The organism is Corynebacterium sp. H113 (genome assembly GCF_037572315.1).
Classification (GTDB): Bacteria; Actinomycetota; Actinomycetes; order Mycobacteriales; family Mycobacteriaceae; genus Corynebacterium.
This window is the reverse complement of the sequence record NZ_JBBHKZ010000004.1, coordinates 1-115343: the sequence shown is the minus strand read 5'-3', so window position 1 is coordinate 115343 and position 115343 is coordinate 1. Positions and strand designations below refer to the sequence as shown.

The 115343-nt window shown below is 57.6% G+C and carries 94 protein-coding genes, 1 tRNA gene and 1 rRNA gene (1 of these 96 running past the window's edge); 37 read left to right on the top strand and 59 right to left on the bottom strand.

Annotated elements, in window-relative coordinates; genetic code table 11:
• The 6 genes from dnaJ to WG938_RS08810 all read right to left on the bottom strand — a co-directional run.
• Window positions 1-367: the start of a molecular chaperone DnaJ gene (dnaJ, locus tag WG938_RS08835; RefSeq protein ID WP_339979797.1), read on the bottom strand. It extends 863 nt beyond the left edge of the window; 367 of the gene's 1230 nt are visible here — the first part of the coding sequence; the start codon lies at window positions 365-367; the stop codon falls past the left edge of the window.
• Between the two features lie 58 nt (window positions 368-425).
• Complete coding sequence (gene grpE, locus WG938_RS08830; RefSeq protein WP_339979795.1) at window positions 426-1043, bottom strand: nucleotide exchange factor GrpE; 618 nt, start codon at window positions 1041-1043, stop codon at window positions 426-428.
• Window positions 1044-1046: 3 nt separating this feature from the next.
• Entirely contained in the window at window positions 1047-2891 is a 1845-nt protein-coding gene (gene dnaK, locus WG938_RS08825) for a molecular chaperone DnaK (RefSeq protein WP_339979794.1), read from the bottom strand.
• A gap of 277 nt (window positions 2892-3168) precedes the next feature.
• Entirely contained in the window at window positions 3169-3537 is a 369-nt protein-coding gene (locus WG938_RS08820) for a PH domain-containing protein (protein WP_339979793.1), read from the bottom strand.
• Window positions 3538-3808: 271 nt separating this feature from the next.
• On the bottom strand, window positions 3809-6430 hold the full coding sequence (locus tag WG938_RS08815; protein ID WP_339979792.1) for a helix-turn-helix transcriptional regulator: 2622 nt from the start codon (window positions 6428-6430) through the stop codon (window positions 3809-3811).
• Window positions 6431-6543: 113 nt separating this feature from the next.
• Entirely contained in the window at window positions 6544-7887 is a 1344-nt protein-coding gene (locus WG938_RS08810) for a sodium/glutamate symporter (protein ID WP_339979790.1), read from the bottom strand.
• A gap of 420 nt (window positions 7888-8307) precedes the next feature.
• Here WG938_RS08810 and WG938_RS08805 point away from each other — a divergent pair, with 420 nt between their 5' ends.
• Window positions 8308-12114, top strand: coding sequence for a heterodisulfide reductase-related iron-sulfur binding cluster (locus tag WG938_RS08805; protein ID WP_339979788.1), 3807 nt, complete (start codon window positions 8308-8310; stop codon window positions 12112-12114).
• A 110-nt stretch (window positions 12115-12224) separates the two neighbouring features.
• Here WG938_RS08805 and WG938_RS08800 read toward each other — a convergent pair whose 3' ends face one another.
• Window positions 12225-13184: a bile acid:sodium symporter family protein gene (locus WG938_RS08800; RefSeq protein ID WP_339979786.1), complete on the bottom strand. Its 960-nt coding sequence runs from the start codon at window positions 13182-13184 to the stop codon at window positions 12225-12227.
• 337 nt (window positions 13185-13521) lie between these two features.
• Between WG938_RS08800 and WG938_RS08795 the strand changes: the two genes are divergently transcribed.
• Window positions 13522-14871, top strand: coding sequence for a pyridoxal phosphate-dependent aminotransferase (locus tag WG938_RS08795; RefSeq protein ID WP_445292916.1), 1350 nt, complete (start codon window positions 13522-13524; stop codon window positions 14869-14871).
• 147 nt (window positions 14872-15018) lie between these two features.
• On the opposite strand, the gene WG938_RS08790 is transcribed toward WG938_RS08795, so the two are convergent.
• The 7 genes from WG938_RS08790 to dcd form a co-directional block, all read right to left on the bottom strand.
• Complete coding sequence (locus WG938_RS08790) at window positions 15019-18120, bottom strand: SpaA isopeptide-forming pilin-related protein (protein ID WP_339979782.1); 3102 nt, start codon at window positions 18118-18120, stop codon at window positions 15019-15021.
• A 410-nt stretch (window positions 18121-18530) separates the two neighbouring features.
• Window positions 18531-19907, bottom strand: coding sequence for a UDP-glucose dehydrogenase family protein (locus tag WG938_RS08785; protein WP_339979781.1), 1377 nt, complete (start codon window positions 19905-19907; stop codon window positions 18531-18533).
• A 179-nt stretch (window positions 19908-20086) separates the two neighbouring features.
• Window positions 20087-21076, bottom strand: a complete 990-nt coding sequence (locus WG938_RS08780; RefSeq protein WP_339979779.1) for an ABC transporter substrate-binding protein — start codon at window positions 21074-21076, stop codon at window positions 20087-20089.
• The gene (locus tag WG938_RS08775) at window positions 21073-21774 is read right to left on the bottom strand and encodes an ABC transporter permease (RefSeq protein ID WP_339979778.1); all 702 of its coding nucleotides are present in this window, start codon (window positions 21772-21774) and stop codon (window positions 21073-21075) included. Before WG938_RS08775 ends, WG938_RS08780 begins: the two co-directional genes overlap by 4 nt.
• Entirely contained in the window at window positions 21771-22424 is a 654-nt protein-coding gene (locus WG938_RS08770; protein WP_339979777.1) for an ABC transporter permease, read from the bottom strand. The genes WG938_RS08775 and WG938_RS08770 overlap by 4 nt, the downstream gene beginning before the upstream one ends.
• Window positions 22421-23350, bottom strand: coding sequence for an ABC transporter ATP-binding protein (locus WG938_RS08765; protein ID WP_339979776.1), 930 nt, complete (start codon window positions 23348-23350; stop codon window positions 22421-22423). Before WG938_RS08765 ends, WG938_RS08770 begins: the two co-directional genes overlap by 4 nt.
• Window positions 23351-23408: 58 nt before the next feature.
• Window positions 23409-23981 (bottom strand): dCTP deaminase, encoded by a 573-nt coding sequence (gene dcd, locus WG938_RS08760; protein WP_339979775.1) that lies wholly within the window; start codon window positions 23979-23981, stop codon window positions 23409-23411.
• Window positions 23982-24164: 183 nt separating this feature from the next.
• On the opposite strand from dcd, the gene WG938_RS08755 reads away from it, so the two are divergent.
• Window positions 24165-24238, top strand: a tRNA-Gly gene (locus WG938_RS08755).
• A 96-nt stretch (window positions 24239-24334) separates the two neighbouring features.
• Here WG938_RS08755 and WG938_RS08750 read toward each other — a convergent pair.
• Window positions 24335-24784 carry an arsenate reductase ArsC gene (locus WG938_RS08750; protein ID WP_339980045.1) on the bottom strand — a complete coding sequence of 150 codons (450 nt, stop codon included), beginning with the start codon at window positions 24782-24784 and terminating at the stop codon, window positions 24335-24337.
• A gap of 180 nt (window positions 24785-24964) precedes the next feature.
• On the opposite strand from WG938_RS08750, the gene WG938_RS08745 reads away from it, so the two are divergent.
• From WG938_RS08745 to WG938_RS08735, 3 genes are all read left to right on the top strand, one after another.
• Window positions 24965-25438, top strand: coding sequence for a universal stress protein (locus WG938_RS08745; protein ID WP_339979774.1), 474 nt, complete (start codon window positions 24965-24967; stop codon window positions 25436-25438).
• A gap of 164 nt (window positions 25439-25602) precedes the next feature.
• Window positions 25603-25797: a DUF2613 domain-containing protein gene (locus WG938_RS08740; protein ID WP_339979772.1), complete on the top strand. Its 195-nt coding sequence runs from the start codon at window positions 25603-25605 to the stop codon at window positions 25795-25797.
• Window positions 25798-25855: 58 nt separating this feature from the next.
• Window positions 25856-29404 carry a DUF3367 domain-containing protein gene (locus tag WG938_RS08735; RefSeq protein ID WP_339979771.1) on the top strand — a complete coding sequence of 1183 codons (3549 nt, stop codon included), beginning with the start codon at window positions 25856-25858 and terminating at the stop codon, window positions 29402-29404.
• Here WG938_RS08735 and WG938_RS08730 read toward each other — a convergent pair.
• Window positions 29313-30512, bottom strand: a complete 1200-nt coding sequence (locus tag WG938_RS08730; protein ID WP_339979770.1) for an acyltransferase family protein — start codon at window positions 30510-30512, stop codon at window positions 29313-29315. The two genes, WG938_RS08735 and WG938_RS08730, sit on opposite strands and share 92 nt — an antisense overlap.
• A gap of 304 nt (window positions 30513-30816) precedes the next feature.
• Between WG938_RS08730 and WG938_RS08725 the strand changes: the two genes are divergently transcribed.
• On the top strand, window positions 30817-32037 hold the full coding sequence (locus tag WG938_RS08725) for a DUF3068 domain-containing protein (RefSeq protein WP_339979769.1): 1221 nt from the start codon (window positions 30817-30819) through the stop codon (window positions 32035-32037).
• Window positions 32038-32139: 102 nt separating this feature from the next.
• The gene (locus tag WG938_RS08720) at window positions 32140-33963 is read left to right on the top strand and encodes a hypothetical protein (protein ID WP_339979768.1); all 1824 of its coding nucleotides are present in this window, start codon (window positions 32140-32142) and stop codon (window positions 33961-33963) included.
• On the opposite strand, the gene WG938_RS08715 is transcribed toward WG938_RS08720, so the two are convergent.
• On the bottom strand, window positions 33908-35044 hold the full coding sequence (locus WG938_RS08715; protein ID WP_339979767.1) for a glycosyltransferase family 4 protein: 1137 nt from the start codon (window positions 35042-35044) through the stop codon (window positions 33908-33910). The two genes, WG938_RS08720 and WG938_RS08715, sit on opposite strands and share 56 nt — an antisense overlap.
• A 123-nt stretch (window positions 35045-35167) precedes the next feature.
• Here WG938_RS08715 and WG938_RS08710 point away from each other — a divergent pair, with 123 nt between their 5' ends.
• The 3 genes from WG938_RS08710 to WG938_RS08700 all read left to right on the top strand — a co-directional run bounded on the left by WG938_RS08710 (window position 35168) and on the right by WG938_RS08700 (window position 40062).
• The gene (locus WG938_RS08710) at window positions 35168-36019 is read left to right on the top strand and encodes a class I SAM-dependent methyltransferase (RefSeq protein WP_339979765.1); all 852 of its coding nucleotides are present in this window, start codon (window positions 35168-35170) and stop codon (window positions 36017-36019) included.
• A 458-nt stretch (window positions 36020-36477) separates the two neighbouring features.
• On the top strand, window positions 36478-37713 hold the full coding sequence (locus tag WG938_RS08705; RefSeq protein WP_339979764.1) for an acetyl-CoA C-acetyltransferase: 1236 nt from the start codon (window positions 36478-36480) through the stop codon (window positions 37711-37713).
• Window positions 37714-37749: 36 nt separating this feature from the next.
• Window positions 37750-40062 carry a 3-hydroxyacyl-CoA dehydrogenase NAD-binding domain-containing protein gene (locus WG938_RS08700; protein WP_339980044.1) on the top strand — a complete coding sequence of 771 codons (2313 nt, stop codon included), beginning with the start codon at window positions 37750-37752 and terminating at the stop codon, window positions 40060-40062.
• 225 nt (window positions 40063-40287) lie between these two features.
• Here the strand turns inward: WG938_RS08700 and WG938_RS08695 are convergent, their stop codons facing one another.
• The 3 genes from WG938_RS08695 to WG938_RS08685 are packed head-to-tail and all read right to left on the bottom strand — an operon-like array spanning window position 40288 to window position 43211.
• Entirely contained in the window at window positions 40288-42099 is a 1812-nt protein-coding gene (locus tag WG938_RS08695) for a radical SAM protein (RefSeq protein WP_339979763.1), read from the bottom strand.
• 3 nt (window positions 42100-42102) lie between these two features.
• Window positions 42103-42303, bottom strand: coding sequence for a hypothetical protein (locus WG938_RS08690; protein ID WP_339979762.1), 201 nt, complete (start codon window positions 42301-42303; stop codon window positions 42103-42105).
• Window positions 42304-42338: 35 nt separating this feature from the next.
• Window positions 42339-43211: a hypothetical protein gene (locus WG938_RS08685; protein ID WP_339979760.1), complete on the bottom strand. Its 873-nt coding sequence runs from the start codon at window positions 43209-43211 to the stop codon at window positions 42339-42341.
• Between the two features lie 70 nt (window positions 43212-43281).
• Between WG938_RS08685 and WG938_RS08680 the strand changes: the two genes are divergently transcribed.
• Complete coding sequence (locus WG938_RS08680; RefSeq protein WP_339979758.1) at window positions 43282-44943, top strand: protein adenylyltransferase SelO; 1662 nt, start codon at window positions 43282-43284, stop codon at window positions 44941-44943.
• A 32-nt stretch (window positions 44944-44975) separates the two neighbouring features.
• On the opposite strand, the gene WG938_RS08675 is transcribed toward WG938_RS08680, so the two are convergent.
• The 8 genes from WG938_RS08675 to WG938_RS08640 form a co-directional block, all read right to left on the bottom strand.
• Window positions 44976-46451: a YeeE/YedE thiosulfate transporter family protein gene (locus WG938_RS08675; RefSeq protein ID WP_339979757.1), complete on the bottom strand. Its 1476-nt coding sequence runs from the start codon at window positions 46449-46451 to the stop codon at window positions 44976-44978.
• 225 nt (window positions 46452-46676) lie between these two features.
• Window positions 46677-47108 (bottom strand): carboxymuconolactone decarboxylase family protein, encoded by a 432-nt coding sequence (locus WG938_RS08670; RefSeq protein ID WP_339979755.1) that lies wholly within the window; start codon window positions 47106-47108, stop codon window positions 46677-46679.
• 73 nt (window positions 47109-47181) lie between these two features.
• The gene (locus WG938_RS08665) at window positions 47182-48384 is read right to left on the bottom strand and encodes an FAD-binding oxidoreductase (protein ID WP_339979753.1); all 1203 of its coding nucleotides are present in this window, start codon (window positions 48382-48384) and stop codon (window positions 47182-47184) included.
• Window positions 48385-48518: 134 nt separating this feature from the next.
• Window positions 48519-48956 carry an RrF2 family transcriptional regulator gene (locus WG938_RS08660; RefSeq protein WP_339979751.1) on the bottom strand — a complete coding sequence of 146 codons (438 nt, stop codon included), beginning with the start codon at window positions 48954-48956 and terminating at the stop codon, window positions 48519-48521.
• 176 nt (window positions 48957-49132) lie between these two features.
• A complete protein-coding gene (locus WG938_RS08655) occupies window positions 49133-50968 on the bottom strand; it encodes a phosphoenolpyruvate carboxykinase (GTP) (protein ID WP_339979749.1) in 1836 nt (611 codons plus the stop codon).
• A 307-nt stretch (window positions 50969-51275) separates the two neighbouring features.
• Entirely contained in the window at window positions 51276-51857 is a 582-nt protein-coding gene (locus WG938_RS08650; RefSeq protein WP_339979747.1) for a DUF6802 family protein, read from the bottom strand.
• A 33-nt stretch (window positions 51858-51890) separates the two neighbouring features.
• Window positions 51891-52940 carry a hypothetical protein gene (locus tag WG938_RS08645; protein ID WP_339979745.1) on the bottom strand — a complete coding sequence of 350 codons (1050 nt, stop codon included), beginning with the start codon at window positions 52938-52940 and terminating at the stop codon, window positions 51891-51893.
• Entirely contained in the window at window positions 52934-53560 is a 627-nt protein-coding gene (locus WG938_RS08640) for a hypothetical protein (RefSeq protein WP_339979743.1), read from the bottom strand. Before WG938_RS08640 ends, WG938_RS08645 begins: the two co-directional genes overlap by 7 nt.
• 208 nt (window positions 53561-53768) lie before the next feature.
• On the opposite strand from WG938_RS08640, the gene trmB reads away from it, so the two are divergent.
• From trmB to WG938_RS08610, 6 genes are all read left to right on the top strand, one after another.
• A complete protein-coding gene (gene trmB / locus WG938_RS08635; protein ID WP_339980043.1) occupies window positions 53769-54494 on the top strand; it encodes a tRNA (guanosine(46)-N7)-methyltransferase TrmB in 726 nt (241 codons plus the stop codon).
• Window positions 54494-55150, top strand: coding sequence for an NYN domain-containing protein (locus tag WG938_RS08630; RefSeq protein WP_339979742.1), 657 nt, complete (start codon window positions 54494-54496; stop codon window positions 55148-55150). Before trmB ends, WG938_RS08630 begins: the two co-directional genes overlap by 1 nt.
• A 24-nt stretch (window positions 55151-55174) precedes the next feature.
• Window positions 55175-56251, top strand: a complete 1077-nt coding sequence (locus tag WG938_RS08625; RefSeq protein ID WP_339979741.1) for a lysylphosphatidylglycerol synthase transmembrane domain-containing protein — start codon at window positions 55175-55177, stop codon at window positions 56249-56251.
• Window positions 56248-56625, top strand: a complete 378-nt coding sequence (locus tag WG938_RS08620; RefSeq protein WP_339979739.1) for a DUF3054 domain-containing protein — start codon at window positions 56248-56250, stop codon at window positions 56623-56625. The genes WG938_RS08625 and WG938_RS08620 overlap by 4 nt, the downstream gene beginning before the upstream one ends.
• A 145-nt stretch (window positions 56626-56770) precedes the next feature.
• The gene (locus tag WG938_RS08615; RefSeq protein WP_339979737.1) at window positions 56771-58291 is read left to right on the top strand and encodes a peptide MFS transporter; all 1521 of its coding nucleotides are present in this window, start codon (window positions 56771-56773) and stop codon (window positions 58289-58291) included.
• Window positions 58292-58420: 129 nt separating this feature from the next.
• Entirely contained in the window at window positions 58421-58912 is a 492-nt protein-coding gene (locus WG938_RS08610; RefSeq protein ID WP_339979735.1) for a TM2 domain-containing protein, read from the top strand.
• A 117-nt stretch (window positions 58913-59029) separates the two neighbouring features.
• Here WG938_RS08610 and WG938_RS08605 read toward each other — a convergent pair whose 3' ends face one another.
• The 8 genes from WG938_RS08605 to glf form a co-directional block, all read right to left on the bottom strand.
• Window positions 59030-59959 carry a cutinase family protein gene (locus tag WG938_RS08605; protein ID WP_339979734.1) on the bottom strand — a complete coding sequence of 310 codons (930 nt, stop codon included), beginning with the start codon at window positions 59957-59959 and terminating at the stop codon, window positions 59030-59032.
• A 5-nt stretch (window positions 59960-59964) separates the two neighbouring features.
• Window positions 59965-60480: a DUF732 domain-containing protein gene (locus WG938_RS08600; protein ID WP_339979733.1), complete on the bottom strand. Its 516-nt coding sequence runs from the start codon at window positions 60478-60480 to the stop codon at window positions 59965-59967.
• Window positions 60477-62594 carry an alpha/beta hydrolase-fold protein gene (locus tag WG938_RS08595; protein WP_339979732.1) on the bottom strand — a complete coding sequence of 706 codons (2118 nt, stop codon included), beginning with the start codon at window positions 62592-62594 and terminating at the stop codon, window positions 60477-60479. The genes WG938_RS08600 and WG938_RS08595 overlap by 4 nt, the downstream gene beginning before the upstream one ends.
• Window positions 62595-62993: 399 nt before the next feature.
• Window positions 62994-64022 carry an alpha/beta hydrolase gene (locus WG938_RS08590; RefSeq protein ID WP_339979730.1) on the bottom strand — a complete coding sequence of 343 codons (1029 nt, stop codon included), beginning with the start codon at window positions 64020-64022 and terminating at the stop codon, window positions 62994-62996.
• Window positions 64023-64300: 278 nt separating this feature from the next.
• A complete protein-coding gene (locus tag WG938_RS08585; protein WP_339979727.1) occupies window positions 64301-65347 on the bottom strand; it encodes a decaprenyl-phosphate phosphoribosyltransferase in 1047 nt (348 codons plus the stop codon).
• Window positions 65344-65988 (bottom strand): phosphatase PAP2 family protein, encoded by a 645-nt coding sequence (locus WG938_RS08580; protein WP_445228230.1) that lies wholly within the window; start codon window positions 65986-65988, stop codon window positions 65344-65346. The genes WG938_RS08585 and WG938_RS08580 overlap by 4 nt, the downstream gene beginning before the upstream one ends.
• A gap of 43 nt (window positions 65989-66031) precedes the next feature.
• On the bottom strand, window positions 66032-68041 hold the full coding sequence (locus WG938_RS08575) for a glycosyltransferase (RefSeq protein ID WP_339980041.1): 2010 nt from the start codon (window positions 68039-68041) through the stop codon (window positions 66032-66034).
• A gap of 241 nt (window positions 68042-68282) precedes the next feature.
• On the bottom strand, window positions 68283-69500 hold the full coding sequence (glf, locus tag WG938_RS08570; RefSeq protein ID WP_339979725.1) for a UDP-galactopyranose mutase: 1218 nt from the start codon (window positions 69498-69500) through the stop codon (window positions 68283-68285).
• Between the two features lie 212 nt (window positions 69501-69712).
• On the opposite strand from glf, the gene WG938_RS08565 reads away from it, so the two are divergent.
• The 3 genes from WG938_RS08565 to WG938_RS08555 all read left to right on the top strand — a co-directional run bounded on the left by WG938_RS08565 (window position 69713) and on the right by WG938_RS08555 (window position 74970).
• The gene (locus WG938_RS08565; protein WP_339979724.1) at window positions 69713-71470 is read left to right on the top strand and encodes a peptidoglycan recognition protein family protein; all 1758 of its coding nucleotides are present in this window, start codon (window positions 69713-69715) and stop codon (window positions 71468-71470) included.
• A 497-nt stretch (window positions 71471-71967) separates the two neighbouring features.
• The gene (locus WG938_RS08560) at window positions 71968-74460 is read left to right on the top strand and encodes an N-acetylmuramoyl-L-alanine amidase (RefSeq protein ID WP_339979723.1); all 2493 of its coding nucleotides are present in this window, start codon (window positions 71968-71970) and stop codon (window positions 74458-74460) included.
• A 201-nt stretch (window positions 74461-74661) separates the two neighbouring features.
• Window positions 74662-74970, top strand: coding sequence for a hypothetical protein (locus WG938_RS08555; RefSeq protein WP_339979722.1), 309 nt, complete (start codon window positions 74662-74664; stop codon window positions 74968-74970).
• Between the two features lie 20 nt (window positions 74971-74990).
• Here the strand turns inward: WG938_RS08555 and WG938_RS08550 are convergent, their stop codons facing one another.
• The 4 genes from WG938_RS08550 to WG938_RS08535 form a co-directional block, all read right to left on the bottom strand.
• The gene (locus WG938_RS08550; RefSeq protein WP_339979720.1) at window positions 74991-75830 is read right to left on the bottom strand and encodes an HAD family hydrolase; all 840 of its coding nucleotides are present in this window, start codon (window positions 75828-75830) and stop codon (window positions 74991-74993) included.
• Window positions 75817-76851 carry a lysophospholipid acyltransferase family protein gene (locus WG938_RS08545; protein ID WP_339979718.1) on the bottom strand — a complete coding sequence of 345 codons (1035 nt, stop codon included), beginning with the start codon at window positions 76849-76851 and terminating at the stop codon, window positions 75817-75819. The genes WG938_RS08550 and WG938_RS08545 overlap by 14 nt, the downstream gene beginning before the upstream one ends.
• A 53-nt stretch (window positions 76852-76904) precedes the next feature.
• On the bottom strand, window positions 76905-78164 hold the full coding sequence (serS, locus tag WG938_RS08540; RefSeq protein WP_339979716.1) for a serine--tRNA ligase: 1260 nt from the start codon (window positions 78162-78164) through the stop codon (window positions 76905-76907).
• Window positions 78165-78226: 62 nt separating this feature from the next.
• Window positions 78227-78886: a LysE family translocator gene (locus tag WG938_RS08535; RefSeq protein WP_339979714.1), complete on the bottom strand. Its 660-nt coding sequence runs from the start codon at window positions 78884-78886 to the stop codon at window positions 78227-78229.
• A 59-nt stretch (window positions 78887-78945) separates the two neighbouring features.
• On the opposite strand from WG938_RS08535, the gene WG938_RS08530 reads away from it, so the two are divergent.
• Window positions 78946-80046, top strand: a complete 1101-nt coding sequence (locus tag WG938_RS08530; RefSeq protein WP_339979712.1) for a septum formation family protein — start codon at window positions 78946-78948, stop codon at window positions 80044-80046.
• Between the two features lie 4 nt (window positions 80047-80050).
• Window positions 80051-80395, top strand: a complete 345-nt coding sequence (locus tag WG938_RS08525; RefSeq protein ID WP_339979710.1) for a metallopeptidase family protein — start codon at window positions 80051-80053, stop codon at window positions 80393-80395.
• A 16-nt stretch (window positions 80396-80411) separates the two neighbouring features.
• Here WG938_RS08525 and WG938_RS08520 read toward each other — a convergent pair whose 3' ends face one another.
• Both WG938_RS08520 and pheA read right to left on the bottom strand, forming a co-directional pair.
• On the bottom strand, window positions 80412-81326 hold the full coding sequence (locus WG938_RS08520) for a histidine phosphatase family protein (protein WP_339979708.1): 915 nt from the start codon (window positions 81324-81326) through the stop codon (window positions 80412-80414).
• The gene (gene pheA, locus WG938_RS08515; RefSeq protein WP_339979706.1) at window positions 81323-82258 is read right to left on the bottom strand and encodes a prephenate dehydratase; all 936 of its coding nucleotides are present in this window, start codon (window positions 82256-82258) and stop codon (window positions 81323-81325) included. The genes WG938_RS08520 and pheA overlap by 4 nt, the downstream gene beginning before the upstream one ends.
• 49 nt (window positions 82259-82307) lie before the next feature.
• Between pheA and WG938_RS08510 the strand changes: the two genes are divergently transcribed.
• On the top strand, window positions 82308-83633 hold the full coding sequence (locus WG938_RS08510) for an amidase (RefSeq protein WP_339979705.1): 1326 nt from the start codon (window positions 82308-82310) through the stop codon (window positions 83631-83633).
• A 13-nt stretch (window positions 83634-83646) separates the two neighbouring features.
• Here the strand turns inward: WG938_RS08510 and WG938_RS08505 are convergent, their stop codons facing one another.
• The 3 genes from WG938_RS08505 to WG938_RS08495 all read right to left on the bottom strand — a co-directional run bounded on the left by WG938_RS08505 (window position 83647) and on the right by WG938_RS08495 (window position 86554).
• Entirely contained in the window at window positions 83647-84969 is a 1323-nt protein-coding gene (locus WG938_RS08505; RefSeq protein WP_339979704.1) for a polysaccharide pyruvyl transferase family protein, read from the bottom strand.
• A gap of 41 nt (window positions 84970-85010) precedes the next feature.
• Window positions 85011-85853, bottom strand: coding sequence for a fructosamine kinase family protein (locus tag WG938_RS08500; protein ID WP_339979703.1), 843 nt, complete (start codon window positions 85851-85853; stop codon window positions 85011-85013).
• Window positions 85854-86128: 275 nt separating this feature from the next.
• A complete protein-coding gene (locus tag WG938_RS08495) occupies window positions 86129-86554 on the bottom strand; it encodes a hypothetical protein (protein ID WP_339979701.1) in 426 nt (141 codons plus the stop codon).
• Window positions 86555-86583: 29 nt separating this feature from the next.
• Here WG938_RS08495 and WG938_RS08490 point away from each other — a divergent pair, with 29 nt between their 5' ends.
• Window positions 86584-87519: an LCP family protein gene (locus tag WG938_RS08490; protein WP_339979700.1), complete on the top strand. Its 936-nt coding sequence runs from the start codon at window positions 86584-86586 to the stop codon at window positions 87517-87519.
• Window positions 87520-87524: 5 nt separating this feature from the next.
• Here WG938_RS08490 and WG938_RS08485 read toward each other — a convergent pair whose 3' ends face one another.
• The 5 genes from WG938_RS08485 to WG938_RS08465 all read right to left on the bottom strand — a co-directional run bounded on the left by WG938_RS08485 (window position 87525) and on the right by WG938_RS08465 (window position 93141).
• On the bottom strand, window positions 87525-88442 hold the full coding sequence (locus tag WG938_RS08485; protein WP_339979699.1) for a DUF5926 family protein: 918 nt from the start codon (window positions 88440-88442) through the stop codon (window positions 87525-87527).
• A gap of 10 nt (window positions 88443-88452) precedes the next feature.
• Window positions 88453-89289 (bottom strand): glycerophosphodiester phosphodiesterase, encoded by an 837-nt coding sequence (locus WG938_RS08480; protein WP_339979698.1) that lies wholly within the window; start codon window positions 89287-89289, stop codon window positions 88453-88455.
• The gene (locus tag WG938_RS08475) at window positions 89289-90044 is read right to left on the bottom strand and encodes a hypothetical protein (RefSeq protein WP_339979696.1); all 756 of its coding nucleotides are present in this window, start codon (window positions 90042-90044) and stop codon (window positions 89289-89291) included. The genes WG938_RS08480 and WG938_RS08475 overlap by 1 nt, the downstream gene beginning before the upstream one ends.
• A 68-nt stretch (window positions 90045-90112) precedes the next feature.
• Complete coding sequence (locus WG938_RS08470) at window positions 90113-92077, bottom strand: pyruvate kinase (protein ID WP_339979695.1); 1965 nt, start codon at window positions 92075-92077, stop codon at window positions 90113-90115.
• 98 nt (window positions 92078-92175) lie between these two features.
• Window positions 92176-93141, bottom strand: a complete 966-nt coding sequence (locus WG938_RS08465) for an L-lactate dehydrogenase (RefSeq protein WP_339979694.1) — start codon at window positions 93139-93141, stop codon at window positions 92176-92178.
• A 174-nt stretch (window positions 93142-93315) separates the two neighbouring features.
• Here WG938_RS08465 and WG938_RS08460 point away from each other — a divergent pair, with 174 nt between their 5' ends.
• Window positions 93316-95079, top strand: coding sequence for an alpha/beta-hydrolase family protein (locus WG938_RS08460; RefSeq protein ID WP_339979693.1), 1764 nt, complete (start codon window positions 93316-93318; stop codon window positions 95077-95079).
• A 122-nt stretch (window positions 95080-95201) separates the two neighbouring features.
• The gene (locus tag WG938_RS08455; RefSeq protein ID WP_339979692.1) at window positions 95202-95366 is read left to right on the top strand and encodes an antitoxin; all 165 of its coding nucleotides are present in this window, start codon (window positions 95202-95204) and stop codon (window positions 95364-95366) included.
• A gap of 8 nt (window positions 95367-95374) precedes the next feature.
• On the opposite strand, the gene msrA is transcribed toward WG938_RS08455, so the two are convergent.
• Window positions 95375-96010 (bottom strand): peptide-methionine (S)-S-oxide reductase MsrA, encoded by a 636-nt coding sequence (gene msrA / locus WG938_RS08450; RefSeq protein ID WP_339979690.1) that lies wholly within the window; start codon window positions 96008-96010, stop codon window positions 95375-95377.
• Window positions 96011-96217: 207 nt separating this feature from the next.
• Here msrA and WG938_RS08445 point away from each other — a divergent pair, with 207 nt between their 5' ends.
• Both WG938_RS08445 and WG938_RS08440 read left to right on the top strand, forming a co-directional pair.
• The gene (locus WG938_RS08445; protein WP_339979689.1) at window positions 96218-96820 is read left to right on the top strand and encodes a superoxide dismutase; all 603 of its coding nucleotides are present in this window, start codon (window positions 96218-96220) and stop codon (window positions 96818-96820) included.
• A 390-nt stretch (window positions 96821-97210) separates the two neighbouring features.
• Window positions 97211-98083 (top strand): crotonase/enoyl-CoA hydratase family protein, encoded by an 873-nt coding sequence (locus tag WG938_RS08440; protein WP_339979688.1) that lies wholly within the window; start codon window positions 97211-97213, stop codon window positions 98081-98083.
• On the opposite strand, the gene WG938_RS08435 is transcribed toward WG938_RS08440, so the two are convergent.
• Together WG938_RS08435 and WG938_RS08430 are read right to left on the bottom strand one after the other, a co-directional pair.
• Entirely contained in the window at window positions 98080-98994 is a 915-nt protein-coding gene (locus tag WG938_RS08435; RefSeq protein WP_339979686.1) for a Dyp-type peroxidase, read from the bottom strand. The genes WG938_RS08440 and WG938_RS08435 overlap by 4 nt on opposite strands.
• Window positions 98995-99084: 90 nt before the next feature.
• Window positions 99085-100851 carry a ribonuclease H-like domain-containing protein gene (locus WG938_RS08430; protein ID WP_339979684.1) on the bottom strand — a complete coding sequence of 589 codons (1767 nt, stop codon included), beginning with the start codon at window positions 100849-100851 and terminating at the stop codon, window positions 99085-99087.
• A gap of 126 nt (window positions 100852-100977) precedes the next feature.
• On the opposite strand from WG938_RS08430, the gene WG938_RS08425 reads away from it, so the two are divergent.
• From WG938_RS08425 to yidC, 4 genes are all read left to right on the top strand, one after another.
• Window positions 100978-101757, top strand: coding sequence for a DUF6474 family protein (locus WG938_RS08425; protein ID WP_339979682.1), 780 nt, complete (start codon window positions 100978-100980; stop codon window positions 101755-101757).
• A 108-nt stretch (window positions 101758-101865) separates the two neighbouring features.
• Window positions 101866-103563 carry an alkaline phosphatase D family protein gene (locus tag WG938_RS08420; protein WP_339979680.1) on the top strand — a complete coding sequence of 566 codons (1698 nt, stop codon included), beginning with the start codon at window positions 101866-101868 and terminating at the stop codon, window positions 103561-103563.
• 415 nt (window positions 103564-103978) lie between these two features.
• On the top strand, window positions 103979-104329 hold the full coding sequence (locus WG938_RS08415) for a histone-like nucleoid-structuring protein Lsr2 (RefSeq protein ID WP_339979679.1): 351 nt from the start codon (window positions 103979-103981) through the stop codon (window positions 104327-104329).
• Between the two features lie 49 nt (window positions 104330-104378).
• Window positions 104379-105689 carry a membrane protein insertase YidC gene (yidC, locus tag WG938_RS08410; RefSeq protein ID WP_339979678.1) on the top strand — a complete coding sequence of 437 codons (1311 nt, stop codon included), beginning with the start codon at window positions 104379-104381 and terminating at the stop codon, window positions 105687-105689.
• A 26-nt stretch (window positions 105690-105715) separates the two neighbouring features.
• On the opposite strand, the gene WG938_RS08405 is transcribed toward yidC, so the two are convergent.
• From WG938_RS08405 to WG938_RS08390, 4 genes are all read right to left on the bottom strand, one after another.
• Window positions 105716-106393 (bottom strand): TetR/AcrR family transcriptional regulator, encoded by a 678-nt coding sequence (locus tag WG938_RS08405; RefSeq protein ID WP_445292914.1) that lies wholly within the window; start codon window positions 106391-106393, stop codon window positions 105716-105718.
• A gap of 182 nt (window positions 106394-106575) precedes the next feature.
• The gene (locus tag WG938_RS08400; protein ID WP_339979675.1) at window positions 106576-106872 is read right to left on the bottom strand and encodes a GlsB/YeaQ/YmgE family stress response membrane protein; all 297 of its coding nucleotides are present in this window, start codon (window positions 106870-106872) and stop codon (window positions 106576-106578) included.
• Window positions 106873-107138: 266 nt separating this feature from the next.
• Window positions 107139-108035 (bottom strand): universal stress protein, encoded by an 897-nt coding sequence (locus WG938_RS08395; RefSeq protein ID WP_339979674.1) that lies wholly within the window; start codon window positions 108033-108035, stop codon window positions 107139-107141.
• Between the two features lie 274 nt (window positions 108036-108309).
• Entirely contained in the window at window positions 108310-109362 is a 1053-nt protein-coding gene (locus WG938_RS08390; RefSeq protein WP_339979672.1) for an LLM class flavin-dependent oxidoreductase, read from the bottom strand.
• A 45-nt stretch (window positions 109363-109407) separates the two neighbouring features.
• On the opposite strand from WG938_RS08390, the gene WG938_RS08385 reads away from it, so the two are divergent.
• The 4 genes from WG938_RS08385 to WG938_RS08370 all read left to right on the top strand — a co-directional run bounded on the left by WG938_RS08385 (window position 109408) and on the right by WG938_RS08370 (window position 114573).
• Window positions 109408-110364 carry a pseudouridine synthase gene (locus WG938_RS08385; protein ID WP_339979671.1) on the top strand — a complete coding sequence of 319 codons (957 nt, stop codon included), beginning with the start codon at window positions 109408-109410 and terminating at the stop codon, window positions 110362-110364.
• A 124-nt stretch (window positions 110365-110488) separates the two neighbouring features.
• The gene (locus WG938_RS08380) at window positions 110489-111268 is read left to right on the top strand and encodes an ABC transporter ATP-binding protein (RefSeq protein ID WP_339979669.1); all 780 of its coding nucleotides are present in this window, start codon (window positions 110489-110491) and stop codon (window positions 111266-111268) included.
• Window positions 111269-111273: 5 nt separating this feature from the next.
• Window positions 111274-113895, top strand: a complete 2622-nt coding sequence (locus WG938_RS08375) for an ABC transporter permease (protein WP_339979668.1) — start codon at window positions 111274-111276, stop codon at window positions 113893-113895.
• Between the two features lie 45 nt (window positions 113896-113940).
• Window positions 113941-114573 (top strand): cation transporter, encoded by a 633-nt coding sequence (locus tag WG938_RS08370; RefSeq protein WP_339979666.1) that lies wholly within the window; start codon window positions 113941-113943, stop codon window positions 114571-114573.
• 31 nt (window positions 114574-114604) lie between these two features.
• Here the strand turns inward: WG938_RS08370 and WG938_RS08365 are convergent, their stop codons facing one another.
• Complete coding sequence (locus WG938_RS08365; RefSeq protein WP_339979664.1) at window positions 114605-115048, bottom strand: DUF2871 domain-containing protein; 444 nt, start codon at window positions 115046-115048, stop codon at window positions 114605-114607.
• 215 nt (window positions 115049-115263) lie between these two features.
• A 5S ribosomal RNA gene (gene rrf / locus WG938_RS08360) occupies window positions 115264-115343 on the bottom strand; the annotation flags it as partial.

The following is a 115343-nucleotide window of genomic DNA, read 5'->3' as shown; positions in this document are numbered from 1 at the left end:
CGTCGAAGTCGAAGCCTCCACCGGCACCGGTGCCACCAGCTGCGAAGCCACCTGGTCCGCCAGCACCGCCGAAGCCACCGCTGAACCCACCAGGTCCGAAACCACCCGAACCTGGGAATCGCATTCCGCCCTTCAGGGCTGCGCGGAGTTCGTCGTACTCTTTACGCTTGTCCTCGTCGCCGACCACGGAGTAGGCTTCGGAAACTCGTTTGAATTTCTCTTCTGCTGCCTTGTTTCCGGGGTTTTTGTCGGGGTGGTTTTCGCGCGCGAGTTTGCGGTAGGTCTTTCGAATCTCGTCATGCGTCGCAGATTTAGAGACACCCAAATCCGCGTAATAGTCCTTTTCGGCCCATTCTCGCTGTGTCATGGGGCATCTCCTCCTTTCTTTCTGCCCACATCAGAGATTTGTTTGTTGCGATGTCGCTTTACGACGGATCGCCAATTACCACCATCGCCGTACGGATGACGCGGTCTTCTAGGCGGTAGCCCTTGCGGAGCACCGCTGCCAGCGCCTTGTCATCACCGTTCGACGTATCCTGCACTGCTTCATGCAGGTTAGGGTCGAACTCTTCGCCTTCTTCGCCGAAGGACTCGACTTTGAGCGAGGTCAACGTGCTACGGAACTTGTCTGCGAAAGCCTTGAGGGGGCCATCGGACAGGTCGCCGTGCTGTTCCGCTCGGTCGAGATCGTCGGCAAGTGGAAGGAGTTCGTTGATGACCTTCGACTTTGCCAACTCACGGTCGAGTGCACGATCGCGGTCGACGCGGCGACGGTAGTTCGCGAACTCTGCGGAGACACGCTGCAGGTCCTCGGTGCGCTCGGCCAGTTCAGCCTTGAGAGCATCCTCAGCACCATCGGTGGCATCCGCATCAGCTGCATCGGTTACCTCGGCGTCGAGGACCTCGCCGTCGACCGCATCGGCCGCGTCAGCGTTTGCTGCGCTTGCCTGTGCGGTGTCGGCGGGATCCGCTACGTCGGACAGGTCGGCGTTGTCGAAGACTTCGTTAACCTGGTCGGCCAGGTTTTTATCCTGGTCAGACATGGTTTACTTGTCCTTTTCGTCTTCGTCTACGACCTCAGCGTCGACGACGTTGTCGTCGGCAGGTGCTTCGCCCTCAGCTGCGTCAGCCTGGGTTGCGCCCTGTGCTGCCTCGGACTCGTAGATTGCCTTGCCCATTTCCTGAGACTCGGTCGACAGCTTCTCAACCGCAGACTTGATTGCCTCGAGGTCGGTGCCCTTCAAAGCCTCGTCGACTTCCTTGGCTGCTTCTTCAACGCGGTCGCGGATTTCCTGGGAAACCTTGTCCTCGTTCTCGGAAGCGAACTTGCGGGTCTGGTAGGCCATGGACTCTGCAGAGTTACGGATTTCCTGCTCCTCGCGGCGCTTCTTATCCTCTTCTGCGTGAGCCTCGGCGTCCTTGATCATCTGGTCGATTTCTTCCTGCGAGAGGCCGGAACCGTCCTGGATGGTGATCTTGTTTTCCTTGCCGGTGCCCTTGTCCTTCGCGGTGACATGAACGATGCCGTTTGCGTCAATGTCGAAGGTGACCTCGATCTGAGGAACGCCACGTGGTGCTGGAGCAATGCCACCGAGCTCGAAGGAGCCGAGCAGCTTGTTCGCAGATGCCATCTCACGCTCGCCCTGGAAGACCTGAATCTGTACCGAAGGCTGGTTGTCCTCGGCGGTGGTGAAGGTCTCGGAACGCTTGGTTGGGATGGTGGTGTTGCGCTCGATCAGCTTGGTCATCACGCCGCCCTTGGTTTCGATACCGAGGGACAGTGGGGTGACGTCGAGAAGCAGAACGTCCTTGACCTCGCCACGCAGAACGCCTGCCTGCAGAGCAGCGCCTACTGCAACAACCTCATCTGGGTTGACACCCTTGTTTGGCTCGCGACCGCCGGTCAGCTCCTTGACCAGGTCAGAGACTGCTGGCATACGGGTGGAGCCACCAACCAGAACAACGTGGTCGATGTCAGACACAGGGATGTCAGCGTCTGCGATGACCTGCTGGAATGGCTTGCGGGTACGATCCAGGAGATCCTGGGTGATGCGCTGGAACTCAGTGCGGGTCAGGGTCTCGTCCAAGAACAGTGGGTTCTTGTCAGCATCAACGGTGATGTATGGCAGGTTGATGGATGCCTGCTGCGAAGAAGACAGCTCGATCTTTGCCTTCTCTGCTGCCTCGCGGAGACGCTGCAGAGCCATCTTGTCCTTGGTCAGGTCAATGCCATTGGAGGACTTGAACTTCTCGACGAGCCAGTCAACGATGCGCTGATCCCAGTCGTCGCCGCCGAGGCGGTTGTCGCCTGCGGTTGCGCGAACCTCAACAACACCGTCGCCGATTTCCAGGAGGGAAACGTCGAAGGTACCGCCACCGAGGTCGAATACCAGGATGGTCTGGTCCTTGTCGTTCTTCTCCAGGCCGTAAGCCAGAGCAGCTGCGGTTGGCTCGTTAACAATACGGAGAACGTTCAGGCCGGCAATCTGGCCTGCTTCCTTGGTTGCCTGGCGCTCTGCATCGTTGAAGTATGCAGGAACGGTAATAACTGCGTCAGTGACGTCGTCGCCAAGGTAGGACTCTGCGTCGCGCTTCAGTTTCATCAGCGTACGAGCGGAGATTTCCTGAGCGGTGTACTTCTTGTCGTCGATCTCGACGGTCCAGTCGGTGCCCATGTGGCGCTTTACCGAGCGGATGGTGCGGTCAACATTGGTAACTGCCTGGTTCTTTGCCGACTGACCAACCAGAACTTCGCCATTCTTCGCGAAAGCTACAACCGAAGGAGTGGTACGCGAACCTTCAGAGTTCGCAATAACCTGAGCTTCGCCACCTTCCAGTACCGAAACACAAGAGTTCGTAGTACCGAGGTCAATACCTACTGCGCGTCCCATAGTGAAAACCTTTCTAGAGTCTGCGTCGCGGGTTCGGTGTGAGCGGGAGCTTTACGACGATTCTCGCCCCTAAAGCTCCGCGCCGACCGAGGCGACTGTTAGTTCTTTGAGCCTTTCGCACTCAAGTTTGCCTGGAGGGTTTCAACCTGTCAAGTAAACCTGAGTGCGCGTGACTCAACCTTTCACTATGGACAACGGGACGGGTTGCACAGTTGTTCCCAGGGGACTCAAGTTTGAGGTGTGATTTGGGTTACACCAGAAGAGAGAGGTGCCTAGCCTATGAGTTCAAAACGCAACTCGCAATCAGATGATCTAGCTGACGAACATCAATTTCACGACCAAGCTTGATCTTGATGTGCCCGGCACGAGTCCACAGCTCCATCTCCGAGTTGAAGTCCAAGGTTCCTGCATTCTCGCTAGACCACATATTGATTGCCGTGTATGGCAGAGAATAGACCTCGACCTTCTTACCCCTCATACCCTGGGCATCGCGGATGATGAGACGCTTCGTCGTAAAGATTGCCGAGTCACGGAAGGTCGCAAACGCAGCGACAGGTTGCTCACCTTGGACCATGAGATTTCCCACATCAGCTGGAATCGGGATTGGACGCATGAGTGTCCAGGCAGTGATCGCAGCAGTTTCCATTAAATTCTCCAGTCTTGGATTCGCCCATTGAATATGTGCGAAATGAATTGAAAGGCGCACGTCTAGTAGGCGAAAACCGGGATCTGTTTCTAGGAGTCAGAAGCGAACCGATCATCTGCACTATCAGTGACAAAGCAACGATAGGCCAGCGCATGGATTCAACATCGCTGTCCTAGAAAAGACGTTCTAAAGGGCTGGATTGGGAACGCAAGATGGCTGCTTCCTCCACCATATCTAGCCACCCTCGCCCATCGCGGACACACCCCACAACCTATTCCGCGAACCGCAGCGACCACGCCACGCGAATCGTCGCGTTATCAACGTCGTCGCCAAAGCGTCCGTACATACCCTCCAGCTCGTCCGGATCAATATCCTCGGGCAACGACACAAACCGCGGCTCAAACTCCTCGTCCGTCAACGAACACGTCTTAATCCGATCAACCCGGAACGTCCGCCAATCCTCGCGCAACTCATCCCATGCCAGCACATAAGGCCTGTTCAGCACCACAGTTTTCGCGGGATGAATCACGCGCGCCGTCGGCTCATCTTCCCTATTTCCATACAGCATCGACACCTTCTTCTTCTCGACGATCGCCCTCTCCAGCACCCCGACATGATTGTCGAAACAATCCTCGTCGGTCAGGTAGTCCTGAATAGACGTGTCATCTGGCCCTGGCGATCCCGGCACACCAAAAGCCTCCGAGACTTGTTCGACCGCTTCGATCGACGCGGCTTCCCACAACGCACTTTTCACCGACTCAACCTCATCCCACAAACCACCGTCACGCTGCCATGCCTGGGCAACTCGGCACCCCAGCAATCCGGCACCAATCTGGTCTTCGCTTAGAGGAATCCATTCAGTTCCCTCTTCGCGACGTTCCACCGCCCATTCATCGTCGCCCCGTCGATAAATATTGATGCCATAAGCCCCGTATATGTCCTGCACCCGCTGCTCCAGACCATTCGGCCCGGTCCTCAGCTTTGACATCAATTCGACCGTCGAGCACGACGTACGTTCAGTCAGATACCGAACCGCCACCGCATTGTGATCGATCTCTGGATTTCGATAGCACCGTGACAGCGCCCGCGTTCGCCTCTGTGCCACTTGTTTCGGGGCAAGTTCAGGAGTCCTCACCCTCATTTCGCGATCAAATACCCGCAGCACGTCCTCATACTCATCCGTCATGATCGCCTCATCGCTGATCCCCAAACCACAGTTATCAAACAACCCGGCCACATACTTTCCGCTCAGTTTCTGCAGCGCACGCGCCACTTCGACGGAACCATCACCATGCTGATCCGCCTGCTCCGCCAACCATTCCGGGCATGGCAGCAGTGCTATCGCGCGCTCGTCGTCAAGCGTGACCTGTACCGAAAGAAATGCCGTATGAGTGAACGGATTGCGGTGCAACTGCGGGAACTTTACGACGGCAGCCCCCAGAAAAACCTCTCCGTATTCTGAATCGGCGCAGCACCGATCGGCACCGACTAGCCCTGCGAGCGAAGCTGGCATCTCGTCGATGTCGGTGTAGAAGTTGCAGTCCACGGCGGCGTAGAAGTTCACGCCGGTGCGTGCGGGGTCAAAGATGAGGGCTGCTCCCCAGGACAGCGCCGGCAAGGACAAGCCGAGGGTGCACAAAACGTGCCTGCTGGAGATGGTCATCGGCTGGGCGAGAGTCCACGTCGCTGCAGGGTTGTCTTCGAAAGTGCCCGCTGGAGAGTCAGCTGCGAGAAATGACGACAGCCGGTTCGTGGACATTGACATCGCACTGGCTGGAGGCCGCTGAAACTGCCAGAAGAGCCCAGAATTGCTGGTGAAGTCGAAGCCCAGACACCCTGCGACATCGGACATCGAGTAACCGTACGAGAAATCCCAGGCAGTTCCGGCACGACGCTCGCTCACTGACATCGAATTTGCAGACGGCAAACCGCCTTGGATTTGCGCCCTGGTGGGCAACACGTAGGGGTCCATGATGACTCTGCGCGCTACTGACGACGAACCGGTCAATTTACTACGCACTACTGGCGAGAAGTGACCCGTGAAGAGGACCGTGCCGTGGATGACAGAGCCAACTGGGTACGGCGAGAAGTGCTCAAACTCGCCGGCCAGAAACGGGTGTTCGGCGCAAAAGTTAAGGACTCGACCACATGCGAACTCGACCTGCAAGAACCAAAACTCAAGATTAGTCGTCTGGTTGCGCAGCTTCGTCGCCCCCACAATGATGCCTGTTAGCTCGGCGATTGGGCCACAGAGGAAATCAGTGAAATCAACATCCTCGACCGCATCCGCATAGTCGATGTCGGATTCAAGGGTGACAATCAGCGTGGATGCTTCAAAAAGGCCGATCAATTGGAGCAGACCGAACCTCGCCTTATCTTCTGTGTAAGAAACCCCCGTGTCAGAGCCCAGGAAGTCATGCTCGCCTGGATTGAGCGGTACATACTGTATAGAAAGTGCGTGCGACTCTGGTGCGTATTCCTCGTCGATAGCATCAATATCGAGGTCAAGATACGGAGCAGAGTCACTGTGACAGGCTGCAAAATGGTGGTCTTGCGCGGTCAACAGCCCTTCGTCGTTAAGAAAGCAGGTCGCAAGTCGAGACATCGGTGACTCATCCGGCTCCGTTGCGACAAAGGTGGGCACTCCCCCGTCGTCAGCTAAGAATCCATAGCGAATTTCGCTAAGCCCTGCGGTGATAGCGGCACCGGAATCGTCGCCGATCATGCGCATGAGTAGCGGGACGACACCTCCCCGCTCGTTATCATCGACGGCATCGACGAAGGTAACTTCGCCGAACCCGAAATGCCCCTCTAGATCGCCGAAACAGCGATGAGCTGAATCGGAGGTTAGGGTGAATCCCACCGCCGACGCGAAGCGATCATTAATGAGCATGGTGGCTCCTTCCACGAAGCATCCGGGCTGTCGCAATGGACTTTCGCAATGGGCCTTGAATTCAGCCTTGCTGTCACCCGAAAGGTATCTAGCTTCGCGGATTCACCAACCCACTATTCGAATGCTTTTTCGCTCTTACGATGATGCGGAAGCCACCTGAACACCCATGGTGCCGCCAGAATTACGACAGCTAATACTGTGGCAACGCCACCTAGCCCAATGGTCCAGCCTGCAATAACTGCAATCGGCGCGATGATTGTCATACCAATCTCGAAAGGCGCGAATCCGATATATGCCACGCCGTATTCGTTCAGCGTGCCCGACTTCAGCTTCGGATCGACGATCTTCAGCAGTGCAATACCCGTCGCGACGGCTGCCGTCGCCCAGCCCCATCCGAAAATGCCACGCTCAAGCCAGTGTTCTCCGAAGAAGACAGGTGCGACGAACATCAGGAAAATCGCACAGTAAGCAACGCCCAGCACAAACAGAACGATCAATGGCACCAAGTAGTCAGCCAGTGCCTGCGGGACAATGGAAGCGATGCCGAACGCAATCAAATAATCTGTCGACGCGCCGGAAATGGACTTCATTGTCTCTTTATCGAAATACTTCGGCTTGCGAAGCGCCTTCAGCAGTCCCATGCCAATACCACCAAATACAAAAGACACGGCGAAAAGTGGAATGGAGACGTTGGAGAACATCGACGTAATCCACTGGTTGAACAGGTACGCCACCATCACGGTGAATGCCAGCACGCCCACATGCAGGGCCAGAGAGTCAATGGCGGACGGGTTCGTCGTGGCGCGACCAATGGATGGTCGTTCCTTTTCCTCATCGATGTAGCCAGAGCGCATTTCCCACGGAAGCTTCGCTGGCATAGACATGGTCTTGCCGCGCTTCACTCCCCAACTGGTTGCAATCAACCCGCCGACGATCGCTGCCAAAGTACCCACCGTTGCCGATGTGAATCCCAGCGAGCTGGCAGCATCTGCGCCGATACCTTCCAAAGACGACCCCACTGCAGCCGCAGTACCGAACCCGCCGACGAAACCGACTGGCAGCATCATGCCGAACCAATCATCGGTTCCCCATACCGGAGCGAACAAGAATGCTCCGAGCAGAATGAACAGGCCCCATTGGCCGAGGAACATGCCCGTTGAGTAGGACCACATAGTCCTGGCGCCACGCCGCACGCCGCGGTCGAAGGTCATTGAGAAAGGCATTGCTGCGAACACAACTGCAATCAGCAATGTGGTGTAGTCGCCCAAATTGTCGGAAAATCCGATCCACCCCAGAATCTCGGGGCCAAGAATCAGACCGAGGAGGCCCGCAACAATCGGGCTTGGCAGGAGGAGCGCCTGGAACAGTGGGATCTTCCGCCTCATTACGGCGCCGATCAGCATCAGCAGCGCGATCCAACCCACGTCGGTCAGCATCGTAAACGCTGTGAATTCCATGTCGCTCCCCACTTAAAACTTGCTATGTGCCCGCTGTTCACGAACCTGTTACCACAGTTAACTTTATATAAACCTCGTTCCCCTCATCACATAACCGTGCCAATGTCACACATGTCACCGCCACCGTATACCCGCACCGTTACTGACGATTAACTTTTTCAGCTCATATTCAGCCATAAGTTATGTGAGTATCCGTCGTCCGTGATACAACTCACAAGAGAACAATTTTCACTCAGCCCCTCACCGTTAGGTCTGTGTGCTGCACTATTAGTGACGTCGCAAAGCATTCAACGCAAGCGACCGACTGGTGGTATAGAGCAAGACCGACCGGTGAAATACCCAGGTTGGGTAGAGAATTTCCAGCCAAGTTCGCGGTGACGCTCAGGAAACTGGTCGTCGCAAACGCATGTAAGGAATGTCATGAGCGTGCTAAACCTCGCCGCCGAAGCAGCGGGCGACCCGGTAACCAGCAATGGTTTCACCGTGGCCGTCGGTGTTATCGGTGTATTGCTGTCACTCCCCTGCTGGTTCATCTTTATTAAGGGCTTCACTCATATGGTGAAGACCATCATGGTGGGCCAGAAGACCTACGGGCATACGGGCGAATGGGGTGCTCGTATTTGGACGATGATCCGCGAGATCGTCGGCCATACCAAGATGGCAAAGAAGCCGGGTGTCGCTATTGCGCACTGGTTTGTCATGGTGGGCTTCCTCCTCGGATCACTCGTGTGGTTCGAGGCATATATTCAGACATTCTGGCCAGCAGGTGGTTGGCCAATCCTGAAGGACCTCACTGCATGGCACTTCATTGATGAGATCCTGGGCCTCGGCACGACGCTGGGTATTCTGGCGCTGATCATTGTCCGCCAGACCAACAAGGGCAAGGAGCGCCTGAGCCGCTTCTACGGCTCCGATGCAAAGGCTGCGTACTTCGTTGAGGCTGTTGTCCTCATCGAGGGTCTGGGCATGATGCTGGTGAAGGCTGCGAAGCTGGCCACCTATGGCGACCCACACCACGACAACGTCTGGAACTGGGCGAACTTCGTCACTGGTGGCATCGCGCAGATCCTTCCGGCCTCCGCCGAGATGGTGTCCATCTTCGCGCTGATCAAGCTGCTGTCCGGCATGGTCTGGCTGTTCGTTGTTGGCCGTAACCTCACGTGGGGTGTTGCATGGCACCGCTTCCTGGCATTCGCGAACATCCTGCTGAAGCGCAACGCTGACGGCTACAACGCACTTGGCGCTGCAAAGCCAATGACCTCCAGGGGCGAGATCCTGGAGCTCGAAGAAGCAGATCCTGAAGTCGATTCCATGGGTACCGGTGTCGTTACCGACCACTCCTGGAAGGCTCTGCTGGACTTCTCCTCTTGTACCGAGTGTGGTCGCTGCCAGGAGCAGTGCCCGGCGTGGAACACCGCGAAGCCACTGTCCCCTAAGCTGCTGGTCAACCGCCTACGCGATCACGCGTACGCGTCTGCTCCTTACCTTCTGGGTGGGGACACTGAGAACGAGCTCGTCGCAAAGCCATTGGTAGGCGACGACGATGCCGGTGTCATCGACCAGGACGTACTGTGGTCGTGTACCAACTGTGGTGCATGTGTCGAGCAGTGCCCGGTTGATATCGAGCACATTGACCACATTGTGGATATGCGCCGTTACCAGGTGCTGGTGGAGTCGGACTTCCCGACGGAGCTCGCAGGTCTGTTCAAGAACCTCGAAACCAAGGGCAACCCGTGGGGCCAGAATGCGTCCACGCGTGCGGACTGGATTGATGAGGTCCGCAAGGATGGAGTTGTTGTTCCAGTATGGGGCGAGGATGTCGAGAACTTCGACGACACCGAGTACCTGTTCTGGGTCGGTTGTGCCGGTGCTTACGACGACAACGCCAAGAAGACCACCAAGGCCGTCGCAGAGATGCTGTACACGGCAGGTGTGAAGTACGCGGTTCTCTCGCAGGCTGAGGGTTGTACTGGTGATTCGGCTCGTCGCGCGGGTAACGAGTTCTTGTTCCAGATGCTCGCTGAGCAGAACATTGAGCAGCTGAGCGAAGTCTTCGATGGTGTACCACCGAAGCAGCGCAAGATTGTTGTCACCTGTGCGCACTGTTTCAACACGTTCAAGAACGAGTACCCAGAGCTGGGTGGCGTGTACGAGGTTGTGCACCACACCAAGTTGCTGAACAAGCTGGTTCGCGAGAACCGTTTGCAGCCGGTTGCATCGGGTCAGGGCCGTCAGGTGACGTACCACGATCCGTGCTTCTTGGGCCGCCACAACAAGGTTTTTGAGGCTCCTCGTGAACTGATCGGTGCATCTGGCGCGAATCTTGTGGAAATGCAGCGTAACCGCGATACCGGGTTCTGTTGTGGTGCTGGTGGCGCACGCATGTGGATGGAAGAAACCATCGGTCAGCGCATCAACGTCAACCGCACCGAAGAGGCACTGGGCACTGGCGCCGACGCGATTGCGATTGGTTGCCCGTTCTGTAAGACCATGATGTCCGACGGGGTGAATAACCTCGTCGAGGATGATGAGAAGAAGCCTGAGGTCCTCGACATCGCTCAGATGTTGCGTGACTCTGTACTTGTCGACGGTGTGCTGCCCGAGCCTCGCTCCCCTGAATGGATTGCACAGCCAGAACGTGGCTACGTCGATCCAGTGAAGGCTGCGAAGGAAGAGGAAGAGCGTCGCGCTGCTGAAGAAGCGAAGGCTGAGGCTGAGCGCAAGAAGGCTGAAAAGAAGGCAGCGAAGGAAGCTGCTGCTAAGGAAGCCTCCGCTAAGGGTGACGCTGGTGCTGCTGGTGCTCCGACACCAGGTAAGAAGGCCGCTGCTACGGGCGCTGGTGCTGCGGTAGCTGCAGGTGCGGCTGCTGCTGGCGCAGCTGCCGCGGGTAGCGCGAAGAAGGGTGCTCCAGCACCGGGCGGCGCTCCAAAGCCAGGTGGCGCGAAGGGTGGCGCTCCTGCTCCAGGTAAGAAGGCGGGAGCTCCGGCACCGGGTGGCGCTCCAAAGCCAGGCGGCGCGAAGGGAGCTCCTGCACCAGGCGCGGCCAAGGGCGGCACCCCAGCCACAGGTGGCGCACCGAAGCCAGGTGGCGCGAAGGGCGCACCTGTTCCGGGTGGTGCCAAGAAGGCTGCGCCGGCAGCTCCAGCGGCTGCTCCGGCTACTGAGGCTGCTGACTCCGCTCCTGCAGAGCAAGCAGCACCAGCACCTCAGAAGGTTGGCGGTGCGCCGGTTCCCGGCGGTGCTCGTCGTGGCGCTCCAGTTCCGGGTGGCGCAAAGAAGGCTGCTGCTCCAGCGCCTGCACAGGCATCTGCACCAGCTGAGACTCCTGCTGAAGCACCTGTCGACGCACCCGTCGTCGACGCACCTGCTGCAGTAACCAAGGCTGACTCCGGCGTGAGCGCTGGCGCAGTTGCTGCGGGCGCTGCCGGTGTCGCAGCTGCGGGCGCAGCCGTTGGTGGAATCTTGGCGGCGTTGCCTCGCAACGACCGTGGTGTTCCATTGCCAGGCTCTGCTCGCAAGGCATCGGCGGGAGAAATCTCGGCCGCTGCTGCACCTGCTGCGACGCCTGCACCTGCTGCGACGCCTGCACCTGCCGCCACTGAGTCAGGAGCCCCTGCCCCATCGGCTCCTACCGAGGCAGAAACACCTGCAGAAGGCCTCGCAGCCGAAGAAGCAATCGCTCCTGAGGAAGCCGATGCTCAGCCAGAGGCCTCCCCAGAAGTAGCTGCCGAAGCTGAAACTGCTTCGCCTGCTGCAACTCCAACTTCTTCTGATGTTGGCGCAGCCGGTGTGGCTGCTGGTGCTGTGGCGGGTGGCGCCCTTGCATCGTTGCCTCGCAACGAACACGGTGTGCCAATCCCAGGTAGCGCTCGTGGTGTAGTTGCTTCGCCAAACGTTGGCGGCGCAGCTCCGGTTGCAGAGTCTGCACCAGTCGCAGAGTCTGCTCCAGTTGCCGAACCAGCTGAAACAGTCGAAACTTCCGCCGAGGATTCTCTTGCCGACGACGCCCCGGCCCAGGGTCTCGCCTCCGAAGAGGCAATCGCGCCGGAAGAGGCAGAAGCCGAGCCAGAGGTTTCCCCAGAAGCTGACGCAGAACCAGCCGATGAAGCTGTCAGCTCCGACACCGTCGCTGACACCGTCCGTGATGCAGCAAGCGGCATCTTCGCATCGTTGCCTCGCAACGAACACGGTGTGCCAATCCCAGGTTCCGCCCGCCGGAACGGCTAGTCCTCCGTAACGAGGATCACCGCCAATCCCACACACAAAACCCGACTGAGGGAATTCCTCTCAGTCGGGTTTTTACTGTTCGGGCTACGTCGTCGCAAAGCAAACGAGGTTTAGAACTTCCTCGCTCCCCATGCGAAGATCGCGCCGGCAACGTTGTGCCACACGGCAGCGATGGCACCTGGGATCGCAGCTTCCGGAGCGAAGAACTTCGCAGACATGCCCGATGCAAGACCGGCGGACTGGGTTGCGACCTCGATGGCGGTGGTTCGACACGCGGCCTTTGGCTGCTTCAATACCGCCGCCGCGCCGTATCCGAGCACGTAGCCGAGCAGGTTATGCAGAACCACGGCGACAAACACAATCAGGCCGACATTGACGAGCTTCTCCGACGCATTCGCCACTGACGGGAACACGACAGCGCCGATGCCCAGAATCGAAAGCCACGGCAGAATCGGCAGGATGCGGTCGACGAAACTGTTGAACAGCACTCGAATCACCAATCCGCCAACAACCGGAATCAACACTGTCTGAGCCAGAGTCCACGCGATACCAGGCCCATCGACCGGAGTCTCCGCATTAGCGAGCACCAACATGATTACCGGCGTGACCAGTGGCGACAGCAGCGTCGACACTGATGTCATCGCCACCGACAGCGCAACGTCACCCTTCGCCAGGTACGCAACAACATTGGATGCGGTACCACCCGGCACCGATCCAAGCATCAGCAGACCGACCGCGAGCGCTGGGTTCAAACCCAACAGCTTTGCGACGGTCACCGCCCCCAAAGGCATAATCACAAACTGCGCAACAACACCGATACCAATCGGCCACGGCCTGCGCGCGACTTCTTTAAGATCAGGGATTGTCAGCGTCAGGCCCATGCAGAACATGATGAACGTCAGCGCCGGCGTGATGTAGTTAGCCATTGGCTTGAATACATCAGGGAGGAAGAACGCTGCGATGGCTCCCACCAGGATGAAAATGGGGAACGCCCAGACGGCGATCGCTGCGGAGCGTTCTTCTGCTTCTACGGGCTTTTCAAGTACTTTTACGTCTCCACTAGATTCCATGCAGTGAGATTAATATCCCACAGGTCGGGAATGCAACTCTATTTAGTGGTTTTTACTTCGCGCGCTCAGCAGTTTCCAGCAGCCCAATGCCCCACATACCCCAACTACCCCACGCGCCCCACCCAAAAGTGTGCCCGCGATCCCCTGAAACACCCGAATACCAAGCCAAATGCTTCCATTCCTACATAAAGGTGGCATGCTTGGACGGGTGAGTTCGAGCAAAGAGTCTTCAAGTGAAAAAGTAACCGCCACCACTGCGTCTGACGATTCCGCGACCGCAGAAACTGCCACCGCGGGTTCCGGTACGGATCACCTCTCTCCGCAAGATGTGAAGGAAATGGCGCTGAAAAAGTCGGCAGATCTGCTCAAGGCCGCCCGTGCTGAGCAGACGCGCGCGTCGACAGCTGAACAGACGCGCGCTGCCCGCGCTGCTTCGCGACGCAACATTAAGGCTCCTCGTCGCACGCCACTGAAGTCCCTCGATCAGTCGAACAAACTGAAGAATGTGCTCTACGACATTCGCGGCCCAGTGTCGACGCTTGCGGAGCAGATGGAGGCTGACGGCCACCGCATCATGATGCTGAACACCGGCAACCCGGCGAAGTTCGGCTTCGATGCGCCTGACACCATTGTCCAGGATATGGTTCGTGCGCTGCCGACTGCGCAGGGTTACTCCTCGTCGAAGGGTATTTACTCGGCACGTCGAGCTGTCGTCACGCGCTATGAAATGGTGCCTGACTTCCCGCGTTTCGATGTCAACGATGTGTGGCTCGGCAATGGTGTGTCGGAGCTCATTTCGATTGTGACGCAGGCGCTCTTGGATGAAGGCGATGAAGTGCTGATTCCTACGCCGGACTATCCGCTGTGGACGGCGGCGACAACGCTCGCGGGTGGCACTGCCGTGCCGTACATGTGCGACGAGGAGCAGGATTGGGCTCCTGACCTGGAGGATATTCGGTCGAAGGTGACGCCGCGGACGAAGGCGATTGTCATCATTAATCCGAATAATCCGACGGGTGCGGTGTATTCTCGCGAAGTTCTTGAGGGCATTGTGGAGATTGCACGTGAGCATTCCCTGCTGCTTTTGTCCGACGAAATCTATGACCGGATTCTTTACGACGATGCCCAGCACATCTCTACTGCCGAGCTGGCTCCGGACTTGCTGTGCATTACGTTTAATGGTTTGTCGAAGACGTATCGTGTCGCTGGTTACCGTGCGGGTTGGATGGTGTTGACTGGTCCGAAGCGTCATGCCGAGGGCTTTATCGAGGGCATCAATTTGCTGGCGTCAACGCGATTGTGTCCGAATGTGCCTGCTCAGCATGGCATTCAGGTGGCGTTGGGTGGATACCAGTCAATTGAGGACTTGATTCTTCCGGGTGGTCGTTTGCTGGATCAGCGTAACGCCGCGTGGGAGGGTCTGAATGCGATTCCAGGTGTGAGTTGCGTGAAGCCGATGGGTGCGTTGTATGCGTTCCCGAAGTTGGATCCGAATGTCCATGAGATTCATGACGACGAGAAGTTGATGCTGGATATTCTGCGTGAGGAGAAGATCCTCATGGTGGGTGGCACTGGTTTTAACTATCCGACGCCGGATCACTTCCGTATTGTGACGTTGCCGTGGGCGAGCGAGCTTCGTGAGGCGATTGAGCGTTTGGGCAATTTCTTGGCAAGTTACAAGCAGTAGTTCCTAGTGTCTGTCCGTTTGGCGGTTCGCTTTTGGCCTGCGAGTTTCTCCTTGACTGGGGGTTAGTGATGAAGGAGGGGCGCCGTGGATTTCTCCACGGCGCCCCTCCTTCAGCTTTGGCTAGTTGGCGCTAGCGTTGGCTTATACTTATGTGGTCATCTTCTTGCGGGTAACTACTGCTGCACCGATTAGTCCGAAGGCTGCGAGCAGGATTGGTCCGAAGCCGATTCCGCCGGTCTTTGGCAGATCGCCGACCTGGTAATTCGCCAAGGTGATAACGATATTGTCACGAGAACCCTCCGACTTCACATATTCGACGGCAGCGGGAACAGTATTGTCATCATTCAAAATGGTGACAATGGACTTTGGATTGCCAGCAGAATCAAGAACCAGGATGCCAGAGGCGTTGCGCTCATACGTCACGCGAATCTTGATTGGCTTCGGCAAAAGCGAGAACCCAGCCGGAGACTGCGTCTCCAAGATGTAGTAGTCGCCTTCGACAAGACCCGGAGACCTGTACATCATTGAAGTCGCGTCATACACCAACTGCGCAGGCTTACCAGCGACCATGGCGGGATCACCCATGGTGCCATCCGGGTTCACAGTGCGAATATCAAACTTCGCATCCTCCAAAGGCTGGGTAACCTGTTCTCCATCAACAAAGCCAACCTTTTTCAGAGCAAAGTGCACGTCCGGCAGCTGCTTATTGATCACGGTACAAACCACTGGACCGTAGACATCGACATTCACTGAGAAACCAGTCGCAGAATTAGGATCATTCGCAGAAGCGAGTGGCTTATTCCAACGCGTGCACGTCGCACGCTGACCATTCTGCAACTCCAAGCTGTAGCCAGCCTGCTGAGTTTCCTTCACCAAGACAGGAGATTTTGGCGGATTATTCGGATCGATAATCTGGTTGGGGTTCACCAACTCAAACTTCCAGAACGCCGAGCCTTCTGCGTCGGTGTGCTGCACAGGATCGCTGGTGTTCTTCAAGGCTCCTGGAATTGCAGTTGCGTTGAACTCCCAGTTACCACCATCGATTAGTGTGCCGTCAAGGAGCCTGACCTGCTTGTTTACAATTAGCGAGGACTCACACGCTGCGAGAATTCTTTTCGAAAGCATGCTTGCCAGTGTCGAATAGTCGGCGATCCTGTACCATTCTTCATTCTCTTTCGGACCAGAAATCCACGTCAACATATCGAGCGTGTTTCGGGTCTCGCGGAATGAGCTGTTGTCATTGTAAACGTCGGCCGTTGGCTTCATACCGACACCAATGGTTTCGACTCTGGTACCCGCCTTTTTCAGGAGATTAGCCGCCTTGATGGCACGATCAATATCGCTGACGTGAGTGGTATAGCCAACATCCGAGCTACCTTCGTACGCCGTCGGCTCTCCATCCGTAATTACGTAAACAATGTCGTACCCCTGCCCGATGGCCTCCCCGATACCACCTTCCCAGTTGGTTCCGCCCCGTTGACTGTTCGTTGCCAGATGCAGGTTGTTGACTTTTGTATTCAACGTTGTGACGTTTGCAGAAACACCAAGATCAAGAGCGTGCGACCAATTAGTACTGTTGCCATCTGCTGGGGCATCCGTCGCAAAGTTGTAGACGCCAAGTTGAGTAGGAGTTCCCGCCAATTTGTTGATAATTTCGGTTCCTGCCCTCTTAATATTGGTAAGACCAGTTGCTCCGATTGAGTTCGACACGTCAAAGACGAGCGCGATCTTTTGGCCGCAGCGTGGCTGAGCTGCTGGATTAGGCAAGGGCTGAGTCAGGTAGCTCGGAGCTGTTACAGCAGTACCTGTAGGCAAAGAACCACACGCCGAGACAACACCAGATGTGTACTTACCTGTGGTGTACTCATATAGGTAACCATAGCGGTCATATGCAGTAGCAGTTGTCGGATATATATTGCCATCCGGCACATCCCAAACGCGGATTTTCACAGTGTAGCCAGGATCTACAGCCACGGGCGCAGGAAGAGTAAAAACCATATTATTGCCGCTACGAACCCACGTAATCTGCTTCCACGAGAAAGTCTTGACCAGATTTCCGCTTGCGTCATAGACATAGCCCGTTGTGTTCGGGTGGCTCGACGGATAGATCGGATTCGTATGGTTTACAGCCAGCGTTAGCTGGTTAATGGTCCCCTTCACACCTGAGGTGAAGCTAATGTCCTGGCCATCGTAGTAGTTGTAGTAGCCGTAATAGTCAGTAGAACCATCCGTTTGACGCGAGTTATCCGTCCAGCTCGTACCTTTAATATCCACGCACGTAGACGCGGTATCCGCCATCAACGCAATATCAGGCGACGCTACTTTGTCACTCGACTTCGCAGCGACGCTCGATGAAGCAGCACTCTGCGTATCCGTCGACGAAAAAGGCATCGAATCTGCCATCAATCCGATCTCTGACGAATCGACAATTGGATCAATTTCAGGTGACGCTATTGGATCTTCAGCCACTGGCGCAGGCGCAACAGAATCCTGAGCTGGATCAGGTCTAGCTCCATTTTCTTCAGCGATAGCCGCAACCTCTTCAACTGGCATTGCTTCGAGAACTTCAGGCTTCGTCTGGAAGTTCACAAAGAAAGCCTCTGCACCCGGCTTCCCTTCTGGAACCTTGACATCCTTTGCAACCACACGCAGCAGTTGTCCTGGGTCCACGTGCACATACTGTGCAAAAGTGATTTCTACTAGTTGCTCATCACGCACGAACCATTGCGCTTGCACATCCTTTACTTCCCGATCTCCCAGGAAGAATGACGATACCCATGCACCCGGTTTCATTCCGTGTGGCTCTGCAAAATTTACGACGATCCGGTCAACATTTTGCACCGCCTTGAACCTTGCGTCGATCATCCATTCGTTATCTCCCCATGCACTCGCCACTCGGTCGATCAGCGCGCTGTCCAGAAGGACTTCATGCTGACTGTCCCCGAGTCTGCGGTAGCCATCAGGTAGTTCGGCATCGAGATTTTCGCCCGAGAGATCGGCAGGAGCTTCAGCCGTAGTGGTTTCTGCCGGCGTAGGTGTTTGCGAAACTGGAGATTCATCTGGCGCCATTACCTCTACAGGAGCAGACACTTCCTCTCGCACAGGTACTTCCTCTGGCACAGGCAATTCCGCCGGAGCAGGAGCTGGTGCTTCTACCGTCTCGGTCACAACTTCTTCAGCAGAAGTTGCCGCCGGATCACTACTCGCCTCCTGCGCACCCGCAGCAGGCACATCCAATGCCGAAGACATTGCAAACACGAGAATAAAACTCAGCAAGAACGCCACTATCTTGCGAGACCCATCATGCCTGACGGCTACATCAGACGAGCGCCTCATTAAAGGGCCTACAAAGTCCGGCACGTCGATACCTTCCCAACTACTATCGCTAAAGCTCTAACAACCAGAAGCTCGGCGACTAGGCAATCGGAGAGCCAGCGTGTTGTTCTACGCCCGAACAATTGCCAACTGCGGGGAGAACGCACTCAAGAACTATTCGACGGGTTCATCAACTACATCGACTGACTTTGAAAAAGCGTTACAAGGGCGCCAGCCCATCACTCGATTTTGTGAGCAACGCCACCAACCCAGCACAAAACCCTGGAGAGAAACGACTCCAGAGTCTGCTCGTCGTAATGCAATAATGCCAGCTTCAGAGGGTACTACCCACGCCCCAACGCAGTGACATCCCAACCAGCGTCCAACCATGCAGCCAGTGGCAGGCAGTTGCGACCATCGATGATCTTCTTCGTCTTCACCAATTCGCCAGCAGCAACCGGATCCAGCTCCTGGAATTCCTTCCACTCTGTTGCCAGAACAACGACCTCGGCGTCCCGCAAAACGTCCTCAATCGAATCTGCGTAGTCCAGGGTTGGGAACAAACGGCGCGCATTGTCCATTCCCTCCGGGTCGTACACGCTTACCGCTGCGCCACCGAGCGACAGCGAGCCAGCAATGGACAGAGCTGGTGAATCACGAACGTCATCAGAGTTCGGCTTGAACGACGCACCCAGCACTGCAACCTTGTGGCCCAGCAGCGAACCGCCACAAATGCGCTTTACATCGCCCACGACCTTTTCGCGACGACGCATATTAATGGTGTCCACCTCACGCAAGAACGTCAGCGCCTGGTCCACGCCCAGCTCACCGGCACGAGCCATGAAGGCGCGAATGTCCTTCGGCAAGCAGCCACCACCAAAGCCAAGGCCAGCATTCAAGAAGCGGCGTCCGATACGCGCATCCATACCAATCGCATCAGCCAGCACGGTGACATCTGCCCCTGTGACCTCACAGATCTCAGAGACGGCGTTGATGAACGAGATTTTCGTCGCCAAGAAAGCGTTGGCAGAGACCTTGACCAACTCCGCGGTCTCCAAATTGGAAATCACCAGTGGAGTGCCAGACTCCAGGATTGGTGCGAAGCACTCGCGGAACGCGGCCTCGGCAGGAGATTTACCATTGGACTCACCAGCATGAATGAACTCGTCACGCAGACCAAGCACCATACGATCCGGGGTCAGCGTATCCTTCACCGCAAAACCCTCGCGCAAGAACTCAGGATTCCATGCAACTTCAATGGACGTGGTGTTGCGCTCGATCTCGCCAGACGAAACACGCTCGGCCAAGATCGTGTCCGCACGCTCCTGCAGACGACGAGCCGTCCCCACCGGAACCGTCGACTTACCCAAAACGACGTGATGACCAGTTACGCGCCTCGCAAGCTCATCAATAACTGCATCCACATACCTTACATCCGCCGCGAAAGAACCCTTTACCTGCGGAGTTCCCACCCCAATGAAATGCAAATTCGCGAATTCAGCAGCGCGGTCATAGTCAGTCGTGAAATCAAGACGTTCGGTACCGATATGCTTTTCCAGCATTTCTGGAAGGCCCGGTTCATAGAATGGCACCTTGCCACTTGCAAGGGTTTCGATCTTTTGAGGGTCAACATCGACACCCAAAACCTCGTGCCCCAGCTCCGCCATCGACGCAGCGTGCGTAGCTCCCAGATAACCAGTTCCGATAACCGTCATTCGCATAGGACTGATTATTAAGTACCTATGAAAGTCCCGCCACTTTGGAGAAACATTTGATAATACAATTCACACAAACGGGTGTAGACGTTACTTTCAGGTAAACAAGAAATGTACAGAACTACACAAATAATTGACGTGGAGTAGTCCAAGTACCTATTAGTTGGTCGCGTTAGTCGCTCGCGTTAACCGGTCGCACCCAGCCAATCCCGCGCGATCAATTCAGCACCAGCCTTCTCATCTCCCGACGAACGCAAATTCATCGCCGTCAAGTCCTCCGTCGTCATTCGATCTGCAACGCTTCGCAGAGTCTGCCGCGCCGACTGATCAAGCACGCCCTTACGCACCAGGGCCACCACATTCTGAGCTGGAATGAGCTGCTTCGGATCCTCTAACGTCACGACGTCGACAGGCGCACCCACCGTATCGCGCAGTGGCGTCGTTGTGTAAATATCCGCCACGTCCACCGCACCATCAGCAAGCGCGCGAATAGTCAGCGGACCGCCCGAATCGCCGTATCCCACCATCTCAATGCGGTTTTCCGGCACCCCATACAGCTCCGCCAACCCTTGCGGACCATATGGCTGCTGCGCCAGCTCCGGCGCACCACCAATCCGAATCTTTGCGCTTGTGCTTTGCGACGACTCGTCCCCCAGGAGCTGCCGTACATCAGCAAGGCTGCGAATGTCATGCTTTTCGGCAACACTGCGCAGCATTCGGTAGGCATCCTTTGACTCTGCTTTCGCCGGTGCCACTACTTCAAATTCCGGTGGAATGTTCTTGCGCAGAGTAGCGAGCACTTCGTCCGGTTTCGCTCCCTTCGATACTTCACCGTAATAGGACGCCAAGTTGCCCGAGTATTCGGGAACGATGTCGATAGAGCCTTCTGCCAGCGCAGCCAAATACACATCACGAGCGCCAATCTGCGGCACAACCGTCACCGCATGGCCAGCATCCTTCAATGCCAGCGCCCAAATTCGCGCAATAATCTCTGATTCCGGGAACATCGCCGACCCAATACGGATCTCTCCTGGTTTTCGGTTCGCCGGGTCAGCAGGGTCGAGGCCACACGCGCTGAGTACCGACGCTGAAACACCACCCGCGAGAAAAAGCGCTGCCCGCGCAGAAGAGGATAGGAAGCGTCGTCGGGAAAGTCCCGCTTGGTGTACGTTCATGATCTCTTCCCCAGTCGCAATCCAGCTGGCGTGAACGCGCGTTCTGCCTGCGAAAACAGTGCGTCCGATATAAGTGCCAGGACAGCAACGATGATCGCCGCGCCCAGCATGATGCCGTAGTCGCGCACAGCCAGGGCATCCAACAAGTATCGACCCAAACCACCAAGGCCAAGGTAGGCGGCGACGGTGGCCGTTGCTAAGACCTGCAACCACGCGGAGCGGAGTCCGCCAACAAGGACCGGCATCGCCAGAGGCAGCTCAACCGACGAGATGACTTGCCACGTCGAATGACCCATCGCATACGCAGCGTCGATAGTGGAGCGATCGATAGCCCGAAACCCCGATGCAGTCGCAGCCAAGATCGGTGGAACTGCGAGGAACACAAGCACAATCGTTGCCGGAATCAACGGCATGGTGATGCCAGCGGGAATGATCAGGGCCAGAAACGTCAGCAAGCCAAGGGTCGGCATTGCCCGGAAAATACCCGACACACCAAGCACCACAGCCTGTCCACGGCCTGTATGCCCCACAAAAATGCCCAGACCGATGCCGATAATGGCAGATAGGAACGTCGCCAAGAATGAGTAACCAAGGTGCTCGGCGATGCGCATGCCGATTCCGGAATCGCCAGACCATGACGACGCCGTCGTCAGCCAGGACCAGGCTTGTTCGGGAACACTCTTCTCAGGGACGCTCATGCCGTCACCTGCTTACGCGACCACGGCATCAACGCAGCGCCGAGGGCAACCAAAATGCCATCAAAAACGAGCGCAACAAGCGCCGTGCCCAGGATGCCGGCCATGATCTCGGTGGGAAAACTGCGGTTAAAGCCATCCGTGAAGAAGTAGCCCAAACCATGCACACCGACCAGGGAACCAACACTGACCAGCGACACCGTTGATGCCGACACCACCCGTGCACCTGCCAACAGCACCGGCCCAGCAAGTGGCAATTCCACTCGCGTGACCTGGCGGAGCGGAGAATAGCCAATTGCGGTTGCAGCATCTCGAGTCACGCTAGGCACAGCGCCGAAAGCATCGGCGGCGGTCCGAGTCATCAGCGCAATTCCATACGCAGCCAACGCCACTTGCAGATTCAACGGCGACAACACCGACGTGCCCAACACCAACGGCAACATCACGAACATCGCCAGTGACGGAATCGCATACAGCAACCCCGTGCCCGACGTAATAACGCCACGCAATCTCCGGCTTCCCGATGCCCAAAACCCAAGTGGCACCGACACCAATATCGCAGCAATAATCGGTGGAACCGCCAACACAATATGCGCCCAGGTCAAGTCGATAATCTGATGAATATTATCGACGTACCACGACCACCGAATCATGACGAGACACCCCGAGCGGTCGAGGGCGCTGTGGGGTCAGAGTCGTCGTTAAGCTGTGGCACCGCAGACTGTGGCGAAGCAAGCACACCCGCAACGCGACCGCGCGCGTCGAGCACTCGCGAACCATCGATGTGCAATTGCCGGGAATCCGCATCAATGAAGTCGCGCACGAACTCGTTCGCAGGATTCTCAATGAACTCGTTGGGTGGGCCCTGCTGAGCAATTCTGCCACCCTCACTGAGCAATACGACCTTGTCTCCGAGGTGGAACGCCTCACCAATATCATGCGTCACAAACAACACCGTGCGTCCAAGCTCCCGCTGCAGACGCTTTACCTCAGCCTGCAACTCCCGACGAACGATCGGATCAACGGCAGCAAAAGGCTCATCCATCAGCAAAATCCCGGATTCCGCAGCCAACGCGCGAGCCACACCCACTCGCTGTTGCTGACCGCCCGACAACTGCGCCGGATACCGCTTGGCCACCGCCGGATCAAGCCCCACAACTTCAAGCAATTCCATCGCCCGGTCGCGCGCTTTACGACGGGACCAGCCATTAAGGCGCGGCACCGTCGCCACATTGTCTACGACCGTCCGATGCGGCAGAAGACCCCCATTTTGCATGACATAGCCGATGCCACGACGGAGCTTCACAGGGTCGTGACCATCAATATCTTCACCATCAATGAGAACCCTGCCCGAAGTTGGCTGCACCATCCGATTGACCATGCGCAGCAACGTCGTCTTGCCACACCCCGAGGAGCCCACAAACACCGTCACCGCGTTCCGCGGAATATCTACATCGACGGACTCCACGACCGCGGGACCAGCGCCATAGGTTTTCGAGACACCCTCAAAACGAATCGCAGGCGTAGACCGATCAGACTCCCCTGATTGGCCAGTTGGCGTTGGCTGGGCTGCAGTCATGTGTGCAACGTTAGCAACGTCGCTCGAGCTGCCGTGGGGATTCGTCGTAAAGCGTGATCTAACGGAAGTTCAGGTAGGCCTTCGACGGCGTTGGACCACGCTGTCCCATGTACTTTGAGCCGAGCTTGCCTGTGCCGTACGGCACTTCCGCCGGCGATGTCATGCGGAACAGCGCGAGCTGCCCGACCTTCATGTTCGGCCACAGCGCGATTGGCAGATTCGCCACATTCGACAGTTCCAGCGTGATGTGCCCCGCGAAACCCGGATCGATGAAACCGGCCGTCGAGTGCGTCAACAGTCCGAGCCTGCCTAACGACGACTTCCCCTCCAAGCGCCCCGCCAAATTCGTGGGGATAGTGAAGTATTCAAGCGTCGATGCCAGGACAAATTCGCCCGGATGCAGGATAAATGCCTCACCTTCGGGCACTTCTGTCAGCGAGGTCAGCTCTTCCTGAGGCTGCTTCGGATCGATGTGCGTGTACTGCGAGTTATTGAAGACGCGAAAGAACTTGTCCAACCGCACGTCAATGGAAGACGGCTGAATCATCTCCGGGTCAAAGGGCTCGATGCCGAGACGCGAGTCGTCGTCAGCAGAGATAGCAGCACGAATATCACGATCTGAAAGAAGCACGTAGCCAGCATACCTTCTATATATGTGCCGTACGCGAGCGGTATGTGATGCGGGCGACAGCAGTCACCGTTGTTTGGGCTATGCGTGACGTGGGCGGGGCGCGTGGGCGATGGCGCTATTTTTACCGAAATAGCTCGAGTGCTACATTGAAAATAGGCCAAGCGCCTGGGCGTAATGCCACTTGCCGATGTAGTTCAATGGTAGAACTTCTGCTTCCCAAGCAGACAGCGCGGGTTCGATTCCCGTCATCGGCTCCAATGTCTTTCTGACCAGCAATTTGACCGTGCAAGGATTCCTTGCACGGTCTTTTTCGCTTTATCGGCGCTATTGGTCGGCGCAGGGGTCGAACTCCCCTACCCCACCGACTCACCCAACAGCTCGCTCACCAGCGTACCGACCCGCCGCTTGATCTCATCCCGGATCGGCCGCACCGCCTCAACGTTCTGACCAGCAGGATCGTCGAGCTTCCAATCCTCGTAACGCTTGCCTGGGAAGAACGGACACGTGTCGCCACATCCCATCGTCACGACTGCATCTGACTTTTCGACGGCTTCCGTCGTCAAGATTTTCGGCCTTTCTGCCGCGATATCGATGCCCTCTTCGTGCATCGCGGCGACTACCGCGGGATTGAGCGAATCCGCCGGCACAGACCCCGCGGAGCGAACCTCGACGCGCCCGCCGGACATCACGCGAGCATATGCGGCCGCCATCTGGGAGCGCCCAGCGTTGTGAACGCACACGAACATGATTGATGGCTTGATCAATGGTTTCGTTGGCTGGGCAGATGATGGATTCTCCGACATTTCGGCCTCGAGTTTCTCTTGTGACGGCTTGCAAGCTTGCGACGATTTGCGACGATTCTTGGTCGTTACGGCAATTGTGACGAATAGCGACGTACCGCGCCGAACAAGCAGGAGCATCCTACGCCGTCGCAACCAGGAAAACCCCTGCGCAGTGTCGCGGAACTGCCCTAAGCTGGCAGTATGACAGCTCCGGATTCAATGCTCATTGCTTACGACGGCTCCGACGAAGCCAAGCGCGCCCTGGATTGGGCGAGCAAGGTCCTCTCCGTCAAGACCGCCTATATTCTGACCGCCTGGGAACCACTGCAGCGCCAAGCCGCCCGCACTGCTGGCGCATCTGGAATGATGCAGCCAGACTGGGATTCTTCCACCGTCGAAGAGGATCCCGCCCAGGTAGAGGCAAAGCGCGTGTGCGAAGAAGGCCTCGATCTGGCCGCCAAAGCCGGTTTTCAGGCCGAGCCATATCTCGTCCAGTCCGAGACGACCATTTGGTCCGCGATCGTCGACGCTGCGAATCAGCTCGACGCGAGTGTCATCGTCTCCGGTACGCGTGGGATGTCCGGATTGCGTGGTTTGCTGTCGACGTCGACGGCAGATGCGATCGTGAAGAATGCCGGTCGCCCCGTTCTGATCTGCCCGCCAGAAAAGAACTAGCAACACCGGCTCCACCCACCCCAATAACCCCAATAGTGCGCAGCAACCCCAGTAATTCCCAAGAAAAACTGAGCTTTGTCTGACAAAAACTTCCCAGTAGTAAGTTTTATGGTCTACAGTCAGAACCATTCGTCATGACCCAAAGATCCACAAGGGAGTCGCTCATGCCTTACGAGACCGCCTCAGAACCTCGTCGTACCGCAGGCCCAGCACTTGCTAGCGCACTCGTGGGCGCACTTTTCGGCGGTGCTGCCATCTTCGGCATTGCGCAGGTCGCATCCGAAGACGAGCTTCCAGAAGCTCAGGCCATTTCTGCCGACCAGGCTCTGCTTGGTGGCGTTGAGTACGGCCAGCGCTAGGCAGTCGCTAGACAGCCGCATTCTTCGTATTCGTCATTTGAGCGTTCACTGAGCAATAGTGTCCACAACTCGCACGCCCACCAGGGCTCTCGTTCCCTGGTGGGTTTTGCTTGCCCTCATTGCGTTTGTCCAGTCGCCCGGCCGCACGGTCGCGGACACTAAGCACAATCTGACGGAGAACCCCCTCGGTTTCCTCGCCAATTCGCTGACCATGTGGTCCGAGACTATGCCTCTCGGCCAGCTGCAGAATCAGGCGTACGGATACCTCTTTCCGCAAGGCGCCTTCTTCGGGCTTTTCGACGCCACCACCCAGCTCCTCCCCGACTATCTCCACGATGCGTGGAATATCGACTGGGTCGGCCAGGCCCTCTGGTGGTCGCTCACGCTGATTTTGGCGTTCACCGGCTTGTATCGAGTTGCCGAAGCAGCGAGCGTCGGCACGCATACCTCCCGCATCGTGGCTGCGTTGTTGTATGCGTTTTCGCCACGAATCATCACGACTCTCGGGGCGATTTCCTCTGAAGCCTGGCCGGTAGCTCTCGCCCCGTGGATTCTCTTGCCAGTGTTGAGGGTGGTGCTGGCTCGCGATGTCGTCGGCACGCGCAGAGCAACGATTGCCGTGCTGTTGTCGGGCGTTGCGGTCCTCAGCACCGGCGCCGTCAACGCAGTCAGTACCGCTGCGGCGTGCGTCCCCACTGCTCTCGTCCTGATCGGGGCAGCGCTATTCGGGCCACACCGCCGGCGCGGCTGGACAATGTTCGCGGGCTGGGTGGCTTCTTGCGCAGCTGTCAGCATCTGGTGGTTGGTGCCGTTGCTCCTGCTCGGCCGATATTCACCACCGTTTACCGACTACATCGAGTCCTCCGGCGTCACCACCCGCTGGCTCAACCTCACCGAAACGCTGCGTGGCACGACCTCGTGGACTCCGTTCGTCTCTACTGAGCGCATCGGCGGTCACGCGCTCGTCGCCGAACCGATCCTCATTTACGCAACCATCGCGATCATGGGTCTTGGCCTCCTCGGCCTCGCCATGCGTTCCATGCCACATCGCCGGATGTGGTGGGTCGTGGCGCTTGCGGGGATCGTCGTCATGTCTTCGTGGACGGAGCCGTTTGGCCTATTCGGTGCATCGGGGCGTTCGCTTCTCGACGGCTCCCTTGCCGCAATTCGAAACCTCCACAAGTTTGACCCCGTATTGCGATTGCCACTCATGCTCGGAGTCGCACATGCCATCGCGCAGTTGCCGCTGGTGCCGTGGAAGCGGGAGAACCGGGCCGCGTGGTTGCATCCAGAGCGCAATGTCGCCGGGATCGCGGCGATGATGGTGCTCATCGCATTCGCGGGGGCGACTGCACCTGCGTGGAGTGTTCGACTAGCTCCAGAAGGCAGCTTTGAGCGGGTGCCGTCGTACTGGCAGGACACTGCGGACTGGCTCAACACGAATGCGCAGGGCTCGCGCACACTGCTCATGCCGTCCACCCCGTTTGCCCTGCAAGAGTGGGGTAATACCCGTGACGAACCACTACAGCCACTTGCCGACGTGCCATGGGTCGTTCGCGATGCGGTGCCGCTGGTGCCGCCAGAGGCAATCCGCGGGCTGGACGGCCTGCGTGATTCCTTCGCCCGTGGCGTTGGCAACGATGCACTGGCGGCAACGCTGAATAACAACGGCATCGGCTACGTTGTCGTGCGCTCTGACCTTGGTGGCAAGTACCGCACCGACAGCAAGAAGATGGTGCAGCAGACCCTCGAAGATTCCCCGGCCATGCTGAAGGTCGCCGAGTTCACCGACCACGATGCCTCAGATTCCGCAGATGCAGCAGAAGCCGCGGGCAGTTCCAGCACCAAGATTCAGATTTGGCGAGCTGGCGAATCTGCAGGCGCTGTGGCGAATCTATTGTCCCCACGCCTGATCGACACCGCCAATATCCCACTAGTCGCCGGCGGACCGGAAGTACTATCGCGACTGGATCAGGTTGATAAGGACGCGCCAGTCCGCATGCTCGCTGGTGTCGATGCGGGCACCGTCACCGACACCCCAGCTCTGCGCGGTCGAAACTACGGCGAAATTACTCGCGCTGTCAGTGGCATTCTTGCCACCGACGAGGACGCTAAGGTTCGCAACAAGATCGCCGACTATCCCGTCGATGGCCTCCCACTCACCACCACCGCAACGGGGCGTGGCGAGTTGGAAGCATCGTCGTCTGCTTCCAATCCATTCAATGTGGGTGGCGCTGCGTCGGAGCATTCACTCAACGCACTTGTCGACGGCGATGACACCACCTGGTGGCAACCCGCCACCGGCACCGGCCAGGCGGAGTGGGTCGAGGCGAGGTTTGAGAGTCCTCGGAAGGGAGTCGTCGTCACGCTGACCGGTGCTGTGGTGCCCGTAGAAGTGCAAGTGAAATCGTCCACGACCACCACCAACAAGGTGCTCTACCCCGGTGAGGAAACGCGGATCGCAGTGCCCGGCGCGGAAACCGACCGCATCCGAGTCACCGCAGTCAGCGCGCCAGTGGGCTTCACGCTCGCGGAAATGCGCATCACCGCAGCTGGTGAGGACATCACTCCAATCCGCGTACCAACCGTGCCCGATTCCTCGAAGGTGGTGCAGCGCTGGTCGTTTGGCCAGGAAGTTCGCGAAGGCACGCTAACGCGCATGTTCTCGGTACCTACTGATACGACCGTGTCCGTCAGCGCCGACACCTGCGACACCGGCGTAGGCGATCCGTGGACTAGCCTGGAACGCATCGGCGGCGGCTTCGAACGCACCGAGCTGACCTGCGAGGACACGTACCCCCTGTCCGCTGGCATGTACCGCTTGGAGTCCAAGGCCGACTGGGTAACGCTGACTTCCAATCAATTCCGCGCACCAACTCGCGCTGAGCAGAACGTCGCTGTGCTTCACGACGATCGTCTCGACGCAGCACCCACCGACCGCATTCTGTGGCGCCCGATTTCCGTCAACAAGGGCATGGTAGCGACTGTTGCAGGTGGCGAAGGTGGCGATCAGCCAATCACCCTCACCCCTGTAACCATCAATGGTTGGCAGCAAGGCTGGGTCGTGCCGGCAGGGATGTCTGGCACGGTGACGATTGCTTATGAACCAGCATCGACATGGCGCAATGGCATTCTGGCTGGTGGCGCTATCGCTGCGGTATTCGCGCTGGTCACACTGGCGCTGGCGTATCTGTGGCGTGCAGAGCTTCGTCGCGACTTCACGCTTGTCGACAATGCCGACACAGTCCCAGCGTGGTTCGTGCTGGCATGTGGCGCGGTGACCGCGACTCTTGTGTCGGGTCTTCCTGGCCTTGCCGTTGCTGCTGCGACGAGTGGCGCGGCATGGTTTGCGCGCAAGAAACTCGCAGAGGAAACGTACCGCCACGGCATGATCGCAACTCTTGGCGTTCTTGTCGCAGCGATGGCGCTTCTCCTCGGAACGAATCCGTGGCCACAGTCTGGCTACGCCGGTGCGGGTTGGCTACTGCAATTGATTGCTACGGCTGCGGTGTGCGTCACGACGCTTCTCGTCGCACCCAGTTCTTCCCCAACCAACGTCGAGCAGGCTCCTCGACGAGGGCATATGATGCCGCTGCCATCGGAATAGCCAACGCCACGGTGGTGAGGGTGATGGCCAGCAGGTGGCCGTCGAAAAGCGGGATACCAAGCAGCGGAAAAGCGACCGACAACATGGCCATGTGCCACAAGAAGATGCCATACGACCAGCGGCCGAGTGCCTGCATCACTGGATGATTCAGCGCCCGAGACTCCGGAGCGAGCGCCCACGGGCCGATGATGCACGCGCCGAATACGAGGCCACACCACAGGCGACGCAGGAACTCCCAATTCGACAGCTGCACGAGCCCTTCCGGCCCGAGTAGCGCCGCGACAATGAGCGCCACCGTCGCGATACTCAGCCATAGCCAGCGGCGACGCGCCCACTTCTGCAATCCCCGGTGCACCGCCCGCGCACGTGCCGACGACGCCCCAGCCAGCGACTCCAACTCCGCGAGCACTAACCCGGCAGCGAACCACGAGAAATACGCCGCAGGCTGAATGTGCGGATTCACGCCATCGAGGTATGGCAACGGCAACCACGCCCACCCGAAGCTGAGCACGGCTAGCGCACAGATGACACCGATACGCTGAAATTGCTTCGACGCCGGATCAATGCGCTGCAAGGCCACGGCAATAACTGGCAGCGCAATATAGAAAGCCACTTCCACACTGAGTGACCACAAATGAGTGAGCCCGCCATGGAGAGAATCCGGCACGAAAACTTGGGTGAGCGTGAGGTTTGCCAACCACGCTTTCAAGTCAGCTCCGGCACCGACAGGCAATGCCATCAGCACAATCAGAATCAGTACCCAATACGCCGGCAGAATACGGGCGGCGCGCTTGCGGTAGTAGGTGGCAACTCCCGAGCGACTATTCTTCGCGCCAAATCCCACACGGTGCGAACGCCACAACAAAAAGCCCGAAAGCGTAAAGAACACTGCGACGAAAAAGTCGAATCGCCCCAGTACACGCTCCCACAACGCACCCGTGTCATGACCAGTCTGAAACGCCACGTGCGTGCCAATAATGCCCAACGACGCAACCGCCCGCAGCCCCTCCAGCGCCGGCAAAAACCCGGGCTTCCACGCTGCTGCAGACGATACAGTCGCTGCGTCCGAAGCTGACGATCCTGCTTTTACAGCTGCTGTCTCAACCACGCCCGGCACTCCTTCCGCGTCATTGCATGCGATATGTGGGAGCTACTTTACGACGTGATCGTCGCAAAGTTTAAGAGTCCCATGACACACCTGAGAGAGCCTAGTTTCCCCTAGCTAACAGTGACAACTAGAGTGTTAACAAGAACTAACCCAATTTCTGGGGCGCTATTTATGCTGTTCAGAGTGCGGTACCCAGAAAATACCTTAGTTCAGAAAAATATTTATGAATTTCGGTCACTTCGGCCACCTGGTTACTGATACCTTTCCAAAAAGAACTTGAAATGATCTAAGGAAATCACTGCTTATGGCTAAGAGAACTCTATCGCTTGTGATGATCGTCATCGGTGCAGCGCTGCTTGTGATCGCGGTACTCCTGCCGTCGTTCCTTGTGCCAAAGCTGCGTGTCATCCCGCTGGATACCAAAAGCTCAACCGTCACGAACATCGAAAACGGCTACCTCCTCGACTCCGGCTTGCTAGCCAAGAACGAGCCAGCTGCCGATCGTAAGGACGACCCACGTTGTAAGGACGCGGGCGCGGACAAGCCAGAAGGCGATGCTGAGGCAGATAAACCAGAGGGCGATGCCGAGGCAGATAAGCCTGCGGAAATGCCACTGCACTGCTTCATTGGTGAAACGCCACTGGTATCGAACCGTCACGTCCGCATCCAGGAACCTGCGGACAAGAAGGTTGCCACCATGGAGGTCGGCACCGTCGTGCTTCGCGACGACCGCGAGGAACCAAAGAACCTCGTCAACGCAACCGTCGACCGCATTACCCTGGACCGCTCCACGGCATTCCCAGTGGTAGACCCAGTGTCGACCATCGAACTCAATGCACCGAAGGCTGGTGGCGGCGAGGACACTGCCGACATTCCAGCGTTCACCCGTGAAGGCATTCAGTACCAGTTCCCATTCGGCACCACGAAGAAGTCCTTCCCTTACTTCGATGCAACTGCGCTGCAGACTTTCCCTATCGACTTCGTCGGTGAGGAAAAGCAGGACGGCACCACCGTCTACAAGTTCACCATGGAAGTTGAACCAGTGAACCTGTACGAATCTCAGAAGGCTCACTTCACTCAGAATGGCCGCAAAATGACGGAAGCCGACAAGTCTTCTCTCGCCTCGCTGCGTCTGAAGTTCCCTGCTAGCAAGTGGGGTCTTGAAGGTGACGAAGAGATCGAAATGGATCGCTACTACACCAACGTTCGTACCGTTCGCGTCGAGCCAAACACCGGCATGATCGTCAACGGTACCGAGCACATCTTCCAGTTCTACGCACGCGATGAGGAAGAAGCCAAGGACATCGCACTCGGTGCCGGCCGCGAAAAGGAAAAGCAGGAGCGTAACCGCACTGCACTGGACTTCGTTGCCCAGTGGAGCGACGAAACCAAGGCAAACCAGCTGGAAAAGGCGAAGGAATCCAGCAAGAAGATGACCATGGCTGGTTCCATCGCACCATGGATCCTCGGCATCATCGGATTGTTGCTCGTAATCTTCGGAATCCGCATGCACCGCAAGTCGTAGCCACACGCCGTAGCCACACGTCGTAGCCAGTTAAAACCGGCAGCTAGAACCGGCGAACGGCGGTAGGTGCCCTTTCCTCCGCCTTTGCCTACTATTGGCCTGGTGAGCATCAACGACCCTGAGAAGCAGCCCCGCGCAACCTCGCGCGCGGCTGCTTCTCGCGTTGATAGCACCGACGTCGAGCGGGCCATCGCCCGACGTGCTGCCATCAATCAGCTCCGCATGGGGCAAGCATTCGTTGCTTCGTGGATCCTCATCCTGACCGCTGTCATCTTGTGGCCGCTCTTTGCTGGGCCGGCTGTGTCGGGCGCAGGGTCGTCGTCAAGCGGAACCCGAGGATCGCAGCTTCTGCTCCGAGACATGGTCATCCCGGCGCACCCTCCGCTAACCGATGCCTCGCTCGGGCTAACCGAAGCCGCCGCGCGCGCAGTACCGCAAGACACAGTGTTGTGGGCGGTGGGGAATGTCGTCGATGCCAACGTCGCGGTGAAGGTGCTGCTGGCGCTGTCGTTCATCATTGGCGGACTGGCCGCTGCGGAGCTTGCGCGAGTGGTCGTGGGCGCGCGGATCATCGGGCAAATTGCAGCGGCGACGATGTTGCTGTGGAACCCATTCGTCGCTGAACGTCTCTTGCAAGGACACTGGTCCCTGGTGGTCGCTGCCATGCTGTTGCCTGCCATTGCGCTGGCCAGTATCAATCGTGAGGTGTGGTGGCGCGCGTCGGCGCTGGCGCTGGCGGGGCTGACTCCGACGGGTGCTTTGCTGGGCGGCGTGGTCGCGGTGGTGGCGAGTAGGTCGTGGCGCGACCGCGTCGTCGCCTTCTTTACGACGATCGCCGTCTCCGCACCCTGGCTGCTAGCCACGGCACTGTCGGGAGGTGGCACCTCTGCGGACATGGCAGGCGCGGCGGCGTTTTCAGCAAGGGCGGAGCATTACGTCGGCACTATAGGGGCATTGTTGGCACTCGGCGGGTTGTGGAATGGCGAGGCGGTTCCCGAGTCGCGGAACTTTGGCTTCGCGTCACTGGCCGTCATCTTGTTGATGGCTTTCTTCGCAATCGGTGTGAAAACCGTTTGGCGTGCCCAAGCACGTCTCGTCGTCATGGCTGGTGTCGCAATCGTTGTGATCGCGCTTTTCGCCACTCCGACGGGCATCGCGGCAATGGAGCTGCTGCTCAACAACATTCCTGGTGCGGGCCTGTTACGCGACACCCAGAAGTGGGTCGCGCTCGCTATACCCGCTTACGTGTTGCTGGCTGCTGCGAGCGCTGACCTGCTGGCGCGTAACCTCCCCCCAGGTCGCCAATGGCTAGCGGTTTCCGTTGCTGCGCTGGCAATTATGTCGGCGGTGCCGAGTATGCCGAAGGATATGGAACCGCTGCGTCCTGCTCCGGCGTGGTCGGGCTGGTCGCCGGTATCGGGTGTCGTTGCTATGGATACGTCTGCGGTCGCCGTGCTGCCCGCTGGTTCCTATCGGCTTATCGACGATCGCCCCGTCTACGACCCCGCCATCAAGACGCTGCCCGCTCCCGTTGTCACCTCCGGAAACTTGGTTGTCTCCGGCACGGTGGTGAGCGGCGAAGGCTCCCGCACCGTCGAGCACACACTGCTGTCAGCACCTGACGATGCACTGCAGATCCTTCGCACCAACGGAGTCGGCTGGGTACTGCTGGAAAACTCTCCTGGCGAGTTCGGTAGGTCCGACGCAGTCATCGACGAACTCGATGAAGTCTTCGTCGACGAAAACCTCGCGCTTTACCGGGTGCCCGGTGCGATCGAGCTTCCCGAACCCGCATCCAGCACACAGCGGGGCCTTGCCTGGGCAGCCTTTACGGTGTGGCTGCTAATGCTCAGTACCGGTGTGCTGCGGGCTATGTGGCCTGGGCCACGACGTCGTGAAGCAAACTTGCAAATTTCCCGCCCGTAGAGTCCCAGCCGAACTCGTGCGATCGCTTCAGAGCCTCGACGCTGAGGAAATCATGTAGATCAGGCTCCGAAACGATGCGTCGGGTGGCTTCGACCAGTTCGGCGGGCGAATCGACGAGCAACCCCGTCACACCATCAACCACCGAATCACGCAGCCCTGCCGAGGAGCGGTAGCCAACGGTCGGCACCCCATGCTGAGCAGCTTCGATGACGGCCAGTCCCCAGCCTTCTTTACGAGACGGCATCACATGCACCGTAGCCCGCGACAAAATGAGGTGCTTCTCAACCTCGGACACCTGCCCATGGAAAACAACATGGTCTGCGATGCCCAGGTCGTGGGCATACGCCGCCAAGTTGTCCGCCCACCAGCCGGAACCAATGACGTCGAGGCGAATCTCTGGAATCGTCTCCGCGAGAGCAGCGACCGCATCGATCGCATGCTCAATCTGCTTATGCGGCACCAGTCGAGACAATGCCACCAGACGCGGCGCATCAGTTGACCGCACGCCACGGGCTTCAGGAGGCACCGGATCGACACCATTGCGAATGATGTCAATGCGCCCACGGTCCACACCCAAGTCCACTAGCTCACTAGCGCTCGGTTGCGATACCGTCACATACCTGCACTTTCGATGCAGAATGGGGGACAACTTTGACTCAATGAACCAACCAACTCTGCCCACGATTGGCCCCGCGACCGGCCACTGCTCGTGGTGGCAGTGATGCGTCAAGATGATCGTCGGCACGCCCGAAAACACTCGCGCGAAGAAGGGCACGCCGTTCTGCGTATCCACCACGATGTCCGGCCGCCCGCCCAACGCCTTCGCAATTGGCCCTAGCCCAACTCGCGCGGCAAGCATTGCTACCCACGCGCGCGGATACACGGAAAAGTTACCGCCACCCCGCGAGAAATGAATGCCGTCACGCTCTGACGAATGCGTTTGCCCGGTGTACGCGGCCGTCCGAAACACCACATCGTGGCCATGTCGCACCAAATGCTCGGCAACCCGCTCCAAATAGCGCTCACTGCCGCCACCCTCGGGATGACCAGTGTCGCGCCAACAGAGCAAGAGAATCTTCATATTTCTAGACCTTAATCCCGACTACTGGATCCGTTACCGATTTGGGGGAATTGGCTTCACGATGATGTTGTCGTAACGCATAAACCCCAAGCACCAGAGAGAGAAAGTGGTTAAGTAGAACGCATGTGGAAGGAATGGATCGTGCCTGCCGCGCTTCGGCCGGCGACGAGTTTTGCGACGCTAAAGCGGTCGTTCGGGCTGCTCAACGACTTCAAGTATGAGCAGTCGGATCCGGATCGCTTTTACGGGCACTTGGCCGATGACACGGTGACGCTGCTGGAGCGCATTGTGGCAGGTGCTGGCGTTGTAGGCGCTGATCCTGGCATTAGCGCTGATGCTGGTGCCACGGACTCGGGTGCCAGTTCATCGCCTCTCGCTGGCTCCACGATCCTCGATGTCGGTGGGGGTCCTGGCTACTTCGGAAAGGCCTTCGCCGACCGCAATGTTTCCTACTTCACCTGTGAGCCGGATGTTGGCGAGATGGCGGCGGCGGGGATTAAGTTGGAGTCGTCGGTACGCGGATCAGGTCTTGACCTGCCCTTTTTGAAGGACTCTTTTGACCTGACTTATTCATCGAACGTGGCCGAGCACGTGCCGGATCCGTGGCGAATGGGCCAGGAGATGTTGCGCGTGACAAAGCCGGGCGGGCTCGTCGTATATTCGTACACGATCTGGCTGGGGCCTTTTGGTGGGCATGAAATGGGCATGACGCATTATCTGGGCGGGGATCGCGCGCGCCGGATGTATGAAAAGAAGCATGGCAAGCGTCCGAAGAACTATTACGGCGAATCACTCTTTGAGGTCGGCTGTGGCGAGGGGCTGAAATGGGCTCGCACGTTAGAGGAATCCGGCGAGGTTGAAGTAATGGCTGCGTTTCCTCGCTATCACCCGTGGTGGGCGTGGTGGATGGTCCATGTTCCGGTTCTTCGCGAGTTCGCGGTGTCGAACCTGGTGCTGGTGCTGAAGAAGAAGTAGCGCGAATGGAGTGGGACGTGTCTGGCGTAGGTGGCGCGTCCAAATGCAGCCACCTGCGCGCGATTGAGGGCATCTGCGCTTTCCAATCGGCTCGGTGTCTCTTCTGCAGCCCAACGGGAATTTGTGCGACCTAGGGTTTTGCGTCGCAAGTCGGGGCTTCACAGGAGCTACCGAGCCGATTGGAAAGCGCAGACAGTCAAGCACCCTCGCCAATTGACCACACCTCTCCCACTGGCCACGGCCACCACATCCGCACCTCCCCAGAGTCATCGCGGCCACCCAGCCACCGACCAACCACCCCAGCCGTCGCCCAGGCACCACCCCAAAACCCATATAACAAAATAAATTTCACCCCCTCCCGTGAAACCCTGCCCCGCACGCAACTCCTATGGATATAGTGACTGTGAAACCAAAGTGACGTACACCACTTTTCCATGATTTGTGAGGACGAAACACACATGACCAACGCCAGCATCCCATCGGGCGGCGAGGCTTTCATTTACGAAGCCATCCGCACCCCACGCGGCAAAGGCAAGAAGGACGGCTCGCTCCACGAGGTGCGACCTGTCACCCTGCTCGCGGGCCTCATCGAAGAGATCCGCAACCGTTTCCCTGAGCTCGACGAAAGTCGCATCAGCGACCTGATCGTCGGCTGTGTCTCCCCTGTCGGCGATCAGGGCGCGGACATCGCTCGCACCGCTGGCCTGCTGGCTGGCCTTCCGTACCGCACGGGCGGCATGCAAATTAACCGCTTCTGCGCCTCCGGTCTCGCAGCCATCAACCTCGCTGCAGACAAGGTCCGTTCTGGCTCCGACGAACTCGTCCTCGCCGGCGGCGTCGAATCCATGTCCCGCGTCCCAATGATGTCGGACGGTGGCGCCATGGCAATGGACGCACAAGTTAGCTTTGCGACGGACTTCGTCCCCCAGGGCATTTCCGCCGACATCATTGCTTCGTTGGACGGTTACTCTCGCGAGGACCTCGACAACATGGCGGCAGAGTCCCACGCCCGTGCAGCACGCGCGTGGTCCGAGGGTCGCTTCGCCCGTTCGGTCGTGCCGGTCAAGGACCAGAATGGTCTGATGATCCTCGATCGCGACGAAACGATCCGCGATGGAGTTTCGGCTGAATCCCTGTCTGGCCTGCGCCCATCCTTCACCGTCATGGGCGAACAGGGTGGCTTTGACGCTGTGGCGCTGAAGAAGTACCCACAGCTGGAGACCATCAACCACGTCCACCACGCAGGTAACTCGTCGGGCATCGTCGACGGCGCTGCACTGGCACTGGTCGGATCTGAAAAGGCCGGCGCTGACATGGGTCTGACCCCACGGGCACGCATCGTTGCGCAGTCCATTAATGGTGTCGAACCAACCATCATGCTGACTGGCATCGAACCAGCGGTCCGCGAGGTTCTCGCCAAGGCACAGCTCACCGTTGATGACATCGACGTGTGGGAGATCAATGAGGCTTTTGCAGCCGTCGTAAAGCGTGCCCAGAACCAGCTGGGAATCGACGGCGAGAAGTTGAACATCAACGGCGGTGCGATGGCAATGGGCCACCCGCTGGGCGCGACGGGCGCGATTATCATGAGCGCCGCAATTGACGAGCTGCACCGCACTGGTGGCCGATACGGCCTGGTCACCCTGTGTATTGGTGGCGGTATGGGCGTTGCAACCATCATCGAGCGAGTCTAGAAACTACCGGAAGGATTGAAAACAATGACTGAAACCATGTCTGACAACATGTTCCGGTGGGAGCAGAACGACGCTGGTGTCGTGACGCTGACCATGGACGACCCAAATGCACCGGTCAACACCATGAACGACCAGTTCGAGTCCGATATTCGCTCGACGGTGGAACGCCTGGAAGCGGAGATCGGCGATGGTTCTGACACCTCGATTACGGGCATTATCCTGACGTCTGCGAAGAAGACTTTCTTCGCTGGCGGCAACTTGAAGGCAATGCTGAAGGTTGGCCCAGAGGATGCCCAGGCAATGTTCGACAATGTCGAGCACATGAAGGAATCCCTGCGCCGCCTGGAAAAGCTGCCAGTACCGATCGTTGCAGCCATCAACGGTGCAGCTCTCGGTGGTGGCCTAGAGGTCGCACTCGCAGCGAACCACCGCATCGCAGCTGATGCCCGTGGCTCCAAGATCGGCCTGCCAGAAGTCACCCTTGGCCTACTGCCAGGTGGCGGCGGCGTGACGCGCGTGGTGCGCATGCTCGGCTTGCAGGATGCGCTGATGAATGTGATCCTCCCTGGCGCACAGATGGCACCAGCGAAGGCGCATTCTGTCGGTATCGTCGACGAACTGTGCGCGCCGGAGGAGCTGCTCGACAAGGCTCACGCGTGGCTGGCCTCCGATGCTGCGAAGGCAGCACAGCCATGGGACGAAAAGGGCTTCCGCATCCCAGGCGGCGACCCTAACTCGCCGAAGCTGGCAATGCACCTGCCATCGTTCCCAGCGAACCTGACCAAGCAGCTCAAGGGCTCGCCAATGAAGGCCCCTCGCTTGGCAATGCAGGCCGCTATCGAAGGCGCACAGGTCGATGTCGATACTGCAATGCGCATCGAATCTCGTTACTTCACCGAGCTCGTATGCGGCTCCCAGGCGAAGAACATGATGCAGGCATTCTTCTTTGACCTCGGTCACTGCAACGGTGGAGGCTCCCGCCCACTGCAGGAAGATGGCACCCCATACCCGAAGTCCGAGTTCAAGAAGATTGCCGTTGTCGGTGCCGGCATGATGGGCGCGGGTATTGCCTACGTCTGCGCGAAGGCAGGCATGGAGGTTGTGCTGAAGGACATCTCCATGGAAAACGCCGAGCGTGGCAAGTCCTACTCCGTCGGCCTTGAGGAGAAGGCTCAAAAGCGTGGTCGCACTACCGCCGAGAAGTCTGAGGCTCTGCTGGCCCGCATCCACCCAACCGATTCTTACGACGACATGTCCGATGTCGACCTCGTCATCGAAGCCGTCTTCGAGAACACGGACCTGAAGCACAAGGTCCACGCCGAAATCGAAGCAGCTGTGCCAGAGACCTGCATCCTCGGTTCGAATACGTCGACATTGCCAATCACCGAGCTTGCATCGCACGTCAAGCGCGAAAAGGACTTCATTGGCCTGCACTTCTTCTCCCCAGTGGACAAGATGCAGCTCATCGAGATCATTACCGGCGACAACACTGACCCAGCAGTGCTTGCTGCGTCGCTGGACTTCGCAGTAGCTATCCGCAAGATTCCGATTGTGGTCACCGACTCCCGAGGCTTCTACACCTCACGAGTCATCGGCACCGTCATCAACGAGGCCATCCGCATGGTTGCAGAGGGCTACGACCCAGCAGTCGTAGAGTCCGCAGCCCGACAGGCTGGCTACCCCGCAGCGCAGCTGCAGCTAGCGGATGAACTGAATCTCAAGCTCATGCGCAAGATCTCCGAAGAAAACGAGACCGCAGCGCGTGAACGTGGCGAGGTCATCGATGACGGTGGCGTCGCAAAGCTTGTGAACATGATGATCGACAAGTTCGACCGCCCCGGCAAGCTCGAAAAGCGTGGCTTCTACGAGTATGTCGACGGTCGTCGCTCCGGCCTTTGGAGTGGCCTGCGCGCTGAGCTTCGCGACGAGTTGGGCATCACCCCAATTCCAAACGACGATGTCAATATGCAAGACCTCGTTGACCGTCTGCTGTTCATCGAGGCAGTGGAGACGCAGAAGTGCATCGACGAAGGCGTTGTACTGCACGATGCAGATGCCAACATCGGCTCGATCTTCGGTATTGGCTACCCAGCGTGGACGGGTGGCACGCGCCAGTTCGTGAAGAACTACGACGGTGGCACCGTCATTGATTCCGCGAGCGCGGTTCAGTCGGCATCGAGCGTTGGCGCTGAAGCTGGCCACGGTGCGCCGGGCACTGAATTCGCAGGCGTACGCACTGCGGTTGCACATCCTGAGCGTCGTGGCGTGGCAGGTTTCGTTGAACGTGCGGAAGAGCTCGCGGCAAAGTACGGCGCGCGCTTCGCGCCACCTGCGTCGTTGAAGGGCTAGTGCGTGGTTGCCGATTTGGTGCTTAGCTGAGGATTTAGCGTTGGTTGAAAGCTAAATGTGTAACCGCGTGACTTAGCTTTTTGGCTAAGAGCTATTTGGCCGTGGGCTGGTGAAGAGACATTCTTCACCAGCTTTCGCCATTTCTGAGGCAATTCTCACGCGCTACTGTCGATCGCTCGCAGGAGATACACCTCTCCAGCGCCTCACGTCCCACACGCCGAAGTCTCACCTCACATCAAACCTAAACTCGTGAAACGGCAGGTTGATAGTCTCCAGGTGATAAAACGCATTCTTCGCATGCTTCGAGTAGTGGTATTCGCGTGCTTTCAACGTCGTGATAGAAAGCAGATTTCCCAGCTCAGGAAGCAAAGCTGCCCGATTCGCAGTCAAAAATGGCGCTGCATCCCAGACATAGCAGTCCTCCAGCTCAAGCAACTGCGCCGAGTACACATCGGCCGTCGCAACGTGTTCCATCTTGGTGCGTTGTTCGTCCCCGTACGTCACCAAGTTGTCGCGCAACAGCTGCACCTTCAGCGCATTTAGGCCACCAACCCCTGGCCCACCAGTATTGATGTCCCAATATGACTTGTCGACGACCACCTTCACGGCATCGCCGTCGTGAAGCGAAACATTTGTCATTCGGCCAAAGAGATGGCTGCTGAACAAGTCCCGGGCCTCGCCATTGACCACTAGACGGATAGCGCCGGGGCGGAACAGCTCCTGCAGATTCGGGTCGCGCGAGATGATCGCGTTGAGCGCGTTGTTCTCGTCGAGGACTTCGGGCGTGGGGCTCATCAGCCGTGGCACCGACAGATCATCGTAGATATGCGGCTGGTTCTCGCGGATGAACGCATCGACAAGCTGCCGCGATTCTGCAGTTCGTGGCGGGAAACGCTCGGGCTGCGCGCGATACAGCGCCTTCTGCAGCGAGCACGTGTACGACTTGTTGTCCGCCGTGTTGTTCCGCTGAATCGGGCAGCCCGCGAAGCACAAATAGAAGTATTCGCAGACTCGGCAGTCCTCGCTTAACGACGGATTCCGTGCCTCATAATCGCGAATCGTATCCACCCCGCTGCGGACCATGTCGGGGAAACCCAGATTCAGGATATTGCCGAACTTTAGATCTGGTTCCGCTTGTCCACGGTGACAAGGGTAAACATCGCCGTCTTTCTGAACGAGGAAGTTATTGCTCCCGCAGTTGATCTGATTCGTGCAGTAATCGTGGGTAAATTCCTTGAACCATTCGTAGTAGATGGCTCGCTCAAACTTCGTGCCTGCAAAGCGGTCAAGCATACGCTCGTAGAACTCGACCATTTGGTCTTGGCTGAGCTGCGAAATGTACTCCGAATTGGAGCTGTCGTAGGCGAACATGATGTAGAAATCCGTCGCCATGTCGAAGCCATTGGCGTCGAGCCATTCCAGGTCATCCATGAATTCGTCAATGCGACGAAGATGCTCTTTGCCCACAACACAGCTGATCTGCTTCCGATGTGGGTATGTCCCCAACAGCTGCACATTCTGGAGCGTCCGCTGCAGGGTGGATTTGCCGCCCTTGGTCACGCGGAGTTCTTCGTGCAGGCTAAATGGCAGGTCAAAGCTGCCTGAAATAGACACCTCAAACTCTTCAAACAGTGGGCGCAGTACATGGAAGTTGTACAGATTTGTCTTAATGTGAATCGGCGCACCTGCCCGTCCGAGGGCTTTGAGTTCGCCTCGGAAGTGTCGTCGATAAGCGTGGTACTCGGCGAAAAGTTCGCGCAAAACTGGAGCAGGAAGGATGGAGATTTCGGCACCGTGTAGCAGCAGCGAATTGATGAGAGTGCCCTGATGCTCAAGGTGCGCAGCGATCTGCTGGAATTGCGAGACCACGTCGCTGGAATCATCGCGGTTATTTGTCAGGTCGCCAAGATAGCAATATTTGCAGCCGAGATTGCAGAACTGGTTCGGCACGAACGTGAGCTTGATGGCCTTGTGGTGCAGCCGGGTTTTGCGCATCCATGCACGTGACGACGGTGTCGTCGCTACATCGCTATCCATACATCAACCATTGTTGTTATTGTTGTTGTTATTGTTGTTATTTGAGCCACCGCCGGAAAAGCCGTCGTAGCCGTCAACGCCGACGCGATTGAAGTAAAAAGCCCAGCTAGCGTTGTAGCTTGAGGTTTCGGAAAATGGCGAAGCTACCGGCTGCTGCGCTGACTGTTGCTCGCTACTGAGCCAATCAGAATACGAATGTGTCATATCACGCCTCGCTTGAATCCCATTCAGGCTCAAGGTTACTTCGTTGCCTCGAGTGGCACCTTAATGATCAACGAGTTTTCATCATGTGGCAGAACTTTCACATCCACTGTGGCACCGGCTGTGACGTGCTGACATTCAAGATCATCAAGCCACATACGCTTGCGCACCTTCTTCACTGTGCCATTGGGGCGATGCAAAGCCAGCGCGATGTCGAACAGTCGCTTCGAATTCCACTGGTTCGTCGCCCGCGCCCCTTGCGCACCTTGCACACCCGGCCCTTGCGCACCCGGCACGCCTCCTGCGTCATAAAGCTCTTCAATCGACAGCACCTCGGCTGTGATGGGCACGCCATGCAGGTCTGCATTGTAGGCGCCGTCGTCGATAAGCCCATGTCGCCTGCAGAATTCGTTGAAGAAGAGCTGTGCGGGGCCGAGGTAATTGCGCTCGGGAAGCATCAGTTTGGCCGGCTGGCTTTCGCGATACATCACTGGGACGAGTGGCTTCCTATCAAGAAATGCCAGCTTCTTCCGGCCCACCGGCGCCCGTAACTGCCCTTGGAATTGAACTCCGTCATCGCCCTGCACATCCATCGCGATGTTGTACACGCGGATTCCGCCATTTTTGCTGCCGGTGTACGTGTACGACTGCACCTTGCCCACTCCCACATGGCCATCCGACCACGTGATGTCTGACCTGCGCGGAGTGATCGCTTTCAGCAGCCGCTGCACAAGATACGCGCCGATGATGAAGGACAGGATGATGGCAAACGATGTCAGCCGTTCCTTACGCGTCGATCCCTCGAACTCCATGAGGTCGAAGAACAAGACAACGCACGAAATGACAATCAGCGCCCATAATACGAAGCGCAGGAACCCGATTACCGCGCGAATGCCATCTCTACTGCCCATACCCGCAGAATACGATATGGAATTTTGTCTTGCCCACTTTTCCGGCCCATGCCTGCCGTACACTGCGACCATGATGCCGTCGCTCACCATGTCCATCGCCGCAGCGCTGCCGGAGCTCGCCGTCCCCACCACCGGTGATGCTGTTCCCCGCCCTTCGGTTCTTGCACTTAACGACGACCTCGCCCGCCAACTCGGATTCGACCCCACCTGGCTTCGCTCCGAGGAGGGCATTTCTTTCTTAATTGGCCGTGGCACGCCGCAGGCTGATACGACCAGGCAGGCCGAGGCGACCATGCAGCCAGTGGCGCTGGCGTATGCGGGTCACCAGTTTGGGCAGTACTCGCCCGTTCTTGGCGACGGACGGGCCCTATTGCTTGGCGAAGTTATTGCGCCCGCGGGACTTACTTTTCCTGATCGCCTGAACCCCACGGAACAGGATCACTCCGACGAACAGCACCAGCAGACGTATGACATTCATGCCAAAGGCACCGGTCGGAACGTCTTTTCCCGAGGTGGCGACGGCAAATGCACGGTGATGGCAGCTCTCCGCGAGTACCTCATGAGCGAGGCCATGTACGCACTTGGTATCCCCACCACCCGCGCGTTAGCGGTCATATCCACGGGCGAACTGGTCCAGCGCAATCTCACCCCTGCGTTTCCTGGCCAGGCAACTGGCTCCACCGATTCACCAACAGCAGTTGATCCGATCCAGCCGGGTGCCATCATCGTGCGCGTCGCCAGTAGCCATGTGCGCGTAGGCACGTTTGAGCTCGTCCGCACGGCCGATACTGCGCTTCTCGAACGGCTGCTTGACTACACCGTGGATCGCCACCGCATCCACGACTCCAACCCGACCGATAACAGCACGACCGAGACCAGCCAGAATGCGAAGGCGCTGTTGGAGTACGTCGTAAAGCAGCAGGCCGAGCTGGTCGCGCAATGGATGGCGACGGGTTTTGTGCACGGCGTGATGAACACCGACAACTGCACCATCTCCGGCGAAACCATCGACTTCGGACCGTGCGCTTTCTTGGATACGCACGACATCCAGGCGGTGTTCAGCAGTGTGGATGTGGGTGGCCGCTATGCGTTCGGCGCACAGCCATCGATCGCGGGATGGAATTGTGGTCGCCTTGCCGAGTCACTTTTGCCGCTGATGGATCTCGACGCGGCACAAGCCATCATTAATTCTTTCGGCGACTACTTTTCCACTGCCATTTCACGACACTGGCTTCCAAAGATCGGCCTTCCTGCCACTGCACTTGACGACGACTCCGCCGTCGCACTTCTCCGCCAATGGCAAGGCCTACTCGCAGAAGATCAGCCAGATCACACGAATGCTCATGTCACGTTGATGCGTGATCCAGCTGGTCTACCGGAAGGGTTCGCCGAGTGGGTGCGGTCATGGCGCGAATACCGTCGGGCACACGGCATTACCGATGCTGAGTCCGAGGAGTTAATGGCACACCACAACCCGATTGTGATTCCTCGAAATCATGTGGTGAATGAAGCGCTCGTAGCTGCCAGTAATGAGGTTGCGGGGGCTCTGTCAGACGATGCCGAGGCAGGAAACAACGAGACAGAAAGCCCAGTCACATGTGAGCTGAAGCAATTCTTTGCTCTCTATGATGCAGTGACCAGGCCATATGAAGATCCCGCTCCACAATATTCCGCATTCATTCAAGGGCCACCACCTGAGCTTGGCGATTTCACGTCATATTGCGGGACATAGGGACATAGTCGCCCTGTCTTTTCTTCCTCGCGTTACTGCCCGCGCTTGACCGTAATGATCCAGCCAGCGTCGTCAGTCTGCTCGAACTCCGTGATCTCGTGGCCATCCTGCGCAGCCCAACGAGGAATAGCATCAGTTGCCTGGGTGCAGTCAAACGTAATGACCAACTCATCACCCACATCGATCCGCTTAATCGCATCCTTCGCCTCAATGAGAGGGAACGGGCACACCGCGCCGAGCGAGTCCATACCCCACCGACCGTTGCCCAGCTCCTGCAAACCAGCTGGCTTTGCGACGACCGGACGCTCCAGCAACCCGACCGGAGCAGTGGCGAACGACGGGGTACTCGAGGTACCTGCGAAAGAGACTGGAGCTGGGTCTTCCACGTCAGTGGCCGGTACGGCCGTGATCGACTCGGCAGTATGTGGAGCCCTTGGAGAGCGTGGAGCAACACTCTTCTGTGCCACCGAGCCACCATCGGCTTGTGCGCTTGCTGGCTTCAGCCACAGCTTCGCAGCAACACCGACACCAACAGTGATCGCTGCCAGTGCGACCCAACCCTGGTAGCTAAACAGCGAGGTCTGAACCATGCCATTACCAACGGTGCAGCCACCAGCCAACGCAGCGCCAACGCCCATGAAGATGCCGCCCACTACGGAACGACCCGACTGAGTCGCATCCGGCACGCGCACTCGAAACTCGCCCGAAGCCTTCGCTGCGATGAATGAACCAACCAGAATGCCTACGACGAGCAGCACACCCCAGTCGAAACGCTCTGGATTACCAGTAACGATGACGCTGGTCAGGTTGGCGGATGGTGTGGTGATGCCGAGGCCGTCGTTACGCCCGGTAGCAGCCGATAAAGGCCAAGCGATAACTCCCAACGTGCCCACAATGGCAGCGGTTGCGTACACGTGCCATGGCTTTTCTGAAAGAAGGTGCGCAAGGCCGGTCTTCTTCGCCTTCAATACAGCTGGCTTTGGGCCGGAGAACTCGCGACGCAGCTGACGCACAGCGAGCCACGCGGTCAATGCTGTCAAAGCGACGGCAAAAGGCCAGGCGCTGGTGCCGAACGTCGCTGGCAGCGTGGTTAGTGGCACGGTTTGCGACTTTAGTGCGGATGCCGCGCCTTCCAGCACGCCGTACTTCATGGCCGCTGCGGATAGTCCGTACATAAACAGGGCGATCCACGAACCTACGAGCCCTTCGCCCGACCGGTACCACGTACCAGAGGCGCAACCGCCGGCGAGCACGATGCCCAGGCCAAAGACAAATCCGCCGATAATCACCGCAACTGGCGCGAATTCGTCATACTCCGGAGTAATCACGCCCGCCGTCGTGAGCGCAGCGAGTCCCACCGCATGGACTGAAATAACAATCAGCAACGCAATCAAACCGCGAGTACTGCGCTGGGTAAACAGATCGCGCAGGAATCCGGTGACGCAGAACCTGCCTCGCTGCATAACGAAGCCAAGCACGGCTCCGAGCACTAGACCACTAACAAGCATGGGGTAACTCCTTTTTGTTTTCACGCTTTACGACGATCCGCCACCATTGTGAACAGACCTGTCTATCTACACCCGAGTAAACTACGTGAAATACCCCGTATTGTCTAGTTTCCAAAGATTATGGCTCGCGACCTGCTGGAATCCAGGCATAGAAAAAGCACCGATCTGTCTACTTGACCAGATCGGTGCTCGAAGAAAGAAGGGCGGAGCTACCCTAGCTACAAACTAGGCGTCGTCCGACTCAGGGAGATCGCCAAGTTCAGCGACAAGAACGTCCTGCACTACCTTCATGGCGGACAGTGCAGCCGGCGCACCACAGTAGCCCGCAGTGTGAATGACCGCTTCCGTGATTTCTTCACGGGTCAGCCCATTGCGAAGACCGCCACGCACATGACCACGCAGCTCTTCGGTTGCACGAAGCGCAACCAGCATGCCGATATTCAGCAGGCTGCGATCGCGCTTACCGAGCCCGTCACGCGTCCACACAGAGCCCCACACGGTTTCCGTGATGTGCTTTTGCAGCTGTTCACCGTCGGTGCCTTCATTGCGACTAAGTGCGGCATCAACAAATTCATCGCCCATTACTTCTCGACGAATTCGGATGCCAGCATCGTAACGACCATCCTGAGCAGCGCCATTTTCATTCGTGCTTGTCATGGAGGCCATTATGTCATGACCATCAAACTTTTCTAGTCACACACGTCACAATAGCCCCGCCAATTTCGTCCGCTTACGCGTCAAGCAACCAGTCATTCGGTGAGAACAGCTCAAAGTGCACTCGCTCGCGCTCAATTCCCTTGTCCACCAGCTGCTCACGAACAGCCTGCAAGAACCCATTGCCACCACAGATGTAGATCTCGGCATCCGCAGGGATATCCACATCCTCAAGATTCATGAACTCAGGCTCATACCAGGTACGTTCCGTCGCATTCTCTAGCTTGGCGACGCACTCTGCACGGTCTGCACTCAGAACATCTGCAGCTTCGCTGCGGTCAGCATGCAAAACAACGATGTTTCTCGTGGAACCTTGCGCAACCAGAGCAGACAACATGCCGACCATTGGGGTCGCGCCAATACCAGCAGAAACCAACACGACCGGATCAGAAGAGTCCAGATCCAAAATTAGATCGCCAGCAGGCAGGGAGACCTCAATTGCATCGCCTTCCTGCACCTTCTCGACGAGCTGAGTCGATACCTCACCAGCAGGAAGCTCTGCCGATGCATCCACGCGACGCACCGCGAACGTCAGACCTTCGCTAGCGCCTGATGCATTGACCAGCGAGTATTGACGCAACTGACCCGCGCCATCCGACATCGTCTGACGAACCGAAATATACTGGCCAGGAAGAAATGCCGGGGTTTGGCCGTCGTCAAGCTGAACGGTGAAACGGACGACATCGTTGCTCAGATCCTCGCGCTTGACCACCTTTGCAGCACGGAAAACGTCGCCATCCTTGACACCACGTTCGGCGTAGGCTTCCTTTTCGAAATCGACGAGGACCTGCTGCATTGCCAAGTAAACGGAGTCCCATGCTTCACGGATTGCGCCCTGGAAAACGTCAGGCGTCAGGATTTCCTCGATCGCATCGAACAAGTGCTTGTGCACGATCGCGTACTGCTCCTCCACAATGCCCACGGAGATGTGCTTGTGGCCGATGCGACGAAGCAGCTCAATTGGTGCTGGCGCTTCAGGGTCAATCAATGTCGCAGCAAACGTTGCAACCGACGCTGCCAGCGCCTTCTGCTGTGCACCCTGCTTCTGGTTGCCACGATTGAACGTGTGTGCCAGCAGATCAGGATGTGCAGCGAACATTCGCTTGTAGAAATTCGCCGCGATCTCACCGATATTCTCGCCAACAACCGGCAGGGTCTGCCGGATGATGTCTTCCTGTTCAGATGTCAATACAGACTTCTTAACGACGATGTCAGCCATGCGATGTACTCGCTTTCAGGGTTGAGGTTGCGCACAGGAGGACACATACGGACTGGCCATGCCACTTTTCCTTAATGCGCTTTTCATATTCGCATTTAATAGTAGCAGCTGACATTGCATTTGCATATGACTTTTTATTCCACTGGGGTAATCGGTAGCGAAAAGTGCCCCCGCAACACCGGCGTATGCGTGAGCTGCTCGATAGTAATTGGGTCGAGGTAGGAGAAAAACGCCTCCTGCGCACCCGCTAATGCAACGCGAAGCTTGCAACCATTTATGAGCGGACATGCTGTGCCGACGCAGTCAACAATTTCGCCTGCTTCCAAGATCCGCAGAAGATGCCCGACAGACTTCTTTTCTGCGCCTTCAGCGAAGTAAATGCCGCCATAGCGCCCCTTCAAGGCAGTGACAAATCCCAGCTCAGCAAGCCTTGTCACAACTTTAGAGACGTGCGCCCTCGATGCGTTCAGCTCGTCAGCAACATCGGCCGCGGTGAACTTGCGACCTGGCTCGGCAACTGCCATTCGCATGATGATACGAAGCCCCAGATCGGAGAAAACCGTCAATTGCACGCTGACTCTCCTTCCCTGTGCTTTCCTCGCATCTGCAGCACTCACTTCGGCTTCCCTGCAGGGTGAGCAAACCAGACACGGTAATTCCAGCCTACTCCGCTGCAGGTAGATACATAAAAAGGCACCCGACACCGTGTGTGGTGCCGGGCGCCTTTTAGACGGCGTCAGAGAGACCCTTACTTGGACTCTGCTGCCTTGACGCGAGCCTTCAATGCTTCGAACTCGTCCCACACTTCCTGTGGAACGCGGTCGCCGAGGGACTTCAGCCATGCCTCGTTGTCAGCCAGGTCACCCTGCCACTTAGCTGCAGGAGCCTTCAGAGCTTCCTTAACATCCTCAAGTGGGGTATCCAGGCCGGTCAGGTCCAGATCCTCAGCGCGAGCGGTGTTACCGACAACGGTTTCCTTAGCGTCAACGCGACCCTCGATACGGTCGACGATCCACTTCAGAACGCGGGAGTTGTCACCGAAGCCTGGCCACAGGAAGCGACCATCTTCGCCACGGCGGAACCAGTTGACCAGGAAGACGGCTGGCATCTTGTCGCCACCCTTCTTGCCCATGTCAACCCAGTGCTGCAGGTAGTCACCGACGTTGTAGCCGATGAATGGCAACATTGCCATTGGGTCGTGGCGGAGGGAGCCAACCTTAGCTTCAGCGGACGCAGCGGTCTGACCGGAAGCCAAGGTTGCACCGATAAAGGTTGCGTGGTTCCAGCTCAGAGCCTCGGTTACCAGTGGAACAGTGTCTGGGCGACGGCCACCGAACAGGATGGCGTCAACTGGGACACCCTTCCAGTCGTCGTACTCAGGAGCTGCAACTGGGCACTGCGAGATTGGGGTGCAGTAACGGGAGTTAGGGTGGCTCGACAGCTCGTCAGAGTCTGGGGTCCACTCGTTGCCCTTCCAGTCGATTGCGTGGTCAGGCTTGTTCTCCATACCCTCCCACCAGACATCGCCATCGTCGGTCAGCGCGACGTTGGTGAAGATGGTGTTACCTGGCTCCATCGTCTTCATTGCGTTCGGGTTGGAGTCGTAGTTGGTGCCCGGAGCAACGCCGAAGAAGCCGTTCTCTGGGTTCACTGCGTACAGACGTCCATCTTCGCCGAACTTCAGCCATGCAATGTCATCGCCAACAACCTCTGCGGTCCAGCCTTCGATGGTTGGGGTGAGCATTGCGAGGTTGGTCTTGCCACATGCGGATGGGAATGCGGCACAGACGTGGTAGGACTTACCTTCTGGCGAGGTCAGCTTCAGGATGAGCATGTGCTCAGCCATCCAGCCCTCTTCCTTAGCCATGACAGATGCGATACGCAGTGCGTAGCACTTCTTAGCCAGGATGGCGTTTCCGCCGTAGCCCGAACCGTACGACCAGATTTCCTTGGTCTCAGGGAACTGGGAAATGTACTTGGTGTCGTTGCATGGCCAGGTGCTGTCTTCCTCGCCCTCTTCGAGTGGCGCACCCACAGAGTGGAGAGCGTGGACGAAGTCGCCGTCCTTGCCAATCTTGTCCAATGCGTCCTGGCCCATACGGGTCATGATGCGCATGGAAAGAACAACGTACTCAGAGTCAGTCAGCTGAACACCGAGCTTTGGCTCTGGGTCAGTAATAGGGCCCATGCAGAATGGAACAACGAACATGGTGCGGCCCTTCATGGAACCGCGGTAGTGCTCAAGCATCTCTGCCTTGAGCTCCTTTGGATCTGCCCAGTTGTTGGTTGGGCCAGCATCCTCTTCCTTCTCGGAAGCGATGAAGGTACGGGACTCCACACGCGCAACGTCAGAAGGGTTCGAGCGAGCGAGGAAGGAGTTTGGACGCTTCTCCTCGTTCAGCTTGATGAAAGTGCCCTTTTCCACCAAGTCACTCGAAAGACGGTCCCATTCTTCCTGAGAGCCGTCGCAGAATACGACCTTCTCTGGGGTCGTCAGCTCGACAACTTCTGCAATCCAGCGCAGCAGTTCGGCGTTTTCAGTTGGGGCCTGACCTTCGAGGCCCGGGATGGAAATATCCGACATCTGTTCTCCTGACTCGTCGTTTCGCGTCTCCTAATCAGGCTACCGGGGTATTGCGAATATCGCCCCCACTCTGTGTCACACCCGCCCCGCACCTGGCCTTTTTATGGGCAAAGAAACCAATGCAGCACCCAAATCACATTCACGTAGGTCGATTTTCGTAAGTTTACTAGGCGTTTACGCACTAATTTCGTGCTTTACGACGGTCTTTCCCACTCACCTACACCACCCAAACACAGCACTTAGCCTCGTTTTTTAATGTGATATTTATCCCACGATAAAAGAAACCTGTCACGCCCTGTGTTTTACCTCACACCCACCTGCCAGACTCCTCTCGTTCCCATTCACAGGTCGCCCAATTGGGGGTATTTGCGCCATCGAATTCGCTATCTTCACAAACATTCACAGTCCGATTTGCAGATTCTTGTCCATCTCCGGGCAGCGATTCCGATACCTGCTCCTGCGACCACGTTTCCCATCGACCGTCAAAGAGCACAGTGGTCACATGGTCAACCGTGCCATCTCCGTTGGTATCGGCGTAGATGCTCAATCCGCGATCGTCGGCAAGCGTGACCGAATCGGCGGCGCCACTACCTGTGCTGTGAACCCGATGTTCATTCCGAACAGTCGCCGACTCTGGGCTGTCGGCAGGTGGATCCTCAAGATCGGCACCAATTTCCGTGCCGATATTCATGTCAAGATCAGCAGAGGAAGCTCCCAAGTCGAAGAGCTGACCACCAATCGAGACAACCATGCCCTCTCCCACTTCGCCCGGCGCGAGAGGGCGTGCATCGGATAAGCCACATGCCAATTCGAGTGAGTCGGTACCGCCAGCATCGCCGAGGCTATTCATGTTCGCGTTGAAGTCCGGATCGAAGTTCATCATGTCCATGCTGTTGTCCTGCCGTTTTTCTTCACTGTCGGGCTAGTTACCGTTTGATTCCAGAGCCATCGTCAAGGCTCGTTCCCGCCACCCCGGAGAGCGAGCGTGCCCGCTTCCGTGTCCCACCTGGCTGTGGGCCATGCCGGTCGATGAGTTGGTGGTCTCGGAGCGTCGGCAGACAGCAATATGTCGCGTCCATTGCTTGCGGACGGTGGCCACATGTTGCGCCGCCCATGCCATCTTTCGGTGCTGAGCTTTACGACGCCCTCCGCCTACCGCCACCACCGCCGCAAGAAGGACACCAACGACAACGGCCGCTCCATGTGCCACGGCGGAGCCGATCCCAAGGAGCTCGAGTGGTTCGACAATCATGCGGCCGACCCCCATCGACGCACCGAAAGCGAGGACGCCGGCCGCGATCTCCATGCCATAAGACGGCTTCGCCAGCTGTTTTGGCGTAGGGCACGGCAGGGGTTCGGCAAGTCCGAGGCGCTCCGCCAGCCGGTCGCCCGTACGTTTAGTCGCAGTAGCCAACATTCTTGGAGACAGTGTTTTCGCGTCCCCCAAGGCAGTAATCGAGGCACTCAGTTGATCCATTGCTTCGGCAAGATGGTGCGAGTCATCGCTTGCTGTTGGCCTTTCGGGTTGCTCAGACAACTGAGCTTCCCGAAATTCCTGCTCCCCCGCCAGCTGCTTGCGCAGTAGGTCACGCCGCTTCTCCAACGGAGTCGGCGACAGCGGATGCGACGGGCCCTCACCCAGCAACACGAGTGTTCGCACCATCGCCGCATCGAGTGCCCCAACAGGTATGGATGGATCCACGGCTCGTCGCCACGCAAGCCAACTACTGTCCCCCGGTGTCACCGAGCCCGCGAGTCCCACCGCGCAGCGCCCGGTCGCGCCCGAAACAGCCGACACCAGATCGAGTTCTGAACGAACAGGCGGCACTGTGCCATCGACAACGATGAGGACTACTGCGCAGCGAGACGACACCAGCTCCACCAACGGAACGCCCTCATCGTCCATGACTTCCGCCATCGCCGAGTAGTCTGCCCACGACGCAGCAGGGCCAGTACGAGTGACCATCACCATGGTCGGGCACCTCCTGACTCTGCAGCCTCCCGGGAAGCGAGTAGTGCCTCGATGTCGTCTCGTCGTGAAGCAAAGGACACCGCGATGTGCTCTAACGCCTCGGTGAGCAGCGCATCACGAGCACCCGGTGCCGACACAATCTCCTCCAGCTGTGTGATTAACTCAGCAGCACGTTCGCCATCGGCACACTCTTCAGGATGAACCCACAACTCCCGCGCCGAAGCCACCTGGGCCGCTGGTGTCTGCTGCACCCCTGGTGCCTGCTGAACCGGCTGTGTATCCCGCGTAACCCGAACCCGCGCATCAACCCACGTCAACTGCCCGGCTTCACCGTTGATGGTGGAAAGCGCACCAGCCACACCCTCACTGTCTTGCCACTGCCACGTCGAGGCGGCACTCACGTTATTAAGTGCAACCTGCTGCAAGTACTTCGCGACGACTCCCGCCCCCGCACCAACGCGACCCCACACGTCAATTCGTGGTGGCCCGGATAGCTCCTCTAGTACAGCAGCCACAGCTACCGCAGCTGGCTCCTCGACATCCATCCTTGCTAACCAGTCAACAGTGGCGTTCCATACGTCTTCCGACGTATACAAAGAGCCCACAGACTCGTGATTCATGGTGGTATCCCCCCGGAAATCCCCACTAATCCCCCGTCGCGCAGCACTGTGACGCACCACGCGTGTACGCGCTCAGCTTGGCATGAGGGTTATGGCTCGGCAAGTTATGGGATACCTACTTCTTGACCCTTTCTCGCCGTCATGAACAATAGAGAATGTGAATAACCCTGATTTTCCTGAAAAAGGCTCTTTACCTTATGGCCGTCCGATGCAGACGGAGTTCGATGATGGACTCGAGTACCCACGCATCGGTGGCGTCAGCTTTCGTCGCGGCACCTTGACCCCGAACCAGTCTGCAATCTGGGACGAGAACTGGGATCAATACGGCACCGTACTTTCCGACGACATCATCAATGTTGAAGAATGGTTCGGTCGCTCCGGCCCCACCATCGTTGAAATCGGTTGCGGCACCGGCACCTCGACGGTCGCCATGGCTCCGAAGGAAGCTGACCACAACATCATCGCAGTCGAGCTGTACAAGCCAGGTTTGGCGAAGCTGCTTTCCGCTGCCACCCGTGAAGGTGTCACCAACATCCGCATGGTGCGTGGCGACGGCGTTGAGGTCCTTCAACGCATGATTGCCCCAGAATCTCTAGATGGCGTGCGCCTATTCTTCCCAGATCCTTGGCCAAAGGCTCGTCACCACAAGCGTCGAATCCTGCAGTCCGGCACGATGCGTCTGATCGCCTCGCGGTTGAAGCCAGGTGGAGTCTTCCATGCGGCAACCGACCATGCGGGCTACGCCGAATGGATCGAAGAGCTCCGTACCGTCGAACCAGCGCTGGAACCAATGCCCTGGCCGTGGCCAGAATCGCCAATGTTGCTTGACCGCCCGACCACCAAGTTTGAGCGTCGTGGACTGAACCTCGAACATGCAATCCACGAGTTCGTGTGGCGCAAGCGCGACATGCCAGTGGCAGAAGGTGACGAATAATGACCGTGACACACACCTACTCGGCTGTTGCTGAAACCACGCCCACCATGTTGTTGGTGTGGGACGCACCGAACCTGGACATGGGCCTCGGCGCAATCCTCGGCTCCCGCCCAACCGCAGCGCATCGTCCACGCTTCGACGCAGTCGGCCGCTGGCTCGTCGAAAAGTCCATGGCGCTGTCGGAAGAGTCCGACATGCGCATCACCCCTGAAGCGACCGTGTTTACCAATGTGTCGCCAGGGTCGGCGGAAATTGTGCGCCCATGGGTTGAGGCGCTGCGTAATGTTGGTTTCGCAGTGTTTGCGAAGCCGAAGCTGGAAGAGGATACCGATGTCGATCCGGACATGCTCGCGCATATCCGGCGTCGCTACAACGAAGGTGTACTCCACAGCGTTGTTGTCGCATCTGCGGATGGCCAGAATTTCCAGGACACGCTTGAGGAACTAGCTAACGACGGCATTCCTGTCACCGTCATCGGATTCCACGAACATGCGTCGTGGGCACTGGCGTCAGAACTCATCACGTTCGTGGACCTGGAAGACATCGAAGGAGTGTTCCGCGAACCGCTGCCTCGCATCGACCTCGACACCCTGCCAGACGAAGGCGCATGGCTGCAGCCATTCCGCCCACTGTCCGCGCTGATGCGCGAACGCTAGAAATCGAGGGCATTCTAGGAAGCTATGGAGCGCACCAAACGAGTTGTATCCCATCTGGCCCGCGCCGGATGGGTGCGCTGGGCACTAACTGGCATCATCGTCGCCATTGCTGCGTGGTTGACCCTGCAGAACCAGGGCATGGTCACCGATGGTCTCACGACGCTTCGCGACGCCGATACCGGCTGGACCCTCATCGCCATCGCAGCGGTACTCGTGTCGATGTTCGCCATGGCCGAGGTCATGTGGCTGTTATTCCGCGCTGCCAACGTCAAAGTCACAAGACGTGCTACTAACGCCCTAACATTTGTCGCGAATTCATGGTCGGTGTCTGTTCCTGGAGGCGTGGCGTTTTCCACTGCGTTGCAGGTCAGACGGCAATTGAAGTGGGGCGCATCGCCAGTCATTGTCAGCTGGTACGTGCTGATGTCCGGCGCTCTTGCTTTCCTTGGCCTCGTAGCTTTGGCTATTGGCAGCGTGTTCTTTATTGGCCAGCGGCCAGCTCCCGGGATGCTGGTGATGGCGGGCGTGGCGGTGCTCGCGGCGACAGCGCTGCTGTGGTGGTTCTCGCGGAACACCATTCTCATTGAGCGGATCGCGATCGGTGGTCTGCACCTGGTCAACAAGGTTCGACGCAGTCCACTTGACCGCGATGAAACCGCGGTCCGCGACACCATTCGTCAGCTCACTTCCGTCCAGCTTGGACCGACCCGCATGGGACTGGCTTTCCTGTGGTCACTGACCAACTGGCTGACCGACGTCATTTGCCTCTACGCAGCGATCCGCGCCGTCGGCATCGAAGGTATTTCCATGGCCGCCGTGTTGTTGGCCTTCGTATCCGGCAAGGTCGCCGGATTCATTCAGGCGACACCAGGTGGCGTTGGCCCCGTCGAAGCTCTGCTGACCGGTACGTTGGTGGCCGCCGGCATGACAGGTGTCGATGCTTTCGCAGCAGTGCTTCTCTACCGCATCGTGTCCTTCATCTTGGTAGCCATCATCGGCTGGATTATTTACCTCATCGGATACACCGGCGATAAGCCGACAACCGGTGACACTCCCTGCGATGCCAGTGCACCAAACAAAAGCGGTAACCTGGGCTCATGAAGCTCCGCACGACCACGGTTATTGCCGACGCCATCGCCGTCCTCATTTTCGCTATTTTGGCGCGACTGGCTCACAACAGCCCGCTCGATCCATTCACCATTCCTAATATTCTCGACACGTACTGGCCGTTCCTCATCGGCGCGTTGGTCGGCTTGGGGCTCTGCGTTGCGACGAAGAGTGAGGCAGAAGACCTCGGCACCGGTGGAATCCTGGTCTGGATTGCCACGGTCGCAGTTGGTCTTGGTATCTGGTGGCTCCGCAACGGGCAGATGCCACACTGGTCCTTTGTCATGGTCGCAACCATTGCTTCCGGTATTTTGCTCATGGGTTGGCGCTTTATTGCGCGGATTGTTGGCAAGAAGAAGACGTCGTAAAGTTCCATCCTGCGCGCACACATGCGCAGGTGAGAATGCTCGATTCGCATCCCATTCCCGTGGCGGGAATGGGTTTTTGTTATTTGGGCCAGAAATTCTGGCGAAATTTTGGTGAAACAGAGTTTAACGGCGAATACTGGAGCTCATGACAGATCAACCTTCTGCGACACAATCGCATAACGCTACAGCGCATAGCTCAAGTCATGAGCTCGCTGAGCACACCGAACGCACCTTCTTTGGCCAACCATGGGGTCTGGCCAACCTCTTCGGTGTGGAGATGTGGGAGCGCTTCAGCTTCTACGGCATGCAGGGCATCCTGGTCTACTACATGTACCACTCAGTTACCGATGGTGGCCTGGGCATGGGCAAAGACATGGCAACCTCCATCGTCGGCGCCTACGGTGGCCTCGTCTACATGGCGGCACTCGTCGGCGCATGGATCGCCGACCGCCTCCTCGGTTCTGAAAAGACCCTGTTCTACTCGGCCATCCTCATCATGATTGGCCACTTGTCACTCGCTTTCCTCCCTGGCGTGACCGGCCTCGCCGTAGGTCTTGTTTGTGTGGCGCTGGGTTCCGGTGGTTTGAAAACCACGGCATCCGTCGTGTTGGGACAGTTGTACTCGCGTGACGATCCTCGTCGTGATGCCGGCTTCTCCATCTTCTACATGGGCGTTAACATCGGTGGTCTCTTTGGGCCGCTGCTCACTGGTTGGGTCTGGGGTTGGAAGGGCTTCCACTGGGGCTTCGGTCTCGCCGCTATTGGTATGGCGATTGGTCTGATTCAGTACATCCTGATGCGCAAGACCACCATCGGCGCAGCTGGTCATGACGTACCGAATCCACTGCCAAAGAAGCAGTACCTGATGTTCGCCGTCGGCGCTGTTGTGGTGATCGCAGCTGTCGTGGCAATCATTGCAACTGGCCTGCTGCCTGCAGAACATCTCTCCAACGCTGTCACCATTCTCGCTGGTATCGCTGCAGTTGGCTTGTGGCTGCAGATGTACCTGAGCCCGCTGACGACCGCCCCAGAAAAGCACCGCCTCATCGGCTTCATCCCAATGTTCGTAGCTGGTGTCCTCTTCTTCGGCATCTTCCAGCAGCAGTTCACCGTGCTCGCAATCTACGCAGACGAGCGCCTGAATCGTAACTTCTTCGGCTTCGAACTTTCCCCAACGTGGATTCAGTCGTTCAACCCAATCTTCATCATTATCTTCTCCGGCATTTTCGCTGCAATGTGGACGAAGCTCGGTACTCGCCAGTGGTCGACCCCAGTGAAGTTCGGTGTCGCGAACGTCATCATTGGTATCTCGCTGTTCTTCTTCCTGCCATTCGCAGGCGGTGCGGCAAACTCGACCCCGCTGATCGCCATCGTATGGATCTTGTTCCTCTTCACCATGGGTGAACTTCTGCTCTCCCCTGTTGGCAACTCCCTTGCGACGAAACTCGCCCCCGAGGCATTCCCAACTCGTATGTTCGCTGTCTGGATGATGGCCGTCGCAATGGGTACCTCGCTGGCTGGTTCGCTCGCTGGTTACTACCACCCAGAAGATGCAGCTGCCGAAACGAACTTCTTCCTCGTCTTGGGAATCGCATCCATCGTTCTGGGCATTCTGCTGGTTGTCATGCGTAAGTGGATCATCCGCAAGTTTGAGGGTGTTCGGTAGTAGGTGCTTAGTGGGTCTTAGGTGGCGCTTCACGACGGTCGCGTTAGTCAGAATTACTTTCGCACGCTAATATTTAACGTGCATTTATTTCTCTGATTTCTTCGCACTTGAAAGTGAGCGCCGTCCGGGATGACTGACCCATTTAATGGCCAGCAGTACGACAAGAATGGCCTGCCAATAAACAACGCCGGCGCTGGCGGCTACGGCCAGCCATATGCACAGCCTCAGCAGGGCTACGGCCAGCCATACGGTGCAGCACAGCAACCATACGGTCAGCCATATGGCGCTCAACAGCCGTATGGCGCAATGGCTCCAATGAATGCTTACGGTGCCCCAGGCATGCCAGGTGGACCGATGATGTCGGACAAATCCAAGATTGTTGCGGCACTCCTCGCGTTTTTCCTTGGCGGTTTTGGTGTCCACAACTTCTACTTGGGCAAGACCAACGTTGCGGTTACCCAGCTGGTTCTTTACTTGATCGGCCTCGCAACAGCATTCATTTTTATCGGTTTCTTCATCCTTGTTCCACTTGGCATCTGGATTTTCGTTGAGTTCATTCTCATCCTGATGGGATCGGGGCAGTACGCCTACGACGGTCAGGGGCGCTTGCTGCAGTCTTAGACTGTCAAGCCCCATTGCCTCTGGGACACAAGGTTCCCACACTCAAACTGGCAAAAGCGCTATGCACTACTCCGCAAGGAAGTTGCATAGCGCTTTTTACATCTCATACTTTCAGTCCTATTGCCGGGCCATCGAAGCGTCGATAAGACCGCGCACCCAACCATCAATCCAAGCAACCGGTGTCGTACCCGGGATGATGGTCTGGCTGAAGCCGTAACTCGTGTGAGCGCCTGCCATCGCCATCATTTCGCCGGCACGTGCGATCGCGTCTGGAATGGCCGGCGGAACGTCGCAGAAAGAATCGCCCGGCGCGCAAATGTTCTGTACCCGATCATTCAGCGCCCCGAAACCTGGACGTGGTCCGCGCATGGTCGCGCCAGGCGTTACGTTTTGCACCAGCATGTTCATCGGAGCAAGTGCCACCTCGATCCCAACACCACCGAGTTCCACGCCTGGATTCATGCCCTGGTCCGGTGACCGGCGTGGATCGCCCACCAATGCCACCCCCGCGACGCGCTCCGCAGGCACCGGGCCATTTCCGTTGCCAACCTCGGAAGCGATATCACCAGCGATGGAAGCACCCTGCGAGTAGCCGATCAACACATAGTCAGTCAGTGGGCAGTCAGCATGCGTCGCCGACATTTCGGCCTTGATTGCATCGCGACCAATCGCCTGCGACTCGTCATATGTCTTCAGATGTGGTGCCTGAATCGACTGGATTTCTGCCGGGTACGGCGTCGTCCAGACCTTGACATCCTCGGTAGAGTAATCAGTCTGCATGGCACGAGTGACGCTCAACAACAACGCGATTGGGCTTGCAGTCGGATTCGTCGGGTCATCATCGACACGGGATTCGCCTGTGGCTGGCACAGCGATGAGTTCAATCGCTGGGCACCATTCTGGCTGCTCAGATAGCAGTCCGGCACCACCATCAGGGCCAGGTCCATTGTCGGGTCCCGGCTGGGGGTTCATCAACCATTGGCCAATGCCAAAGCCGATGGCTACCACCAGCACGATAACCGCGAGGAGTGTAAGCGTTTTTCGCATACTGGCTAGCAGTACGCCTTCTTCGCCGCATCTGCAATTGCCTTCGCCACATTCTCGGCCTTCGCATCAGTGCGACCTTGGGCGATCATTTGGCCTGCGACGGCGTCGGCAAGCACACCAACTTCTTCATCGGTGACCATCTCGTCGCACTGTGCGCGACCCGCTGCGATCAACTGATCTTCGGCGCCAGCGACATCAATGCCCTGGTCAATGAGCGCATCCAAGTAGCCCTCATCGTCCTTGCTCAATGGCATGGTGCCGGCTGGCTCTTCATCAACGCGCTCGGCTGCGTCATCAGTGATGTCGTTCGCGTCCTTCGGCTTAGTAGTCTTCGCCGTTGACTGTTCAGTCGCCTTCTCCGATGCGGTCGCCGGCTTCTCTGCTGTCGCAGACGTCGTCACATCCGACGACTCCACGGTCGCATCACCACACGCTGCGAGCAACAGCGCTGGTGTCGCACACGTGACGACGATCGCCGGCTTCAGAAGCTTCTTCATAGAGGTTAAGGACGTGCGATTCATCGGCGCTCCTCAACAATCTTGCCGTTCAGCTGGCGAATCCAGCCACCTTCAAATTCCTGCTCCAGGCCACCGGCTCGGACGTTCTGCTGCGGTCCAACTGGGAAGCCGTACTCGCCGTTCTCCCAGCCCTTTTCGCCCCAGAAGTCCATCATGTCGCCGTTAGGCACTGCATGTGCACCCGTCTCTGGCGACCAGTAAATGGAGCCGTGCTCGAAACGCTGGAATGCGCCACGGTTGAGCTTGATCTCGCCGGAAGTCGGCAAGCCGAGGGTCGACTTGGCACCACCTGCAGCAGCGTATGCTGCACCGATTGCGCCGTTGACGACTCGGGCTGGCTCGTCGCCAAGCTTGATGACAGTACCGTTCTGGAAGTCCTGCGACCAGCCACCTGGAACTTCGACGCGCTCAGCGGTTGGGTAACCAAGTGGGCCGGTTTCCCATCCGGATTCGCCCCATGCGTTCATGATGTCGCCGTAGACAACGTGTGCGCCGGTTTCTGGGGTCCAGTAGATGGAGCCGTGCTCGAAGTGGTTGAAGCGACCCTTGCCGTCTGGGGTCTGCATTTCGTTGCTCACTGGGAAACCAAGTGGCGATGCTGGGCCATCGAGTTCTGCGTAGCGGGAACCAATGCGTCCCCACACGACGTGTGCGTCAGTATTTGGGTGCCAGTATGCGCGACCGCCGGTGAAGTCCTGGACGCGGCCACCATTTGTGGTGTCGTATTCATCGGACAGGCAGGTGCCAATGCCGTTGAAGGACGCAACGAGCTGCTCGATTGCCCCACCAACGTGGCAGGTTGCGCCACGATCCTGCTCGGACAGCTGCAGGGAGTCAGCGAGCACTGGCCACGCCTGGCTCACTTCAAACTGCCAGTATGGCCAGGTGTGCGTTCCCGACTCGCGGAAGTTGACGGTAGCGTCAACGCCTGCCTTTTCGGCATCGCGAAGGAAAGTCTCGGACGTTAGTCGAGACAGCAGCTCCAGGGCGTAACCGGTTGGGTTATCTGGAATCTTCGGGTCAACCTGCGATGGACGATCCCATTCGCCGGTGTTGCCGTTACCCGCCGAGATGTACAGGGCCATACCCTTGTACTTCTCGATGTTCAGCTTCGGATCATTTTCCTTCCACCGCTTGCTGCCGAGTGGACCCCACATCTTCGTTGCATCGAAGCCACCGGTGTTCTTCATCGCTGCGGCCATCGCCTCTGGCATACCTGGCGACGACGTATCCAAGTAACCCGACAGGCTACCCACGAACTTCCACATGTCAGGAGTATGCGCAGCAATGTTCATCGCTCCGGTGCCACCCATGGAAATGCCGTAGATGCCACGGTCATTGTTGCCGCGCCAGCCCTTGGTAATGACTGGGACGAGTTCCTTGGTAATAAAGCTTTCCCACATGTAGTGAGTGCCATTGTCTGGCTGGTCCCAGTCAGCGTAGAACGACGACTTGCCGCCTGCCGGAAGAACGACGAGAACGTTCTTGTCCTCGTAAAAGCGCTGGATGTTAGTTGCGCGGGTCCAACCGGAGTAATCGTCAAACGAGTTCATGCCATCGAGGTGGTAAACACTTGGGAACGTACGTTCCTTATCGCGGTACCAGTCGCGTGGCAGCAACAGCTCAACCTGCATTGGCTTATCAGGCATAGCTGCCGAGTTGATGTGCAGCATGACGTGACGCTCGGTGAACCACTCCACCTTTTCCACGCTGACACCAGATGGCAGGCCATCGAGCTGCTGGTTATCAACACGGAACGGCGCCCGTGGTGGCCCAGGAAGTGGCTGCGGCATAAACAGAGCGGAGCGCTGCTTCAGCGCCTCCGGGTTCTGCAACTCCTCTGGAGTAACACCGTTGGCAGCAGCTGCCCGGCCGAGTGCGTCTAATGCGTCGCCAGCTGGATTCGACGATGCAGGTGCATCCTGTCCCGGAGCCTGCGTGGCCGGTGCATCCTGCTTCGTAGCGTCCTGCGCCTGAATCGTCTGAGATGCAGAATCAGGGATTGCTGGGACAGCCTGCGCTGCCGGTGCAAGCAGCGCCAGCGAAACTGGTACAGCCAAAATAGCGGTGAGCGCCCGTGGCGTACGTCCACGGAGGGAGTGTGCGGTAACTCGCATGTGAGGGCTTCCCCTTCAATCCTTTTGTCACGATTCGTCTAACGCGCGCAGCCCATCCAGCACATCGGGTGTGGTGATGTGGGGCCGTCCTTCGGCAAGTCCGAGGGTTCCCCTCCCTCGGCTTTTGCTTTACGACGGCTCCCATGTGCACGACTTCGTGTTAACACTTACCCGGTTGTGATGGTGTTTTGGCTGCGACACTCGGCAAACTTAAGCCTTAAGTTTAACTTTAGGGTTTTAGTCTAGGGCGAACTCGATAACAATGCAATAAACCCCACCCTATAACCACTGTTCACATAGGGTCTACCTGACGTAGACCGGCGAACAAATGAGTTACAGAACGGGGTTAAATGTCACCCGAAAGCTATGGAGAGCGAATCGAGGTGCAAACCGTAAAGTTTAGACTCCCAACGAGGAGAGAATCTGTGGACTCGCCTCGACCAAGTCACGCTCCCACAGCTGCCACGAATGCACACCATCGTTGGAGTACTTCATCTTCGGATCCAAACCTGCAGCGCGAGCCTGCTGCTCGAAGACAACGGTCGAAGCGCGGGAAAGTGCTTCCAGGACGGAGGCGTCGATAAGCGGAGGAAGCTGAGCCGGATCAGCAGCGAGTGCGGCTGGGTCGCTCCACTGGGAAGGCATACCGTTAGCGGACGAGATGTACATAGGCAGACCCTGCATCTGATCAAACAGTTTGGAAGGATCGTTGCGGAGACGATCCTCGTTAGGAATGCCAATTGGACCCCACATAGCCGTCGGGTCGTAGCCGCCAACGTTCACCTGAGCGCCAGCGATAGCGGTCTGCATGACGATATTGGAGGTCTGCAGGTAGCCCGACAACACCGTTGCCTGCTTGAACTGATCGCGGTGGTTGGCCGCCAGGGACAGAGCCGCGGAACCGCCCATCGAAATGCCCGCAATCGCATTGTTCGAGCGGGAAACACCGAAGTTCTGTTCAAGGTAGACAGGAAGCTCTTCAGTTAGGAAAGTTTCCCACTGGTAGTTCTGAACACCACGCTCCGTCGACACTGCCGGACGCTGCCAGTTGGTGTAGAACGATGACTGGCCACCAGCAGGCGCCACCATGGTCACGTTGGCATGCTCAAGCGCACGAGGGGCATTGCCACCCCAGACCCAACCGCTGTACTCGTCACGGGCACGGATGCCGTCCAGCAAGTACAGGCCAGCGTTCGAGCCGCCAGGAGCAGCCTTGATGTGCACGTTGATGTCCTTGCCCATCGACGGCGACCATACCCGGCAGTACTGCACGTAGTAGTTGTATAGATCCCACTCGCAACCCGGACGAAGTGTTCCCTGATTAGCGCTAGCTTCCTCAGTGTTCACCAGCTGCATCATGCCAAAAATCGTCGCTACTGCAACGATCGCAGCGAGAACCTTAGTCCGCCAACCGTGGGCAGTTGTCATAACGCTCATTTCTCTCCCTCGCCCGACAGTGTTCACCGAATGATGAACACGAAAAACGCAGAAGATCACGTTATCAAATTGAGATATTTTAAGGCAATTCTGAGGTAAAGCGGGAGGTCACCTTCACCTACTTTTGGAAATCTAACTAGTTGGGGATCCGTACTGGGCGTCTGCTGCGCGAACGCAAAAAGGCACCCACCACATGGCAAAACCATGTGAGTGAGTGCCTGAACAACTCAGCTTGAACAGCGCAAGCGAGTTAGCTAGTCAGCGCCGAGCTACCCCATCATCGGAATGACGTAGACAGCAATCGCGATCGACAATGCCCATAGCAGAGCCAATAGCTGCAGTGGACGATCGCGGAGTGCAATTTCGTCCGGGCTACCGGCATCGCCACGGTCGACATCAGCGGCAAAACGCAGAATTGCGACGGTGAACGGCACCATCGAAACCTGGTACCAAATCGCCGAAGCTTCTGGGGTTCCAGGAACCCGGCCCATCTCAAAGCCCCACAACGAGTACGCAAGAACAACTGCGGTCGCGGACAGCGTCCAAACGAAACGCAGGTACGTCGGGGTGTAGCCCTGCAGCGACTTGCGAATCTTCTTGCCCGTCGCCTGCGCCAACAACAACTCTGCGTACCGCTTACCAGCAGCCATGAACAGCGAACCAAACGCTGCAACCAGCAAGAACCACTGCGACAGCTCAATCGAACCTGCAACGCCGCCAGCCATGGTGCGAAGCATGAAACCGGAGCTCACCAGCGCAATATCAATCACTGGCTGGTGCTTCAGACCGAAGCAGTAGCCCAGCTGCAGCACAATATAGACCGCGACCACAATAAGCAGGCTGGTACCTGACGACGACAACAGACTGACCGCCAACGCACCCACAATGAGTGCCACCGCCATGACATAGGCCAAGGACACTGGCAGCACACCAGCAGCGATGGGGCGGAATCGCTTCGTTGGGTGGGCGCGGTCTGCTTCCACGTCACGAGCATCATTAATCAAGTAGATCGATGACGCAGCCAAACAGAACGCAACGAATGCGATCAGAACATCGAAAACTAGGGTGCCTAGCGAGTCACTGCTTGCCAGTGCTTCCTGGCCAGCGGCCGCCGGTGCGGCAATAACCAAGACATTCTTAACCCACTGCTTGGGGCGAAGTGCCTTGTACATGGCGTCGACAAGGTTCTTCGGTGGCTTGCCCTGGGGGAACGATGGCTCATCGATTCCATACGTGTGAGGTTCCGAGCCGAACCTGGAAGTATGCGGTTCAGGCTGTACGGCCCGTGCCTGCGCTCCCTCTTCGTGGCTTGTCACTTCGCGGTCCTTTCCTCAGCTTCAGCTGGTGCATCAGCTGGAATGGGTTCTGCCAGATCTACAGTGTTGATATCAGAGTTATTGTGCGCCCTCTTTGCGACGATCGCATCCACAACCTTGTCCACCACCACAGATGTAGTGGCGCCCAGGGCCGCGCCCGTCGCAACGTCGGTTGGGTAGTGAACACCCAAAACTAGTCGAGACAGCATAATCGCCGGAATTCCCACGAGTGGGGCTGGACCCGCGCCAAGCTGCATCAATGACACCATTGCTGCAGTCGTCGAGGTCGAATGCGATGACGGGAAACTCAACTTACTCGGCGTGGATACGCCAATGCGAATCCGCGGATCATGCGGGCGACGCCGTCGCACGATGCGCTTGATCACAACCGAGGCTGCATGCGACGTAAACGCCGATACGCCCAGCTTCACCCAGCCGATGCGGTTTTGCTTATCGACGACCGCCCCGACAGCAGCCATTCCCATCCAACCAGCAGCGTGTTCACCGAACAGGCTCATGGCCTGCGCGGTTGGGACGATGCCGGGCACGTCGAGGAGACGCTCCTGGATAGCAACCAGAATGTCGGACTCACCGAATGGGTCGCCGACCACAGCAGGAATATCGGCGTCCTTTTCGTTCACGACTGCGTCTGCGGTTACGACTGCGTCGTTACCCACGGTCGAGTTACTTCTCAAAGACATCGGCCCACTTCTTCCTGCTGGTCAGTTCTGGATGCGCTTCGCGGTAGCGACGCTGCATTTCTGGGAAGCGGTCTGCGACCTGCTTCTGCAATGCCCATGATGCTTCCAGCAGAGCCTTGGCCTTTTCACGATCACGCTGGCGGTACACTACGCCACGGCCGTCGGCGGTGGTGACGGTCGCGCCGTCGACACGCGAAAGCGAGAACCACCGTGCCTCGATTGGGGCGAAGTTGGCCTGTGGGATCTCGTGGTGGACGCGATCGGCTGGGCGCAGGTTGTTCAGCAGGCCCTTGGCGAGCCACACGGACTTCTTCAGTGGCGCGAGGCGGCCGCCGATGTCTCGGGTTGGTACGCCTGCCAGGCCGGATGCCTTCGGCAGTTCGCCAGCCGTTGGGATCACGCGTGCGTCCGGGAACTCCTTGCGCAGCTTGTTGATGCGTGGCAGCGAGGTTTCGAGGATGTCGAAAAGATGCTCAGGGCCTGCGAGGAAGTCCTTCATTGCTTCGTTCTGAATAGCAACGGTGGAGTACTCGAGGCACAGCAGATGCTTGGCGGTTGCCTTGCGCATCGACTTCACGATGCCATCAGCCGAACCCTCATGCTGAATAGCCGCGACGATAAGGCGGTTACGCAGGTGGAAGTACGCCTGCCAGTCGATGGCATCGTCCTTGTCGGACCAGGCCATGTGCCAGATGGCGATGCCCGGCCAGGTGGCCGTCGGGAAGCCAGCGTCTCCGGCGCGAAGGCCGTACTCAGCGTCGTCCCACTTAATGAACAGTGGCAGCGGCTGACCAATCTTCTTCGCAACCGTGCGCGGGATCAGGCACATCCACCAACCGTTGTAGTCAACGTCGATGCGGCGGTGCAGATCCTTCGAATCGATGACTTCACCAGCAGCGTTAGCGCCGTGCTCACCACGATCGCGCAATGGGTGCGTGTAGAAGTCGTGGTCGTAGTGCACGTGCGGAGCAGACGTCCACATGAAGTCATGGCGACCGACAACCTCACCCATCGAGTGCAGATGCGACCGTTCCTGCAGGTTCAACATCTGCCCGCCAACCAAAATTGGCTGCTTTGCAAAACGGCCCACTGCCACCGCGCGCAGAATCGAATCCGGCTCGATAGCGATGTCATCATCCATGTACAGAATGAACGGGCTATCCGTCGCGCGCTCTGGATCCGACTCCGGACCACCCAGCGCCTCGTACATAATGCGCGAGTAACCACCCGAACCACCGAGGTTGCCCTGCGGGAAGATCCGTAGTCGATCGCCGAAATGCTTAGCGACGGCTGCAAATCCAGGCTCATCCGCCGGATGCTTGTCACCCTGGTCAGGCATCAAAATAGCGTCGATGATGCCGTCAACTTCTGGGTCAGAGGCAAGTGCTTCCAGTGCTGCTACTGCGTCAGCCGGGCGGTTAAACGTTGGAATGCCAATGGTCACGCGACCCTCTGGAGCTGACTGCGTCGAGCCATCCGGCAAGGTCTGCTCACCTGCTGCGACTGGTGACCACCAAGCCGCCTGCTTGATCTCAACGTCGGTTTCACACGTCAGATCGAACCAAATCCAGCCACCGTCCTCGAAAGGCGCGAGCGATACTGGAATTTCGCAGATCGAGGTGGCTTCTGGCTTTTCGGGGTCACCCACGACCTCGCCAGTGACCGCAATGCGGGAGCCGTCAATCTTGGAACGAAACACGTCGACGCGTGCGACGCCGGTGAGTTCGAGGCGCAGGACGACGTCGTCAAGCTGAGACCAACGACGCCAGTAGCTCGCCGGAAGCGCATTGAAGTAGGACTCAAAGCTGACTTCGCTACCCGCTGGGATGTGCGCGGATGTGCGCGACAGAGCCTTGACGCGACCAGGGTTGGTGTCGGGTTCGACGAGGTAGAGCGAGCGGACGTCACGAGGTTCACCGAGCTTCGGCAGGATGATTCGCTGGAGACGTTCGACTGCCATGGAGCCGCTTGTCGAGTTAGCCATGAGGTGCATCAACCGCTTTCCGTGCCAACTAGCGAACCAGGTCACGGAGAAATTATCGTGAGTTTCCTGGGGCCAGGGCCAAGTTCTGATTGGTTAGTTGCTGTTTTGTGCTTGAGACGAAGTCGAGAGTCTTCAAGGTTCAAGTTCGCATCGAATCTTAATGTGCACTTGATACATGGGCATGCTGCCACGCCCTTAGCCCGGGTGATGGGTGGCCGCGCACAGCCACGCCCACAACCCCTCCCACAAACTAGGCGTGCTTCGACTCCAACGCAGCGCCTTCCTCGAAGAATGGCACCAGCTTGTTGTCCCACATCGACAGCGCCGAAGCGATAGCCATGTGCATATCCAGGTACTGGTAGGTGCCGAGGCGGCCACCGAACAGCACGTTCTCGCCTGCGGTCTCTGCAGCCGCGCGCTCGCGGTACTTGGCCAGCATCTCGCGATCGTCAGGAGTGTTAATTGGGTAGTACGGCTCGTCGTTGCCCTCCGCGAAGCGAGAGTACTCCTTCATAATTACGGTCTTATCCGTTGGGTAGGAGTCACGCTCTGGGTGGAAGTGACGGAATTCGTGGATACGGGTGTAAGGCACATCAGCATCGTTGTAGTTCATAACAGGAGTGCCCTGGAAGTCACCGGTTTCCAGCACCTCGGTCTCAAAGTCCAGGGTGCGCCAGCCCAAGTGGCCTTCTTCGTAATCGAAGTAGCGATCCAACGGACCAGTGTACACAACCGGTGCCTCTGGCGAGGCAGCACGCAGCTCTTCGCGCACGTCGAACCAATCCGTATCGACGACGACGTCGATAAGCTCATGCTTCGCCATGTTTTCGAGCCATGCCGTGTAGCCGTCGACAGGCAGGCCCTCGTAGGTGTCGTTGAAGTAGCGGTTGTTGAAGGTGTAGCGAACCGGCAGGCGCGAGATGTTCGATGCTGGCAGATTCTTCGGGTCGGTCTGCCACTGCTTGGCGGTGTAGTCGCGGACGAATGCCTCGTAGAGAGGGCGGCCGATCAGGGAAATACCCTTCTCTTCCAGGTTCTTTGCCTCAGCTGGATCCATGCCATCGGTCTGATCCTTGATCAGCTGACGAGCCTCATCTGGGCTGTAGTACTTGCCGAAGAACTGGTTGATCAGGCCCAGGCCCATTGGGAACTGGTACGCGGTGCCCTTGTGCATCGCGAAAACGCGGTGCTGGTAGTCGGTGAAGTCGGTGAACTGATTGACGTAGTCCCAAACGCGCTTGTTCGAGGTGTGGAACAGGTGCGCGCCGTACTTGTGGATTTCGATGCCGGTCTCTGGCTCCGCCTCCGAGTAGGCGTTGCCACCGATGTGGTTACGGCGTTCCACCACCAGCACGCGCTTGCCCAACTGGGTAGCAGCGCGCTCTGCGATGGTCAGGCCGAAGAATCCGGAACCGACGACGAAAAGGTCATACTTGGCGTTCTTGATGTTGGTGTTTTCGCTACTCACGCAGCCCACCCTATTAGATAGGTGTCGCCAAGTTTCGCTGCACACGCCACCACTCCCCCAGCCCCAATGGCCCCATTTCTCACATAATTTCCTCTAGACTAATTGCGTAACATTGGTAACATCCGTAACGTCTAGTCGGTCACAAGGAAGCGCGCAGTCATGTGTGCTCGCGCCGACCTTGAGAATCAGTCCCCTAGTTCTGGAGTAGAAACTTGCCGAATCGTCGCCGCATCAACGCCCCATCAGTTGGCCGCCGTTCGTTCCTGATGGGTCTTGCCGCCACTGCAGTTGCTGCCCCACTGGGAACCCTTGGTCTCACCAAGGGTCGTGCCGTCCTTGACGCATCGGGCGCAAACGTTGGCCCAATCAACGCAATTGTCGACTCATCCCCGCTGTCCACGGCTATTTCCGTACTCATCGAGGACGCTGCTATCGCGACGCAAGCGCTCGCAGATGCGCAGAACCCTAGTCGCGGCGTCGTCAAGGAAATCCGTCGCGACCAGGAATTCTCCCAGTTCGCACTGACCTGGACCGGCAGCCCGGATGTCAGCACGTTCATTCGCGCTGAGCGCCCAGACGGCACGTGGTCCGAGTGGTACCAGGCCGACCCAGAGATGGCGGCGGACAGCGACAACGGTCTCGTCGGCACCGAGCTGCTGTACATCGAGCCAACCAAGGCTGTCCAGGTCTCTTCGAACGGGCTGAACATCTTCGGCCCTGGCTCGGGCGTGGAGTGGAAGGACATTGTGGGCATCGACAAGCTGGACTTGTCGACGATCGATGTCGAAGCACTCAAGTCCCTCGGCCTCGACCTCGGCGCGATCGATCCGAACACCCTGGCAGCGGGCGCGCTTGGCGCAGCTACTGCCGGCGCACCGACGATGGATTCCCCATCGTTGGCAATGCCAGGTATGCCACAGGCGCCAAGCTCTGCAGGCAAGGCAGCGGGCGAGATCGCCGACGAAGCAACTGCCGCGGCTGGTGCGGGCGCTGCGGACGCGGGCGCGGATGCAGCCGCAACTGGCGAAACCCCTGCACCAAGCGACGTTTCCTGGGCAGAGATCAAGCCAGTCAACGATACGCTGCCACTGGATGTCGTCAACGCAATCTTCATCGACGGCAACTCCGCCGAAGGAACCATCAATCCAATCGCTGATGGCGTGAACATCAATGGCATGCCACGCGTTATCTCTCGTGCGCAGTGGGGTGCCGATGAGTCCAAGCGCGGTAGCGCTTCCTACGACTCCAAGCTCAAGGCAGCGACCGTCCACCACACCGCAGGCTCGAACAACTACACCGAGGCTCAGGCACCGGGAATCGTCCGTGGCATTTACCACTACCACGCAGTAACCCGTGGTTGGGGCGATATTGGGTACAACGCGCTCGTCGATAAGTTTGGCAATATCTACGAGGGTCGCGCGGGCGGTCTAGACAAGAACGTCCAGGGCGCGCACGCTGGTGGCTTCAACAAGGGCACGTTTGGCATTTCGATGATGGGCGACTACTCGTCGGTCCAGCCATCTCAAGCCATGATCAACTCTGTCGGCGAGATGATTGGCTGGCGCCTTAAGATCGCCGGCATTGATCCAATGGGCGAGACGACGCTGACGTGCGCAGGCTTCTCCGGCGCTAAGTACGCTGCTGGCGAGTCAGTCACACTGCCTGCAATTTTCGCGCACCGCAATACTGGTAATACCCCATGCCCAGGAAATTCGGGATACCAGCAGATGGGCACGATTCGTACGATCGCGAAGCAGGGCGCAAGCGGATCGGTGCCAAAGCCAGGTGGAGCCCAGCGCTCCCCAGGCAGCGGCACCGTTGGCGATCAGGTTGCAGATGGATCGCCTAATGCTGGTTCCCCGCAGGTAAGCAACAACACCGAAGTCAACGACGCAGCTCGCCAGTTCGCTTCGGATTTCGGGCCTGAGTTCCAGAAGTTCGCTGATTCACTGGGAATTTCACCTCGGTAATGGGTCACTTCAGGGTTTCGCTCTATAAATGAGGCGTTTGCCCGAGGACCCTCGCGAGCCTATTAGCTCCACCACTACTACTTCCCCACTTATGACCGTGCTGGCAACAATTCCTGCCGTTTTTTGGCCTTAATTGTTGCCAGCACGGTCATAAGTCATTCGGGTCAGTGGCAACTGCTCGCCTACTCGCGCACTTCTGACGCTCTAGCAGCCCGCCACGCGCCCCAGAAGCACAGCAAGCGCACCCCGCCCACACAAACACTTAATTAACATCAGTCACATAAACCACACCCGACACGCCTATCATCACTGGACACGTGACATCACTTTGGTAACATTCGTACCTGATTACTCATTTAACTATCAGGAAATTCCCCGCCAAAACCGCAGGTAGCACTTGTACTGCCCGTGTTGAGGTGGCTTTTCGTTGCCTAACGGGCAGTTTCTCGATGGGCTAAATGCAGTACACCTGTACATCAACAATTTGGAGCGATATCTTGCTGAATCGACGACGCATCAGCACCAGCGCAAGCGCGCGACGCCCGCTTATCTTCGGCGCGGTCGCGGCTTTGCTCGCAGCCCCGCTCGTCGCCATCGGCGGCAACGCGACCATTGACATGGTGGAGGGCGAAGGAACCGGTCCCGTCAACGCAATGGTGAACGAGATGCCATTGTCCGATGGCGCATCTGTCCTCGTTGACGATGCCGCTATCGCAACGCAGTCTGTGGCGGACGACCTACATCCGAACCGTGGTGTCGTGAAGGAGCTTCGTCGCGACGAAGAGTTCTCCATGTTCGCCCTCACCTGGACCGGAAGCGCGGATGTCGCGAGCTTCTTCCGCGCACAGCGTGAAGACGGTTCCTGGTCCGAGTGGTACGCGGCCGAGCCACAGTACCCAGCCAGCGACCAGGGCAACGGCCTGAACGGCACCGAGCTCATCTACGTCGAGCCGACGAAGGCTGTTCAGGTTTCGACGCACGGCCTCGATGTCTTCGGACAGGCTGCCGCAGATGAGGCGAAGAACATCAAGGGCATCGAAGATCTCGACAAGGATCAGGCAGATGCTCTGATCAAGTCCTTGACCAACGCCGCAGCAACCGCTTCCGAGTCCGTTAACTCTGCGCTTAACGACGTAGCTTCCAACGCAGCATCCAACGCTGACGCTGCCGACGACGCTGAGACTGGTTCTGAGGCAGGCACCGGCGCTGCACCAGAAGCAGACACGGCTGACAGGGCTGACAAGCCAGCGACCACCAAGACCGACAAGACAAAGGTCTCTCTCGACGACTGGGCAAACATTGAACCAGTAGTCGATGAGAAGCCAATGGAACAGGTCAATGCTGTCTTCATCGATGGCAATGCTCCAGCAGGTGGCATCGACCCAATCGTTGATGCCAAGAATGCGACCGGCATGCCAAAGGTCATCACCCGCGCAGGCTGGGGTGCTGACGAGTCGAAGCGCTGCCAAGGCGCTTCTTACGACGCGAAACTGAAGGGCACGACTGTTCACCACACCGCTGGCTCGAACAACTACTCCGAGGCACAGGCTGCGGGCATCGTCCGTGGCATTTACGCCTACCACGGCCAGACCTTGGGCTGGTGCGATGTGGGATACAACGCGCTCGTCGACAAGTACGGCAATATCTACGAAGGTCGCTACGGCGGACTCGACAAGAATGTCCAGGGCGCGCACGCTGGTGGCTTTAACCAGGGCACGTTCGGCATTTCGATGATGGGTGATTACTCGTCCGTTCAGCCTTCCCAGGCCATGATCAACTCTGTCGGCAACATGATCGGCTGGCGCATGAAGGTCGGCGGTGTCGACCCAACCAGCAAGATTCAGCTGACCAGCTCCGGCTTCTCCGGCGCTAAGTACGCTGCAGGCCAGACCGCAAACCTGCCAGCAATCTTCGCCCACCGCGACACCGGCTACACGACGTGCCCAGGTGACGCAGGTTTCGCTCAGATGGGCAATATTCGCTCGATCGCGAAGAAGAAGTACGACACGTTGACCAGCGGTAAGGTAGACAACGAAGGCAAGGAAGGCAGCCCGGACCTCGTCGTTGACAAGGACGGCTCGACCACGTCGTCCTCGGCTGCGCCATCTACCACGTCTTCCTCGAAGACCACCTCGTCGAAGGCTACGTCCTCTAAGACCACGTCTTCGTCTGCAGCACCTTCGAAGTCCACCTCGTCGAAGGCGACCACGTCTACCGAATCCGCTGCTTCGTCCACCTCGAAGAAGTCTGAATCCACCTCGAGCAAGGCTGCTGAGTCGACGTCGTCGTCGGCAAGCGCAGCCCCAAGCTCCACGCAGACGGATGAGCCAACCGAGCTCCCAGGCACCGAGCCAACCGAGCCAACCACCCCGGCTGAGCCAGGTACGGACGGCACTGCTGACGATGCGACTGCTGGCTCGCCACAGCTCACCGAGCAGGACAAGGCGAATGCTGCGCAGGCAATCACCGGTGCACGTTCGATGCTCGCATCGGCGCTGGGTCTGCTCGGCGCGCCAGGTCTGGCACAGTCTGCCGACGCAATCCTCGAATCGGTCGGCATGTCTATCCAGAACGGCCCATCGGTCGATGATCTGCCAATCCTTGTAGAGAAGCTGCTCGACATCAACGAGAAGAACAACCTCGCTGAAGAGTGGAACCGCATCGTCGCCGCATACGGCCAGGATGCACTTGGCCAGGTGGAATCCGGCGTACAGACCGGCGCTACCCTGCCAACCGACTCCGGCAACACTGACACGTTGAGCTACGTGAAGTTCGACAAGGGTCTGATTACCTCGTCGCCAGAAACCGGCACCAACGCAATCTGGGGCGAAGTTGCAGAAGCATGGGCAAACCAGGGCTTCGAGATCGGCGAGCTCGGCGCACCAGTTGCATCACAGACCATCGAGGGCGATATCGCTACCGCTGAGTTCCAGAACGGAACCATCACCTGGAATACGAAGACCGGCAAGGTTGACGTTCAGAAGCGATAAACGAGCTATAGCGTTGTTGAGCTGAGTTCAACAGCTGGCCAATCCGACGGCCTACATCGAGCGAAAGCCACGATGTAGGCCGTTTTTCTTTGCGGGTAGATTTGTGCGGGTTCTTCTGTACTAGTCCTTCCGTAGCACTTCTTCTACGGCGCGTTCGATGCCACGTAGACTTTTCATATCGACAAACTGGAAAGGTGCTCCATGGACAACGAAGATGATTTCACTGAATACACCCCTACTGCAGCAGATTTTCATCCGGTAAAGGCTGCGTGGTTTGGACACCTTTTCGAGAACGCTCCCATTGGTCTGGAGCCGCAACTGTATCTAGGTGTGAATATCGAGTGTGCCGACCTTGATGTCACGAACCTCGACACCATCGAGCTTTCTGGCACTGCCGAATTCCAAGGCGTGAACTACGGACTCGATGAACCAGGTCGCCTGTCCGGCTTTCTCGACGCTACTGACTTTGTCCAGGTCGGATCGTCCGCACTGTTCGTTCCCCGGGGCTAGGCCCGAAGCGGAAGCTCCGCCTAAAACCACCGCTCCAAAACTGCCGCAACGCCATCGTCATCGTTCGTCGCGGTGACTTCATTCGCGGCGGCCTTCACCTTGGCCGCGGCATTACCCATCGCGACACCGAGCCCTGCCCACTGCAGCATCTCAATATCGTTGGGCATATCGCCAAAGCACACGACGTCGTCAGGCCCAGCCCCAACCAGACCAGCCAACTCCTGCACTCCCCCACGCTTGGTCACACCAGGCGCGGAAACTTCCAGCAATCCCTCGGACATCGAATATGTCACGTGCGCGAGCTCAGTCGGAATATGCTTTGCGACGATCTCAAACATCATCGCACTGCTCAATGTTTCGTTGCGTAGGAGAAGTTTGGTGCACGGGACGCTCAGCACGATGTCTTCATCGACGGTGCCATGCTCCGTGGAAATCCAGGCGTGATCGTACGACGGCGACACCACAAAAAGCTCAGAGGCTGGGTCTTTCGCTGACTGCCCGGCGCGCTCCACCGCAACGCCTACTCCTCTATGTTCGACAAGAGCTTCGCGAGCAATATCTACGACCATTCGCTGCACTTGTGGCGTCAAAGTCTTGGTGTGGACAATTGTGTCTGTCGCCGAGTCATAAATAATGGCGCCGTTGGCGCACACGCACATTGGCCGGACCGGAATTTGTTCTAGCACCGGATACAACCAACGTGGTGGCCTGCCCGTGGCAAGAGACAACGGCACACCACGACGCAACATTCGCGCGACAACAGCCCGGAGACGTGGGGAAACGCGTTCCCGTGAATCAAGAAACGTGCCATCGATATCCGATGCCACGAAAAGAGGTGGGAGAGAATCAGACGTCGGCATTGTCACCCTTGATGGGCGGCTGTGGCGATTGTGCTGGCTCTGACTTCTTTGCCTTCTTCACGACGTTCGCAAGTGGCGCAGTCGCAGACTGAACTTTCTTTCGCGCTGCTGAAAGCCCAGATTTACGAGATTTCTTCTTCGCAGTCTTTTCTGCCTCAGCTGCCTTTCGTGCCTCACGCTTGGCGCGACGCTCTTCCAGCACCTGCGCATCAATTTCGTTGGCTTCCTCCAGCGTTGGCGCGCTACCACCGAGCTTCGCAGGCAACCAATACGCACCAGGCTCAGTGCCATACCGGGCAAGGTAGTCAGCCTTCAGCTGGTCGAGCTGCTTCTCCATTTCGGCATGAAGCCGATCATTCGTACCGGCAATGTCATCGGTTGGGATGACCGGGTCACAGACACGGAGCCACACCGGAACCTTGACACGACCAAGGTGCTTCTTATGTCCCTTGGTCCAGACGCGCTGCGAGCCAAACATGACGATAGGGATAACCGGCACACCCGCCTCATTAGCCATGCGCACCGCGCCGGTCTTGAAAGACTTCAGCTCGAATGATCGGGAAATGGTCGCCTCTGGGAACAACCCAACGAGAGCGCCATCCTTCAGGCGACGAACGGCTTCTTCGTAAGCACCGCGACCTGCGAAACGGTCGACGGGAATGTGCTTCATCAACCGCATGAGCGGACCTGCGATCTTGTTGTCGAAGATCTCCTGCTTGGACATGAAGCGCACCAGGCGCTTGCCGTTCAGGAACGCCGGGATGCCGTCGTAGACAAAGTCGAAGTATCCCGTGTGATTGGACACGATGATTGCGCCACCCGTCGTGGGGATCTTCTCGGCGCCCTCGACCGTCATGTCAAGACCCTGGAACCGCAGGTAATTCACGGCGAAAGGCAAGATCATGCCACCGTAGAACCACTCTTTGGCTTCCTTCGTATCAGGTGCCGGTTCAAACGACGTTGGCACCTTGAAACCACGTATGACCTTGTACGGGCCAAACTTCTGTGCTCGCTCTGACATAACGATTCCTCCGCCGCTTGCTGCCGCTAACTACGCGTGCCTATTACCGCTGGTTACTTCACTGGGGTCAGTACATCGCGACCAACAAATGGACGCAGTGCCTCTGGAACAACAACAGACCCATCTGCCTGCTGATGGTTCTCCAGGATTGCCACGAGCCAACGAGTCGTCGCCAACGTGCCATTCAGAGTTGCACAGTACTGGGACTTGCCATTTTCGTCGCGGTAACGAGTCATCAAACGACGGGCCTGGAAGGTGGTGCAGTTGGATGTCGACGTCAGCTCACGGTACGTGTTCTGAGACGGCACCCAGGCTTCAGTATCGAACTTACGAGCAGCAGATGAACCCAAGTCGCCACCAGCAACATCGATAATGCGGTACGGAACTTCGACAGCTGCGAGCATGTCGCGTTCCATCTTGAGCAAACGCTGGTGCTCTGACTCTGCCTCTTCAGGCTTGCAGTAGGAGAACATCTCCAGCTTGTCGAACTGGTGCACACGCAAAATACCTCGGGTGTCCTTGCCATAAGAACCAGCTTCACGACGGAAGCACGACGACCAACCAGCGTAACGACGTGGCCCATCCTTCAGATCAATGATCTCGTTGGAGTGGTAGCCAGCCAGCGCTACTTCGGAGGTGCCGACCAGGTACAGATCGTCCTCTTCGAGGTAGTAGATCTCGTCCGAGTGCTCCCCGAGGAAGCCGGTACCGCGCATGGTGTCTGGACGAACCAGTACTGGCGGAATCATTAGCTGGAAGCCGTTCTCGATGGCCTTCTGAGCAGCCAAGTTCAGCATTCCCAGCTGCAGCATAGCGCCGAAGCCAGTGAGGAAGTAGAAGCGTGCGCCGGATACCTTCGCGCCACGTTCCATGTCGATCAAACCAAGCGATTCACCAAGATCCAGGTGATCCTTCGGTTCGAAATCAAATTCTGGCACCTCGCCCACATGCTCCAACACGACGAAGTCATCTTCGCCACCAGCTGGGGCGCCGAGAACGATGTTGCCGAGCTTCATCTGCAGCTCTTCGACCTTGTTTTCAGAGTTGCGCTGCTGCACTTCCGCAGCCTTAACCTGGTCGGACAGACCCTTCGCTTCTTCAAGCAGAGCAGGTCGCTCTTCCTTCGATGCCTGGCCAATCTTCTTGCCGAAGCCCTTCTGCTCTGAGCGCAGAGCATCAGCCTTGGCAATGGAATCGCGGCGGGTTGCGTCGGCTTCCAGCAGCTGGTCTACCAGTGCCGGATCCTCGCCTCGGGTTCGCTGCGATTCACGCACGACGTCAGGATTTTCTCGGAGGAATTTAAGATCGATCACGATCCCTAACGTTACCTGGCCATAATCCTTATTTCTTCTAAAGCCAGGGCTAGCGAGCGTGTCTACACCAAAGTGGTGATTCCCTCGACCACAAAAATCATGCTCATCACGGCAAATATCACGCCAGCACCCATATCAATGTACGGTCCCGCATTCACCATTCGCTTTACGACGGCTTCCGTGGAAACCAATATCGCCACCATCGAAAAGTAGAAGATCTGGAACAGCAGCAGCGAGACTGCGACGAACATCAGAACCCACAATGGGGCGCTGACTGGGATGAATTGTGTCAGCACAGCAGTGAAGAACAGCACGATCTTCGGATTCGACAAGTTGGTGAGCATGCCTTGCCAAAAGGTACTCCGCAGTGGGCTCAACTGGCCTGAGCCGGCAATGACAGACGGGTCAGCGCCAGCCTGCATCTGGCGCATCGAAATGAACCCCGTCGACAACATCTTCCACGCCATGTACCCCAAATAGGCACCACCCAATGTTTGGATCGCGCCCATCGCGGAAGGGGTTGCTGCCAGTACCGCTGCCACGCCAAAAACAGTCAGCGAAATCCACAGTAGAGATCCGGTAGAAATCCCCATTACTGCTGCTAAAGCGTGTTTTCGGGACTTCGTCGCCAAGCGCAGAATCATGAGAATGTCTGGGCCTGGTGTGGACATGCCAACGAGGTGCATGCCCATCATCGAGGCATAGGCGGGCCAACTGATCATGGATGGAATTGTAATGGGTGCTGGAATGTTGGCAGTCATGTAGCACAATGGGGAGCATCATGGGACAGACACAAGGCTCAAAACGATTCCGCAATAGCGTGCGCGGTGGCTGGGGCATGCGCGTTCTCACCACTGCGATGCTTGTCGGTGGCAGCGGTGTGGCATTTGCGTATGAGCACCCAACGGATTTTGATATCCCTGGCTCGCCGGACAAAGTCGCTCAGCGGCAGGCAACAAAGGGCAAGGACAAAGAGAAGTCGGGTTCCGAGTCCACCACGACATCATCGAAGGTCCCTGTCGAGATCGTGGCGTTTACCAAGGCGAAGCCTGGCGACTGCCTGACGTGGGATGTCAACCAGGAGACGCAGTCGATCAACAACTTCCGCATTGTGGATTGCGCGGAGCCTCACAACTTCGAGGTTGCTTCTCGCCTAGACCTGCGTAACACCGAAGCGTGGCGTGGCCAGTTTGGTCTGAAGGCTGATTACCCGACCGAAGATTCGTTGGTGCAGCTCCGCGATGGCGTGTGTGAGAAGGAAGTCACCAAGTACATGGACGGCAAGTTCGACCAGCGTGGTCGTTTCTTGTCGGCACCAATCATTCCTCCGCAGGCGAAGTGGGATGAGGGCGATCGCACGTTGCTGTGTGGCGTGCAGCCGTCTGCTCCAGAGGGCCAGGATGCGAAAATCGCCGGACCTGCTGCTGAAACTGACCAGTCTCGCACCTTCGAGGTCGGTACATGTGCCACCACGGATGCCAATGGTGGCCTGGTCCCAACCGATTGCGCTAGTAACCACTTCATGGAATCCGTCGGAATTGTTGATTTGCAGACGGTATTCCCAGGTGTGACTCCTACCGCGCAAGAGCAGAATGATGCGCTGGCACAGCAGTGCACCCAGATGGCCATGGACTATGTGGGGGGCGATGAGGCGCTTTATCAGTCCACCCTCGTGCCTTTCTGGATCACCATTCCAGAGGATTCGTACGCTGCTGGTTCCCACAGCACCAATTGCTGGTTGGTGAAGGACAACGGCTCCGGTGGTTTCTCCACGCTCGCTGGCAAGGCTAACGAGTCCTTCACCATTGACGGATACGCTCCTATCGCTCCTCCGCCACGCAACCCAATTAACCCGAACGCCGCAGGAACTCCTGGGGGCTAGTCGCATGGTTGCGGTGAGCGAGGAACGGTTCGATCAGCTTGTCGACGAAGCCATCGATCGCATTCCCCACCAATTTCTGCATCAGCTGGGAAATGTTGTGATCCAAGTGCAGCCTCGGCATCCGCAGGTTCCCACGCTGCTCGGGCTTTACGAGGGTGTGCCGTTAACGAAGCGCCAAGCCAACCACTGGGGGCCACCGGACTGCATCACGTTGTACCGCGACATGTTGTGCTCGATTAGTCACTCAGAAGAAGCGCTGATCTTGCAGATTCGGGTCACGTTGTTGCACGAAATTGGGCACTTTTTTGGTCTTGATGAAGAGGACCTCGACCGGCTGGGCTACGGCTAAGCGACTCGCGAGTGCGCTAGTACCTGCCCAGTTCTTGTTCCAATGCCGAGCCAACTAGATCTCCCCAGCGAACCAGCTTCCACTCTCCAGGAACGACGAGATTGCTAGCCCGATGAGCATCGGCAGGCTGAATCGTGCGGGCGATTTCTACGCGAGAAGCGTTCGCCAACGGGTTGTGCACAATGAATTCTCCAGACAGTCCTGTCAGGTGCGCGGCAACAACTCGCATCACAGCGCCGTGCGTCACGACAGCCACATCGCGCCCTTCGACGTTCTGCGCATCGTCTGCCTGCGCGACCTCAGTATCTGCGCTATCGCCACCCGCAACTCCACTGGTATCTGCAGAATTACCAGCAAGAAGTGGAGAAACAATGTTGTTTTCAACCAACGTTTCTAGTGCTGGCAGATAGCGTTCCAGCACGTCAAGAGCGGATTCCCCATTCGGAGTCGAACGATCGATATCTCCGTGACTCCAGCTACGGAACACGTCGAGGAACTGGCGGTGTACCTCAAAGTCGCTGCGCCCCTCCCAGTCGCCAGCGTTGACTTCATGCAAGCCATCCATGTGGCGCAGACGCACACCTGGCCCCGCCAGCCTGTGCAAGCCAGCTACTGCGCCTGCACCCGTCTGTCGAGCACGCAACGCATGCGATGTCACAACCTCGCTCATCCGCCCCCACGACGGCAACAGCACCCTACCGAGGCGACGTGCCTGGGCAACACCTTCGTCGGTAAGCGGAGCACCCGGAAGCTGGGTATCCAGAATCTTGCGAATATTCGCATGGGTTTGGCCGTGGCGAATGAGAATCACACGACTCAGCTCAGGGTGAGCTGCGGACTCGTCGCGTGGACTCGTGCCGACGGCCGTCTCAAAAGAACCATCGCCACCAGTGGAAAAGCTACCGTCGTACTCGTTCTGCGGATGCGTCATGGTCGTTTACCTTCCTTCAGGCCCGATACCCAAGCAAGACTTGCGGAAATGTCAGGTGGAGCGGTCTCAGCAGTTGCAGTGCCATGCGCTGCAGGCCACGAACCCAAGAACCGGACGTTCTCAGCATGCCCATAAAGCGCGGCGAGCGCACTCCCGAGCTGCGGATCGTCGAGGTGTCCGGCCAAGTCAATGTAGAAGCGGTATTGCCCCATCATTTGGCGGGTAGGTCGCGACTCGATACGCGACAGATTCACGTCACGCACCGCGAACTCATTCATGGCACGCATCAGCGAACCCGGCACATCTGGAAGTGTGAACGACACCGAGGTGCGATCAATGCCTGTCCGAGGAGTCGGCACACCAGGACGGCCCACGAGAACGAAGCGGGTGCGGGCACCGCGAACATCGGCGACACCGTCGGCAAGCGGTTCCAGGCCCAGCAACTCACCAGCACGAGCTGGGGCGGCACAGGCGTCGTGACTGCCGTCGGCAACCAAATGGGCAGCCGCTGCGTTGGACTTGGCGTGGTACACATCGACACCTGGCAAGTTGTCGTCCAGCCACTGCTTCACCTGCGGGTGCGCGACCGGATGAGTCGTGAACGACTTCACATCCTCCAGCTTCGTACCCGGACGGACCAGGATGGAAAAGACAATCCCAATCTCTGTTTCTCGGTAAATCTGCAGTTCCGAACCTTCCGTCAGCGCATCGAACGCTGGTGTCACTGGCCCATCAACACTGTTTTCAATAGCGATACAGGCGTAGTCCGCCTCACCACGGCGAACTGCTGCCAACGCTGCATTCGGCGTATCGACGGGCACAGTCTCCACAGCCTCTGGGCCAGTCGGATCAATCTCGCCGCGCCGAGCCATGTCGAGGAGCGCTTCCTCAGTGAATGTGCCGGCTGGTCCTAGGTACGTCACGGTGGTCATGACTTAGAGCCTAAAGCGCCAAGTGTGGTTCCGGCTACACTGCTTATTCATGTCCTACCCCACGAGTGCTCGCGAGATCGTCGCGGCGATCGCTTCCGGCAGCGCTTCCCCCACCGAAATCGCGGCGAACGTGTTGCAGAAACTCGACGGTCCGCAAGAACACACTGGGGTAGCAACACTGACACCACAGCTCGCGCTTAACCGAGCGCGTGCAATTGCAGATGGCAACATTCGGGAGGGAGACCTGCTCGGACTTCCCTTGGCGACGAAGGATCTCTTTCAAATCAAGGATGTCCCGTGCACGCTCGGTTCTGCCAGGCTGACGCATACTCCCGAAGCGACATCTGATCCCATCGCTGAGGTGCTGAACCGTGGCGTCGTCATCCCAGCGACCACACACACGTCTGAAATGGGTCTCACCGCGTACACCGAACCCATCGACTTGCCCGCACCCGACAATCCGCTCCGCCCTGGCCATACCCCTGGCGGATCCTCCGGTGGCTCGGCGGTAGCAGTCGCCCGCGAGCTGGTCCCAGCAGCCCTCGGCTCCGATGGTGGTGGTTCGCTCCGTATCCCGGCAGCATGCACCGGTATCTACGGGCTCAAACCCGCCCACAACATCCACGGCGGTCGTCTCGCCGCCAACGGTTTCCTCACCCGCTCACTTGACGACGCTGCCCTCCTGGCCGGCGTCCCCTCCCCGTGGGAGAACAGTGAGTGGGGATTCGTCGCAAAGCAAGACCCCGCGAAGCAGCCTTTGCGAATCGGTGTGACCGTGGAACCTTTCCATGCAGCTACGGAAGTTGTTCCGCATTGGCGTGCAGCGGCGTGGGCAGCTGCGGATGTTTTGTCAGATGCGGGCTATGAGGTGGTGGAGGTCGGTTCGCCGTACGATCCCGCGTGGCCGGACTACTTCCAGATTTTCGGCGACATCATGTCGTACTTCGCGTCGAAACTGCCCGGCCGCGAGTATTCGCAAATGGTGCGGTGGATTCGCCAGCGTGGCTACAAACTGGAGAAGGCTCAGGTCATGCAGTTCCAACGCCAGCGCGAAGAGCTCGGCCCGAAAGTCGCGGCGCGCTGGGACATCGACATCGTGCTGACGCCAACGCTCGCGTTCGATCCACCAACAATCGGGCACTTTGCGACGATGACCCCCGAACGCAACTTCGCCTCCCAAACCGAATGGACCCCGTGGCTATCGCTGTGGAACCTCACCGGTTGGGCGGGGCTATCGATGCCGTTTGACGTCACCGATGATGCTTTTGGCAACGGCAGTAAACGCCATCCGACCAGCATCCACCTTGGCGCGGTGCGCGTTGGCGAAAAGGAATTGCTGGAGGTTGCGGCGAGTTTGGAAGTGGCACGGCGTTAGGTCGCGACGAACCCTAGCGTCGGGTGAGTGCCCGGCGCGCCAGTCGCCTCGCACGAACTGCCGTATTGAGTGTCTTTTCCTGGACCCGAGACATCGGATACACCGCATCGATGGTCGCCAACTTAAGCTCGCGAGCGCGCTCCACCGCTTCAGCTGACATTCCTTGCCCCGGCATGATGTTAGTTTCAGCCTCGGCATAAGGGTCGGCCACGGTCCACTGGCTACCCGCTGCCGTCACCAAACCGTGCTTCACGGTGTAGTAATTCTCCACATGAGCATCCAATGCCACGCCATGCGCTCCACGCGCAGCAGCAATCAAATGTGGATGGAACCTCGTGCTCAGCCACTTTTGTCCCGCTCTTACTGGCAGGCCGTGATTCCACAGTTCGAAGAAGCGGACCATCAGGACATCGTCGACAAGTTCCGGTGCGTGCTCCCGAGCAAGCTCAGCCACCCGAGTCCACACCAAACTGTCAACCTCTGGGATCGCCTCCACCACAGCAATATCCGAGCCGCGCACACCCCACGATTGCAGAATCCGAATCGTCGCCAGCGCCAGATCCGTAACTGGATCCGACTCTGCCTCGGCTGCCGATTCTTTCAACAGATCCGACTGCAAACACACCACGACATTGCGCTCACGTGCAGCTTCAGTACCAAATCCGAGTCCGTTGTCCTCCAAATCTGCACCGCCGAGAACTGTCCACGCATCATCGCCCGTGCAAGTGACGGCACAGCGCTCAGCCAAGGATTCGCCAACATACTGCTTAACGAGCTCCGTCGACCCCTCATCTCTGAGATCAATCCGGTCGAACCTCGGCCAAACCTCCCGCAATCGCTTCGCAGTCTCGGCCCCGGGCAAGAGGCCGATACCGGTCATCACTCGTAACGCCTCCGACTCACCAGCCACCGACGCTGCCGCCACCACTCCCGCGTGTTCTGGCCACATATCGTTGAACCAACCGCCACCCAACACGTGCACCACGTCTGCGGCCTGCGCCAACCGCAAACCGCTTTCCAAATGCGGCACTGCTTCCGGATTCCGCATGCCCTCTTCCGCGATCCGTACGACCTCGTCGAAGTGAGCGGATTGCGGATCTGCTTCACGACGAGCCTCGTCGCAAAGCCGAAACAGCGTATCGGTGACGGTGAGATTTGGATGCAAACCCGCATGGAGGACCGCGACGGAACCGGGTGTGCGGCAATCGAGAATGACCCTCGCCGAGGGGCGTCGGCGCGCAAGAGTTCGCAACCAGGCTGCGGCGATAAACTCGTCACCGAAGTTTGGCAGCCCGGTGGGCGCGACCAGGTAGATCAATTCTCTGTTGCGGTACATGTCAACAACGGTACCTGGATGCTGACCGCTGTTTGAGGTGGTTAGGCGTACTTCTTGGCGATATCGTATGCCTGCTCCGCATACTTGCCACGAAAGAGAATCGCGTGCATCAGGACCGCGTAAAGACGATGAAGCGGCGCGCGCTCCTCACGACCTGGAAGCGGGTGCACTTCTTCGTACGCTGCGTAGATCCGGTCCAAGTGAGGCATGCCGAACAGCCCCAGGAGCGCGAGGTCTTCTTCTCGATGCCCGCCATGAGCTGCCGGGTCAATGAGGATTGCTCCCTCCTCGTCCCACATCACGTTGCCCCACCACAAGTCACCATGAACACGAGCTGGTGAATCATCGGTATCGAAATCACCGTCATGTAGGCGTTCGAGAAGCCGATCGAAGGCGGCCAGTTCCCGCGTTGTGTACTCAGAACGCAGCTGTGCCAGCGCCGGACGAAGACGGTCGTTCGCCCAGTACTCGCCGAAGGTGGTGCGTGGTTTTAGAGACATTGGGTGCGGGTCATCGAGAGGGCCAAAGAACCCCGGACCATCCCAACCATCAGGTGGACTGCCCCACGCTGCAGCTCCTGCGTCGTGGGTAATCGCAAGCGCTGCACCGAACTTCTCTGCTTTTCGCGCGGTAGCTTCTGACTTCACAATTCGGTTCAAAGTCAATTCAGTCCGACCAATGCTGACCACATCGACCACGCGAGCTCCCCCTGCTGGTTCGGCTTCTTTGAGCCAACGCAGACCAGCAGCTTCACATTGAAAGAAGCCACGCGGTGCGCCACGGTGCGATTTCACGTGCACAGCGGGTTCTTTCACACGCGAATAGCGAGCAGGGGCGGTGGCTGAGTTCCGGTTTGTGGCCGAGCCGAACTGCGAGTTCTCCATGTATTCAGGATATGCCAGTGAAAATGCTGAGGTAATGCGCTGGGTTGGGGCTCGTGAGTCGCGATTGCTGTCTGGTCGCTTGTGCAGGCCGGTCGACCTCATCGAACGGCAACATTGTTCGTGTAGGTGTTTATGCTCGCATCTTCTATCCTTTACACCTATGGACGGTAACGACATGCCCCGAAACCCACGTCCGCCGCGCAGCTCCAGCGCCGACGGCGACTTCGTGCGGGGGTCTGACGGTCGACCGCTACTAGATAGGTACGGGCGGCCGATCAGGCGTCGCCAACCGGCTCAGAGCCAGCGCCCCCAACGTCCAGCGCAAAGTCAGCCACCAGCGCAGTCTTCACGCGCTGAACGCTCCGCGCGCTCCGCGGGTTCTCGCGGTGGTCAGTTTCCGGCTCAGCGTCCGGCGCAGCATCGAGAAGCAGATCCTCGTCGCCAGCATGTAGAACCGCGCCATCGCCCAGAGCCAACGCGCCGTGGAGAGCCGCAGCGTCGATCCGAGTCGCCGCACCGATCTGAAGCGCAACACACACGAATCGAGCAAGCGCCGCTCTATCGCAATCAGGATGATCCGCGCTTTCCTCCACGCGACTATGACCCCAACCGAGCCGTTCACGATGCTGGTTCGGCGCAGACTTCAGGTCGACGGGCAAGTAGTTCCCGTGATTCCCGAGGTGCTGGCGTAGGGTCGGCACGCGCGTCACTTCGCGACCGCGCCCACAGCATGCGTCTCCCACGCGGACGCAACGGTCGCCCATTTAGCGTCCGCCGAGCACTACGTGCAGCCTTCCTCGCACTCCTGCTCTTCATTGCGGGCGGGTTGATCTTCGTCGAGCTGTCCCTGAACCGCACGACGGTCTTCGACAACCTCGCTGACCGCCCCGGCCGTTCCATTGCTACCAACTGGCTTCTGGTTGGTTCAGACTCACGCGCTGGGCTTACCGACGAACAGGCCGCAGAGCTCTCCACCGGCGCCGGTGATTTCGGCCAGCGAACCGACACCATCATGATTGCCCATATCCCAGTCGTGGGTAAGGCAAAACTAGTGAGTATCCCCCGCGACTCTTTTGTCGAAATCCCGGGGCATGGCACAGACAAGATCAACGCGGCATTTTCGTTGGGTGGGCCGGAGTTGCTGACGGACACCGTCGAAAAGTCCACCGGCGTGCGCATCGACCATTACGCAGAAATTGGTTTCGGCGGTTTCGCCGGCATCGTTGATGCAGCTGGAGGCATCGAAATGTGTCCTCCTGAGGCAATTCAAGATCCCCTAGCTGGGCTTGATATCCAGGCTGGATGCCAGAAGTTTGATGGCAAGAATGCGCTCGGCTATGTCCGCACGCGTGCAACGGCGCAGGGTGACTTAGACCGCGTTGGCAGGCAGCGCGAATTCATGGGGGCGCTCATGAAACGAGTGTCGTCGCCATGGGTGCTGTTGAACCCGTACCGCACGATTCGCCTCGCCAACGCAGGCGTTAATTCGCTGACTGTTAGCGAAAAAGACCACTCGTGGAACCTCGGCTGGCTCATGGCACGACTGGCCATGGGCACAGAATCACTCACGGTGCCCACCGCCGGCACGATGGACACCGATTACGCAGGAAATGTCTTGCTCTGGGATGAAAATCAAACAGAACAGTTCTTCAAGGACTTGCGCTAAAAGACTTAGCGCAGCGTGACCTGGCGGGACACGATGGTTTCGCGGGACTTACGCTCTTCCGCCGTCAATGGTTCGGTGACAGCAAGTGCATCCTTGATGCGCTTGTCAGCGTCTTCAATGGCTTCATTCCACGAGTCATAAGGCTTGGTGTTATCCAGATCCCATACCGGAACCAGCACGCCATCGGCGCGGAAAACACCCGCGAACTTGGTCCCCTCGCCCATGGTCAAGTGGTCAGCTGCGTGGACTCGTGCCAGAGCGTCGAGAAGCTCGGCCTCCTTTTCCAAGCGGACCCAACGAATATGCGCGCGCTCGCCCGGATCAATCCACCACACGGCACCAGCGACATCAATGTCCAAACGGTAAGACGGCAACAGCGAGTCATTAGCCACGCGGAGGTTCTGCTCGACCAATTGAGTGCGCTCAATACCCTCTGGCAGCCACCATTCGAAGTCCTGATGAACGACGATGTCGTCCGGCGAAACGCCGGCGAGCAGACCGCTCAACTCGACAGCCTCACCATCAGTAGCGCCAGTAAGCTGCTGGCCAGGCTCAGCGTCGCGAGCCCATAGCAACGCACGCGCCAAATCCGCTGCAGCGTCGTTAGACCGAGCCTGGGTCTGCATAGCGACAAAAGCAGTCACGCCATCCTTATCCTCGCGCGTCAACGCAGCGATACCACCGGGAAGGACGGTGCAAAGGAAGATGTTGCGATCCGAATCGGTGACCTTCACAGGCACAACCACAGAAGGCGCGAACTCGCGCAACGCAACCAAATCAGCTTCAGCCGCAAAGCCTTCGAACGGACGAGGGTTGCCAGCCAAACGGGCTCGCTCAGCAGCGCGAGCAGCCAACTTAGCCTGACGACGGCTCATGCCCTCAGGAACATCATGTGCACGATTCTTACGAGATTTCTTTCCCACGCCAACTAACTTACTTGGGCGCGTTCAGACCTGCGCCATGACCCAACCTCTGCGGCACATTTCGTGGCACAAAAGCCCCTGCATCAGCGCGTTTCCGCTTTGCCTCGGCACCCGGAGCCGACTGCTCCAATCTTGCCGTATCAAGAACTGCTCTAGCTTCTGCAGGCCAATCAGTGGCCAGCCACTGCACACCACGGGCATGCGCAAAGGTCACGTCAGTGTCGGTTTTCGCCAACCAGCTATACAACGGCTTCTTCCACCCCGTTGCCCCAGTTGGATCACGTCGAGCGCCCACAATATCCACACCCATGGACGTTGGACGTCCGAGGTACCGTCGTAAAGCAGTACGAGGGCTGGGCGAATCAACGAGCTGGATGCGATTCAGCTTCGGCAGCATCGTTCCCACTGCGCTCATCGAACGAGTAGAGAAACTAATCACATGGGTCCGCTCAGCCGTATCCAAGCCAAAGTGCTTCAGCTGCTCCCGAAGCTTCCGCTCAGTGCGCAGCCCAGTCATGACCGGGTGTTTTGTCTCGATAAACACTCCCAAATCAGGATGCGCTGACACAAACTCCAGGAAAGTCTCGAACTCAAGAATCGGCTGTGGTGCCTCTTCCGTCCCAGCATTCAACGTCCGCAACTTGGAAATCGGCATCGCCCCAATCGGCCCGCGCCCATTCGTGGTCCGATCCAGCAAGCGATCATGGAAACACACCAAATGCCCATCACCGGACAGTCGAAGATCGCACTCAACGCCGTCCGCACCTTGTCGCACTGCCTCTTCGTAGGCTGCAAGCGTGTGCTCTGGAAAAGTGCCCGACGCTCCCCGATGCGCAACAATCTGCATCAGTCGTTCTCCTTGATGAACAACTTCTCGATACTGTCATCCAACGGTGGCGTCACCATCGTTAGTTCCGCCTTTGCGCTAGTAGCGGGCTCGATGATGCCACGACTCCAAAAGCCCGGCTGTGGCGCTTGCCTCCCAAGCATTACTTGACGACGACCTGACTCAGGCTCCAACGCCAACGCAAGGGTTCGAGCAGTGATGGCGGTCGTCGCAAAGGCGAGACACAGCACGACACCGCTTTGAAAGTTCGTCAGCGCGCTATCACCGACGATTGCCCAGATCAGGCCCAAAGGCCATAGGGCGCACGTCGCGAACCACACGTATCGGGCAGAACCTGTAACCCCAGTTTCAGCGAGGGCAACAACCGGACCGGTGATGTTGCGGACTGGCCATACATGCATCGTCGAAATGGATACGAAGTCGCGGTTCAGCGGTGGCTGCCAATATTGCGCACGGCGTTTGAGGGCAGCCAACGTGATCCACACGAACACACCCACAACCGCGGCACAGACACCCGCAATGGCGAAGAACAGCGTAGAAACGACGCGGAAGATATTGGCCTTGAAAATATCCGAAGTGTGATCCGTGTACCCAAGCGACAGCGCGACCAGGCCAAACGCCAACATCACAAAACCAGCAACTGCCCAGTTACTTACCGCTCGGGCGCGAAAACGCACCGGAGCATTCAACTGCTCCGGAGACATCAGACCAGGGTGTGGCTGAGGCCAGCCGGTGCCTGGTTGCTGCCAATTCATGCGCCCTCGCTCTACTCCATACGTTGCACAGGCGGCACATGGTGTTTGGCCTGCGCACCGTCGGGGACCTAGTTCATAGTGTTTTCTGGATGATACTCCGCATCCCAGCTGCGGATACGACGCAACATGATGCGGTTCTTACGCTGCGAACGACCCATCTTGTTCGCCAGATTATCCAGAATCTTGATCGCGTCGTTAATGTGAGGGCCCTTGTTCAACATGACGCACTCTGCACGCAGGGCAAACGCTGCGTCGGTGATCTCCGCGCGCGATGGCAAACCAGCCTTGGCGAGGGTCTCCAGCACCTGGGTACCCAAAATGGTTGGCAGGCCAGCAGCCTGTGCCAGCGACAGAATCTGACCTGGAACTTCACCCATGCGGTTGAAGCCGAGCTCCACTGCGAGGTCGCCACGAGCAATCATCAAACCAACGTTTCGACGACGCATCACCGTCAACATCAGGTTTGGCAAATTCTCGAAAGCTGGGATGGTCTCGATCTTCAGCACAATGCCCACATTGCGTGCCTTTTCTGCCAGTTCAGGCTGACCAGCCTTCTCGTGCTCCTCCGCAATACCGTTGATAACGTCCAGCACCTGCTCGACATCGTCAACCGTTCGAATGAAGCTCACTGCAGCTACGTGGGCGTTTTCCACGACGAAACGCAGGTGCTCGATATCCTCATCCGTCAAGGATGGGAACGGCAGAACGGTGTGTGGCAGGTTGATGCCCTTGTGCGCAGCCAGATTCTGTCCGCCCGGCTTCGCACGCGTGACGCGAAGACGCGCATCCAGGAACTCTCCGCACGGAGACTCTCCCTTTTCGATGACTTCTGCTGCAATTGCGCCGTCGTCGAAAAGCACTGGCTCCCCAACCTGGAGCGCTTCAAGAGCTTCAGTAAGAGAGCAATTGATGCGTGGAGCGAAACCAGGATCTGGGATTGCAGTTGGAGTTGGATCGGAGGTGAGGACCATCTCGTCGCCAACTTCGAAGCGAAGCTTCTGCACCGTTGGTGGGATGCCAGTTGCGCGGGTCTTTTCGTAGTCACAGCGCAGCAGGGTGCCGTCCAGGACGTAAGCGTTGCGTGGACCTTCCGCCAGTACGCCACCGTCTTCAATACGGGTGACGGTGAAATGGCGCTTCGCAGAACGATTGTCGTGGAAAGTGATCTCCGAGCCGATGTGCAGGCTCTGCAACCAACCAGCATCAACCGTCAGTGGCAGTGCTGGGCGACCTGGCAAATCAGCAGGTGGCGGCGTAACTGTCAGCGCGCGGGTTGGCTCACCCGAATGCGTATCTTCAGCATCGACTGGGCCGCCCATATCGACCTGACGCGGAGTCAGCCAGATCTTCGCAGGAGTCAACACGGTACCAGCATCATCACGGGTGACTCGCGCACGACCAACGCTTGGACCAGGTTCGATGTCACCGGTGCGCAGCTTTGGACCAGCCAGGTCCATCGACACCTTAATGTCGCGGCCAACCTGCTCGGCAGCTGCTTCAACATTGTCGATCATGCGACGCCAAACTTCTGGGCCGTCGTGCGCACAGTTGATGCGAGCCAAGTCCATGCCGGCCTCGGCGAAACCGAGCACCATCTCGGCATCGTCCGCAGCCTCAGACGGAAGGGTCACCATAATGCGCGCCGGAACGCCTTCGCGTTCTTCGCCGAACAACATTTCGGCGTTGTTTTCGAGTGCTTCGTCCGCTGCCTCGTCATCAGCAATGATCGCAGCGACGTCGGTATCTGACTCCTGGCCACTAGCCAGCTTCAATACGTTGCGGGCCAGTACCAAACGCCCGCGAGTACCAGATTCAGCGGTAGTCAGGCTGGTGACGCCCAAATCGTGCAGCTTATTCTGCAAGTCGCGGATATCGATCGTGCGCAGGTGCGCGTAATGCACCAAGTTCTCTGCACGACGACGATGCTCTGGATGCACCTCCTCCAGCTGACCTTGTGAAGCCTCGGCAGTCTTATCGAGCTCAGCGAGCAATCCGTCGAGCTGTTCAATCAGCGGAGCGATGTCATGCGACATTGAGGTGCACTCTCCCTACGTACGTAACTTTTAGTACTTCACATTGTGGGTCGAGATGACAGAAAGTTCATCCGGACAGATGACTTTCCGTGCTTTTGTCACCCATTGTTCACTTTGTCCTGCCAAAACGGATCCTGAACTTCGCGGAGTGCAGCAACCGACGCATCAAACTTCTCGCGCTCGTGGTCGTTTAACTCGAGCTCTACGACACGACGAATACCGCGCCGATTCACAATCGCTGGCGTACCGACGTAGATGTCGTTATGCCCATACTCACCGCGCAGCAGCGCCGACACCGGTAACGCCACCTCCTGGTTTTGCAGGATTGCTCGGGAAATACGCGCCAGTCCCATACCGATGCCATACGACGTGGAACCCTTTGCATCGATGATTTCGTACGCAGCATCACGAGTTCGGACGAAGATCTGCTCAAGCTCGTCGCGAAGCTCAGGATTCTCCTCCAGCCGTCGTGCCAGGCTCACTCCAGCTACGGTAGCGCTGGACAACACCGGCAACTCGGAGTCGCCGTGTTCACCGATGATGTACGCGTGTGCGCTCATCGGAGAGACCTGGAAGTACTCGCCGAGCATGTAGCGGAAGCGCGCGGTGTCCAAAATGGTGCCCGACCCAATGACGCGGTTTGCAGGCAGGCCAGAAAACTTCCAGGTGGCGTAGGTGAGGATGTCAACAGGATTGGTGGCAACGATGATGATTCCGTCAAACCCATTAGCCATGACGTCGCCGACGATAGAACGGAAGATCTTCATGTTTTTGTCCACAAGCTGCAAACGTGTTTCGCCAGGCTTCTGAGCAGCGCCGGCACAGATCACAACGATCGCCGCGTCTTCGCAGTCAGCGTATGTTCCCGATGTCACTTTTGTACGGCTTGAAGCCCACACAACGCCATGATTCAGATCCATGACGTTGCCTTCGGTCTTCTTCTCATCAATGTCAATGATTGCCAGGTGGTCACAAGTGCCCTGGTTGACCAGGGCGTATGCGTAGGCGACGCCAACATCGCCAGCACCGATCAGCACAATTTTGTTTCCGACGGATACCTTCATGAACGTCTCATCTCCATTTGAGTTCACATGAGTTCGAACGCGGATGGTCAAGCTAGCTATCTCGGGTCTTACCTCTCGTACTGTGGGTTCTTCGCTGACTTCTCGCAACCGCAACGGTCCACGCTCGCACCGGGTTCCCTTGAAAAGTTTTCGGACTCTCTTCAAGATGAAGTCATGAACCTCCAGCGTGCGCTCACGGCTGCCAGCCGAGTCGCTGCTTTTCGACGTCCCCACCGAGGCTTTCCCACCAATCCAGGCCTGATCGGCGCCGAAATAGCATCGTGGGCTGCGTTTTCGCCATCGCTGATGCCTCGATCAATGGTGCCGACAGCCGTGGTGACTTTCACTGCGCAAGTCGCTGGGCATGTGGTCGGAACAGCCGTTGGGTACGGCTTTCGCCGATTGGATCGCAGGTTGCGCGCTACTTCATTGGTGCGGTTCGCGCCCCCGCCACGTGTCGAAAGAAACATCGCGGTGTCGTGGCATTCCTCTATCGCTGCGACCACTATCGCGGTGTGGGCGCGGTCGATTTCTCAGCAACGTGAAATTGGTTCGCTCGTCGGTTTGGACGGTACCTCATCCGCAAAAGCGCAGCTCACCGGTACTCTGGCGGCGACAAGCGCCTACCTGACAACTCAAGGGCTCACCTTCGCGGCTGATTGGGTGTACGACAACCTGCGGATGTCCATTAGGCCGTGGCTTCCCCCTGGCTTCGCGCCGGTGATTTCCGGCGTTGTACTTGGCACTACGGTCGCGTTGGCCGTGGATAAGTTGTTGATTCGCAGGATCGTCGCAAAGGTGGCTCGCAATGCGCACAACCTGAATATGCGTTTGCTGCCGGGACGTCAGCAGCCGTGGGAGCCACAGCGATCAGGAAGTCCGTGGTCATTGGAGCCGTGGCATGCGTTGGGTGCGCAGGGGCGCGCGGTGGTGGCGGATGGTCCGCGGGCACGCGATATCGCGGCGGTGACGAAGCGGGATCGCAGCGAGGTCATGGAGCCGATACGCATTTATGCGGGGCACGTGCGAGGTCGTAGCTTAGCGGCGCAGACGGAGCTGATCATTCGAGAAATGCATCGCACCGGTGCTTTCCGACGCGACCATCTGGTCGTCTACACCACCACGGGCACCGGATGGACGCCGGAATGGTCGCTGGTCACGGTCGAATTCTTGACTCTCGGTAATTGTGCGCAGATTGGCCTGCAGTATTCAGATTTGCCGTCGCCTTATGCTTGGTTGGCTGATCATGACACTGCCCCGCTAGCTGGTCGAGCTTTGATCAATCGGGTGTATCGCGAATGGCAAAAACTCCCGGAAGACAACCGCCCGAAGTTCTACGTAGCAGGCGAATCACTGGGCGCTTTTGGTGGCACGAGCGCGTTTTTTGATGCGGAAGACATGCTGTCGAAGATTGATGGAGCCGTGTGGTCAGGCGCTCCTCGATTCACTCCGATGTGGCAGGAAATCACCAAAAACCGAGACCCTGGTTCTCCCGAGATCGCACCCACTATTGACGGCGGTCGGCACATCCGCTTTGCTACCCGGCCGAGGGAGCTCTACGAGTCGGTATCTGGGGCACCGCTCGGACAGTGGCTTCATCCCCGGGTGGTATTCCTACAGCACGCATCGGACCCGATCGTTTGGTGGGACTATTCACTCGCTTGGCGACGACCTGACTGGCTTCGTGAACCGCTCGGCCGCGATGTGCTGCCAACAATGCGCTGGTTCCCCTTTGTAACGTTCTGGCAAGTTCTCATCGACGGATTAGTCTCGACCGAAACCCCCGGTGGAATTGGTCACCGCTACGAAGAAGAAATGCTTCCTGCCTGGGCTTCTGTTCTTGGTTTGCCAATGAAAGAGAAGCTTAAAAGCGCCAATGGCATCAAATTCAAACGCATTCGGAAATGGATTAAACGCAACCATGCCCCTCGGTTCTAGGGCTTTCATTGGCATATTTCTCATGAAATCTCCCCCGCACGTCGAGGCAGGAGTCGTTATGGTGTGTGCCAAAGCGATCTTTACTGATCGACTCCAATTTGAGAAGGGACGGTGCTTTCCTCATGAGCATGTTCGACAAGGCAAAGCAGTTCGCAGCAGATAACCCAGACAAGGTTGACCAGGGCGTTGATAAAGCCGGCGACGCAATCGATGCCAAGACCGGTAACAAGCACGCTGAGCACGTCGACAAGGCTCAGGACGCTGCACGCAACCACCTCAATAAGTAAACGCGCTCCTACCCGCAGGAAATGCCCGTCGCATGGATTGGGCAGTATCCCTGCGGGTTTTTGCGTAAGTAGCCACGGTGAAATTCCTCAGCTGCCCAGAAACTTCCTGTCGGAGTCTGGCCGAGCGGCGTGACTTCGGTTGTCACTGGCCCGAATCCTGCTCGCGAAAGTCGCTGCCCATAGTTAGCCAGGAGTGCGGTGGTGACTGCCATCTGATCGTCGTCAAGTGGGAATACTGCAGAGCGGTACTGCGGGCCAATATCGTTACCTTGACGATCCCCTTGCGTCGGATCATGCGCCTCCAACACCACTCGGAGCAACTGGTCAAAGCTCGTTTCCCCAGGATCGAACGCGACCAACACCGATTCCGTGTGCCCTGTTAGACCGGAACACACCGACCGGTAATCCGGCTGCTCGGTGTGTCCGCCGGCGTATCCCGGCAGGGTTGTAACCACACCTGGCTGCTGCCACAACAATTTCTCCACGCCCCAGAAACACCCGGCCGACACGATCAGCACCTCGCAATTCGCTGGCCACTCCCCGACCGGGTTGCCCAGGACAACATGCTTCCCGACGACCGGAGCCCCAAGAATCTGCTCCGCCGAAAAAATGTGGTTGTGATGATTGCGCGACTCATTCGACATATGGCTGATGATAATGGTGGAGGGGGACGTCGTGAAGCATGCTTTTTGTGGGAATTTTTGGTTTTCCGCGCGCGGATTAAATAGACAAGGCCGAATAGTTGGCTGAGAATATGCCTATTTTCGAATGTATTCTCTTGCGTAATTCCCGATCTTGCGTACCATCGGTTGCACAGAAGTTATTTCGTCAAATGAAGGAGGACCATTTTCATGGCTACCTACGAGCTTCCACAGCTGGACTACGCTTACGACGCACTCGAGCCACACATTGCGGCCGAGATTATGGAGCTGCACCACACCAAGCACCACCAGAACTACGTCAACGGCGCTAACGCTGCCCTGGACAAGCTGCAGGCTGCCCGCGAAAACGGCGAAGTTGCCTCCGTTGTTACCGCTCTGTCCAAGGACCTGGCGTTCAACCTTGGTGGACACGCCAACCACTCCATCTTCTGGAAGAACCTGTCTCCAAATGGTGGCGGCGAGCCAACCGGCGAGCTGGCTGAAGCTATCAACCGCGACTTCGGTTCTTTCGAGCAGTTCAAGGATCACTTCTCCGGTGCTGCTCTCGGCCTGCAGGGCTCCGGCTGGGCAGTGCTTGGTTACGACCACGTTGCTGGCCGTCTCGTCATCGAGCAGATGACCGACCAGCAGGGCAACATCTCCATCAACCTGACCCCACTGCTGATGCTGGACATGTGGGAGCACGCTTTCTACCTGCAGTACAAGAACGTTAAGGCTGACTACGTCAAGGCTGTTTGGAACGTCTTCAACTGGGATGACGTTGCAGAGCGTTTCGCAAAGGCTTCTAAGTAAAAGATCTAAGTAAGAAGTCAAGCAAGTAAGCGATTACGCCGGTAGGCGATTCAGCTTGCTTGTTGGCTGGTCAGTTCTGCTGACTTTGCAGTTGGCTTTATAGCTAACCTGAACGCGCTTCATGCACTTTATGTGCGTGGGGCGCGTTTTGTGATTTCGAGGTGCGGGTGCAGGAGCGGTTTCCGGTGCAGGAGCGACATAGTGGCGTAGATTTCACGCCTGGCGATGCGTGCTGACGCGTTTTCGTGAATCGTGCGGGCCCGCGTACCTCATGGAGGGAGACTCCTAAAGCACAATGCTTTTCCATCTGCACCGCCGTCTCCTCACGCTCCACAATCAATTTCCGCAAAACGCCGCGCACCTCGTATCGCCCTGAATACGCTCACCCTCATGACCGAGTTCGCACATTTTCAGAACATTTCCGTGAGTTTCGAGCAGCTTTCCTCTGACGGTGGCGATGTTGCGGGGAAGGTAGCCGTCGTCAAGCTGAACCGTCCGGAAAAGCTCAATGGCCTGACCATCGACATGCTCCGCGACTTATCCACCACCGCCCGAACGCTCGCCCGCGACCCCGAGTTACGTGGCATCATCCTCGCAGGTGAAGGCGCTTCGTTCTGTGCTGGGCTCGATTTCGGCTCCGCTCTGCAGCCGACGCGATCCGCCCGTTTTGCGCTCGCCACCGGCTTCCTCCCCGATATCCACGGCACGAACGTGTTCCAGCGCGCATGCTGGGATTGGCGCCGCGTACCCGTTCCCGTTATCGCAATCGTGCACGGCCACTGCTACGGCGGCGGGTTGCAGATCGCCCTGGGCGCGGACTTCCGCATCACCACCGCCGACTCACGTTGGTCTGTGCTGGAAACCAAGTGGGGGCTCATCCCAGATATGTCTGGTATCCGCACGCTCACTGATCAACTCCCGCTTGATCAGGCGAAATGGCTCACGATGTCCGGCGAAGAACTCTCCGGCGCCTCCGCCACTGAGTTTGGCTTAGCGACGACTACTGCCCTCGACCTCACCGTCGCTACGGAAGAAGCATGGTCGATGATGCACAAACTCGTGGGGCGCTCACCAGATCAGCTAGCAGCGACGAAACGCTTGTATACGAATACCTCGAAATCCCCGCGCGCAACATTTCGGGCCGAACGCATCGAACAGCTCATGCTCTTCGCCAGGGAAAATACAGTCCGTGCACGCTCGGCAGCATTGAAGAAGGTCGCACCGCGCTATGCCCGGCGCGGCACCTGGCTAGGTCGGGGTTAGTCCTCTTCCGGCAGCAGCTTCGCTAGCGCCTCGACTGATGGGCACACGTACCAGCTTCCGGAGATCGCGTCAGTGAAGCGAGTCAGCGCATCGCGTGGCCCTTGCTCGTCGTCGGCTCCGGCCATGCGACGGAGCATTTCTTCCATGCGCCACTGGTCAAAGGAAAATCCGACGAACACTGTGCCATGGTCATTATGGTCTCCGTACGCGGTGTTACGTCGGAAGATTTCCAACTCCTCGCCGTCGACCTCAATCACATTTCGAGAGACGTGGGAATCGTCGGGCATGACGTGGTCGTCAAGCTCGGTGGAGTCATCGCGTGTTCGCCCAATGACATCTTCCTGAGTCTTGGTGTCCAAGCTTTCCCAGTCGACCGTCTTGTGCTTCCACAGCTGGTACAGCAGGATCGACGCACCTGCGCCCGGCTGACCTGCTGGAATCGCGACCACACCCGGAGCTTCGAGCGCACCTGGGTTCTCGGTACCGTCCTCGAACCCGGTCAGATCGCGATTGTGCTGGTAGACCCAACCAACTGTCTCGTCAGCCACAGTCAGAACCTCCCGCAGTTGCTCGATGATCGACCGCGACAGATCGAATGCTGCCGACCGCGACGATGACGCTACCCACAACCACACATCGTGCTGAGTCGCCGGCATCGTGTACCCGTCACGTCCCACAATCGCTTCGTTAAACCCGTGCACATTGTCCGGTACGTCCGCCGCCTCCGCGACACGCGCCCACAATTCCGGACGGACACCTGCCACGATGTTTGCACCTGCGGTCGTTGGCACGTTTATCGCTTCAGCTAGCTTTGCGACGGCCGTCGCCAAATCAACACCATCGATTAGATCGAATTCGATGTAGACGTGATCAGTAACGCCGATTCCGGTAATTCCACTTTGATGAGCCATGTATCCATGGTGCCTGTCCATAATGTGGTTGTGCCACCAAATTGGCGACGTTGCTGGCGGATGGTAGTGGTCACGCCTTCAACTGTCTGGCTACGGTTTCGGCAACTTGCTTCCGTGCGGAATCTCCTGGGTCGCTTGACCAGAGTCCAACCAATCGCGAATGTGTGCCACGGAGCGACAGTCGTCACCGTTGTAACGAAGTAAGGCAGCACGCGCGCTCTCGGCCACAGTAGGCGCGATTTCTGCGAGTCCAACTGCTTGTTCGTACAACGTAAGGGACATTTCGCCATCAACTCCTTCATCGCGCCAGTGGAACCCTGCCATCGGTGCGACGACCTTCAATCCCATCCCGTGTGGCGACAGCAGCTGCGACTTAGTTACCCGGAACATGTCGGTCCACATATCTGACGAGATGAACTCATCAATCTCTGAACGCAATGGCACCCGGATAACGGTTGAGCCTTCGCCACTCTTGCCTTCGCTGTTCTCACCATCACGGTCACCAACAATCGCACCGTCGACCACAAACTCCATGCCACCGAAGCGATCAGCGCTTTGCCGCAGCCAGTAGTTCTCGCCTTCCGCAGCCCAGCAATACACGCGAACGGATTTACCGGCACGCAGTGCGTCATTGCACCGCTTCATCAACCATGTCCAAAACAGCGCAAAGTTTTGTGCTTCCGCCTGACCGCCAAGCCCTTTGTCGCCCGGCGCGGCCCATGTCACGAAAGGTTGGTAATCCTCGCCCACCGGCCACGCTCCCCACAAATAAGCTCCGTGAGACGGGTACGCCTCCATATCGATGTCTATCTCCACATCGGCTCGGGGTGCTGAGGTGACATCAACTCGTCGTAAAGCAGGAATATCAGCGAGCACCGCCCGGGCTAGCCAGCTCTGCTCTCCGCAGTTGTCGGCGGCAGCAAGCTCTCGGACGGTGGAAATGCCCTGTTCGCGAAGCTTCGAGGCGCGGTCGCCCGGGAGCAACAGCGAGATGTCATCGCTGTGGCGAAGCTCCTCATCGCATGCGTCATGCCAACGGCAACCCTTGCACTCCCTCACTTTGCGAGCAGCCAACGGCCACCGTCCGACCTCCCACCGAGATGGTTCACCAGTGACTGCGTACACGGTCTCGCGGGCATCCCGAAGGGCGGCTCGATACGACGCCACCCGTGGCCCCTCATCGACCACCACAATGTTTTCCCCATCAGCGCCAATGCCGCCGACAAGACCACTCGAGACACCCAACCTGTGCAACAGCGCCGCAGCCTGCCCCAGGCGCACCGCATCCGGGCCGTGGTGCCGCAACCTCCACTTTTGCGTTGCGACGATCCCCTGCCGCATCGTGCGCCCAAACACCCCTGGTCCCGCAAGACGGGTGAGTGGCAAGATCTTTGCTGCCGGAGCACGCCCCTTGTGGGGACTAAGCAACTTGTGCGCGACGATTAGTACCGGCATGTAGCGAGGCCCGTGTGTCTGTGGAGCATCGTCGATTTTCACCAGTAGATCAGGACGAGACTCCTCGGCAATGCCAGAGAAAGCTCGTTGGTTCATGGCACGGCCGGCGGCATCGTAGGTGGCAGGCGGACGCTCATGTCTCAATACTGCGCCGATGATAAATGGAGCACCCGCTGCCATTGCTTCCAATGTTTCGAGGTCCGCATCTGGCCCATCCTGGATGACAATAGGATGCGGAATTGCAGCCAAGACAGCATCCTTGTGGTGAGAGCGAGATTCCTCAACTGCGTTCTTCACCTGACCTTTGCCCTGGTATTCCCATAAATCGCGAACCAATCGGTAACGGCAACCGATAAGATCGGAACCGGTAACAGGCTTGGCCAAAGATTTCAGGGGAGTCACAGTGCTCAAGAATATCGCCTCCCGCGCTCAAATCGCGTTACCCTGGTAGTTACTAAATAGTTAGATCATTAGCCGGATTTGAACTATCTCACGCTGACCATATAGCTGAACGAAGAACAGGACATCATGAGTTTCTTGGACGCAATGCGCGAACGTCGTCGCGATATGAAGCTGGAAGTAAAGGCCGCAACCGCTAAGGCCAAGGCGGCCGCCAAGCACGAGGCAAAGCTGAAGCGCGAGACGAAGAAGGCCGAGAGCAAGGCTGCCGCGAAGCAAGCTAAGCGCGACCAAAAGATGATGGAAAAGGCTGCTTCGATGGACGTCAAGCAGGCTAAAAAGGAACTGAAGAAGCAGCAGAAGCTGGATGATCGCGCGTCGAAGCGCATGGTCAAGATCCACAAGGGCGAGACCAAGACTGAACGCAAGGCACTCGCTGCAAAGCAGAAGCATCAGACCGCGATGGCCGCAAAGATCTTGGAGCAGCAGCGCGCGCAGGGATTTACTGCAGATAAGGCAAAGAACTGGGTCGCTGCAGCTCGCATGATCATTCCAGTTGCCCTGCCATTGGCCTACCGTGGCATTGCGTTCCTACAGAACCGAGAGCTGAATGCCAAGGCCCAACAGTACGGTGTCACCGGCGCGGAATCCGCACGCTTTTATGGTCACGGTGCTGGCTTGCGTGCACGTATCGGCAAGATCCGCACGGCTTTGGACGATCTCGAGCGTTCCAACAAGTCAGGAACCAGTGGATTCGTAAAGGATGCGAAGAAGCGCCTCGAGGTTCTCGACGACTCTGTAGAAACTGCCGAGCGGATGACCCCGGATCAGCGTCGCCGCACGCATAAGTCGATTACTGCCGAGCTGAACAAGCTGGATGGCGAAATCGTCGAAATGATTGGTAAGTAACAATCAATCAACGGGTAAATGAACTTCACGTTAATTTACCCCCGGAACGGGCTATATATATAGCTTAATGGCCTGCACTTTTCGTCGTGGCAATGTGACATGAGATCCATGCAACTGCGCTCTCTCACAACTTCACGACGTACCGCCCTCCGTGCAGGCGCCACCGGCGCCGCGATCGTTGGCGCTTCCGCCCTTTCGCCATTAACCGCATCTGCCGAGCAAGCCCCAACCGCTGACACGGGCGACAGCAACGCTGCCGCTACCGAGCACAGCGTATTTCAGCACGGTGTCGCCTCGGGTGACCCGCTCCCCAACTCCGTCTTGCTATGGACTCGTGCAACCTCGCATGCTGGCGACATCCCTGGCTCGGGCGCAGGTCACCCAGTCAACCTCCGCTGGGAGGTAGCAACCGACGAGGCCTTTAGCTCAATCGTTGCCAGTGGCACGACGGTAGCCAACCCAGCAGCCGATCAGACAGTCAAGGTCGAACCAACTGGCCTCGCTGCTGATACATGGTTCTACTTCCGCTTTATCGTCGCTGACGGAGAGTACTCCGGCCAGATCTCACCGATCGGTCGCACTCGAACGACTCCACCAGTCAATTCCTCGCCCGAACACCTCGGTATCGCCCTAACCTCATGCGCCAACTTTGAAACCGGTTACTTCAGCGCGTACGGCGATATGGCCCGCAATGATGGCATCGACATTGTCATGTGCGTCGGTGACTACATCTACGAGTACGGCACTGGTGAGTACGCAGGAAAGACCGGCCCAATTCGCACGCACCAGCCGGAACATGAAATTGTCACGCTGCAGGACTACCGACGTCGCTACGGCGAATACCGCACCGATAGCGACCTCCAGGAAGCACACCGAGTGAAGCCATGGGTCGTAACGTGGGATGACCACGAAGTCGCTAACGACAGCTACCACAACGGCGCAGAGAACCACACCGAGGGCGAAGAGGGCTCATATGCAGCCCGTCGTGACGCAGCTATCCAGGCGTACCTGGAGTGGCTCCCAGTGCGCGCGACGACATTTTCAGAACAGGGACATCTCTACCGTTCGTTCAATTACGGCGACCTGGCGGAAATTGTCATGCTGGATCTGCGTACGTACCGCGATCAACCCGTCGAATTCAAGGCCATGGCCGGAATTGATGACGAATCGCGCAGCATGCTCGGTTCTGAGCAATTTGAATTCCTTCGCGGGCAATGGACGACTTCGTCGGCAACGTGGAATATCGTGGGCAATTCGGTGATGTTTACTCCGGTCCTTATTCCGCCAATGGATCCCGAAGCGACCCGTGCAGTAACAGAATTGCTGGGTATGCCAGAAGAGGGGATCCCATACAACTTTGACCAATGGGATGGCTTTGCAGCCGAGCGACGCAAGCTCATCGATCTCATGGGCGAGCACCAGTTGGACAACGTTGTGTTCCTCACCGGAGATATTCATAGTTCGTGGGCATGTAACGTTCCGAGGTCCCCTGGACGATATCCCGTAGATGGGGTCGCTGCGATGGAATTCGTGTGCACCTCTGTGAGCGCGCCAAACATCGACGACATCGTGAAGCTGCCACAACGCAACGGCATCTCCTTGACCGCAGAAACAGCCCTAACTGGGGTCAACCGTCACGTGAAATATTTGGAGTTCGACCACCACGGATACGCGGCAATTCACTTCACTTCCGACGAAGTACGTGCCGAGTACCGATTTGTGCAGGACAAGACCCAAAAGGACCAGGAACTGTTTGTGGCAGCCCAGTACGTAGGCCGCCGTGGCTCTGGAGTGACTCTCGCATAGTCACTTAATCCTTGACAGTGCTCAATTCACTGTAAACCCACTTTCATTTTCGCAGGTGAAGGTGGGTTTATTTATCTTTTCACTACCACTACAATTTTGGATCAGCGAAGCGCTCGAACTCGCTAATCGCTATTCACCTAAATTATCGCGAGATATTGGCATCGTCGCCCGAAAAGCCTCATTTCGCATTGACTTAGACCCACTTCTACTTCCCTACCATTGTCGGTTTCGTTGAATCTGTCACTGAACTCGGCTACATTGACGTAATCTCGAGCATGTACTCAACAACTGCTCGGAATAAATCAATTCAGGCAAAGCAATGCACGCGGTACACACCCACTGCGTGGAGGTTCAGTACGTGCAATATTCATCCCCTGAATCGATTGCAAGAATTTCGACGGAGGTCTACTCACAAATGGCGCGTAAAGAAGTAATTCAGTACATCGACGATATTGACGGCACTCAGCTGAGCGCTGACAATCTTCGCGTTGTCCGCTTCAGCGTTAACAACCAAAACTACGTCATGGATTTGTCGGTCGAGAATGCAGAGAAGTTCACAGAGACGATGAAGCCATACATCGACGCGGCTTCTATTGACGAAGATGCCAACGTCGCTCGCAACCGTCGCACGACCGCTGGCGCAGCTTCCCGTCGCGCTCGCGAGCGTAATCACATGATTCGCAAATGGGCCCGCGAGAATGGTTACCAGGTCGCCGACCGCGGCGCTCTACCGAAGAACATTATCGACGCTTTCGACAAGGCTTAATTGCCTTACTGCCTCATGCTGGCAGCATCCATAGCCACGCTTTCAGTCAATGCTTGAGCCTCTCATCCTCGCGGTTTCAGGCGTACTGAAAGCGTGGCATGTTTTATATACCGGACTAACTTCCGTCAGCCCTTCAAGTAGTTGGCTACTGTCGATCATCTCACTGCTCGTTACTGTTCGAGCACTGATTGCGCCACTTAGCATCAAGCAGTATGTCATCGCACGTCAAAGCGCCAATCTGCGTCCCGACATCGATGCTATTAGACGTCGCTATCGCCATAGCGGCGATCCCCTTGCCCCTGCATATCAGCAATGGGCAATTGCCGACTTACAGCGATCTCAGAACATCAGTCTCTCTGGTGCCCTCACCACTCCACTGATTCAGCTCCCTGTCATCATCGGGTTGTACTCACTGTTACGCAGGATTGTCCATGCGGGACCACATGGAGTTGGTTTCCTTTCCACCGCTGAAGTGTCCGAGTTCGCCACATCTGAGTTACTCGGAGTGCCGTTATCCGCATCAATGTCGATGCCCTCTACCGCATTGGCGCAATTCGCAACCTCGCGCCAGCAGGTTGTCGATGTCATCCTGCCGTTGATCGTGTGCGCAGCCCTGTTTACCACCATCAACCTCGCGGTCTCTCTACGTCGCTACGGGAGCACTTACGACTACTCACGCCCTTTTGCGCGCAGAATGTCTCGGTTCATGTTGGTCATGCTATTCGTGTCTCCGATCTTCATCCTCACAATGGGAGTTTTCGGAAAAGTAGCACTAGCACTAATTATCTATTGGGTATGCAATAATTTATGGACGCTTATTCAGAATGTACTTTTGACAATTTATATTGAGCGGAAATATCCGCTTTCCGAGAAATTTATTCACCATCGTTCGTCCCAACGCATAATGGAACGTCGTCGCATTTCTATTGCTCGTCGCAAACGGCATTTAACATGGCGCTCGAGTTTTTCTGCACCCGCCCGTGCAGAGCTTGCCGAACTTCAGAAACAGCATGACGACGAAGTAGCCGCGGAAGCAGCTCGCAATCTCAAAGTGCAAAAATTCCGATTCGCGGTGGCGCTCATGCGTCCTCGCGAACAGCACTTCTTACCCGACTTGTGTGACCAAGCGCCGATCGCAACACTTCCCCAGGCAGACTTCACTGTTGAACTTCTGCAGTCGTCACATGTATTTCCGATACCGCAGCGAACACCACATTCTCGGGTCGCGACATGGCTACGTAAGAAGAAAAGCGTTCAATACGTCATGTGGGCAGGTCGCTCACTGGCTGCCGTCGTAAAGAAAAAGACCCTCGCGATGCGGGGTCGTGAAGAATCGCAATGGAAACGATTCCGGAAATGAACAGTAGAATGAATGAGTTTTAGAAATTAGTGTTCGCTATAAATCAGATCACGAGCAAGATCGCGGGCGGTTTGCAGCGGCGTCAGGTCCTTCGACATTTTGGCGCCAGCGAGGCCACCATCAAGGAACAACATAAGCATGTTCGCGTGAAGTGACGGCTTGTTACATTCCTTCTGAGTCAGCAATTCGCGGATCTGTTCCCACAACCACATCCGGTGATTAGCGACAGCTTCTCGAATATTCTGCTCCGACTCCGTTTCCGGCTTCGGGTATTCACTCGCGGCATTCTGAAAATGGGAGCCCCGGAAATCGATTCCCGGCTGCTCCGTAATACACAAATCAAAAAACGCGAGAATTTTTTCTTCTGGCGTATCGACGGTGGCAACTCGCTTGTTCCAGCTTTCGCGCCACTTGTTGTCCAGGTCTTCGAGATAAGCGATGACTAGCTTGTCCTTGGATCCGAATAGCGAGTACAAGGAAGCCTTGGCGACGTCCGCCTCACGCAAGATTCGATCGATACCAATGACACGAATGCCTTCGGTAGTGAAGAGATCCGTGGCAGCTGTTAGCAATCGTTCTCGGGGGCTGGGGCGATTTCGACGCCGAGATGTGGCTCGACCACTCTTGGCCGTCTTACCCTTCGCAGGCTCGTCCGCCACGTCTGCTCCTCGTTCTCGATTACAGTTTTTTTCAACTGTTGCCATTCTACAATGGACAAATCTGTCTTTATCAGTACGACTGTATGCCATGCTGCTATCGACCACCGACTATCACAGGAAAAACCCTGTGGACAGCAAAAAGCCCCCTCCCTTCGCACTTCGCGAAGGCAAGGGGCTGAGTTACCTTAGTCCTGCCGTATCAGGCTAGGCAGTCTAGTTGACTCGTACTAGCGACGGCGCTTGGTGACCAGTCCAACCAGGAACAGCAGGATGATTGCACCCAACAGGCAGGTCAGGAAGCTGAAGATCAAACCGCCACCGGCTACGTCGAAACCAAAGAGGCCAAGCACCCAACCGCCCAGGAAACCACCGATGATGCCAACGATAATGTTCAGCAGGATACCCATCTGAGCATCGGTGCCCATGATCTTGGAGCCGATCCAACCAGCCAAACCACCAATGATGATCCAGCCGATGAAGCCGAGCGCTGGAGTGGACGACGCAGCAAGCAAAATCTCGTTCATGTCGTGTTTCTCTTTCTATTCGGCGAACAATAAATGCAATCATCATGTGTCGTGCTGATCGGATCTACCCGATAGCTACAAGTAACATCACGCAACTTTTGCGAGTCATTACTTCGACACAAATGAAAGCGTCACTCACCATTTTAAGTGAATGACGCTTTCGTGCAGGTAAACATTCAATAAAGCTTCACAACCAATGTGACAACATATTGAAGGCTTAAACTCTTAATGCAACTCCTATACTGCAACAGTATTTATAGAGTTCATTACATAGACTCTGGGCGAACCACCATCATCGGACAAGGCGCTGCCTGCAGCAATGCACGAGAGGTGGAGCCCAGGAGCATCCCCTTGAAACCACCGCGACCATGCGAGCCAACGACCAATAGCTGTGCTCCCTCAGACGCGTCTGCCAGGGCACGCACCGGACGATCGCGGGTGACCACCTTCGTGACCTTTACGTCTGGGTACTGCTCTGACCAACCGGCAAGGCGGTGACCAAGAAGAGCATGCTGCTCTTCTTCCACAACCTGCCACTGCTGCTGTGCTGCAGACAGGCCTGCAAGCGACGCCTGAACCTGCATATCCATCCAGGTATGGACTGCAATTAGTTCAGCTCCACGCGCATCTGCCTCACGAAATGCGTTCTCAATTGCCTTCTGAGAAACACCCGAGCCATCGACACCAACAACAACCGGACCGTACTTGGTTTCTTCAGTCACCAGATTGTCCTCGCGGACAACGACAACTGGGCAGGAAGCGTGGGAGACTACTGCAGCCGAGACGGATCCCATGACCATGCCAGACAGACCGCCGAGACCACGCGAACCCATAACAATCATGGTCGCCTGCTCAGACAGATCGAGCAGCATGTCAATTGGGCTGCCTTCTTCAATCTGGTGAGAGACCTGAACTTCTGGAGCAAACTCGAGCGCAATCTTCTTCGCTTCATCAACCTTCTCGAGGGTCTCGGCCTCAAGATCGTCGTAAAGCTCCTGCGGAGGAACCATGCCCTCCGCGTACAAGAACTGTGGCATTGAGTAGCTGCTGACCAGACGCAGCGGAACATCGCGCTTTACAGCTGTATTTGCAGCCCACTTGACCGCGGTCTTCGATGCATCGGAACCGTCAATTGCGCAGACAATAATGTCTTGCTTCGGCATTGTTTCCGTCCTCCTTCGTACAGCACCGTGCGTCGGGTTCTCGCGCGACCAGATTCGGCTGCGTCCAACTGGGTGCCAAAGTGTGTGATTCTTACCTACCACCCTACCCCCGCAGTCTCCACCCTAACCATGTTGAGCAAGTCACAATGCCCGGTGAAGCGGAACAAGAACACCAAAGAATAGGGTTCTTAGCGAAACGGCTGTGCTTGAAGTGACAACTGAATCCCAGCTCATCGGTGTTACCGCACATTCGGGGCTAGCAAAACAGGCCGTTTTAACGCTGCGAGTTCCACGCCTCACCGAGTGCCCGTACCGAGTTGATTCGGACCTCGGGATCGTGGGCATATGTCGTCGTAATGATCTCGTCCGCCTCGATCTCCCGCGCAAACTCGCGCATTTCGGTGGCCACATCGTCCGCAGTTCCTGTGAAAGAACATTGCAGAACTGCCTTTACCCGCTCCCATTCCATCGTGGTTGCCCCGGCCATCGGGTTCTTCGTCGGCTCCGGCAATGGCTTGCGTGTGCCGCCCCGACCCAGCGATAGGAACATCTGTTGCACTACCGAGAACTGGTACTCCGCCTCTTCCTTTGTATCTGCAACCATCGTGTTCGTCGCCACCATGACATACGGCTTTGCGACGGTCGCAGTCGGAGCATCCGGGTTAAACGATGAGCGATACACCTCTAACGCCTCGACCAGCTGGAATGGCGAGAAGTGCGAGGCGAAGGCAAAAGGCATGCCCAAGGTGGCAGCTACCGACGCCCCTGCCGTGGAGGAACCGAGAACATACATCGGAACATTGGTGCCCTGTCCCGGGTACGCAATGATGTGCGCTTCGGGCCGTACGGGCGCTAAGTATCGCTGCAAATCACGAATATCGGCAGCGAAGTCTGCGACATCGGAGCGACCGCGACGTAACTCCCGGGCGGTCATTGGATCTGTGCCCGGCGCGCGTCCCAGACCTAAGTCAATGCGGTCAGGATAGATGGTGGCTAAGGTGCCGAAGTCTTCCGCAACGCGCAGTGGCGCGTGATTGGGAAGCATAACGCCACCCGAACCGACTCGGATGCTGGAGGTAGCGCCGGCGAGATGACCGATCAACACTGCCGTCGCCGACGATGCAATATTCACTGTGTTGTGGTGTTCTGCCACCCAGAACCGCGAGTATCCCGCCTGCTCAGCCACTTGAATGGTTCGCACCGAGGCTGCAATAGCGGTGGCGGCATCAGTCCCTGCTGACACCGGTACGAGGTCGAGAAAGGACAACGCGATGTCGGAGTTATCGCCCGATACAGATCCTGAAGTTGATGTAACAGCATTCGTCATGGTGCCACTGTATCGAAAAGATGCGACCCACTAGGCTGAATGATTATGGCGAATGCTCCTCTCCCGATCCGTGACGGCCTCAACCCGTCCCGTGTTCGTGTACCCGGACATCGTGGCGACCCCACGGTCACAGCTCTCGAGCTACTAACTGCTGCAATTTACGGGCAACGGCACCGCCATCCTGACGACGACCACGTCGCCATTGCACAGCGCTTCACCGATGGGCTTGTCGTTGATTCCAATGGCAAGCCTTTCTCACCCGACTCTGTGCTGAAACCCGGCCGTGACATCTGGTTTTACCGCGTTCCTGCAATCGAGCCTGTCATCGCCGGGGATATGCCTGTGGTGTACAGCGATGACAACGTGGTGGTCGTCGATAAGCCTCCTTTTCTCGCGACCACGCCGAAGGGGCGACACATCACCGAGACTGCGGTGGTGCGACTTCGGCGTCAGCTGGACAATCCGGAGTTGGTGCCAGCTCATCGGCTGGATCGGATGACGTCAGGGCTATTGATTTTCACGGCTCGGAAAGAGGCTCGTGCTGCGTACCAGGGGCTTTTTGCGGCGCACGGGTCCGTCGTGAAGCGATACGAAGCACTGTCGGAGGTGCCCACGGCCTTGCCTGAAACACCTCTACAGATCAGCACTCGGCAACGCAAAGTTCCAGGTGAACTGCAGGCTTACACGATTGACGGCGAACCGAATGCGCACACGATTATCGAGAAATGGGAGCTTATCGACGGCCCCGACGCCCCCCTGTGCCGTTGGTTCTTGCGCCCGTTGACAGGGCGAACACACCAGTTGCGCCTGCATTTGTGGGAACAGGGTGCACCGATTCTTGGGGACCAGGTGTATCCCGAACTGCTGCCCGTGGAGGCCGAGGATCCGAATTTGCCACTACATCTTGTGTGCACGGAAATGTCGTATACCGACCCGATGACTGGCAAGCCGATCAGTTTCCGGTCAGCGCGGAGTGTTCTCGCGCCCCTGCAGTTGGACTGAGTTGGGCCGGGTTGGACAGATCTGTTCTGGTGTGAGCTGACTTTCTCTAGCGCCACGGCCCTAACCCAGGAAGAATAGAGATAACTACTGTTACTACTGTTATTTCAAAGGAATGGTCCACACCATGGCCGACACCCCTGCGTCCACCGAGTACTCGCCTCGGCACGCGGCAAAAATCGACAACGCCGCTTACGCCCAAGGTCTCACCAAGACCTACGGATCCGGAGACGCAACCGTCACTGCCCTCGATCATGTCGATGTCGAGTTCTACAAGGGCCAGTTCACGGCCATCATGGGTCCTTCGGGATCCGGCAAGTCGACACTCATGCACTGCATGGCGGGTCTTGATACGCCAACCTCTGGCACGTCCTACATTGGCGAAACTGAACTGAGCAGTTTGAATGACAAGGGAATCACTGCTTTACGACGAGACCGGCTAGGCTTCGTCTTCCAATCGTTCAACTTGGTCCCTACTCTCACGGCAGCCGAGAACATTACGTTGCCGTTGAACATCGCTGGTCGAGACGTCGATAAGGAATGGTTCGACGAAATTACCAGCCGCCTTGGCCTGACGGAACGACTATCGCATCGGCCAAGCGAGCTGTCGGGTGGCCAGCAGCAGCGCGTCGCGTGTGCGCGTGCACTCGTGAGTAGGCCTGACATCATCTTTGGTGATGAGCCAACCGGCAACCTCGACTCCAACTCTTCACGCGAAGTACTCGAGATTCTGCGTTCGGCTGTGGACGACATGGGTCAGACAGTCGTGATCGTGACACACGACCCGCGCGCGGCGTCCTTCTCCGATCGCGTAATTTTCCTTGCCGACGGCAAAGTCGTCGACGAACTCCGTAATCCTGATGCTGATGCAATCCTTGCGAAGATGTCGCAGATGGAGGAGTTCTAAACATCATGGCAACCTCTGCCTCCACGATGCGGAAGGTGTCGCTGCGATCAATCGCGGCGCACAAGCTTCGCCTCGTTCTCACGATCCTGTCAGTAGTCCTTGGTACGGCATTCATCGCCGGCGCATTCGTCTTCACTGCATCACTGAATAAGGCATTCGATGGTGCGTTGAGCACCGCGTACGACGGCATCGATGTCGTAGCGACCGTCGCTCCCGATGATGCGATGGTGCTGAATAGGGAGACCGTCGAAAAGATCTCTCAGTTTCCCGGTGTTGAAGCAGCCAATGTTGGTGCTGCATCTGTTGGCGTAATTATGACCGGGTCGGATGGCAAGGCCATTCAGACCAACGGTGCGCCGTCCATGGGACTTCCGTATTACGACGCCGAGGAAGCAGTCGGCAGTATTCAGACGTATACGGCTGGCCATCCGCCTCGCGGTCCTGACGAAGTTGCTATCAACGCAGTAGCCGAGAGGCTTGGCAATCTGCAGGTTGGCGACACCATTACCGCAGTGACCAGCAAGACCAGAGCTGAATTCACTGTGTCAGGCGTTTTCACTACCAAGGCAGATTCGACTGGCTGGATGAGTGGCGTCTTCCCGCTCGACAAGTGGTACGAGATGTATACCGATGGCGAGCACGTGGAAACACTGTCGCTATCAGTCGACGATTCGACGACCCCTGAAACAGTATCCAAAGCGCTAGCGGACGCCTATCCGACGCTCACTGTCGAACCAGGATCGGTGCTCGCCGAACGCGACTCCGAGGTGATTTCGCAAGCACTCGGCTTCGTGAACTACTTCCTCATCGCCTTCGGCCTCATCGGTTTGTTGGTGGGCATGTTCATCATCTCCAACACCTTCTCGATGTTGGTTGCCCAGCGTACTAACGAGTTCGCACTGCTCCGTTCACTCGGCGCATCCCGTGGCCAGCTCACTCGTTCGGTGCTCACCGAGTCATTTGTCGTCGGCTTGATTGGTTCCATACTCGGTATCGCGGGCGGTTTCGGACTGACCAAACTGTTGTACGAAGCCATGTCGCTTTTCGGCTACGAGATGCCTGGTGGCGGGCTCACGGCAACGTGGACTGCGTTCACCATTCCCCTGATCGCAGGTGTTCTCATCACTGTGGTTGCAGCGTGGGCACCAGCTTCGCGTGCCGGAGCAATCCCTCCGGTGGAAGCGATGCGCAGTGGCGATGCAACCTCCGAATCCAACCTCAAGGTCCGCACCATTTCCGGCATTATTGCAGCACTCATTGGTGCAGCATTGCTGATCGCACCGGTGCTGTGGGAGGACGGCACGACTGGGCGACGAGCAACTCTCGTCGGCATCGGCGCATTCGCGGCCATCGTGGCCATGTGGCTCATCGGCCCGGCATTGTCCCAGCCTCTCGTCGGTGGGGTAGGCAGGGTGCTCGGATGGCCGTTTGGCACCGTCGGCAAGCTCGCTAGTACGAACTCGCAGCGTAACCCGCGACGAACTGCGGCAACTGCTTTTGCGTTGATGTTGGGACTAGCGCTCGTGGTGAGTGTCGGCATGCTCGGCGCGACCATGAAGAATTCAGTCAGCGAGTTTACGAAGAGTGATCTGAAAGCTGACTACGTCATGGCACCGCCGATGACCGCACATGTAGCAATGCCAGACGGTGTGCGCGCAGAAGTGGATCAGGTTGAGGGTGTAGAAGCGACAGCGGTCAGCTACTTTGGCATGGCCAATGTCATGAACCTCGATGAAGCCGAAGCGCTCGCAGCGTCCGAGGATGCAAACACAAGCCCTGTCGGTGGCCCGCAAGCTGGAAATGCTTCCTTCTTCGACGGTGACCTTGGATTCTGGTATTCCGCGCATGTTATCGATGGATCTCTCGACCTGACCGCGCCCGATTCTGGCGCAGTTATTAACAACACTGTGGCAAAAGAAAAGGGCTGGAAAGTCGGCGATGACGTCGGCATGATTACCCCGATGGGAGTCCTCCCTATCCCTATCACGGGTATTCACGAGGACACCGCCGATCCGTCCCTCGCAATTTCCATCTCACCAACCGTTCTCGATCGCGCCAACGCAAGCCGCGACATGCTGATCCCCCGCATGCTGCTTGTCGACGTTGCTGGCGAAAGCACCGCCGACATTGAGAACAAGCGCTCGGCTTTGGAAGACGCCGTTGCAGACTTCCTCGTAGTCCAAGTCATGGATGCCGAAGACTACTCCGGCATGGCAACGCAATCCATCGATGTCATGCTTGGCATCGTCTACGGACTGCTCGGCCTAGCGGTGATCATTTCGATCTTGGGCATCATCAACACGTTGGCGTTGTCGATCGTTGAGCGTCGTCAAGAGATTGGTATGCTCCGCGCCGTTGGTTTCCAACGTCGTGATATCCGTAGCATGATCCGCCTCGAATCCGTCCAGATCGCCATCTTCGGAGCGATCACTGGTATCGGCTTGGGACTGGCACTCGGTTGGTCGTTACTGACCGTGCTCTCGAATGAAGGACTTGGCGACGTCATCGTGCCATGGGGCCAGATCGGCATTATGTTGCTTGCCTCGGCCGTTGTCGGCGTGCTCGCGGCAGCCTGGCCTGCACATAAGGCAGCATCGACGCCACCTCTCGCAGCGATTGCTGACTAGCGCTGGGGGCGGTACACACGCCAATGGCACAATGGTCTCATGCAAATGAGCACTAGAGAACGTCACCTCAACTCGATCGGGTTGAGGCTCGCCGTTTTTACCGTGGTCTACAACCTCGCCGAAGGTGGCCTATCTATGTGGGCGGGTCGCGCCGCTGATCTTTCCACAATGATCGGTTTTGGTCTTGACTCCTTCATCGAGTCACTCGTCGCGATCCTCGTTGCTCTCCGCCTCCGCGGCAGACTTGCCGACGAATCACTGACCGACGCAAAACATCGGGAGCATAATACGCTCCGAGCGGTAGCCGTGACTTTCTTCTTACTCGCGGCCTACTTGGCCTACGAAGGAATCAGCGGATTGCTTGGCGACAAGGATCCAGAGACATCGGTAATCGGAGTAGGTGTACTTGTAGCGTCGGCCGTCGTAATGCCGTTGCTCTGGTGGGCGAAGCTTCACGTGGGTAAACAACTAGATGATCCACTCATCCTGGCCGACGCCGCCGAAACCAAGATCTGCCTGTTGATGACCTTCAGCTCGCTGTTGGGACTTGGGTTGCTTCACTACACTGGGTGGGCTGGCTTTGATGCGCTGGCAGCATTCGCGATTGCGGGGATTGCCATCATGGAAGGGCTCGAAGCCTGGGAGGGCGAGCTCGAAGAGGATTGCGACTGCCACTAGGGCAACGGCTAAACCACCCCGCGCTGGATATCTACTTCGCGTTTAGAAGTCGACGCTCATCGCGTTCAGTGATCTTGATCCGCTTCTTCAACATCAGGAAGAACCACACAAAGGTCACCGACAGCAAAATATGACCAAGACCAACGACACCCGACTGAGCAGCGCCCCACGAATCACCGTTGCCTGTTGTGTGAACAATTCCATTCACCAGCATCGCGCCGATGGTCCACACCAAGGCCACGTTATGAGCTACAAACCACTTGCCAAAGTTCTTATCCGCGCTCAGCGTAAACAGCTTCTCTAATGCGACCGCAATAAGGAAGAAGAACGTACCCAACACCAACAAGTGAGTGTGCAGGGTATTCAACTGCGACTTTTCGACGGCGTCGAAGAAGCGAGTGAACTCCCGATAGAAGACGCCAGCCGCCAGGCCAACAATCAAGTACGTCAGAGATGCGCCATAGAGTTTCTTCATGTCCTCGACTCTATAGGGGCGTATCCACAACAAGTAATCACTAAGGCTGCTACCAGGACATATAACCCCTCAGAGCGGGTCAATCGAAAGACTGAAATTGGGAGTAGGGGTATAACCTCGAAGCCAGACGACGTGGCCTTCGCTTGTGTGTTCGAGTGTGGGCACACAAAAAAAAGGGGGCCCAGCCCACAAGGACCAGACCCCCACAAAAACAATGCCGGCAGCGACCTACTCTCCCACACCCTCCCGAGTGCAGTACCATCGGCGCAGGCAGACTTAGCTTCCGGGTTCGGAA

Bases quoted from the DNA above. Each gene is read 5' to 3' on its own strand.
- WG938_RS08365 (WP_339979664.1), bottom strand. From the start codon at position 115,048: ATGAAGAAACTCTATGGCGCATCTCTGACGTACTTGATTGTTGGCCTG.
- trmB (WP_339980043.1), top strand. From the start codon at position 53,769: ATGCAGACGGAGTTCGATGATGGACTCGAGTACCCACGCATCGGTGGC.
- WG938_RS08815 (WP_339979792.1), bottom strand. From the start codon at position 6,430: ATGCTCATTAATGATCGCTTCGCGTCGGCGGTGGGATTCACCCTAACC.
- WG938_RS08765 (WP_339979776.1), bottom strand. From the start codon at position 23,350: ATGACTGCAGCCCAGCCAACGCCAACTGGCCAATCAGGGGAGTCTGAT.
- WG938_RS08465 (WP_339979694.1), bottom strand. From the start codon at position 93,141: ATGAAGGTATCCGTCGGAAACAAAATTGTGCTGATCGGTGCTGGCGAT.
- WG938_RS08370 (WP_339979666.1), top strand. From the start codon at position 113,941: ATGAGCACTAGAGAACGTCACCTCAACTCGATCGGGTTGAGGCTCGCC.
- grpE (WP_339979795.1), bottom strand. From the start codon at position 1,043: ATGTCTGACCAGGATAAAAACCTGGCCGACCAGGTTAACGAAGTCTTC.
- WG938_RS08750 (WP_339980045.1), bottom strand. From the start codon at position 24,784: ATGTCGGAGAATCCATCATCTGCCCAGCCAACGAAACCATTGATCAAG.
- WG938_RS08375 (WP_339979668.1), top strand. From the start codon at position 111,274: ATGGCAACCTCTGCCTCCACGATGCGGAAGGTGTCGCTGCGATCAATC.
- msrA (WP_339979690.1), bottom strand. From the start codon at position 96,010: ATGTCGAATGAGTCGCGCAATCATCACAACCACATTTTTTCGGCGGAG.
- WG938_RS08705 (WP_339979764.1), top strand. From the start codon at position 36,478: ATGACCAACGCCAGCATCCCATCGGGCGGCGAGGCTTTCATTTACGAA.
- WG938_RS08770 (WP_339979777.1), bottom strand. From the start codon at position 22,424: ATGATTCGGTGGTCGTGGTACGTCGATAATATTCATCAGATTATCGAC.
- WG938_RS08620 (WP_339979739.1), top strand. From the start codon at position 56,248: ATGAAGCTCCGCACGACCACGGTTATTGCCGACGCCATCGCCGTCCTC.
- WG938_RS08795 (WP_445292916.1), top strand. From the start codon at position 13,522: ATGGCGCTGAAAAAGTCGGCAGATCTGCTCAAGGCCGCCCGTGCTGAG.
- WG938_RS08640 (WP_339979743.1), bottom strand. From the start codon at position 53,560: ATGAATCACGAGTCTGTGGGCTCTTTGTATACGTCGGAAGACGTATGG.
- WG938_RS08680 (WP_339979758.1), top strand. From the start codon at position 43,282: ATGATGCCGTCGCTCACCATGTCCATCGCCGCAGCGCTGCCGGAGCTC.
- WG938_RS08725 (WP_339979769.1), top strand. From the start codon at position 30,817: ATGGCTAAGAGAACTCTATCGCTTGTGATGATCGTCATCGGTGCAGCG.
- WG938_RS08655 (WP_339979749.1), bottom strand. From the start codon at position 50,968: ATGTCGGATATTTCCATCCCGGGCCTCGAAGGTCAGGCCCCAACTGAA.
- WG938_RS08790 (WP_339979782.1), bottom strand. From the start codon at position 18,120: ATGTCTTCGGCATTGGATGTGCCTGCTGCGGGTGCGCAGGAGGCGAGT.
- WG938_RS08395 (WP_339979674.1), bottom strand. From the start codon at position 108,035: ATGCCGAAGCAAGACATTATTGTCTGCGCAATTGACGGTTCCGATGCA.
- WG938_RS08470 (WP_339979695.1), bottom strand. From the start codon at position 92,077: ATGTCGCATGACATCGCTCCGCTGATTGAACAGCTCGACGGATTGCTC.
- WG938_RS08505 (WP_339979704.1), bottom strand. From the start codon at position 84,969: ATGTACCGCAACAGAGAATTGATCTACCTGGTCGCGCCCACCGGGCTG.
- WG938_RS08715 (WP_339979767.1), bottom strand. From the start codon at position 35,044: ATGAAGATTCTCTTGCTCTGTTGGCGCGACACTGGTCATCCCGAGGGT.
- WG938_RS08445 (WP_339979689.1), top strand. From the start codon at position 96,218: ATGGCTACCTACGAGCTTCCACAGCTGGACTACGCTTACGACGCACTC.
- WG938_RS08645 (WP_339979745.1), bottom strand. From the start codon at position 52,940: ATGGTGATGGTCACTCGTACTGGCCCTGCTGCGTCGTGGGCAGACTAC.
- WG938_RS08630 (WP_339979742.1), top strand. From the start codon at position 54,494: ATGACCGTGACACACACCTACTCGGCTGTTGCTGAAACCACGCCCACC.
- WG938_RS08600 (WP_339979733.1), bottom strand. From the start codon at position 60,480: ATGAATCGCACGTCCTTAACCTCTATGAAGAAGCTTCTGAAGCCGGCG.
- WG938_RS08690 (WP_339979762.1), bottom strand. From the start codon at position 42,303: ATGACACATTCGTATTCTGATTGGCTCAGTAGCGAGCAACAGTCAGCG.
- WG938_RS08480 (WP_339979698.1), bottom strand. From the start codon at position 89,289: ATGCAGATTGTTGCGCATCGGGGAGCGTCGGGCACTTTTCCAGAGCAC.
- WG938_RS08615 (WP_339979737.1), top strand. From the start codon at position 56,771: ATGACAGATCAACCTTCTGCGACACAATCGCATAACGCTACAGCGCAT.
- WG938_RS08670 (WP_339979755.1), bottom strand. From the start codon at position 47,108: ATGACAAGCACGAATGAAAATGGCGCTGCTCAGGATGGTCGTTACGAT.
- WG938_RS08775 (WP_339979778.1), bottom strand. From the start codon at position 21,774: ATGAGCGTCCCTGAGAAGAGTGTTCCCGAACAAGCCTGGTCCTGGCTG.
- WG938_RS08710 (WP_339979765.1), top strand. From the start codon at position 35,168: ATGTGGAAGGAATGGATCGTGCCTGCCGCGCTTCGGCCGGCGACGAGT.
- WG938_RS08675 (WP_339979757.1), bottom strand. From the start codon at position 46,451: ATGCTTGTTAGTGGTCTAGTGCTCGGAGCCGTGCTTGGCTTCGTTATG.
- pheA (WP_339979706.1), bottom strand. From the start codon at position 82,258: ATGACCACCGTGACGTACCTAGGACCAGCCGGCACATTCACTGAGGAA.
- WG938_RS08400 (WP_339979675.1), bottom strand. From the start codon at position 106,872: ATGAACGAGATTTTGCTTGCTGCGTCGTCCACTCCAGCGCTCGGCTTC.
- WG938_RS08555 (WP_339979722.1), top strand. From the start codon at position 74,662: ATGGACAACGAAGATGATTTCACTGAATACACCCCTACTGCAGCAGAT.
- WG938_RS08550 (WP_339979720.1), bottom strand. From the start codon at position 75,830: ATGCCGACGTCTGATTCTCTCCCACCTCTTTTCGTGGCATCGGATATC.
- WG938_RS08685 (WP_339979760.1), bottom strand. From the start codon at position 43,211: ATGGGCAGTAGAGATGGCATTCGCGCGGTAATCGGGTTCCTGCGCTTC.
- WG938_RS08625 (WP_339979741.1), top strand. From the start codon at position 55,175: ATGGAGCGCACCAAACGAGTTGTATCCCATCTGGCCCGCGCCGGATGG.
- WG938_RS08695 (WP_339979763.1), bottom strand. From the start codon at position 42,099: ATGGATAGCGATGTAGCGACGACACCGTCGTCACGTGCATGGATGCGC.
- WG938_RS08590 (WP_339979730.1), bottom strand. From the start codon at position 64,022: ATGACAACTGCCCACGGTTGGCGGACTAAGGTTCTCGCTGCGATCGTT.
- WG938_RS08665 (WP_339979753.1), bottom strand. From the start codon at position 48,384: ATGGCTGACATCGTCGTTAAGAAGTCTGTATTGACATCTGAACAGGAA.
- WG938_RS08460 (WP_339979693.1), top strand. From the start codon at position 93,316: ATGAACCTCCAGCGTGCGCTCACGGCTGCCAGCCGAGTCGCTGCTTTT.
- WG938_RS08380 (WP_339979669.1), top strand. From the start codon at position 110,489: ATGGCCGACACCCCTGCGTCCACCGAGTACTCGCCTCGGCACGCGGCA.
- WG938_RS08545 (WP_339979718.1), bottom strand. From the start codon at position 76,851: ATGTCAGAGCGAGCACAGAAGTTTGGCCCGTACAAGGTCATACGTGGT.
- WG938_RS08475 (WP_339979696.1), bottom strand. From the start codon at position 90,044: ATGAATTGGCAGCAACCAGGCACCGGCTGGCCTCAGCCACACCCTGGT.
- WG938_RS08420 (WP_339979680.1), top strand. From the start codon at position 101,866: ATGCAACTGCGCTCTCTCACAACTTCACGACGTACCGCCCTCCGTGCA.
- WG938_RS08535 (WP_339979714.1), bottom strand. From the start codon at position 78,886: ATGATCAGTTGGCCCGCCTATGCCTCGATGATGGGCATGCACCTCGTT.
- WG938_RS08500 (WP_339979703.1), bottom strand. From the start codon at position 85,853: ATGGAGAACTCGCAGTTCGGCTCGGCCACAAACCGGAACTCAGCCACC.
- WG938_RS08415 (WP_339979679.1), top strand. From the start codon at position 103,979: ATGGCGCGTAAAGAAGTAATTCAGTACATCGACGATATTGACGGCACT.
- WG938_RS08745 (WP_339979774.1), top strand. From the start codon at position 24,965: ATGACAGCTCCGGATTCAATGCTCATTGCTTACGACGGCTCCGACGAA.
- WG938_RS08405 (WP_445292914.1), bottom strand. From the start codon at position 106,393: ATGGCAACAGTTGAAAAAAACTGTAATCGAGAACGAGGAGCAGACGTG.
- WG938_RS08425 (WP_339979682.1), top strand. From the start codon at position 100,978: ATGAGTTTCTTGGACGCAATGCGCGAACGTCGTCGCGATATGAAGCTG.
- WG938_RS08385 (WP_339979671.1), top strand. From the start codon at position 109,408: ATGGCGAATGCTCCTCTCCCGATCCGTGACGGCCTCAACCCGTCCCGT.
- WG938_RS08740 (WP_339979772.1), top strand. From the start codon at position 25,603: ATGCCTTACGAGACCGCCTCAGAACCTCGTCGTACCGCAGGCCCAGCA.
- WG938_RS08490 (WP_339979700.1), top strand. From the start codon at position 86,584: ATGCGTCTCCCACGCGGACGCAACGGTCGCCCATTTAGCGTCCGCCGA.
- WG938_RS08435 (WP_339979686.1), bottom strand. From the start codon at position 98,994: ATGGCTCATCAAAGTGGAATTACCGGAATCGGCGTTACTGATCACGTC.
- WG938_RS08390 (WP_339979672.1), bottom strand. From the start codon at position 109,362: ATGACGAATGCTGTTACATCAACTTCAGGATCTGTATCGGGCGATAAC.
- WG938_RS08510 (WP_339979705.1), top strand. From the start codon at position 82,308: ATGTCCTACCCCACGAGTGCTCGCGAGATCGTCGCGGCGATCGCTTCC.
- WG938_RS08605 (WP_339979734.1), bottom strand. From the start codon at position 59,959: ATGCGAAAAACGCTTACACTCCTCGCGGTTATCGTGCTGGTGGTAGCC.
- WG938_RS08520 (WP_339979708.1), bottom strand. From the start codon at position 81,326: ATGACGCATCCGCAGAACGAGTACGACGGTAGCTTTTCCACTGGTGGC.
- dnaK (WP_339979794.1), bottom strand. From the start codon at position 2,891: ATGGGACGCGCAGTAGGTATTGACCTCGGTACTACGAACTCTTGTGTT.
- WG938_RS08780 (WP_339979779.1), bottom strand. From the start codon at position 21,076: ATGAACGTACACCAAGCGGGACTTTCCCGACGACGCTTCCTATCCTCT.
- WG938_RS08805 (WP_339979788.1), top strand. From the start codon at position 8,308: ATGAGCGTGCTAAACCTCGCCGCCGAAGCAGCGGGCGACCCGGTAACC.
- WG938_RS08800 (WP_339979786.1), bottom strand. From the start codon at position 13,184: ATGGAATCTAGTGGAGACGTAAAAGTACTTGAAAAGCCCGTAGAAGCA.
- WG938_RS08610 (WP_339979735.1), top strand. From the start codon at position 58,421: ATGACTGACCCATTTAATGGCCAGCAGTACGACAAGAATGGCCTGCCA.
- WG938_RS08700 (WP_339980044.1), top strand. From the start codon at position 37,750: ATGTCTGACAACATGTTCCGGTGGGAGCAGAACGACGCTGGTGTCGTG.
- WG938_RS08455 (WP_339979692.1), top strand. From the start codon at position 95,202: ATGAGCATGTTCGACAAGGCAAAGCAGTTCGCAGCAGATAACCCAGAC.
- WG938_RS08525 (WP_339979710.1), top strand. From the start codon at position 80,051: ATGGTTGCGGTGAGCGAGGAACGGTTCGATCAGCTTGTCGACGAAGCC.
- yidC (WP_339979678.1), top strand. From the start codon at position 104,379: ATGCTTGAGCCTCTCATCCTCGCGGTTTCAGGCGTACTGAAAGCGTGG.
- WG938_RS08530 (WP_339979712.1), top strand. From the start codon at position 78,946: ATGGGACAGACACAAGGCTCAAAACGATTCCGCAATAGCGTGCGCGGT.
- WG938_RS08785 (WP_339979781.1), bottom strand. From the start codon at position 19,907: ATGCGAATGACGGTTATCGGAACTGGTTATCTGGGAGCTACGCACGCT.
- WG938_RS08820 (WP_339979793.1), bottom strand. From the start codon at position 3,537: ATGGAAACTGCTGCGATCACTGCCTGGACACTCATGCGTCCAATCCCG.
- WG938_RS08810 (WP_339979790.1), bottom strand. From the start codon at position 7,887: ATGGAATTCACAGCGTTTACGATGCTGACCGACGTGGGTTGGATCGCG.
- WG938_RS08575 (WP_339980041.1), bottom strand. From the start codon at position 68,041: ATGCACCTCATGGCTAACTCGACAAGCGGCTCCATGGCAGTCGAACGT.
- WG938_RS08650 (WP_339979747.1), bottom strand. From the start codon at position 51,857: ATGGACATGATGAACTTCGATCCGGACTTCAACGCGAACATGAATAGC.
- WG938_RS08440 (WP_339979688.1), top strand. From the start codon at position 97,211: ATGACCGAGTTCGCACATTTTCAGAACATTTCCGTGAGTTTCGAGCAG.
- WG938_RS08595 (WP_339979732.1), bottom strand. From the start codon at position 62,594: ATGCGAGTTACCGCACACTCCCTCCGTGGACGTACGCCACGGGCGCTC.